At 71.3% G+C, this 98,139-nt stretch carries 93 protein-coding genes and 1 tRNA gene; 54 read left to right on the top strand and 40 right to left on the bottom strand.

Features of this window, described 5'->3' with window-relative positions; translation table 11 throughout:
- Positions 1-130: 130 nt before the first annotated feature.
- The 4 genes from ACZ45E_RS31025 to ACZ45E_RS31010 form a co-directional block, all read right to left on the bottom strand.
- On the bottom strand, positions 131-3,943 hold the full coding sequence (locus tag ACZ45E_RS31025) for a multifunctional oxoglutarate decarboxylase/oxoglutarate dehydrogenase thiamine pyrophosphate-binding subunit/dihydrolipoyllysine-residue succinyltransferase subunit (RefSeq protein ID WP_468226981.1): 3,813 nt from the start codon (positions 3,941-3,943) through the stop codon (positions 131-133).
- Positions 3,944-4,183: 240 nt separating this feature from the next.
- Positions 4,184-5,317 carry a HAMP domain-containing sensor histidine kinase gene (locus ACZ45E_RS31020; protein ID WP_468226978.1) on the bottom strand — a complete coding sequence of 378 codons (1,134 nt, stop codon included), beginning with the start codon at positions 5,315-5,317 and terminating at the stop codon, positions 4,184-4,186.
- On the bottom strand, positions 5,314-6,051 hold the full coding sequence (locus tag ACZ45E_RS31015; RefSeq protein WP_468226976.1) for a response regulator transcription factor: 738 nt from the start codon (positions 6,049-6,051) through the stop codon (positions 5,314-5,316). The genes ACZ45E_RS31020 and ACZ45E_RS31015 overlap by 4 nt, the downstream gene beginning before the upstream one ends.
- A gap of 94 nt (positions 6,052-6,145) precedes the next feature.
- Positions 6,146-6,832 carry a spermidine synthase family protein gene (locus tag ACZ45E_RS31010; RefSeq protein WP_468226973.1) on the bottom strand — a complete coding sequence of 229 codons (687 nt, stop codon included), beginning with the start codon at positions 6,830-6,832 and terminating at the stop codon, positions 6,146-6,148.
- Positions 6,833-7,072: 240 nt separating this feature from the next.
- Between ACZ45E_RS31010 and ACZ45E_RS31005 the strand changes: the two genes are divergently transcribed.
- Positions 7,073-7,828, top strand: coding sequence for a rhomboid-like protein (locus ACZ45E_RS31005; RefSeq protein WP_468226970.1), 756 nt, complete (start codon positions 7,073-7,075; stop codon positions 7,826-7,828).
- A 15-nt stretch (positions 7,829-7,843) separates the two neighbouring features.
- On the opposite strand, the gene ACZ45E_RS31000 is transcribed toward ACZ45E_RS31005, so the two are convergent.
- Positions 7,844-8,503, bottom strand: a complete 660-nt coding sequence (locus tag ACZ45E_RS31000; RefSeq protein ID WP_468226967.1) for a GNAT family N-acetyltransferase — start codon at positions 8,501-8,503, stop codon at positions 7,844-7,846.
- Between the two features lie 183 nt (positions 8,504-8,686).
- Here ACZ45E_RS31000 and lon point away from each other — a divergent pair, with 183 nt between their 5' ends.
- Complete coding sequence (lon, locus tag ACZ45E_RS30995; RefSeq protein WP_468226964.1) at positions 8,687-11,101, top strand: endopeptidase La; 2,415 nt, start codon at positions 8,687-8,689, stop codon at positions 11,099-11,101.
- A gap of 67 nt (positions 11,102-11,168) precedes the next feature.
- Here the strand turns inward: lon and ACZ45E_RS30990 are convergent, their stop codons facing one another.
- Complete coding sequence (locus ACZ45E_RS30990) at positions 11,169-11,990, bottom strand: lysozyme (RefSeq protein ID WP_468226961.1); 822 nt, start codon at positions 11,988-11,990, stop codon at positions 11,169-11,171.
- Between the two features lie 293 nt (positions 11,991-12,283).
- Between ACZ45E_RS30990 and ACZ45E_RS30985 the strand changes: the two genes are divergently transcribed.
- Positions 12,284-12,784: a MarR family winged helix-turn-helix transcriptional regulator gene (locus ACZ45E_RS30985; RefSeq protein WP_468227006.1), complete on the top strand. Its 501-nt coding sequence runs from the start codon at positions 12,284-12,286 to the stop codon at positions 12,782-12,784.
- A 39-nt stretch (positions 12,785-12,823) separates the two neighbouring features.
- Here ACZ45E_RS30985 and ACZ45E_RS30980 read toward each other — a convergent pair whose 3' ends face one another.
- On the bottom strand, positions 12,824-13,612 hold the full coding sequence (locus tag ACZ45E_RS30980; RefSeq protein ID WP_468226958.1) for a protein phosphatase 2C domain-containing protein: 789 nt from the start codon (positions 13,610-13,612) through the stop codon (positions 12,824-12,826).
- A gap of 684 nt (positions 13,613-14,296) precedes the next feature.
- Between ACZ45E_RS30980 and ACZ45E_RS30975 the strand changes: the two genes are divergently transcribed.
- The 5 genes from ACZ45E_RS30975 to ACZ45E_RS30955 are packed head-to-tail and all read left to right on the top strand — an operon-like array spanning position 14,297 to position 19,986.
- Positions 14,297-17,188, top strand: a complete 2,892-nt coding sequence (locus tag ACZ45E_RS30975; RefSeq protein ID WP_468227004.1) for a sensor histidine kinase — start codon at positions 14,297-14,299, stop codon at positions 17,186-17,188.
- A complete protein-coding gene (locus ACZ45E_RS30970; protein ID WP_468226956.1) occupies positions 17,185-17,676 on the top strand; it encodes a roadblock/LC7 domain-containing protein in 492 nt (163 codons plus the stop codon). Before ACZ45E_RS30975 ends, ACZ45E_RS30970 begins: the two co-directional genes overlap by 4 nt.
- Positions 17,673-18,077 carry a DUF742 domain-containing protein gene (locus ACZ45E_RS30965; RefSeq protein WP_468226954.1) on the top strand — a complete coding sequence of 135 codons (405 nt, stop codon included), beginning with the start codon at positions 17,673-17,675 and terminating at the stop codon, positions 18,075-18,077. Before ACZ45E_RS30970 ends, ACZ45E_RS30965 begins: the two co-directional genes overlap by 4 nt.
- Positions 18,058-18,687 carry a GTP-binding protein gene (locus ACZ45E_RS30960; protein WP_468226951.1) on the top strand — a complete coding sequence of 210 codons (630 nt, stop codon included), beginning with the start codon at positions 18,058-18,060 and terminating at the stop codon, positions 18,685-18,687. The genes ACZ45E_RS30965 and ACZ45E_RS30960 overlap by 20 nt, the downstream gene beginning before the upstream one ends.
- 48 nt (positions 18,688-18,735) lie before the next feature.
- Complete coding sequence (locus ACZ45E_RS30955) at positions 18,736-19,986, top strand: styrene monooxygenase/indole monooxygenase family protein (protein ID WP_468226948.1); 1,251 nt, start codon at positions 18,736-18,738, stop codon at positions 19,984-19,986.
- Between the two features lie 18 nt (positions 19,987-20,004).
- Here ACZ45E_RS30955 and ACZ45E_RS30950 read toward each other — a convergent pair whose 3' ends face one another.
- From ACZ45E_RS30950 to ACZ45E_RS30935, 4 genes are all read right to left on the bottom strand, one after another.
- Entirely contained in the window at positions 20,005-21,141 is a 1,137-nt protein-coding gene (locus ACZ45E_RS30950; protein ID WP_468226946.1) for a C40 family peptidase, read from the bottom strand.
- 109 nt (positions 21,142-21,250) lie between these two features.
- Complete coding sequence (locus ACZ45E_RS30945) at positions 21,251-21,523, bottom strand: hypothetical protein (protein ID WP_468226943.1); 273 nt, start codon at positions 21,521-21,523, stop codon at positions 21,251-21,253.
- A 46-nt stretch (positions 21,524-21,569) separates the two neighbouring features.
- Positions 21,570-22,295: a TetR/AcrR family transcriptional regulator gene (locus ACZ45E_RS30940; RefSeq protein ID WP_468226941.1), complete on the bottom strand. Its 726-nt coding sequence runs from the start codon at positions 22,293-22,295 to the stop codon at positions 21,570-21,572.
- A 33-nt stretch (positions 22,296-22,328) separates the two neighbouring features.
- Positions 22,329-23,267, bottom strand: coding sequence for an AurF N-oxygenase family protein (locus ACZ45E_RS30935; protein WP_468226938.1), 939 nt, complete (start codon positions 23,265-23,267; stop codon positions 22,329-22,331).
- Between the two features lie 141 nt (positions 23,268-23,408).
- On the opposite strand from ACZ45E_RS30935, the gene ACZ45E_RS30930 reads away from it, so the two are divergent.
- Complete coding sequence (locus ACZ45E_RS30930) at positions 23,409-24,515, top strand: ferritin-like domain-containing protein (protein WP_468226936.1); 1,107 nt, start codon at positions 23,409-23,411, stop codon at positions 24,513-24,515.
- 31 nt (positions 24,516-24,546) lie between these two features.
- On the opposite strand, the gene ACZ45E_RS30925 is transcribed toward ACZ45E_RS30930, so the two are convergent.
- The 5 genes from ACZ45E_RS30925 to ACZ45E_RS30905 form a co-directional block, all read right to left on the bottom strand.
- On the bottom strand, positions 24,547-26,019 hold the full coding sequence (locus ACZ45E_RS30925) for a penicillin-binding transpeptidase domain-containing protein (protein WP_468226933.1): 1,473 nt from the start codon (positions 26,017-26,019) through the stop codon (positions 24,547-24,549).
- On the bottom strand, positions 26,016-27,413 hold the full coding sequence (locus ACZ45E_RS30920) for an FtsW/RodA/SpoVE family cell cycle protein (protein ID WP_468226931.1): 1,398 nt from the start codon (positions 27,411-27,413) through the stop codon (positions 26,016-26,018). Before ACZ45E_RS30920 ends, ACZ45E_RS30925 begins: the two co-directional genes overlap by 4 nt.
- A 40-nt stretch (positions 27,414-27,453) precedes the next feature.
- Complete coding sequence (locus ACZ45E_RS30915) at positions 27,454-27,810, bottom strand: SH3 domain-containing protein (protein WP_468226930.1); 357 nt, start codon at positions 27,808-27,810, stop codon at positions 27,454-27,456.
- A 126-nt stretch (positions 27,811-27,936) separates the two neighbouring features.
- Positions 27,937-29,196, bottom strand: a complete 1,260-nt coding sequence (locus ACZ45E_RS30910; protein ID WP_468226928.1) for an ATP-binding protein — start codon at positions 29,194-29,196, stop codon at positions 27,937-27,939.
- On the bottom strand, positions 29,193-29,987 hold the full coding sequence (locus ACZ45E_RS30905) for a hypothetical protein (protein ID WP_468226926.1): 795 nt from the start codon (positions 29,985-29,987) through the stop codon (positions 29,193-29,195). Before ACZ45E_RS30905 ends, ACZ45E_RS30910 begins: the two co-directional genes overlap by 4 nt.
- Positions 29,988-30,134: 147 nt before the next feature.
- Here ACZ45E_RS30905 and ACZ45E_RS30900 point away from each other — a divergent pair, with 147 nt between their 5' ends.
- Positions 30,135-30,938 (top strand): NERD domain-containing protein, encoded by an 804-nt coding sequence (locus ACZ45E_RS30900; protein ID WP_468226924.1) that lies wholly within the window; start codon positions 30,135-30,137, stop codon positions 30,936-30,938.
- Between the two features lie 10 nt (positions 30,939-30,948).
- Here ACZ45E_RS30900 and ligD read toward each other — a convergent pair whose 3' ends face one another.
- Complete coding sequence (ligD, locus tag ACZ45E_RS30895; protein ID WP_468226922.1) at positions 30,949-31,839, bottom strand: non-homologous end-joining DNA ligase; 891 nt, start codon at positions 31,837-31,839, stop codon at positions 30,949-30,951.
- 106 nt (positions 31,840-31,945) lie between these two features.
- Between ligD and ku the strand changes: the two genes are divergently transcribed.
- Complete coding sequence (gene ku, locus ACZ45E_RS30890) at positions 31,946-33,127, top strand: non-homologous end joining protein Ku (protein ID WP_468226919.1); 1,182 nt, start codon at positions 31,946-31,948, stop codon at positions 33,125-33,127.
- 71 nt (positions 33,128-33,198) lie between these two features.
- Here ku and ACZ45E_RS30885 read toward each other — a convergent pair whose 3' ends face one another.
- Together ACZ45E_RS30885 and ACZ45E_RS30880 are read right to left on the bottom strand one after the other, a co-directional pair.
- Positions 33,199-33,867 (bottom strand): TetR/AcrR family transcriptional regulator, encoded by a 669-nt coding sequence (locus tag ACZ45E_RS30885; RefSeq protein ID WP_468226917.1) that lies wholly within the window; start codon positions 33,865-33,867, stop codon positions 33,199-33,201.
- 25 nt (positions 33,868-33,892) lie between these two features.
- Entirely contained in the window at positions 33,893-34,870 is a 978-nt protein-coding gene (locus tag ACZ45E_RS30880) for an ACP S-malonyltransferase (protein ID WP_468226915.1), read from the bottom strand.
- Between the two features lie 239 nt (positions 34,871-35,109).
- Between ACZ45E_RS30880 and ACZ45E_RS30875 the strand changes: the two genes are divergently transcribed.
- The 5 genes from ACZ45E_RS30875 to ACZ45E_RS30855 all read left to right on the top strand — a co-directional run bounded on the left by ACZ45E_RS30875 (position 35,110) and on the right by ACZ45E_RS30855 (position 38,644).
- Complete coding sequence (locus tag ACZ45E_RS30875; protein ID WP_468226913.1) at positions 35,110-35,394, top strand: acyl carrier protein; 285 nt, start codon at positions 35,110-35,112, stop codon at positions 35,392-35,394.
- Positions 35,387-36,616, top strand: a complete 1,230-nt coding sequence (locus tag ACZ45E_RS30870) for a beta-ketoacyl-[acyl-carrier-protein] synthase family protein (RefSeq protein WP_468226911.1) — start codon at positions 35,387-35,389, stop codon at positions 36,614-36,616. Before ACZ45E_RS30875 ends, ACZ45E_RS30870 begins: the two co-directional genes overlap by 8 nt.
- Positions 36,613-37,722, top strand: coding sequence for a beta-ketoacyl synthase N-terminal-like domain-containing protein (locus ACZ45E_RS30865; protein ID WP_468226909.1), 1,110 nt, complete (start codon positions 36,613-36,615; stop codon positions 37,720-37,722). The genes ACZ45E_RS30870 and ACZ45E_RS30865 overlap by 4 nt, the downstream gene beginning before the upstream one ends.
- A gap of 77 nt (positions 37,723-37,799) precedes the next feature.
- On the top strand, positions 37,800-38,216 hold the full coding sequence (locus tag ACZ45E_RS30860; RefSeq protein WP_468226907.1) for an FAS1-like dehydratase domain-containing protein: 417 nt from the start codon (positions 37,800-37,802) through the stop codon (positions 38,214-38,216).
- Positions 38,216-38,644 (top strand): MaoC/PaaZ C-terminal domain-containing protein, encoded by a 429-nt coding sequence (locus ACZ45E_RS30855; protein ID WP_468226904.1) that lies wholly within the window; start codon positions 38,216-38,218, stop codon positions 38,642-38,644. The genes ACZ45E_RS30860 and ACZ45E_RS30855 overlap by 1 nt, the downstream gene beginning before the upstream one ends.
- Here the strand turns inward: ACZ45E_RS30855 and ACZ45E_RS30850 are convergent.
- From ACZ45E_RS30850 to ACZ45E_RS30830, 5 genes are all read right to left on the bottom strand, one after another.
- Entirely contained in the window at positions 38,535-39,956 is a 1,422-nt protein-coding gene (locus tag ACZ45E_RS30850; protein WP_468226901.1) for an MFS transporter, read from the bottom strand. The two genes, ACZ45E_RS30855 and ACZ45E_RS30850, sit on opposite strands and share 110 nt — an antisense overlap.
- Before the next feature lie 89 nt (positions 39,957-40,045).
- Entirely contained in the window at positions 40,046-40,489 is a 444-nt protein-coding gene (locus ACZ45E_RS30845; RefSeq protein ID WP_468226898.1) for an ester cyclase, read from the bottom strand.
- Positions 40,490-40,529: 40 nt separating this feature from the next.
- Positions 40,530-41,234, bottom strand: coding sequence for a 3-oxoacyl-ACP reductase FabG (gene fabG, locus ACZ45E_RS30840; RefSeq protein WP_468226895.1), 705 nt, complete (start codon positions 41,232-41,234; stop codon positions 40,530-40,532).
- Positions 41,231-41,917, bottom strand: coding sequence for an HAD-IA family hydrolase (locus ACZ45E_RS30835; RefSeq protein ID WP_468226892.1), 687 nt, complete (start codon positions 41,915-41,917; stop codon positions 41,231-41,233). The genes fabG and ACZ45E_RS30835 overlap by 4 nt, the downstream gene beginning before the upstream one ends.
- Positions 41,914-42,906, bottom strand: a complete 993-nt coding sequence (locus ACZ45E_RS30830) for an AfsA-related hotdog domain-containing protein (RefSeq protein WP_468226890.1) — start codon at positions 42,904-42,906, stop codon at positions 41,914-41,916. The genes ACZ45E_RS30835 and ACZ45E_RS30830 overlap by 4 nt, the downstream gene beginning before the upstream one ends.
- Positions 42,907-43,031: 125 nt before the next feature.
- Here ACZ45E_RS30830 and ACZ45E_RS30825 point away from each other — a divergent pair, with 125 nt between their 5' ends.
- Positions 43,032-43,673 (top strand): MerR family transcriptional regulator, encoded by a 642-nt coding sequence (locus ACZ45E_RS30825; RefSeq protein ID WP_468226888.1) that lies wholly within the window; start codon positions 43,032-43,034, stop codon positions 43,671-43,673.
- On the opposite strand, the gene ACZ45E_RS30820 is transcribed toward ACZ45E_RS30825, so the two are convergent.
- Positions 43,649-44,287, bottom strand: coding sequence for a class I SAM-dependent methyltransferase (locus tag ACZ45E_RS30820; protein ID WP_468226885.1), 639 nt, complete (start codon positions 44,285-44,287; stop codon positions 43,649-43,651). The genes ACZ45E_RS30825 and ACZ45E_RS30820 overlap by 25 nt on opposite strands.
- Before the next feature lie 226 nt (positions 44,288-44,513).
- Here ACZ45E_RS30820 and ACZ45E_RS30815 point away from each other — a divergent pair, with 226 nt between their 5' ends.
- From ACZ45E_RS30815 to ACZ45E_RS30800, 4 genes are all read left to right on the top strand, one after another.
- Positions 44,514-45,155, top strand: a complete 642-nt coding sequence (locus tag ACZ45E_RS30815) for a DedA family protein (protein ID WP_468226882.1) — start codon at positions 44,514-44,516, stop codon at positions 45,153-45,155.
- Positions 45,156-45,283: 128 nt separating this feature from the next.
- Positions 45,284-47,482, top strand: a complete 2,199-nt coding sequence (locus ACZ45E_RS30810) for an MMPL family transporter (RefSeq protein WP_468226880.1) — start codon at positions 45,284-45,286, stop codon at positions 47,480-47,482.
- Positions 47,483-47,547: 65 nt separating this feature from the next.
- Entirely contained in the window at positions 47,548-48,501 is a 954-nt protein-coding gene (locus ACZ45E_RS30805) for a hypothetical protein (RefSeq protein ID WP_468226877.1), read from the top strand.
- A gap of 133 nt (positions 48,502-48,634) precedes the next feature.
- On the top strand, positions 48,635-49,840 hold the full coding sequence (locus tag ACZ45E_RS30800) for a lactonase family protein (RefSeq protein WP_468226875.1): 1,206 nt from the start codon (positions 48,635-48,637) through the stop codon (positions 49,838-49,840).
- A gap of 145 nt (positions 49,841-49,985) precedes the next feature.
- Here the strand turns inward: ACZ45E_RS30800 and ACZ45E_RS30795 are convergent, their stop codons facing one another.
- The 8 genes from ACZ45E_RS30795 to ACZ45E_RS30760 all read right to left on the bottom strand — a co-directional run bounded on the left by ACZ45E_RS30795 (position 49,986) and on the right by ACZ45E_RS30760 (position 57,663).
- Positions 49,986-50,714 carry a 4'-phosphopantetheinyl transferase family protein gene (locus tag ACZ45E_RS30795; protein WP_468226872.1) on the bottom strand — a complete coding sequence of 243 codons (729 nt, stop codon included), beginning with the start codon at positions 50,712-50,714 and terminating at the stop codon, positions 49,986-49,988.
- The gene (locus ACZ45E_RS30790) at positions 50,711-51,595 is read right to left on the bottom strand and encodes an AfsR/SARP family transcriptional regulator (RefSeq protein ID WP_468226869.1); all 885 of its coding nucleotides are present in this window, start codon (positions 51,593-51,595) and stop codon (positions 50,711-50,713) included. Before ACZ45E_RS30790 ends, ACZ45E_RS30795 begins: the two co-directional genes overlap by 4 nt.
- Before the next feature lie 26 nt (positions 51,596-51,621).
- Positions 51,622-52,446 (bottom strand): UbiA family prenyltransferase, encoded by an 825-nt coding sequence (locus ACZ45E_RS30785; protein WP_468226867.1) that lies wholly within the window; start codon positions 52,444-52,446, stop codon positions 51,622-51,624.
- 197 nt (positions 52,447-52,643) lie between these two features.
- Positions 52,644-53,333, bottom strand: coding sequence for a response regulator (locus ACZ45E_RS30780; protein ID WP_468226864.1), 690 nt, complete (start codon positions 53,331-53,333; stop codon positions 52,644-52,646).
- A 15-nt stretch (positions 53,334-53,348) separates the two neighbouring features.
- The gene (locus ACZ45E_RS30775) at positions 53,349-54,236 is read right to left on the bottom strand and encodes a sensor histidine kinase (protein ID WP_468226862.1); all 888 of its coding nucleotides are present in this window, start codon (positions 54,234-54,236) and stop codon (positions 53,349-53,351) included.
- Positions 54,237-54,787: 551 nt separating this feature from the next.
- Positions 54,788-55,420 (bottom strand): MerR family transcriptional regulator, encoded by a 633-nt coding sequence (locus ACZ45E_RS30770; RefSeq protein ID WP_468226860.1) that lies wholly within the window; start codon positions 55,418-55,420, stop codon positions 54,788-54,790.
- Between the two features lie 267 nt (positions 55,421-55,687).
- The gene (locus ACZ45E_RS30765) at positions 55,688-56,743 is read right to left on the bottom strand and encodes an acyltransferase family protein (protein WP_468227001.1); all 1,056 of its coding nucleotides are present in this window, start codon (positions 56,741-56,743) and stop codon (positions 55,688-55,690) included.
- A gap of 458 nt (positions 56,744-57,201) precedes the next feature.
- On the bottom strand, positions 57,202-57,663 hold the full coding sequence (locus ACZ45E_RS30760) for a MarR family winged helix-turn-helix transcriptional regulator (RefSeq protein ID WP_468226858.1): 462 nt from the start codon (positions 57,661-57,663) through the stop codon (positions 57,202-57,204).
- Between the two features lie 180 nt (positions 57,664-57,843).
- Between ACZ45E_RS30760 and ACZ45E_RS30755 the strand changes: the two genes are divergently transcribed.
- From ACZ45E_RS30755 to ACZ45E_RS30730, 6 genes are all read left to right on the top strand, one after another.
- Entirely contained in the window at positions 57,844-58,914 is a 1,071-nt protein-coding gene (locus ACZ45E_RS30755) for an SDR family NAD(P)-dependent oxidoreductase (protein WP_468226855.1), read from the top strand.
- The gene (locus ACZ45E_RS30750; protein WP_468226852.1) at positions 58,911-59,900 is read left to right on the top strand and encodes an amidohydrolase family protein; all 990 of its coding nucleotides are present in this window, start codon (positions 58,911-58,913) and stop codon (positions 59,898-59,900) included. Before ACZ45E_RS30755 ends, ACZ45E_RS30750 begins: the two co-directional genes overlap by 4 nt.
- 23 nt (positions 59,901-59,923) lie before the next feature.
- The gene (locus tag ACZ45E_RS30745) at positions 59,924-61,510 is read left to right on the top strand and encodes an acyl-CoA synthetase (RefSeq protein ID WP_468226849.1); all 1,587 of its coding nucleotides are present in this window, start codon (positions 59,924-59,926) and stop codon (positions 61,508-61,510) included.
- A complete protein-coding gene (locus tag ACZ45E_RS30740) occupies positions 61,507-61,965 on the top strand; it encodes a MaoC family dehydratase (protein ID WP_468226846.1) in 459 nt (152 codons plus the stop codon). The genes ACZ45E_RS30745 and ACZ45E_RS30740 overlap by 4 nt, the downstream gene beginning before the upstream one ends.
- A 114-nt stretch (positions 61,966-62,079) precedes the next feature.
- On the top strand, positions 62,080-62,280 hold the full coding sequence (locus ACZ45E_RS30735; protein ID WP_468226844.1) for a hypothetical protein: 201 nt from the start codon (positions 62,080-62,082) through the stop codon (positions 62,278-62,280).
- The gene (locus ACZ45E_RS30730; protein ID WP_468226841.1) at positions 62,270-62,728 is read left to right on the top strand and encodes a nuclease-related domain-containing protein; all 459 of its coding nucleotides are present in this window, start codon (positions 62,270-62,272) and stop codon (positions 62,726-62,728) included. Before ACZ45E_RS30735 ends, ACZ45E_RS30730 begins: the two co-directional genes overlap by 11 nt.
- 785 nt (positions 62,729-63,513) lie before the next feature.
- Here the strand turns inward: ACZ45E_RS30730 and ACZ45E_RS30725 are convergent.
- Positions 63,514-63,585: transfer RNA gene (locus ACZ45E_RS30725), tRNA-Arg, on the bottom strand.
- Between the two features lie 202 nt (positions 63,586-63,787).
- Between ACZ45E_RS30725 and ACZ45E_RS30720 the strand changes: the two genes are divergently transcribed.
- From ACZ45E_RS30720 to ACZ45E_RS30600, 25 genes are all read left to right on the top strand, one after another.
- The gene (locus tag ACZ45E_RS30720; RefSeq protein ID WP_468226839.1) at positions 63,788-64,384 is read left to right on the top strand and encodes a response regulator; all 597 of its coding nucleotides are present in this window, start codon (positions 63,788-63,790) and stop codon (positions 64,382-64,384) included.
- Between the two features lie 235 nt (positions 64,385-64,619).
- Positions 64,620-65,771 carry an ArgS-related anticodon-binding protein NrtL gene (nrtL, locus tag ACZ45E_RS30715; RefSeq protein ID WP_468226836.1) on the top strand — a complete coding sequence of 384 codons (1,152 nt, stop codon included), beginning with the start codon at positions 64,620-64,622 and terminating at the stop codon, positions 65,769-65,771.
- A gap of 27 nt (positions 65,772-65,798) precedes the next feature.
- Complete coding sequence (lysA, locus tag ACZ45E_RS30710; RefSeq protein ID WP_468226834.1) at positions 65,799-67,190, top strand: diaminopimelate decarboxylase; 1,392 nt, start codon at positions 65,799-65,801, stop codon at positions 67,188-67,190.
- 140 nt (positions 67,191-67,330) lie between these two features.
- The gene (locus ACZ45E_RS30705; RefSeq protein WP_468226831.1) at positions 67,331-68,623 is read left to right on the top strand and encodes a homoserine dehydrogenase; all 1,293 of its coding nucleotides are present in this window, start codon (positions 67,331-67,333) and stop codon (positions 68,621-68,623) included.
- Positions 68,624-68,637: 14 nt separating this feature from the next.
- Positions 68,638-69,696, top strand: a complete 1,059-nt coding sequence (gene thrC / locus ACZ45E_RS30700) for a threonine synthase (protein ID WP_468226999.1) — start codon at positions 68,638-68,640, stop codon at positions 69,694-69,696.
- 365 nt (positions 69,697-70,061) lie between these two features.
- A complete protein-coding gene (thrB, locus tag ACZ45E_RS30695; RefSeq protein ID WP_468226828.1) occupies positions 70,062-70,988 on the top strand; it encodes a homoserine kinase in 927 nt (308 codons plus the stop codon).
- A 416-nt stretch (positions 70,989-71,404) separates the two neighbouring features.
- The gene (gene rho, locus ACZ45E_RS30690) at positions 71,405-73,543 is read left to right on the top strand and encodes a transcription termination factor Rho (RefSeq protein ID WP_468226825.1); all 2,139 of its coding nucleotides are present in this window, start codon (positions 71,405-71,407) and stop codon (positions 73,541-73,543) included.
- A gap of 319 nt (positions 73,544-73,862) precedes the next feature.
- Complete coding sequence (locus tag ACZ45E_RS30685; RefSeq protein WP_468226822.1) at positions 73,863-74,963, top strand: LCP family protein; 1,101 nt, start codon at positions 73,863-73,865, stop codon at positions 74,961-74,963.
- A 133-nt stretch (positions 74,964-75,096) separates the two neighbouring features.
- A complete protein-coding gene (gene rpmE / locus ACZ45E_RS30680; protein ID WP_081219441.1) occupies positions 75,097-75,318 on the top strand; it encodes a 50S ribosomal protein L31 in 222 nt (73 codons plus the stop codon).
- A 117-nt stretch (positions 75,319-75,435) separates the two neighbouring features.
- Positions 75,436-76,512, top strand: a complete 1,077-nt coding sequence (prfA, locus tag ACZ45E_RS30675; RefSeq protein ID WP_468226819.1) for a peptide chain release factor 1 — start codon at positions 75,436-75,438, stop codon at positions 76,510-76,512.
- Positions 76,513-76,554: 42 nt separating this feature from the next.
- Positions 76,555-77,400, top strand: coding sequence for a peptide chain release factor N(5)-glutamine methyltransferase (prmC, locus tag ACZ45E_RS30670; protein WP_468226817.1), 846 nt, complete (start codon positions 76,555-76,557; stop codon positions 77,398-77,400).
- Between the two features lie 50 nt (positions 77,401-77,450).
- Positions 77,451-78,098 carry an L-threonylcarbamoyladenylate synthase gene (locus ACZ45E_RS30665; protein ID WP_468226814.1) on the top strand — a complete coding sequence of 216 codons (648 nt, stop codon included), beginning with the start codon at positions 77,451-77,453 and terminating at the stop codon, positions 78,096-78,098.
- Positions 78,095-78,760, top strand: coding sequence for an arsenate reductase/protein-tyrosine-phosphatase family protein (locus ACZ45E_RS30660; protein ID WP_468226811.1), 666 nt, complete (start codon positions 78,095-78,097; stop codon positions 78,758-78,760). Before ACZ45E_RS30665 ends, ACZ45E_RS30660 begins: the two co-directional genes overlap by 4 nt.
- A 72-nt stretch (positions 78,761-78,832) precedes the next feature.
- Entirely contained in the window at positions 78,833-80,077 is a 1,245-nt protein-coding gene (locus ACZ45E_RS30655; protein ID WP_468226808.1) for a serine hydroxymethyltransferase, read from the top strand.
- Positions 80,078-80,234: 157 nt separating this feature from the next.
- On the top strand, positions 80,235-81,563 hold the full coding sequence (locus ACZ45E_RS30650) for an MraY family glycosyltransferase (RefSeq protein ID WP_468226804.1): 1,329 nt from the start codon (positions 80,235-80,237) through the stop codon (positions 81,561-81,563).
- A gap of 261 nt (positions 81,564-81,824) precedes the next feature.
- Complete coding sequence (locus ACZ45E_RS30645; protein ID WP_468226802.1) at positions 81,825-82,262, top strand: hypothetical protein; 438 nt, start codon at positions 81,825-81,827, stop codon at positions 82,260-82,262.
- A 225-nt stretch (positions 82,263-82,487) separates the two neighbouring features.
- Positions 82,488-83,309, top strand: coding sequence for a F0F1 ATP synthase subunit A (gene atpB / locus ACZ45E_RS30640; RefSeq protein WP_468226799.1), 822 nt, complete (start codon positions 82,488-82,490; stop codon positions 83,307-83,309).
- 83 nt (positions 83,310-83,392) lie between these two features.
- Positions 83,393-83,644 carry an ATP synthase subunit c family protein gene (locus ACZ45E_RS30635; RefSeq protein ID WP_018535366.1) on the top strand — a complete coding sequence of 84 codons (252 nt, stop codon included), beginning with the start codon at positions 83,393-83,395 and terminating at the stop codon, positions 83,642-83,644.
- Positions 83,645-83,684: 40 nt separating this feature from the next.
- Positions 83,685-84,239 carry a F0F1 ATP synthase subunit B gene (locus ACZ45E_RS30630; RefSeq protein ID WP_468226796.1) on the top strand — a complete coding sequence of 185 codons (555 nt, stop codon included), beginning with the start codon at positions 83,685-83,687 and terminating at the stop codon, positions 84,237-84,239.
- Positions 84,236-85,057 carry a F0F1 ATP synthase subunit delta gene (locus ACZ45E_RS30625; protein ID WP_468226793.1) on the top strand — a complete coding sequence of 274 codons (822 nt, stop codon included), beginning with the start codon at positions 84,236-84,238 and terminating at the stop codon, positions 85,055-85,057. The genes ACZ45E_RS30630 and ACZ45E_RS30625 overlap by 4 nt, the downstream gene beginning before the upstream one ends.
- A gap of 117 nt (positions 85,058-85,174) precedes the next feature.
- Positions 85,175-86,764 carry a F0F1 ATP synthase subunit alpha gene (atpA, locus tag ACZ45E_RS30620; protein ID WP_468226790.1) on the top strand — a complete coding sequence of 530 codons (1,590 nt, stop codon included), beginning with the start codon at positions 85,175-85,177 and terminating at the stop codon, positions 86,762-86,764.
- Between the two features lie 21 nt (positions 86,765-86,785).
- Positions 86,786-87,706, top strand: coding sequence for a F0F1 ATP synthase subunit gamma (locus ACZ45E_RS30615; protein WP_468226787.1), 921 nt, complete (start codon positions 86,786-86,788; stop codon positions 87,704-87,706).
- Positions 87,706-89,142 carry a F0F1 ATP synthase subunit beta gene (gene atpD, locus ACZ45E_RS30610; RefSeq protein WP_468226784.1) on the top strand — a complete coding sequence of 479 codons (1,437 nt, stop codon included), beginning with the start codon at positions 87,706-87,708 and terminating at the stop codon, positions 89,140-89,142. The genes ACZ45E_RS30615 and atpD overlap by 1 nt, the downstream gene beginning before the upstream one ends.
- Before the next feature lie 126 nt (positions 89,143-89,268).
- Positions 89,269-89,643 carry a F0F1 ATP synthase subunit epsilon gene (locus tag ACZ45E_RS30605; RefSeq protein ID WP_468226781.1) on the top strand — a complete coding sequence of 125 codons (375 nt, stop codon included), beginning with the start codon at positions 89,269-89,271 and terminating at the stop codon, positions 89,641-89,643.
- Positions 89,644-89,794: 151 nt separating this feature from the next.
- Positions 89,795-90,250: a DUF2550 domain-containing protein gene (locus ACZ45E_RS30600; protein WP_468226778.1), complete on the top strand. Its 456-nt coding sequence runs from the start codon at positions 89,795-89,797 to the stop codon at positions 90,248-90,250.
- Between the two features lie 128 nt (positions 90,251-90,378).
- Here the strand turns inward: ACZ45E_RS30600 and ACZ45E_RS30595 are convergent, their stop codons facing one another.
- From ACZ45E_RS30595 to ACZ45E_RS30585, 3 genes are all read right to left on the bottom strand, one after another.
- A complete protein-coding gene (locus tag ACZ45E_RS30595; protein ID WP_468226776.1) occupies positions 90,379-92,241 on the bottom strand; it encodes a glycosyl hydrolase family 18 protein in 1,863 nt (620 codons plus the stop codon).
- A gap of 181 nt (positions 92,242-92,422) precedes the next feature.
- A complete protein-coding gene (locus tag ACZ45E_RS30590; protein ID WP_468226773.1) occupies positions 92,423-93,067 on the bottom strand; it encodes a response regulator in 645 nt (214 codons plus the stop codon).
- Positions 93,064-94,308, bottom strand: a complete 1,245-nt coding sequence (locus ACZ45E_RS30585) for a sensor histidine kinase (RefSeq protein ID WP_468226770.1) — start codon at positions 94,306-94,308, stop codon at positions 93,064-93,066. Before ACZ45E_RS30585 ends, ACZ45E_RS30590 begins: the two co-directional genes overlap by 4 nt.
- Before the next feature lie 162 nt (positions 94,309-94,470).
- Between ACZ45E_RS30585 and ACZ45E_RS30580 the strand changes: the two genes are divergently transcribed.
- Positions 94,471-95,013: a hypothetical protein gene (locus ACZ45E_RS30580; RefSeq protein ID WP_468226996.1), complete on the top strand. Its 543-nt coding sequence runs from the start codon at positions 94,471-94,473 to the stop codon at positions 95,011-95,013.
- Here ACZ45E_RS30580 and ACZ45E_RS30575 read toward each other — a convergent pair.
- From ACZ45E_RS30575 to ACZ45E_RS30565, 3 genes are all read right to left on the bottom strand, one after another.
- Complete coding sequence (locus ACZ45E_RS30575; protein WP_468226767.1) at positions 95,010-95,582, bottom strand: cob(I)yrinic acid a,c-diamide adenosyltransferase; 573 nt, start codon at positions 95,580-95,582, stop codon at positions 95,010-95,012. The two genes, ACZ45E_RS30580 and ACZ45E_RS30575, sit on opposite strands and share 4 nt — an antisense overlap.
- 68 nt (positions 95,583-95,650) lie before the next feature.
- Positions 95,651-96,415 (bottom strand): ABC transporter permease, encoded by a 765-nt coding sequence (locus ACZ45E_RS30570; protein WP_468226993.1) that lies wholly within the window; start codon positions 96,413-96,415, stop codon positions 95,651-95,653.
- A gap of 5 nt (positions 96,416-96,420) precedes the next feature.
- The gene (locus tag ACZ45E_RS30565; RefSeq protein ID WP_468226764.1) at positions 96,421-97,203 is read right to left on the bottom strand and encodes an ABC transporter ATP-binding protein; all 783 of its coding nucleotides are present in this window, start codon (positions 97,201-97,203) and stop codon (positions 96,421-96,423) included.
- Positions 97,204-97,285: 82 nt separating this feature from the next.
- On the opposite strand from ACZ45E_RS30565, the gene ACZ45E_RS30560 reads away from it, so the two are divergent.
- Positions 97,286-97,987 (top strand): TetR/AcrR family transcriptional regulator, encoded by a 702-nt coding sequence (locus tag ACZ45E_RS30560; RefSeq protein ID WP_468226761.1) that lies wholly within the window; start codon positions 97,286-97,288, stop codon positions 97,985-97,987.
- Positions 97,988-98,139: the final 152 nt, after the last annotated feature.

Below are 98,139 nucleotides of genomic sequence, written 5' to 3'. Positions count from 1 at the left end.
CCCCCCCCCCCCCCCCCCCCCCCCCCCCCCCCCCCCCCCCCCCCCCCCCCCCCCCCCCCCCCCCCCCCCCCCCCCCCCCCCCCCCCCCCCCCCGGCCGCTGTGCGCGGCAGACTGCTTCCGGTACGAGACCTACGCCTCGAACACCTCACGCACCAGCTGCTCCTGCTCGGCCTGGTGGCGCTTGGCGGAGCCGACCGCGGGCGAGGAGCCGTGCGGACGCGAGATGCGCCGCAGGCGCTCGGCACCCGGGATGTCGGCGCCGACGGCCAGGTCCAGGTGGTCGATCAGGTTGAGCGCGATGAACGGCCAGGCACCCTGGTTCGCCGGCTCCTCCTGCGCCCACAGGTACTTCTCGGCGTTCGGGTACTTGGCGATCTCGGCCTGGAGCTCGGTGCCCGGCAGCGGGTACAGCCGCTCGACGCGGATGATCGCGGTGTCGGTGACGCCGCTCTTCTTCCGCTCGGCCTCCAGGTCGTAGTACAGCTTGCCCGCCACGAAGACGACCTTGCGGACCGCGTTCGCGTCCACCGAGTCGTCGCCGATGACCGGACGGAAGCTGCCCGTCGTGAACTCCTCCACCTTCGACGCGGCGGCCTTGAGGCGCAGCATCGACTTCGGGGTGAAGACCACCAGCGGCTTGTGGTGCGGGTTGTGCACCTGCCACCGCAGGAGGTGGAAGTAGTTCGACGGCAGCGTCGGCATGGCGACCGTCATGTTGTTCTGCGCGCAGAGCTGGAGGAAGCGCTCGGGGCGGGCGGACGAGTGGTCCGGGCCCTGGCCCTCGTAGCCGTGCGGGAGGAGCAGCGTGACGCCGGAGGTCTGGCCCCACTTCTGCTCGGCGGCCGAGATGTACTCGTCGACGACCGTCTGCGCGCCGTTGACGAAGTCACCGAACTGCGCTTCCCACAGCACGAGCGACTCGGGACGCGCGAGCGAGTAACCGTACTCGAAGCCCATGACCGCGTACTCGGAGAGCAGCGAGTCGTAGACGTTGTAACGGGCCTGCTCGGGCGAGAGGTACAGCAGCGGCGTGTAGTCCTCGCCGGTCTCCCGGTCGATGAGGACCGCGTGGCGCTGGCCGAAGGTGCCGCGGCGCGAGTCCTGGCCGGAGAGGCGCACCGGGGTGCCCTCCAGCAGGAGCGAGCCGACGGCGAGGGTCTCGCCCATGCCCCAGTCGATCGTGCCGTCCTCGATCATCGCCGCGCGGCGCTGGAGCTGCGGCAGCAGCCGCGGGTGCACCGTGACGTTGTCGGGGATGTTGACCTGGGACTCGGCGATGCGCTTGACGACCTCCTGGGAGATCGCCGTCTGCACGGCCACGGGGAACTCGGGCTGCGGCTCCGGGAGCTGGGCGTCGCCCGGCTGTGCGACGGCCTCGCGGACCTCGGTGAAGACCTTCTCCAGCTGGCCCTGGAAGTCCTGCAGCGCCTGCTCGGCCTCTTCCAGGGTGATGTCGCCGCGACCGATGAGGGACTCGGTGTAGAGCTTGCGCACCGAGCGCTTCTTGTCGATCAGGTCGTACATCAGCGGCTGCGTGAACGCCGGGTTGTCCGACTCGTTGTGACCGCGGCGGCGGTAGCAGATGAGGTCGATGACGACGTCCTTGTTGAACGCCTGGCGGAACTCGAAGGCCAGACGGGCAACGCGGACGACGGCCTCGGGGTCGTCGCCGTTCACGTGGAAGATCGGCGCCTCGATCATGCGGGCCACATCGGTGGCGTACATGGAGGAGCGCGAGGACTCCGGGGCGGCGGTGAAGCCGACCTGGTTGTTGATGACGATGTGGACCGTGCCGCCCGTGCGGTAGCCGCGCAGCTGCGACATGTTGAGCGTCTCGGCGACCACACCCTGGCCCGCGAAGGCCGCGTCACCGTGGAGGGCGACGGGCAGGACCGTGAAGTCCGTGCCGCCCTTGTTGATGATGTCCTGCTTGGCGCGGACGATGCCCTCGATGACCGGGTCGACCGTCTCCAGGTGGGACGGGTTCGCGGCGAGGGAGACCTTGATCTGCTCGCCGTCGAGACCGGTGAAGGTGCCCTCGGCGCCCAGGTGGTACTTGACGTCGCCGGAGCCGTGCATCGACTTCGGGTCGAGGTTGCCCTCGAACTCGCGGAAGATCTGCGCGTACGACTTGCCGACGATGTTGGCCAGCACGTTCAGCCGGCCGCGGTGGGCCATGCCGATGACGACCTCGTCGAGGCGGGCCTCGGCGGCGGAGTCGATGACCGCGTCGAGCAGCGGGATGACGGACTCGCCGCCCTCCAGGGAGAAGCGCTTCTGGCCGACGTACTTCGTCTGCAGGAAGGTCTCGAACGCCTCGGCCGCGTTCAGCCGGCGCAGGATGCGCAGCTGCTCCTCGCGCTCCGGCTTGGAGTGCGAGCGCTCGATGCGGTCCTGGATCCACTTGCGCTGCTTCGGGTCCTGGATGTGCATGAACTCGACGCCGGTGGTGCGGCAGTACGAGTCGCGCAGCACACCGAGGATGTCGCGCAGCTTCATCATCGACTTGCCGGCGAAACCGCCGACGGCGAACTCGCGCTCCAGGTCCCACAGGGTGAGGCCGTGCTCGGTGATGTCCAGGTCGGGGTGCTTGCGCTGCTTGTACTCCAGCGGGTCGGTGTCGGCCATGACGTGGCCGCGGACCCGGTAGGAGTGGATCAGCTCGAAGACCCGCGCGGCCTTGGTGACGTCGTCGTCGTGGCTGGCGTCGATGTCCTTGAACCAGCGGACCGGCTCGTAGGGGATGCGCAGGGCCTTGAAGATCTCGTCGTAGAACTCGCCCTCACCGAGGAGGAGGTTCGCGACGACGCGCAGGAACTCGCCGGAGGCGGCGCCCTGGATGACCCGGTGGTCGTAGGTCGACGTGAGCGTCATGACCTTCGAGATGCCGAGCTTGTTCAGCGTGTCCTGGGACGTGCCCTGGAACTCGGCCGGGTAGTCCATCGAGCCGACGCCCATGATGACCGACTGTCCGGGCATCAGGCGCGGGACCGAGTGGACGGTGCCGAGGCCGCCGGGGTTGGTCAGGGAGACCGTCACACCGGTGAAGTCGTCCATGCCGAGCTTGCCGTCGCGGGCGCGGCGGACGATGTCCTCGTAGGCCTGCCAGAACTCGAAGAAGTTCAGCGTCTCGGCCTTCTTGATGCCCGCGACGACCAGCTGACGGTCGCCGTTGGGCTTCACGAGGTCGATGGCGAGGCCGAAGTTGATGTGCTCCGGCTTGACCAGCGTCGGCTTGCCGTCCTTCTGCGCGAAGGAGTAGTTCATCGACGGCATGGCCTTGATGGCCTGCACCATGGCGTACCCGATGAGGTGCGTGAAGGAGATCTTCCCGCCGCGGGCGCGCTTGAGGTGGTTGTTGATGACGATGCGGTTGTCGAACAGCAGCTTCACCGGGACGGCGCGCACGGACGTGGCCGTGGGGACCTCGATGGAGGCGTTCATGTTCTTCGCGACGGCTGCGGCGGGTCCGCGCAGCGTCACGAGCTCGGGGCCGGCGGGGGCCTCGGTCGTCACTGGTTCAGCCTTCTTCGGAGCGGGGGCGGCGGGTGCTGCGGGGGCGGCCTTCGCGGCGGCGGGCGCGGCCGGCGCGGGAGCCGGGGCGGCGGCCGGTGCGGGAGCCGCGGCAGCGGGCTTCGCGGGTGCCGGTGCGGCGGCGGCCGGGGCCGGGGCCTGCGCGGCGGGCGCCGGCTGAGCCGGGGCCGCGGGCTTCTGGGCCGGCGCCGCGGTCGGCGCAGCCCCCGCGGCTGCGGCACCTGGCTTGTAGTCGGCGAAGAAGTCCCACCAGGCTCGGTCGACCGAATTCGGGTCCTGGAGGTACTGCTGATAGATCTCGTCGACGAGCCACTCGTTGGGACCGAAGGCGGCAGCAGGGTTTTTGCCCTGCCCGGCTTGGTCGGTCTCGGTGGAGATGCTCGAGTTACTGGGGGACTGTGGCGACACGGCGTGAACCGCCCTCTTCCGCTTCTCACAAGGTGATGGACAGCGGGAATAAAGGCTACGCCTCCATCGGCGGCACGTGCAGACCGGGCCGGTGATCCGTCGTGTAAGTCACACTGGAACTTGTGTTTCGGGCCGGGAAATGGCGGGAAACAACCGGGGTTTCGGTACGTTCGGATCCGCGCCCGGCCCCTATGGGTACGCCTGGACGCGGCTTGACCTCCGCCTGACCGAAACCCTACGTCAACTTTGCGGTCGTGGTTCTCCCGGAAGAGTGACCTTGATCCGGCAGCCGCGCGCCGATTCGGCCACGCCGATCCGGCCCCCGTGCAGGTCCACGGCCCAGCGGGCGATGGCGAGGCCGAGGCCCGTGCCACCGTCCCCCTTGCCCTTCGCGTTACCTGCGTTCCCGCGGTTGAAACGCTCGAAGACCCGGTGCCACTCCGACTGCGGGATGCCGGGGCCCTCGTCGAGCACCTCAAGATCCAGCGACTCGGGGGAGAGCCCGCGCCGCGCCCGTACGGTGACGCGGCCGTGCGGCGGAGAGTGCTTCACGGCGTTGTCGATGAGGTTCGCCACGACCTGGTGGATGCGCTCCGGGTCGGCGTGCGCGGTCAGCTCGGGCGGGGAGACGTCGAGGTGGAGATGGACGTCGGTACGTGTGTGGGTGCCGGAACCGGAGGCGATGCCCGCGCGCTGGGACACCGCCATGTTCGCTTCCTTGAGCACGCCCGACAGATACGGCCAGACCTCGAAGCGGCGGGCCTTGAGCGGGACCACGCCGTTGTCGAGGCGCGACAGGTCGAGCAGGGTCTCGACGAGCCGGCCGAGCCGCTCCGTCTGCTTCAGCGCGGTGCGCATCGTCTCGGGGTCGGCCGACATGACGCCGTCGACGACGTTCTCCAAAACCGCGCGCAGGCCCGCGATCGGGGTGCGCAGCTCGTGCGAGACGTTCGCGACCAGCTCCTTGCGCTGCTGGTCCTGCGCCGCCAGCTCGTCGGCCATGCGGTTGATCGTGACCGCCAGGTCGCCCAGCTCGTCACGGCGGTCCGCGCCCCGCACCCGGCGGGTGTAGTCACCGTTGGAGATGGAGCGGGCCACCGTGTTCATCTCGTCGAGCGGCGCGGTGAGGCTGTGCGCGACGAACTGCGTGATCAACAGGGTCGCGATGATCGAGAACACGGTGATGAAGCGCAGCTCCGTCGCCGTGTACATCGCCACCATCAACAGGCCCGTGGTGATGAAGACGGAGACGACGACGAGCGTGCCGAGCTTCGCCTTGATCGAGAAGGGGCGCAGGCCGCCCGTCGCCCAGAGCGGGCTCAGGGGGTTCGGCCTGTGGGGGCGGCCGTACGGTGCCCGGTCCCCGGTGCTCATGGGTTCGGCGTCTCCAGCGCGTAGCCCACGCCGTGCACGGTGCGGATCCGCTCCGCGCCGATCTTCCGGCGCAGCGCCTTGATGTGGCTGTCGACGGTGCGGGTGCCCGAGGCGTCCGCCCAGTCCCAGACCTCGGCGAGCAGCTGCTCGCGGGAGAGGACGGCGCGCGGGGTGTTCGCCAGGCAGACCAGGAGGTCGAACTCGGTCGGCGTGAGGTGGACGTCCTCGCTGCGGACCCGGACCCGGCGCTGTGCGTGGTCGATCTCCAGCTCGCCGAGGCGCAGGATGCCGCTGCGGGGCGTCGCTGCGGCGATCGCCGCCCGCTCGACCCGGCGCAGGAGCACGTGGACCCGCGCCGCCAGTTCCCGCATGGAGAACGGCTTGGTCATGTAGTCGTCGGCGCCGACGCCGAGCCCGACGAGCATGTCCGTCTCGTCGTCGCGTGCCGTCAGCATCATGACCGGGACCGGCCGCTGTGCCTGCACGCGGCGGCAGACCTCGAGCCCGTCGAAGCCGGGCAGCATGATGTCGAGGATCAGCAGGTCGGGCTGCCATGCCTCGGCCGTGTCGACCGCCGCCGGGCCGTCCTGTGCGGTTTGCACGAGGAATCCCTCGGCCCGCAGCCGGGCGGCGATGGCGTCCACGATCGTCGGGTCGTCCTCGACGACCAGAACCCTTCGCTGGGCGCCCGGGGTCGCCGTGCTGCCGTTCTGGGAGGTGTGTGTCTGCTCCATCGCCCCGCCCCTGAATGCGCGCCGTCCTGACGCGCTTGACGCTTGAATGATCTGGGTTTCGAACGTCAGCGTACGGGGAGTTACCGCCGGTCGGCTACGCGGCCCGTACTGCGAGGTGCACCACGTCGGGTACGCCTCGGACAACCGGGATCTCTTCGGTGCGGACCGCCCGGAATCCGGCATTCCGCAAGGTTCCTTCGAAATTTGCGGACGGCTGTGCGGACCAAACGGCCAGCACGCCACCGGGGTTGAGGCGGGCGTGGCAGGCGGCGAGTCCTGCGGGGGAGTAGAGGCTGCCGTTGTCCTCGGTGACGGTCCAGTCCGGCCCGTTGTCGATGTCCAGGCAGAGCGCGTCGTAGGTGTCGGCCGTCTCGTGCAGGTGGCGCACCAGGTCGGCTTCGGCGATGCAGGTGCGGGGGTCGGCGAGGGCGTCGGCGGTGAACGGTCCGAGCGGGCCGTCCCGGTGCCAGGCGATGACGGCCGGTTCGCGTTCGACGACGGTGATGCGGCCCCAGCGGGGCTCGGCGGCGGCGTGGGCCAGCGAGAACCCGACGCCGAGGCCGCCGATGAGAAGGCTCGGTCCGGGCCTCTCGGGCGGGAGTTGGGTCAGCGCCGCGTCGATCAGCAGCCGCTCCGAACGGCCGTCGGACGTGTCCATCAGGAACGTGCCGTTGGCGATGATCTGGAGCAGATCGCCGTGGCGGCGCAGGACGACCTCGCCGTAGGGGCCGGTGCGGCGGTCCAGAACGGTGGGTGACTCCGGGCGGAAGGTGTCGGGCATACGGCCATTCTTCTCAGGACGACGATGCATGGCGAAGGAGTTCCGGGACATGAGATCCGGGTGGGCGACGGGGTTGGTCGAGGCGGACGCGACAGCCGCTCAAGAGGTTGCTGTGAATCCCGTCACATGTGATGGTCGCGGCGGACGGAAATGCCGGTCGGGCGCGAAGTCTGCGGTAGATCTGCTGGTGTCGCCGACGCCGGTCCTCGGGCCCTGATCCGTACGAAAGAGGGACCGCACGTGAGAACAGACGTGCCGGCCGACGCCGCGACGGCGTCCGCCCCCGAGGTACGGGAACCGCACCGGCTGACCGGCATCCCGCCGCAGCCGGGGCCCCCGGCCCTGGAGAGCGGGCCGTGCCGGCGCCCGGTCCGCCTCCGCCCCTGGCGACTGCTGCCGACCCCGGCCGGAACGCCCTTCACCTTCGCCTACGCCGTCGTCCTCGTCGCCACCTCGCTCTTCACGGAGTTCGCCGCCCCGGACACGGTCGCGGCCGCGCTCCAGGCGTCCAGCACCGACGTCGCGCATCTGGCGCGGTCGCCGGTGCTCGCGCTCGTCGCCAGCGCGCTGTGGATCGTGGGCGGTGTCACGTCACCGTTCGCCCTGGCGTTCGTGATCGTCCTGAGCGCCCTGGAGCGGCGTACGGGCGGGCTCCGCACGGCCGGTGTCTTCGTGCTCGGCCATGTCCTCGCGACCCTGGCCACCGAGGTGCCCGTGGGGCTGTCCGTGATGGCCGGCCACCTCCCCGACAGCTCGCTGCACCGCCTCGACTACGGCGTCAGCTTCGGCGTCGCCGCGAGCATCGGCGCGCTGGCCGGACTGCTCGCGCGCCGGCCCCGCTGGCTGGTGCTCGCCGCCGTCGGGGCGATGCTGACCGAGGACCTGATCGCGTTCACCGACCCCCTGGCGAGCTGGGGCCACATTCTGGCCCTGGGCATCGGCATCACGACCTGGCCGCTGCTGCGCCGTCGCGGCGGTACGGCGACGGCCGCCTGAAGTGCTGCGGGGCGCTCAGCCCGCGCGGCCCCTGTGCTTGGCGTTCGTCAGCGGGGCGACGGTGTGCCAGCCCACCGACTCGTACAGGTGGCGTCCCTCGGGGGTGCAGGCGAGCACGGCGCGGGTGGCGTTCTGGGCATAGGCCGCCGCGTGCAGCGTGGTCATGACGACCGTGCCGAGGCCCTTGCGGCGGTGGTGCTCGGAGGTCTCGATCTGGTCGACGACGGCGCTCGCGCCGGCCACGGCGACCTGGCCGCGCGCGGCGAACGACCCGTCCGCGTCGGTGATCAGGACCCGGGTGACGTCACCGCGGCGCCAGGTGTGCAGACGGTGGCCCGGCGGGACGGACGGCTCGGCGGTGCGGGCCAGGGCCGTGGCCATCAGGAAGTCGTCCGAGCCGTACGGCTCCCATTCGGGGCCGAGCCACGGCAGGACACGCTCCGGGTCGGCGAAGACCTTGAGGTGGAAGGCGCGGGCCTGCGTCGACCCGGCGACCTTGCGGACGTCCTCCTCGCGCACACCCTCGTTCACGGCGCCCAGGACGTGGCGGCCCGGCTGCTCCGCCAGGCCCACGTGGACCGTGTACCCCCAGGGCTCGACGAGCGGCGGCGCCGCCCCGCGCGAGACGACCCAGCCGTCGACCCAGTCCCGTACGAGATCGTCGTCGCCCGCCATGCGCACTCTCCCTAACCTGTGGAGCGGCCCGCTGTAATAGTTGCTCCCCGGGCTCGTACCTTACGGAGCGGGCGTCCGGGGGCGACAGAGGTGATCGCTCAGAGCGAACGCGCGGCGGGGAACATTCGGAGGCGGCGAAGCATTGAGTCGATGTAGCTCAACTTGACTGCCGAAGGGGAGATCATGGCTTCGACGTCCACACCGCTCACCTTGCCCGTGCTGCCGCTCGACGACGAGGTCGTGCTGCCCGGCATGGTGGTGCCCTTGGACCTGAACGACACGGACGTCCGCGCCGCGGTGGAGGCCGCTCAGGCCGCCGCCCGCTCCAGTGGGGACAGCAAGCCGAAGGTGCTGCTTGTTCCACGCATCGACGGCACGTACGCGAACACGGGTGTGCTCGGCACCGTCGAGCAGGTCGGACGCCTCGCCGACGGCGACCCCGGCGCCCTGATCCGCGGCCGCGGCCGCGTACGGATCGGCGCCGGCACCACAGGACCCGGCGCCGCCCTGTGGGTGGAGGGCCTGACCGTCGAGGAGGAGGGCCCCGAGCAGCCGCTGCCGGGCGCCGTCGCCGAACTGGTCAAGGAGTACAAGGCGCTCGCCACCAACTGGCTGAAGAAGCGCGGCGCCTGGCAGGTCGTGGACCGCGTCCAGCAGATCGACGACGTGTCCGTCCTCGCCGACAACTCCGGGTACTCGCCCTTCCTCACCACCGAGCAGAAGCTCGAACTCCTGGAGACCGCCGAGCCCGTCGCCCGCCTCAAGCTCGCCACCGAGCAGCTGCGCGAGCACCTGGCCGAGCAGGACGTCGCCGAGTCGATCGCCAAGGACGTACAGGAAGGCGTCGACAAGCAGCAGCGGGAGTTCCTGCTGCGGCGCCAGCTCGAAGCGGTCCGCAAGGAGCTGCGCGAGCTCAACGGCGAGGCGGAGGGGGAGGAGTCCGACGACTACCGCGCCCGCGTCGAGGCCGCCGACCTGCCCGAGAAGGTCCGCGAGGCCGCGCTCAAGGAGGTCGAGAAGCTGGAGCGGTCCAGCGACCAGTCCCCCGAGGGCTCGTGGATCCGCACCTGGCTCGACACCGTCCTCGAACTGCCGTGGACCGAGCGCACCGAGGACGAGTACGACATCAGGGGCGCCCAGGAGATCCTCGACGCCGAGCACTCGGGCCTCGCGGACGTGAAGGAGCGCATCACCGAGTACCTGGCCGTGCGCAAGCGGCGTTCCGAGCGCGGGCTCGGTGTCGTCGGCGGCCGGCGCGGCGGCGCCGTCCTCGCCCTCGTCGGGCCGCCCGGCGTCGGCAAGACCTCCCTCGGCGAATCGGTGGCGCACGCCATGGGCCGCAAGTTCGTCCGCGTCGCCCTCGGCGGCGTCCGTGACGAGGCGGAGATCCGCGGCCACCGCCGTACGTACGTGGGCGCCCTGCCGGGCCGCATCGTGCGCGCCATCAAGGAGGCCGGGTCGATGAACCCGGTCGTGCTGCTCGACGAGATCGACAAGGTCGGCTCCGACTTCCGCGGCGACCCCGCCGCGGCCCTGCTCGAAGTCCTCGACCCGGCGCAGAATCACACCTTCCGCGACCACTACCTGGAGGTCGAACTCGACCTGAGCGACGTCGTCTTCCTGGCCACGGCGAACGTCCTGGAAGCCATCCCCGAGGCGCTGCTCGACCGCATGGAGCTGGTGCGCCTCGACGGCTACACCGAGGACGAGAAGGTCGTCATCGCCCGCGACCACCTGCTCCCGCGCCAGCTGGAGCGGGCCGGTCTGGAGAAGGACGAGGTCACCCTCGACGAGAGCGCGCTGCGCAAGCTCGCCGGCGAGTACACCCGGGAGGCCGGGGTCCGGAACCTGGAGCGCGCCGTCGCCCGGCTGCTCCGCAAGGTGGCCGCCGAGCACGAACTGGGCGAGCGCGAGCTGCCGTTCACGGTGACCGACGCCGAGTTGCGCGCTCTCATCGGGCGCCCGCACCACGTGCCCGAGTCCGCGCAGGACCCGGCCGAGCGGCGCACCGCGGTGCCGGGTGTCGCGACCGGGCTCGCCGTGACCGGCGCCGGGGGTGACGTGCTCTACGTGGAGGCGTCCCTCGCCGACCCGGAGACGGGCGCGGCCGGACTGACCCTCACCGGCCAGCTGGGCGACGTCATGAAGGAGTCGGCGCAGATCGCGCTCTCCTTCCTGCGCTCGCACGGCGCGGAGCTGGAGCTGCCCGTCGCCGACCTGAAGGAGCGCGGCGTGCACATCCACTTCCCGGCCGGTTCCGTGCCCAAGGACGGGCCGAGCGCGGGCGTCACCATGACGACCGCCCTGGCCTCGCTGCTGAGCGGACGCCTGGTCCGTACGGATGTGGCGATGACCGGCGAGGTGTCGCTGACCGGCCGTGTGCTGCCCATCGGCGGCGTCAAGCAGAAGCTGCTCGCCGCGCACCGGGCCGGCATCACGACGGTGATCATCCCGAAGCGCAACGAGGCGGACCTGGACGACGTCCCGGCCGAGGTCCTGGAGAAGCTGGACGTGCACCCGGTGACCGATGTCCGCCAGGTGCTGGAGCTGGCCCTCGCCCCGGCCTCGGCGGAGCTGGAGGTCCCGGTCGCTGCGTGACGGACGCGACCGGCGGCCAGGAGGCCCGGGCCCCTCACGGGGTCCGGGCCTCCCGCGCGCTGGGCGGTCAGCCGTTGGCGAGCGCCTGGACGCGGTCGTACGCGCCGTTGAACTTGTTGTGGTCACCGACCGTCGGCCCCGACGACGTGTACTGCCAGATCGTCTGCACGCCCCAGCCGGCGGGCAGGGCGCCCACGGTCGAGGCGTACCGGGCGATCCACAGCGGGTTGGTGGAGCCGAACGCGGCGGAGTCGCCGGTGCACTGGGTCCACCAGCTGGTGGCCGTGTAGATCACGGCGTCCCGGCCGGTGCGCGCCTTGTACTGGTTCACGAAGTCCCGGATCCACGTGACCATCCCGGCGGCCGTCTTGCCGAAACAGGCGTCGCCGTACGGGTTCCACTCGATGTCCAGCACGCCCGGCAGCGTCCTGCCGTCCTTCGACCAGCCGCCCCCGTGGTCCACGAAGTAGTTCGCCTGCGTGGCACCGTTCGTGGTGTCCGGGGTCGCGAAGTGGTACGCGCCACGGATCATGCCCACGTTGTACGAGCCGTTGTACTGCTGGGCGAAGTACGGGTTGGTGTAGTACGTGCCCTCGGTGGCCTTCGTGTAGGCCCATTTCACGCCGCTGCCCCACAGGGTCGACCAGGCCACGTTGCCCTGGTGGCTGCTGACGTCGACGCCCTCGGTCTGGGTGACCCTGCCGACCGGGCCCTGGCCGGTGTCGCCGTCGTGCTCGGCCACGCCCATGCCCATATGGGCATCGCCCCGGGCCGGGACGTCGGCGGCCTGCGCGGCGCTCGGCAGGGCGAGGAGGAGGGAGAGGGCGGCGAGCAGGGCTCCGGCGGTGAAGCCCCTGCGGCGGATCGTTCCGGGTCTGTGCACGGGCATTGCATGCCTCCATGAAGGCCGTGGGGGACCAGCGCGGCGCTGATCGGGGACCTGTGCTGGGTGTGCGACCTGTCGGCATGCCACTCGGGGCCACTCGTGCGACGCTTCGGACCCTGCTGCTATGGACATGCCATGCATGAAGCTACGCATGTAGACCTCGGGGAGGGAAGAGGGACCGGATGCTGCCGATGGTCTACTCCTGCGAAATACTGACCGAGCTGCGGTAATGGCGGCGATTGGCGAAAACTTTCAGAACAGGGAAACCCGGGGTAACTCTGGCCATGGGTGCTGACGTGCACGAAGACGGGAACGGCGAGCGGCGGACCGCCGGACGTGACACGAATTCCGGCGCCACGCCGAGTGGTGTGGACCAGGAATTCCTGTCGCTGGAACGGGAGTTGACGGTCTTCCTGCGTCGCGCCCGGGCCTCCTCCGGCGAGATGGCCCGCGAGGTCCACCCCGATCTGGAACCGGCCGCGTACGGGCTGCTCGTGCGCCTGGAGGAGTGCGGCGCGCAGCGGGCCACCGAACTCGCCGCGTACATCGGCGTCGGCAAGGCCACGATGAGCCGCCAGCTGCGCGCCCTGGAGGAGCTCGGCTTCGTCGACCGCGAACCCGACCCGGCCGACGGCCGCGCCTGGCTCATCTCCCTCACCGAGCGGGGCCGCGTCGACTTCGGCCGGGTCCGGGAGGCTCGGCGCATGCGGTACGTCCGGCAACTGGCCGGGTGGGACCGGCTGGAGGTGGCCGAACTGGCCCGGCTTCTGCATCAGTTGAACGCGGGGGCGGAGTAGGCGGGCCCGGAGCCGGGGGCGGGGCTCGGGCCCGGGGCGTCACAGTTCCGCGTAGGCGATGCTCGCGTCGTCGTGCGTCTTGCCGCGCCGCAGATACGTCCGGGCCTGCGCGTCCGCGTCCTCCAGGGCGCGGACCCGGGCCACCACCGCCTCCGCCCCCTCCTTGCGTATGAGCGCGAACAGGTCGCTCCAGTCGCCCTGCCGGAACTTCTCCACCCACCGCGTCACCCCGTCGGTCAGCGCGGCGAGCGCCCGGACCCGGGCGCGGGGGAGGGTGCCGGTCACGGCGCGGGCCGCCACCGCCGGGTCGGCGGCCGCCGTGAAGAAGCCGCCCTCCCTGTTGCGTACGGTCGCGTCGGCCACCTCGGCCGAGACCAGGGACGAGCGCGGGAGCAGGTCGAGGCGGTCGTCGAGCAGCGCCGTCACCGCCCCGTCCGGCGCCTCGACGAGCAACGCCGAGTCGGACAGCACCAGATACTCGACCTGCTCCGCGTCCCAGCGGGCGAGGACGACGGTTGCCTGCGGAGTGCGCAGGTGAGAAAGGTCACAGGTTGAGCGGTGGGCGTCGGCGGTACGGGTGATGGCCGCCGCAAGGATGTCACCCAACGTCATATCCCGCCGCGAAGTGGACAGTTCGGCCAGGGCCCCACCGAGCCGGGCCGTGAACCAGGGAACGGAATGCAGACAGCCGTACGCGTTCGGCGGTGGCGTGACACCGTCGAGGACGACCAGTGATCCGCCCTGCCCGCAGGCCGGAACCGCTACCGAGGCGTAGTCCTCGTTCGGACGGTCGGGGGCGCCGGGTTCGGTGGTCAGTTCGATGCGCATTCGGCCAGTCTGCACGAGGGCCGCGCGGGACCGGACGATCCGCGCGGGTTGGTATGTACCGGCTGGTGAGGCGCCTGTTTTGGGGCGGAATGATCAACTCCGCCGAAGCGCGGCGGGGCATCTTGCCAAAGCCTGTGAAAGACGTCCAACCGGCACGCCGTGGGCGCGTCGCCCCGGCGCCGGGGGAACTTGCTCCTCAACTCCCGCTCGATGTTCACTCCTTCGGGTGGCGGGCAAGGTGATGTGCGCCCCCTGCTCACCGGCGCTGGAATGGTCAGGAGCCATGCCAGAGGGGCGCGTGGGTTGACAGACCGTCACCTGCGACCATGGGTAGTGACGAGTCAGGAATGCGAGCACCAGGTGCGGAACACCTCCGGCGGTAACGAGGCCAGTGGGACGGGTGGGCCGGATGGTGCGGGTGGCTTGGAATCGGCGGCCCTGAACACGGGCCCGCGCCAGTCGCCCCCGACCGGCACCGCACCCCGGCCGACCCCCACCGGAACCCCGCCGCAGGCATCTCCGACCGGAATCCCGTCGCAGGCCGCCCCGGGTGGAAGCGCCCCGCGATCGGCCCCCGCCGGGAGCGCGTCCCAGCCCGCCTCCGCCACGAACACCCCGCAGTCGACCCCGGTGGGCAGCGCCCCGCAGCCGGTCCCGGGTGGGAGCACCCCGCAGTCGACCCCGGTGGGCAGCGCCCCGCAGCCCGTCCCGGGCGAGGGCGCCCCGCAACCCGCCCCCGCGGGCAGCGCCGCGCAGGCGGCTCCCGCGCGGAGTGGTGGTCCGGCGGCGCCCGCCGGGAAGGGGAAGCGGGCCCGGGTGCGGAACCGGCTGATCGTGGCCGTGGCCGTCGTGGCCGCCGCCATCGTCGGGGCCGGGGCCCCCACCGTCATGGCCGCCTCGGAGCGGGTCGGGGAGTCCCAGGGGCTCGTCGACGACGCACGCAGGACCCAGCTGGCCCTCACCCTCTCGCACGCCCTCGCCGACGAGCGCGACGAGGTCAGCGCCTACATCGCCGCCGGCCGCCCCAAGGGGCAGAGGCCGACCGAGGAGCGCAGCGCCCGCGTCGACCGTCAGGTGGACGAACTGCGCGCCGACGCCACCGGCTCCCTGCGGCGCACCGTCGACGACATCGCCACCGTCCGGCGCACCGCCCTCACCGGCAAGGGCTCCGCCCTGGAGGCGCACACCGCCTACTCCAAGGCCGTCACGGAGCTGCACCGGCTCGCCGAGGAGCTGGCCGACGCGATGCCGCCCCGCGCGGGCTCCGGCGCACACGCCCTCGCCGACCTCGACCGCGCCGTCGACCAGGCGTCCGCCGCCCGCGGGCTGCTCCTCGCCGCGTACGCCGTGCCGGAGCCGGCGTCCACCACGACCACCATCGACCCCGTCACCGGGCTGCCGAGGACCGTCGGGAGCGAGGACACCCCCGAGGGGAAGCGGCGCGCCGAGCTCAGCGCCGCCGCCCAGCAGGCCCGGGTGCGCGAGCAGGCCGCCCTGGACGACTTCCGCGACTCCGCCCCGGCCGCGTCCGTCTCCGCGTACGACTCCACCGTCACCGGGCCCGACGTCACGAAGGCCGACACGTACCTGACCCGGCTCACCGACGCGCCGACGCTCTCCGACGACGAGCTGGCCTACGACAGCAAGAGCGTCGACGCCGCGCTGACCGCCCGGATCGACTCGATGCGGGGCGCCGAGTCCGCGCTCGGGGACCAGCGCGTCAAGAGCCTGGAGCGGCTGCGCGACGACGACGTCAGCGACCTGGAGCTCCGGATCGCGCTGGTCGGCGTCTGCCTCCTCGCGGCCGTCGGCGTCACCATGGGCGCGGCCCGTTCGCTGACCCGGCCGCTCGCCGCGCTCCGCATCGGGTCCGCCCGGGTCGCCGACTCCCCGGCCACCGAGGAGCCCGTCAAGTTCACCGGCCGCAACGACGAGTTCGCCCAGGTCGTCCGCTCGGTCAACGCCCTGCACGCGCACGCCGTCGCCCTCCAGGAGCGGCAGGGCACCCTGGAGTCCGACCGCAAGCACCTCGTCGGCGAGCGGCAGCGCATGGCCGACGACCGCGACGCGCTCCGCGCCGAACTGGCGGACGCGAGCGAGCGGTTGGAGCGGGTGCGGAACTCGATACACGGCACGTTCGTCAATCTCGCCCTGCGCACGCTCGGGCTCGTCGAGCGGCAGCTCGGGGTGATCGAGGGCCTGGAGGACCGCGAGCAGGACCCCGAGCGGCTCGCCACGCTCTTCAAGCTCGACCACTTCGCGACCGTCATGCGGCGCCACAGCGAGAACCTGCTCGTCCTCGCCGGCGCCGAGCACGGTCAGCAGCACGCCGGTTCGGTGCCGCTCGTCGACGTCCTGCGCGCCGCCGTCTCGGAGATCGAGCGCTACGAGCGGGTCCGGATCGCCGCGCTGCCGCCGCACGCCCACATCGCCGGGTTCGCCGCCGACGACCTCAGCCACCTCGTGGCCGAACTCCTGGAGAACGCCACGTCGTTCTCGCCGCCGGACGCCGCCGTCGAGGTCTCCGCCTGGCTCCTGGAGAACGGCGAGGTCATGCTCTCCGTCCAGGACGAGGGCATCGGCGTGGCCGAGGACCGGATGCGGGAGCTGAACGGCCGCCTCTCCGCCTTCTCCGCCGAGCAGACCCACGACCCGGAGGACGCCGAGGGGCTCGGCCTCGGCCTGTACGTCGTCGCGCGGCTCGCGGCGCGGCACGGGGTGCGGGTCCGCCTGAGGGAGCAGAAGCAGGGGGGTGTCGCCGCCGTCGTCGTGCTGCCCACCACGCTGCTCGCCGCCGTGCCCGCCGTGGCGGCGCCGCCGCCGGTGCCGGTGCCGGGCGGAGCGCCCGCCGTGCACCTGCCGGGCTCCGAGGCGGAGGCCAACTCCAACGTCCTCGACGGCCGTTCGGCGGACCAGGCCTCCGTGGCCGAGGGTGAGGCCACCACGCCGGACCCGGACGCGCCGGACGCCCCGGACCCGCTGATCGAGGCCGCCGAACGGGCCGTACGTGAAGCGGAAGCCGAAGCCGAAGCCGAAGCGGAAGCCGAAGCTCAAGCGGAGGCCGGGGCCCAGGCCGTGCCCGAGCCGGCGCCCGGACCCGGCCCCCAGCCCGGACCCGCGCCCGCGCCCCATGCGCGGACCGAGTCCGAGTCCGAGACCACCATGGAGCTCATCGCCCCGCCGCCGCCCGCCGCCCCCGGCCCGGCCGCGAGCCCCGCCGAACAGCAGAGCCGCGAACAGCCGAGCCGCGAACAGCCGAGCGGCGAGCGCGAGATAGCGGAGCCCGCCGCCGACGTCCCGGCGCAGCGCGCCCCGCAGTGGGAGCGGGTCACCGACAAGGGCCTGCCCAAGCGGACCCCCAGGGTGGCCGCGCCCGCCGCCGCCCCGAAGCCCCGCACCGGCTCCGTCGACGCGGACGCGCTGCGCCGCAGGCTCGGCGGCTTCCACAGCGGCGCCCAGCAGGGCAGGCGTGACGTGGAGGCGGAGCTCGGGGACGGAACGGCCCCGACCAGGGCCGGGGTCCAGGAACGTATCGGAGAAGCCAAGGGGGACACAGCCGAGGAGGCAAGCAGTTGACTGCGCCCACCCCTGCACTCAACAACCGCGCGCTCAGCACCGAAGCACGCAATCTGCACTGGCTGCTGACCAATCTCGTGGAGGAGGTGCCAGGGCTCCTCTCCGTCGCGGTCGTCTCGTCCGACGGGCTGCTCCTGCTCTCCTCCGACCCCGGGAGGAACACCGAGGCCCCCGTCGACCGCAGCGGCGGGCCCAAGGGCTCCAGCGCCGACCTGGCCACCATCGTGTCCGGCGTCGGCAGCCTCACCATCGGCGCCGCCAAACTCATGGACGGCGGGGCCGTCAAGCAGACCGTGGTCGCGATGGAGGAGGGCAGCCTCTTCGTCATGGCCATCAGCGACGGCTCACTGCTGGGCGTGCACGCCACCCCGGACTGCGACATGAGCGTCGTCGCCTACCACATGGCGCTCTTCGTGGGCCGGGCCGGGCACGTCCTGACGCCCGAACTCCGCAGCGAGCTGCGCCAGTCGATGGAGAGCGCCCGGTGACCAGTCCCAAACTCCCCGTACGCGGCGGCGACCGCAAAGCCGCCCGCGTACGCCCCTACTCCCTGACCGGCGGCCGCACCCGCTTCGGGCACGTCCTGCTCGTCGAGACGTTCATCGCGAGCACGGCCGCGATCGAGGGCCCCGACGAGCGGCTGGAAATAGGGAAAGGGACGCTCGCGGGCGTCATGCCCGAGATGCGGGCCATCGTCGAGCTCTGCCGCCGCATGCGCACGGTCGCCGAGATCGCCGCGCTCCTCAAGATGCCCCTGGGCGTGGTCCGCGTCCTGCTGAGCGACCTCGCCGACCAGGGAAAGATCCGCGTGTACGGAACCGGCCACGGCCCGGGACAGCCGGACCGCGCGCTGCTGGAAAGGGTGCTGAGTGGACTCCGCCGTCTCTGAGCTCCTCGCCGGACTCCCCGGCGAGGAGGAGCAGCTTCAGGCCTGGCAGACGGACCGGACCCGGGCCCCCGTCGCCACGAAGATCGTGGTGGCGGGCGGCTTCGGTGTCGGCAAGACGACGCTGGTCACCGCCGTGTCGGAGATCCAGCCCCTCCAGACGGAGGCGCTGATGACCCAGGCGAGCGAGGAGACCGACGACCTCACCGCGACGCCGGAGAAGACGACCACGACCGTCGCGATGGACTTCGGCCGCATCACGCTCGACGACGACCTGGTCCTGTACCTGTTCGGCACGCCGGGCCAGCAGCGGTTCTGGTTCATGTGGGACGACCTGGTGCGCGGCGCGATCGGCGCGGTCGTCCTCGCCGACACCCGCCGGCTGCCCGACTGCTTCCCGGCCCTCGACTACTTCGAGAGCTGCGGGCTGCCGTACGTCGTGGCCGTCAACCACTTCGACGGGTCCGAGGAGTTCGAGGCGGCGGACGTGCGCGAGGCGCTGACGGTGCCGCCGCACGTACCCGTGCTGATCATGGACGCGCGCCGCCGGATATCGGCGATCGAGACGCTGCTCGCCCTGGTCGGCCACGCCCTGGACGCCGCTCCCGAATAGCTCCCCTGTCCGTACGCCACTTTTCCGTTATCAGTTAGAGGCAGCCGTATGTCGCGGAAGATACTCGTCGTCGGGGCCGGCCAGTCCGGCCTCCAGCTCGCCCTGGGGCTCCAGTCCCACGGCTACGAGGTCACCCTGATGTCCAACCGCACCGCCGACGAGATCCGCTCCGGGCGGGTCATGTCGACGCAGTGCATGTTCCACACCGCGCTCCAGCACGAGCGTGACCTCCAGCTCAACTTCTGGGAGTCGCAGGCCCCGCGGATCGAGGGTGTCGGCGTCTCCGTCGCCGCCCCCGGCTCCTTCGACCCGGGGCCCTCCCAGCGCGCCATCGACTGGGTGGGCAAGCTCGACGGCTTCGCCCAATCCGTCGACCAGCGCGTGAAGATGGCCGGCTGGATGGAGACGTTCGCCCAGCGCGGCGGCCAGCTCGTCATCCACGGCGCGGCCGTCTCCGACCTGGACTACTTCTCGCGCACGTACGACCTCGTGCTGGTCTCCGCGGGCAAGGGCGAACTGGTCTCGATGTTCGGCCGGGACGCGTCCCGCTCCCCGTACAGCGAGCCGCAGCGCGCCCTCGCCGTCGCCTACGTGCACGGGGTCGGGGTGCGTCCCGAGCACCCGGACTTCGACGCGGTCCGCTGCAACCTTGTACCCGGCGTCGGTGAGCTGTTCATCATGCCCACGCTGACGACGTCCGGCCGCGCGGACATCCTCTTCTGGGAGGGGGTCCCCGGCGGCCCGCTCGACGCCTTCAAGGGCGTCAAGGACCCCTCCGAGCACCTGGCGCTGACGCTGGAGCTGATGGAGAAGTTCGTGCCCTGGGAGTACGCGCGCGCCACCAAGGTCGAACTGACCGACGCCAACGGCACCCTCGCCGGCCGCTACGCCCCCACCGTGCGCAACCCGATCGGCCGCCTCCCCGGCGGCGGCGCGGTCCTCGGCGTCGCCGACGTGGTCGTCGCCAACGACCCGATCACCGGACAGGGCTCCAACTCGGCGTCCAAGTGCGCGGCCTCCTACCTCGCCTCCATCGTCGAGCACGGCGACAGGCCGTTCGACGAGGAGTGGATGCGGTCGGCGTTCGACCGGTACTGGAACACCGCCCAGCACGTCACCAAGTGGACCAACGCCATGCTCGGCCCCCCGCCGGAGCACGTCCTCGGCCTGATCGGCGCGGCCGGACAGCTCCAGCCGGCCGCCGACCGCTTCGCGAACGGGTTCGACAACCCGGCCGACTTCGAGAACTTCTTCTACGAGCCGGAGAAGACGACCGCCTACCTGGCCTCGATCAGCTAGACGCTCGAAGGCAGGCTCTCAGGGCGCGGGGCTGTCGTACCCCGCGTCACCGCCCGACATCGCCCCGCGCGGCAGCGACGGCGGCCGGTACCCGGTCATCGGCTTGTTCTCCGGGTCCGGCCGCACCGCCCCGAGCACCGGGTTCGCGGCGATCGGCGACACCTTCACCCGTGCGCCGGGCCGCGGCGCCTGCACCACCTTCCCGGCACCGAGGTACAGCGCGACGTGCGTGGCCTTGGGGAAGTACACGACGAGGTCGCCGGGGCGCAACCGGGAGAGCGGCACGCGCGGCAGCCGGGCCCACTGCTGCTGCGACGTCCGCGGGATCTTGCGGCCCGCGTGCGCCCACGCCTGCGAGGTGAGCCCGGAGCAGTCGAAGGAGCCCGGCCCCTCAGCGCCCCACACGTACGGCTTCCCGATCTGCCGCAGGGCGTACGAGAGCGCCGCGTCGCCCGCCTTGGACGGCGCCCTGGCGGCCGTACCGAGCGCCCCCGACGTGACGAGCGCCCGCTGCGCGTCGGCCGTCCCGGACTCCTCCAGCCGGCCCACCTCGGCGAGCTGGCCCGGCGTGAGGGAGGCGAGCAGCTCCTCGACGTCCCCGAGCCGCGTCCGCACGGCGTCCCGTTCCTCCTTCCGCTCCGCGGCGAGTTGCTGCTGCTCGTCGAGGGCGGCCCGCGCCTTCGTGGCCAGGCCATCCGCCTTCCGTTCGTCGCCGGCCAGCCGGTCGAGGGTGGCCTTGCGCTCCGTGGCGGCCCGCCGGACGACGTGGCCCTGGTCGAGCGCGTGCTGCGGGTCACGGGCCAGCAGCAGCCGCACGTACGGGGAGATCTCGCTGCGCCCCTGGTACTGCTCCCGTGCGAGGCGCCCGGCCGCCTGCCGGCTGCTGTGCAGCGAGCCGCGCGCCGCCGCCAGCTTCTCGGCGAGGGACTCCGCCTCCGTACGGCGCTGTTCGAGCTCCTCCTCGGTCGCGTTGTACGCCTCGGTGGCCTCCTCGGCCTGCCGGTACAGCGCCTGAAGCTCCGTCAGCAGTTCGGCAACGGACTGCTCGCCGCCGGGTCCTGGCTCCGGTTCCGCCGCCGCGCCCGCCGGGCCCGGGGCCGCCATCACCCCCGCGACGGCGGCCGCGCACACCCATCGCACCAGCCTGCCTGACACCTCATCACCTCCGGTGCGGGCCAGCCTCCGTGTCCCGCACCGTGAAACATGCTCAGACCGCACCCGTGCCCACGCGGCGGACTGCGCGGTTCGGCCCAATCAGCCGCCCTTACGAGTCACGTTTCCTCGGCCAGGGCCACCGGAGGCCCCGCTCGGCCTTCCCGTCCGGCGCGAACACGTACCGCCACTTCTGCACGAGCCGCACCGCCTTCCCGTCGACCACGGGTTCGCGTACGTACACGAGGACGGTGTCGGGCCCGCCGTCCGCGTCCGGCACGGGCACCTTGTAGACCTTGGGCGGATTGCCGGTGGCGGTCACGAGGACGGGCAGGGACCGTCCGTCGAGGGGGCCGCCCTCAAAGGGGATGTCTTCGCTCTTCACGTCACCAGTGTCAGGTGTCGGCCGCCGCCCGCGGCACGTGCCGGGCTCACAGCAGGTGCGCCGCGTCGCTCACCACCGGCAGCACCCGGTGCGCCAGCTCGCCCACCGGGCCTTCCGGGCTCTCCAGGGCGAGGGCGTCGCGGACGACCCCGGCCGTCTGCGGGTCGCGGCTCGCCGTCGCCGTCAGGACCGCCATGAACTGGTCGACCAGGCCGTCGCGCAGCTCGCCGAGCGGCGGCTGCTTCCCCTCGTCCAGCCAGATCAGCGACGCCGCCTCGACCGCCGTGATCCACATGCGGACGGTCATCCGCAGCCGCGGGCCCGGTACCGGCGCCGAGAGGTGGCTGAGGATGTGCACGGCGGCGGCGCGGCGGACCCCGTCCACGATCGCCGTCGTCCGCGAGGTCTCCACGACGCTGCCGCCCTGGAGCAGCGCCGCGAAGCCCATGTCGTGCTGGTCGACGAAGGCCAGGTAGCGGTCGAGCGCGCGGGCGAGCCGGGCCGTCAGCGGACCCGCGGCCGGCTCGGCGAAGCACTGCTCCAGCACGTCGGCGGCGGACCGGAGCGCGGCCTCGTACAACTGCTGCTTGCCGCCCGGGAAGTAGCGGTAGACCAGGGGCCGGGAGACCCCGGCGGCCTCCGCCACGTCGTCGAGCGAGACCTCCTCGGGGGCCCGGTGCGCGAACAGCGACAGCGCCGCTTCGAGCAGCTGCGCGCGCCGCTCCCCGACGCTGAGCCGTTTGTAGGCGGGCGTACCGGTTGCCGAGGTCATGGCGCGAGCGTAGCCGTCACCCCGCCGTCTCCGTCAGGCCAGAAGACCGGACGACTTCCACATCCGGCGGCCCACGCCGCGCAGCACGCCGATGTCGTCCAGGAAGTCCGTGAGCCGCTTCGCGCCGGTCTGCATGATCTCCCGGCGGTGGCCGCTCGCCCTGACCTGCGCCACGGCCTGCCTCTGGTCGAGCCCCACGTTCGCATAGACCCCGGGGTTGATGAAGGCGTCCGAGAAGACGCGGGCGAACTCGCCCGAGGTGAGGCGCGTGAACTCCTGCGACCAGCGCGGCGCCGTCACCATCTGGCGCCGCAGCTCCTCACGGGCGTACCGGACGTGGCGCGCCTCCTCGACGACGTGGATGCGGGTCACACCGCGCACGAGGCTCTGCACCCGCTCGTCCGGGAAGGTGAGCCGCTGCATCCAGTCGAGGATCTCCTCGCCGAGCAGTGTGGCCGTGAACGAACCCGGGGTCGTGGAGATCGTCTTGAAGAGGCGGCCCAGCGTGTGGTGGACGGGCGCCACCGGATAGTGCGGGGTCCCGCCGCGTGTGATGAGCCGCGCGAACATCTTCGAGTGCCGGCACTCGTCCTCTATCTCGGTGAGGGCGTACCGGACGTGGGCGCTCGTCGCCGCCTTGTCGTAGACGTGCCGGACGAGCAGCTGCATCAGGATCAGTTCGAACCAGATGCCGAGCGAGGCGAGCGCCGCCGCCTCGTGGCGGGAGAGGTCGATCCGCTGCTCCTCGCTCATCCGGTCCCACAGCGGGGTACCGTACAGGGAGACGAGCTCCGGCGGCCAGAACCACTTGCCCTCCTCGAAGGGGGCTTCCCAGTCCAGCTCCTTGTCCGGGTCGAAGGAGTGCTTGGCGGAGGAGTCGAGCAGCCGCTCGGCCACCTGCTCGCGGTCCTTGAGCAGACCGAGAGCGTCACGCAGCCCTTCCACCGCGTCGGCGTCCGTCATGGTCGTCATCGCTGACTCCCCATCCCTGTTCTCGGAGTTACCAGCAGTCACCACTGTGCTTCTCCTTATGAGACTGCGCGTCAGCAAGGGCGTCAATCCCTCGTGCGCGACTTGTTGACCCCGCGTCTATCACCGTGTGAGCCTGCCGGTATGTCGACGCATGAGCTGTACACCAGGGCCCCGGACGAGCCCAACTGGTCGGTACCGTCGACCGGTTCGGCCCGCTTCAGCTGGGATTACGACGACGGGCGCGACCGGCTGCTCGCCCTCTACCAAAAGGGCAAGGACAAGCAGTGGGACGGCGCCAAACGCATCGACTGGGAGCTGGAGGTCGACCCGTACGACCCCCTCGGCACCCCGGACGAAGCGATGTCCCTGTACGGCACGCCCCACTGGGCGAAGATGACGGAGAAGGACAAGGGCGAGCTGCGCAAGCACTACGCCTCCTGGCAGTTCAGCCAGTTCCTGCACGGGGAGCAGGGCGCCATGGTGTGCGCGGCGCGCATCGTCGAGTCCGTTCCCGACCTCGACGCCAAGCTCTACTCGGCGACGCAGACCATGGACGAGGCGCGGCACGCCGAGATCTACGGCCGCTTCCTCCACGAGAAGATCGGGATGCTCTACCCGATCAACGACAACCTGCAGTCCCTGCTCGGTGACACGCTCCGCGACTCCCGCTGGGACATGCCCTACCTCGGCATGCAGGTCCTCATCGAGGGCCTCGCCCTCGCCGCGTTCGGCATGATCCGCGACACCACCGACAAGCCGCTGCCCAAGCAGATCCTCGCCTACGTCATGCAGGACGAGGCCCGCCATGTCGCCTTCGGGCGGATGGCGCTGCGCGACTACTACAAGCAGCTCAGCGACGCCGAACTGCGCGAGCGCGAGGAGTTCGTCATCGAGGGCTGCTACCTGATGCGCGACCGGCTGCGCGGCGTCGAGGTCCTGGAGGACTTCGGCATCCCGAAGGCGCAGGCCGACGAGTACACGGAGCAGTCCGAATTCCTCGCGCTGTTCCGGCAGTTGCTGTTCTCCCGGATCGTGCCGTGCGTCAAGGACATCGGCCTGTGGGGCAAGCGCCTCCAGCAGGCCTACCTCGACATGGGCGTCTTCGAGATGGGCGACTCCAACCTCGACCTGCTGATGACCCAGGACGAGGAGATAGCCGAGAAGCTGGACGCGGAGCGCTTCGCGGCGGAGGAGCACGACCGGGTCGCGGAGGTGCAGGCCGCGATCAGCGCGGGCGCACAGGACTGAGGGGGCCGCGGGGCCGTGCCCCCGCTCCGCGTCAGCGCTCCGCGGAGTCGAGCACGGCCCGCATCACCGATCTGGCGATCGGTGCCGCGCTGCCGCCGCCGCTGATGTCCGCCCGGTCCGCCGCCGCGTCCTCCACCACCACGGCCACCGCCACCTGCGGCGCGGACGCGGTGTCGGCCCGGGCGTAGGAGAGGAACCAGGCGTACGGGACGCCTTCGTTGTGCACGCCGTTCTGCGCGGTGCCGGTCTTGCCGCCCACCGTCGCCCCGGCGATCCGCGCGTTCGTGCCGGTGCCGCGCTCCACGACGTCGACCATCATCCGCTGCAACTCGGTAGCTGTGTAAGGCGACATGACCTGCTTGTAGGTCTTGCCGGCGGTGGTGGAGACGGTGGATCCGTCGCCGGCCGTGGTCCGCTCCACCAGGTGCGGGGACATCAGCACGCCGCCGTTGGCGACGGCCGCCGAGACCATCGCCATCTGCAACGGCGTGGCCGCCGTGTCGTACTGGCCGATGGCGGAGAGCGCGAGCTGCGCCTTGTTCATACCGGTGTCGAAGTTGGACACGGCGGCGGTCATCGGGATCTTGATGCCGCCGTCGTTGAAGCCGAACTTCTCCGCCATCCTGACCATGCCCGAAAGGCCCACCCGCACCCCGAGGTTGGCGAACACGGTGTTGCAGGAGACCCGCAGCGCGTACTCCAGGCTCGCGTTCTCGCAGGCGTCGGAGGAGGACTCGTTCATCAGCCGGGTGGTCGTGCCGGGCAGCGTGTACGGCGACGGGGTGTCGGTCCTGGTGCCGGTACCTGCGACGACCTCGTCCTCCAGCACGGCCGCGGCCGTGACCACCTTGAACGTCGAACCCGGCGGATACGTCTGCCGGAGCGCCCGGTTGAGCATCGGCTGGTCGGGGTCGGCGTTCAGCCTCGACCACGCGCGGGTCGTCGCCGCACCGGTGCCCGCGATGGACTGCGGGTCGTACGACGGCGTCGAGACGAGCGCCAGGATCTTCCCGCTCGACGGCTCGATCGCCGCGACCGCGCCCTTCTTGCCGCCGAGCCCCGCGTACGCGGCCTGCTGCGCCGCGGCGTCGATGGTGGTCTCCGCGTGCCCGCCGGGCTCCTGGGAGCGGGAGATCTCGTTCCAGAACGGGATCGGAGCGAGCATCGGGTCGGTGCCGGAGAGGAGGCCGTCCTCGGCGTTCTCGACGAACGTCGTGCCGTAGGTCTGTGAGGCGTATCCGGTGACGGGCGCGTAGAGCGGGCCGTTCTTGTAGGTGCGCTCGTAGCGCAGCGACTCCCCGGTGTCCCGCGAGCCGGTGACCGGTCTGCCCCGCACGAGGATGTCGCCGCGCGGCTGGCTGTAACGGGCGATGGTGGAACGGCGGTCGGCCGCGTTGTCGCCGAGGGAACCGGCCTGGAAGACCTGGACGCGGGCCGCGTTGAGGAGCAGCGCGACCAGCAGGAGCAGGCAGAAGGCCGAGGCGTGCCGGATGTACCTGGTCACGCGGCGGCCCCCGCGGTGTCCACGTCGCTGAGGGGCTTGCCGGGGCCGTCGCGGGGTCCGGCGGGCGGCAGGCCGCCCCGTGCCCGGTCGCTGACCCGGACGAGGATCGCGACGATGATCCAGTTGGTGACGAGGGAGGAGCCGCCCTGTGCGAGGAACGGCATCGCCATGCCGGTCAGCGGGATGAGCCCCATCACGCCGCCCGCGATGACGAAGACCTGGAGCGCGACGATCGAGGCGAGACCGATGGCCAGGAGGCGCCCGAAGGGGTCGCGCAGGGCGAGGCCCGCACGGTAGCCGCGCTCCACGAGCAGGGCGTAGAGCAGGAAGATCGCGGTCAGCCCGGCCAGGCCGAGTTCCTCGCCCGCCGTCGCCAGGATGAAGTCGGACTTGGCGGCGAAGCCGATGAGGACCGAGTGGCCGAGGCCGAGCCCGGTGCCGAGCATGCCGCCCGCCGCGAACGCGAACAGCGACTGGGCGAGCTGGCTCGCGCCGTCCCCCGCGTCGACCGAGGCGAAGGGGTGCAGCCAGTCCTCGACGCGGCCGTGCACATGCGGCTCGAAGGAGGCCACGACGAACGCGCCCGCCGAGGCGAGCAGCAGACCGATCGCGATCCAGCTGGCGCGGCCCGTGGCCACGTACAGCATCACGATGAACAGGCCGAAGAAGAGCAGCGACGTGCCGAGGTCGGTCTCCAGGACCAGGACCAGGACGCTGATCAGCCAGATCGCGAGGATCGGCGCGAAGACCCGCATCGTGGGCAGTTGCAGCTTCCAGAGCTTCTTGCCGGTGTATCGCAGGGCGTTGCGGTTGGCCGCGAGGTAACTGGCGAAGAAGATCGCGAGCAGGATCTTGGCGAACTCGCCGGGCTGGATGGAGAAACCGCCGATCCTGATCCAGATCCGGGCGCCGTTCACCGCCGGGAAGAAGATCGGCAGGATCATCAGGACCAGAGCCGCGACGACACAGAGGTACGCGTACCGCTGGAGCACCCGGTGATCGCGCAGGAAGAGGACGAACCCGATGAACAGGCCCACGCCGAGCGTCGACCAGACCAGCTGGGTGGGGGCCGCCTCGTCGCGGGGGGTCGACAGGTCGAGGCGGTAGATGAGGACCAGGCCGAGGCCGTTGAGGAGCACCGCGATGGGCAGCAGCAGCGGGTCCGCGTACGGGGCGCGGACGCGGACGGCGACGTGGGCGAGGAGCGCGAGCACACCGAGCCCGGCGCCGTAACCGGCGGCGCCGGGCGGGACGGAGCCGTCCCTGGCGAGCCCGACCGCGCAGTACCCGTAGACGCTGAAGAGGACGGCCAGGACGATCAGGGCGAGTTCGGTCCCCGGGCGCCGGCGGACACGCACGGCGGGGACCGAAGGGGGCGCGGTCGGGGCTGTCATGGCGGGAAAGTAGCAAGCCGGCCCGTGATATCCGCTTATGTCAGCACCAGCGGGGCGCGGCGCCGATGTTGTCGATGTACTTCGCCGAACCCCACGCCCAGGTGCCGTCGGTGAGCAGGTACCAGAGGCGGCTGCCGGCCACGTTGCCGCCGCTCGTCTTGCAGAAGATCCGGACGACGGCGCGGTAGGGCTCCGAGCGGACGACGCGGCCGCCGCGGGTGGGGGAGTCGCGCAGCAGCAGCCCGGACCTGGCGGTGACCCGGCCCTTGTAGACCGGCGCGCGGTCGCCCGCGCCGTCCGTGGAGCCGTCGGCGAGGGCGGGGGACGCGACGGCGGTCAGCGTCGCGAGGACGGCGACGGTCAGGCCGATGCGGGTGGTGACGGTCCGTGCGGACACGGCGGACCTCCTGGGGGGACGCGAGGACAGGGCCGTACGGGGGCGACGCCCTGCCTCACACCTAATGCGCCGCCCGGGGGATGCGCACGGCGGCGGGCGCCGCCAGGGTGAGCGGGGACCGCCGGATCAGCGGGCGGCTTCCGGGCCGGGCAGCGTCAGCGTCGCGAGGGCGCCACCGTCCGGCGCGTTGGCGAAGCGCAGGCGCGCGCCCAGGATCTCGGCCTGCCCGCACGCGATGGTCAGCCCGAGACCGTGGCCCTTCGCGCCGCCCTCGGTCCGGAACCGTTGCGGCCCGTGCTCCACCAGATAGTCCGGGTAGCCCTCGCCGTGGTCCCGCACCGTGATCACCGGGCCGTCCACCGTGAGCTCGACGGGCCCGGCGCCGTGCCGGTGCGCGTTGACCACGAGGTTGCCGAGGACGCGCTCCAGGCGGCGCCGGTCGGTCACCACGCACACGTCCCGGGCGACGACGACCACGGCCTCGGTGCCAGAGGCCCGCACCACCCGCTCCGCCACCGGACCCAGCCAGGTGGCGTCGAGGTCCACGCGCTCGCTGCGCGCGTCGAGCCGGGAGATCTCCAGCAGGTCCTCGGTGAGCGTGCGCAGCGCGGCGACCCGGTCGCGCACCAGCTCGGTCGGGCGGCCAGGCGGCAGCAGTTCCGCCGCGGCGTGCAGTCCGGTCAGCGGCGTACGCAGCTCATGGGCGACGTCGGCGGTGAAGCGCTGCTCGGCCAGGATCCGGGCCTGCGACGACGACGCCATGCTGTCGAGGGCGCCGGCCACCGCCGCGACCTCGTCCTGGTGCCGGCCCCGGTCCCTGGTCCGCGGATCGTTGACCCGGGCGTCCAGCTCACCCGCGCTGATCTTGCGGGCCACCCGGGCCGTCGTGTGCAGCCGCCGCGTCACCCGGGTCACCGCGAACACGCCGACCAGCAGCGTCGCGCCGATGGCCAGCGCGGAGGAGCCGAGGATCGCCCGGTCGAGGCCGTCGATGGTGCGGGCGCCCTGCGCGTAGTCGATCCGTACCGCGAGCGCCTTGCCGCCCTCGGCCGGGCCCGCCGCCCACATCGTGGGGCGCGCGTCGTGGCGGCCGACCATCGTGCCGCGCTCCCCGCGCACGGCGAGGGCACGCAGCGAGGCGGGCAGCCCCGGCGGATCGAGGGCGGCGCCCCGGCCCAGCCGGCCACCGGCCCGGAACGCCTCGGTCGCCTCGTCGAGCCGGTCCAGCGCCCGCTCCCGGGCCTCGCGCACCGTCTGATCGGTGACCGAGACGTGCACGAGGATGCCGAGCAGCGCGGCGAGCCCGCAGCAGATGACCGCAAGGAACGCGGCGGCCTTCCAGGTCAGCGACGCCGTCCAGGCGGGCAGCCGCGGCCGGCGCGTCACGACCCGCCCGCCGGCGAAGGAGACGACGGAGACGACGGGGACGACGTGGAGGAGGGGGACGACGCGGAAGGTGGGGCCGCGACCGGGGGAGAGGCGGAGGGGGACCGGGAGACCGGGCCGGACGGCGTCTCCGGCACCGGCGTCGTCGGCGGCCCGGTGCGCACGATCTCGTCGCGCGTCGGCAGCATCGCCCGCTGGTGACTGTCGTACGACCACGAGGTCCGGTACTCGTACCCCGACAGGTCGGCGACCGCCCGCACCACCACGCTGCGGTCGGCGAGCTGGACGCTGATGACCGCGTCCTCGTCGTCCATGATCTGGGTCAGCTTGCCGTCCGCGTACATGTAGACGCGGACCACGAGCTGGCCCTTCGGCGCGCGCACGGCGACGACCATGTCGTCCTTGCCGTTGCCCGTCAGGTCCGCGTAGTACGCGTCGAGGACCGGGCAGCCGGACCTCTTCGGACCCGGGTCGCCGCAGTCGGCCAGCCCCTTGGCGACGTCCTTGTACGTGTCCGGCTCCGCGGCGGCCTGGGCGCGGATCACGGCCACCGGGTTCACCTCGCGCAGGTCGCCGCCGGGCACCGCGACGCCCTTGACCACCTGCGTCTCGCCCGCCCCGTAGTCGTCGGCGGGCGCGGACGCGGGGGTCAGCGACGGCCACAGGTGGCGCGGGCCCACCGCCGTCGCGGCCGGGCCCGCGCCTTCGAGCCCGCCGCTGTCCCCACAGCCCGCGAGGAGCAGGGCGGCGGACACCGCGAGAGCCGAAAGACCGAGGCGCCTGGGCGTCACTGCACTCCTGCCGTACCGGGTGATGCTGTCGTCGAGCACACCTTATTGGGGGGCACGTCCTTTTTTGTCGACCTGCCGACTCCGGCGACCGCCGCCTTCTTGCCCTGCGGCGGCCTTGCTGCTCCCATGGTCAGGGGGTGATGGGGCATGAAAGGACTGCGCGTCATACCGACCTGGCGGCACGGTCAGGAGCGGCTCTACGTCTACGGGGAGGACGGCCGGAACGTCGCCTGGTACGACCGGGAGGCGGGCCGGGTCAATCTGCTCGCCGAGGCGTACCGGGAGGAGGTGCTCGACGCGCTGCGCCCGTTCATCGTGGGGCACGTCGCCGTCGGGCCGCCGCCGGTGCCCACCCCCGCCGAGCTGGCGAGACTCAGCCTCCACCCCGACGACGACCTCGCGCCGAACCGCCCCGGAGAGGCCCTCCTGATCGCCCTCGACCGCGATCCGGCGTCCCAGCGCAGGCTCCGCACTGATCCGCGGCGCCGGGCGCTGGCCGCGCAGCAACTGGTCGGCGGGGCGCTCGACGGGCTCGAAGGGGCGGGCTGGCGGGTCCTGCACTCGGTGCCGCTGCCCGGCGGGACGTACGTCCACCATCTGCTGATCGGGCCCGGGGGGCTGTTCGCGCTGCACGTGCTGCCCGCGCACCGGCAGCGGGTGCGGGTCGGCGATCCGATGGTCACGGCGGGGCGGGGCGAGCCGCAGCCGATGCTCCGCCGGGTGCGGTCCGAGGCGTCGCGGGCGTCGTTCGCGCTCACCGCCGAGGTGCGGGCCGGGCTCGTGGTGGTGGAACCGGCCGCACTGGACGTCCGGCTGCCGCCGCGGGACGTGACCCTGCTGACGGAGGCGGAGCTCCCCGGTCTTGCCAGGACCGGAGGTCTGCTGAAACCGGCGGACGTGGAGGCGCTGCACGCGATGGCCCGGGACCGGGGGACGTGGGCGCGGGTCTGACGCCTTCCGGTCACGGCAGCCGGCCGGCCCGGGCGGGCTCGGTCAGCGGGCCGAGCAGATCCCCGTGCCGCTGGAGCCGCGGCGCGATGTCGTCGGCCAGGAACACCAGGTCACCGGCGTCGCCGTGGTCCTGGCAGGCCGCGACCTCCGCCCAGGTCACCGGCGTCGACACGGTCGGCTCGGCGCGGGCGCGCAGCGTATAGGGGGCGGCCGTCGTCTTCGCGGCGGAGTTCTGGCTGTGGTCGACAAACACCTTGCCGGGGCGCAGGTTGCGCGCCATGCGGTGCACCACCAGGTGCGGCAGGGCCGCCTCCGCCTCCTGCGCGAGCGTCTTCGCGTAGGCGCTCGCCCGCTCGGACGGGACCGGGACCAGCGGGACAAGGAGGTGCAGGCCCTTGGAGCCGGAGGTCTTCGCGTACGCGTGGAGCCCGTCGGCCGAGAGGCGTTCGCGCAGCCAGAGCGCCACCTCGCAGCACTGGACGATGTCGGCCGGCTCCCCGGGGTCGAGGTCGAGGACGAGCCGGTCGGCCCGCGCGGGCGCGGCGGCCTGCCACTGCGGGGTGTGGAACTCCGTGACCAGGTTCGCCGCCCACATGAGCGTGGCCAGATCCTGGACGAGGATCTGCCGGGTGACGCCCTGGGAGCGCGGCACCTCCGCGGTCTTCACCCAGGCGGGTGTCCGCGGCGGCACGTTCTTCGCGAAGAAGCGCTGGCCGTCGGGCCCGTCGGGAAAGCGCAGGAACGACACCGGGCGGTCATGGAGATGCGGCAGCAGGGCGCCCGCCGCCGTCGCGTAGTAGTGCAGCAGCTCGCCCTTGGTGAAGCCGGTGGCCGGGTAGAGCACCTTCTCCAGATTGCTGAGCGGCAGCCGCCGCCCCTCCACTTCCGTGATGGGCGTCATACCGTCATACCGTAATACCCTGTCATTCCGGGTAAAAGCGGACGAATAATCCGACTGGACGCCTGAACGTCCGAACGTCCGAACGGTATGAGGAGGGAGGCCCCACGTGCGCTCCATCTGGAACGGCGCCATCTCCTTCGGCCTGGTCAGTATCCCGATCAAGCTGATCAACGCGACCGAGAACCACGGGGTCTCCTTCCGCCAGGTCCACCTGGAGGACGGCGGGCGCATCCGGTACCGCAAGGTGTGCGAGCTGGAGGACAAGGAAGTCGGGTCCGACGAGATCGGCAAGGGGTACGAGGACGCCGACGGGTCCGTCGTCCCGATCACCGAGGACGACCTCGCGGCGCTGCCCAGCCACACCGCCAAGACGATCGAGATCCTCGCCTTCGTGTCGGCGGACCGGATCGACCCGCTCCAGATGGACACCGCCTACTACCTCTCGGCCAACGGCGCCCATGCGGCCAAGCCCTACACGCTGCTGCGCGAGGCGCTCCGGCAGAGTCAGAAGGTGGCCGTCGCCAAGTTCGCGCTGCGCGGCCGGGAGCGGCTCGGGATGCTGCGCGTCGTCGACGACGTCATCGCGATGCACGGGCTGCTGTGGCCGGACGAGCTCCGCTCCCCGCAGGAGGTCGCCCCCGACACCCACGTCACGGTGCGGGACGCCGAACTCGATCTGGCGGACGCCCTGATGGACACGCTCGGCGAGGTCGACATGGACTCGCTGCACGACGACTACCGGGCCGCGGTGGAGGAGCTGATCGCGGCGAAGGTCTCCGGCGAGCCGACGCCGTCCCCGGCGCCGGACACCGGGGACGGCAAGGTCATCGACCTGATGGCGGCGCTGGAGAACAGCGTGCGGGCGGCGAAGGCGGCGCAGCGCGGCGGCGCGGAGGGGGACGTGGCCGAGGTGACCCATCTCGCCGGCCGGTCCCGCAAGAAGGCGGCCCCGAAGAAGAGGGCGGCGTCCGCCGGATCCGCGGCACCGAAGAAGTCGGGGTCGGCGAAGGGGAGTTCGGCCTCGGGTCCGGCTCCGAGCGCGGCGAAGGAGTCGGAACCCCCGGCTACGAGGAAGAAGGCGGCGTCCGCGAAGGAGCAGCCGCCGGCCTCGCCCAGGAAGGCCGCCGCCGGGAAGCCCGTAGCCAGGAAGTCCGCGGCCAGGAAGTCCACGACCGGGGGCTCTGTGGCCGGGAAGTCCACGGGCAGGGGGGCCTCTGCGAAGAAGACCGCCGCTGGCAAGAAGTCCACGGCCAAGAAGGCGTCCGCCCGGAAGAAGACGTCGGCCTGAGCGGCTGTCGGCGCCGACGGTGAAGCGTGTCCGGGGGCCGGCGGTCAGGCGTGTCCGGGCGCCGACACTGGTCAGGCATGTCCGGCGGTCGGCACCGGCTCCGGGTGAGCGGGGACGGGCCCGGCCGGTGTACGGGCCGGCGCGGAAGGGGGCCCGGGGCGCTGTTCCGCGGGCCGCTCGCAGGAGTCGGCGGCGGGGCCTGCGCCGACACGGCCCCCGGTGACAGGTCCGCCGACGAAAGCCCCGCCGGCCGGGTGGGCCGGGGCCCGGCCGCCCGTGGGCCGGAACATGTCCGCGGCCAGGCTTCGGGCCAGGCAGGCGCCGAGCGTCTCCCGGCTCAGTCCGGTCCGTGCGGCGAGCCCGTCCCACAGAGCCAGCCAGGCGGCGCGGAGCCGTCGGGCGTCCTCGGCGCGGGTCAACGCCGGTGCACAGGCGGCGAGTTGCAGCAGCAGCAAGGGGACCTCACGGCGTTGCGCGCCCAGCTGGACGCAGGCCCGGGTCGTGGCGTCGATCGCGGCGCGGCCGCGCAGCCCGTCGGTCGCGCGGCCCAGATGGTCGGCGAGGGCCGCGAAACAGTGGTCGGCCGCGGCCTCGAACAGGGCGCGCTTGTCCGGGAAGAGCCGGTACAGGTACGGCTGCGAGACGCCCACCCGGGCGGCGATGGCGGCGGTGGTCGCCCCATGGAACCCGGCCGCGGCGAACTCCGCGACGGCGGCCCGCACCACCTGCTCCCGCCGCACCACCTCCCTCCGCCGGCGTGGCGCGTCAGGCGACACGGCGGGTCGGCGTCGATGGCAGTGCGGTGGGGACGGCGGGCAGCTGGCCGGGTTCACCCACCGTCAGCCGGGAGACGCGCGGCGCGATCTTACGGGCGAGGCCGGTGAGCGTCCGGCCGGGGCCGATCTCCACGAACATGTCGCAGTGCAGCTCGTCGGCCATCACGCGCACCGACTCGGCCCAGCGCACGGGAGCCGTCAACTGCCGTTCGAGCAGGCCCTTCCAGTCGTGGTCGGAGCCGCGCAGCGGACGCGCGTCCACGTTCCCGACGACCGGCGCGAACCCGTGCAGGAACTCGGTGCGGGCCAGCGCCCGCGCGAACCCGCCGGCGGCCGGGGCCATCAGCGGGGTGTGGAAGGCGCCGCCCACCGGGATCGACACGACCCGGACCGCGCCCAGCTCCTCGGCGATCGCGGAGCAGCGGGCCACCGCGCCGGGCTCGCCCGAGACGACGGTCTGCTGCGGGGAGTTGAGGTTGGCGACCCACACCTGGCCGCCGTCCTCGTCCCGCACCGAACCGGCGGCCTTCTCCACCTCCTCGGCGGAGAGGCCGAGGACGACGGCCATGGTGCCCGGCGCCGCCGCGCACGCCTTGCGCATCGCCTCGCCGCGCGCCGCGACCAGCCGTACGCCGTCCTCGAAGCCGAGTACACCGGCCGCGACGAGGGCCGCGTACTCGCCGAGGCTGTGCCCCGCGCAGGCGGTCGGCCGGCCCGCCACGGGCAGCGCCTGCCGCAGCTCGGTGAGGATCACCATCTCCAGGACGAACGTGGCCAGTTGGGCGTTGTCCGTGCGCCGCAGGTACTGCTCGTCGGCGCGCAGCAGCAGGTCCACCACGTCGCGCCCCGACACCTCACTGGCCCGCTCCGCCAGGAACCAGCCGGGCCGGCCCGCCCAGGGCCGCCCCATTCCGGGCTGCTGCGCCCCCTGACCGGGGAACACCAATGCCAACCGGGGACCGTTCATATCGCCACCGACCTCTTCCGTCTCTGGTTCCGCGAATTCCCGTGAGGACGAGACTGACAGGGGTGTTTGGAAGCAGAATGGAGAGTGGATAAAAGCTTGTCCGGGCCTTCTGCCACTTATGGGGAAGGCCCCTTTCTCTTTCGCCGGACCGGTCTTGCCGGGCAGCTCCTGGCCCCTTTACGTTCCTCTGCGTCGAGTCCGCACCGGGCCGGGCCCGAAAAGCGATGAGAGGAACGCGCATGTCTCAGCAGACCGTGGCAGTGGGGATCGTGGCCGCCGACTACCAGGAGCAGGTGGCCCGCATCGTCGTCGAGGAACTCGAACTGGAGGAAGGCGAGCTCACCGACGACGGCCATTTCATCGAGGACTACGAGAGCGATTCGCTGTCGCTCATCACGGTGATCTCCCGAATAGAGAAGGAATTGGGAGTCGCCATTCCGAAGACGGAACTCGGCGAGCTGGTGAATCTGCGCCTGCTCGTCGACGCCGTGGTGCAGCACGCCGGGGAGCGCGCGGATGGCTGACTCCGCCGCGCGCGGGCGCCGCGTCGTCATCACCGGGCTCGGCGCGGTGTCGCCCGTCGGCATCGGCGCCGACGTCTTCGCCGCCGCCGTCCGGGCGGGCACCGGCGGCACCGCGCCCATCCAGAGCTTCGACGCGAGCGGCTTCCCGCGCCGCAAGGCCGGTGAGGTCCTCGACTTCGACCCGGCCGCCCACCTCAAGCGGCTCGACCCGGTGGCCTGGGGCCGCAGCGGGCTGCTCGCCGCGGCGGCCGCCCGGCTCGCCGTCGCCGACGCGGCGCTCGACGAGGAGCAGTTGGAGGCCGCGCGGGCGGGCTCCATCCTCGGCACGACCAGCGGCGAGTCCGCGGTCGTACAGGCGCTCGGTGAGCAGTGGCTGGCCGGCGGCCTCGACTCCCTCGACGGCGATCTGGCCGGCCGGTCGCCCGCCTCCCGCATCGCCAACGCGGTCAGCGCCGAACTGCGCCTCACCGGCGAGACACAGACCATCCCGACGGCCTGTTCCGCCTCCAACTACGCGCTGGGCTACGCCTACGACCTGGTCCGCAGCGGCGAGGCCGACGTGATGCTCGCGGGCGGCGCCGACGCCGTCAACCGCCTCACCCACGCCGGGTTCTACGCGCTCGGCGCGATGGCGGACGACGTGCCGACGCCCTTCGCCGCCGGCCGGACCGGCATCGTCACCGGGGAGGGCGGCGCCGTCCTCGTCCTGGAGACGTACGACAGCGCCGTCGCCCGCGGCGCCCGGATGTACGCCGAGATCCTCGGGTACGCGGCCAACTGCGACGCCGCGCACATGGTGCACCCGGACGCCACCTCCATCGCGGCCTGCATCAAGGCGGCGCACGAGGCGGCCGGTGTCGGGCCCGAGCGGATCGACTACATCTGCGCCCACGGCACCGGCACCCCCACCAACGACGCGACCGAGGTCGCCGCCGCCCGCGAGGTGTTCGGCGACCGCATCCCGCCCATCAGCTCCATCAAGTCGATGCTCGGGCACACCATGGGCGCCGCCTCCGGGTTCGGCGCGATCGCCTGCTGCAAGGCGCTGGAGCAGGACTTCCTGCCGCCCACCGCCAACGTCACCGAGCCCGATCCGGAGCTCGGCGAGGGCGTCGACTGCGTACCGGGCACCGGACGCCCCGCCCGCCTGGACATCGTGCAGAACCACGGGTTCGCGTTCGGCGGCAACAACGTCATCACCATCCTCGGGAGGGTCTCGTGACCACCGCGACCATGGCGGCGGCCCCCGTCGAACCGCTGTACGTCACCGGGGCCGGACTCGTCGGCGCCGCCGGCCACGGACTCGCCGCCCTGGCCGAAGTCCTGGACGGCACACGGGAGTTGCCGTTCGGGGCGACGGGGGACGACAGCGCCGACTACCCGCCCCGCCCGGTCCGCGCCGTGCACGGCTTCGACGTCAAGGCCCATCTGGGCCGCAAGGGCACGAAGTACCTGGACCGGCTGACCTCGTTCGGTCTCGTCGCCTGCAAGGAGGTACTGGAGGGACTTCAGGAGGCGGGCGGGGTGGTCGACGGCGCCCGCACCGGTGTCGTTCTCGCCACCAACACCGGCTCGGTGTCCACGCACACGGCCCTGCTGCACGAGACGCTCACCGCGGAGAAGCCCTACCTCATCAACCCGGGCCGCTTCCCGAACACGGTCATGAACAGCACGGCGGGCCAGGTCGCCATCCGCAACGGCCTGCGCGGCCTCAACGCCACCGTCGCCGGTGGCGCGAGCGCGTCCCTGCTCGCCTTCCGGCACGCCCGGCTCGCCCTCACGCTCGGCCGCGCCGACCGGCTGCTCGTCGGCGGCGTCGAGGAGCTGAGCGCCCCGGCGGCCTGGGCGTGGCACCGTACCGGCGTACTGCGCGAGGACGCGGCGCTCGGGGAGGGCGCCGCCGTCTTCACCCTCCAGCGCGACCGCCCCGCGGGGCCGGGCCGCGTACTGGCCGAACTCCTCGCGTGCGAGGTGCGGTTCACACCGGAGCCGCGGGCCTACGCGGACGGGCTCGCCGACGCGGTGACGCGGGCCCTCGGCCGCAGCGGGGTCGCGGCGTCCGAGGTCACGGCCGTGTCGCTCGGCTCGGGCCACCACCGCGGCCTCGCCCGGGTGGAGGAGCGGGCGGTGCGCGCGGCCCTCGGCGGCGAGCTGCCCGCGGAGGTGATCCGGGTCGCCGACGTGCTCGGCGAGACGTACAGCGCGAGCGGCGCCCTGCAACTGGCCGCGCTCCTCGCGCGCCGCCAGGACCCGGGCGGCATCGGCCTGGTGACGTCGGTGGGCCGGGACGGCAACGCCGCCGCCCTGGTCGTACGCCACCCCGCCTGACCCCGCCCGACCCCACACCGGCGCCCGCGGGACCCTCCCGCGGGCGCCGTCCGTCGTGCCCCGACAAGGAGCCACCCATGCCCACCCTGAACACCGCCTACCTGGGACGCACCTACCCCCCGACCCGCCCCTACGACGTGGGCGTCGAAACGCTCCGCGAATTCGCCGCCGCCCTGGAGACCGGGCCCGGGCCGAGCGGCGTCGCCCCGCCCACGTTCGCCATCGTCCTCACGATGCGCGCGGAGAAGCAGGTCACCGACGACCCGGACCTCGGCTTCGACTTCAGCCGCGTCGTCCACCGCGACCAGCGGTTCGAGTCGGCCCGGCCGATCAGGGCCGGTGACCGGCTCACCGTCACCGTCGAGGTGGCGGGCGCCGACACCGTCGACGGCAACGACGTGGTCACCCTGCGCGGCCATGTGCGTGAGGCCGGCAGCGGCGCTCTCGTCTGCACGACCACCTCGACCCTCGTGTCCCGCAAGGAGGAAAGCTGATGGCGCCGGCCCTGGACCAGGGGCAGTCCATGCCCACCCGAACCTTCCGGCTCACCCGCGAACGGCTGGTCGCGTACGCCGCCGCGTCCGGTGACCACAACCCCATCCACTGGTCCGACACGCGCGCGACGGCGGTCGGCCTGCCCGGCGTCATCGCGCACGGCATGCTCGGCATGGGCCTGGCGGCGACCGCCGTCACCGAGTGGGCGGGGGAGGGCACGCATGTCGTCGAGTACGGCACCCGCTTCAGCCGCCCCGTGCCGGTCCCTGACACCGCCGACGGCGTGGAGCTCACCGTCGACGGTGTCGTCGCCGAGGTCAGGGCAGACGGGACGGCGCGGGTCGATCTGACGGTGCGCTGCGCGGGGCGGAAGGTGCTGGCCCGGACCCGGGCCGTGCTCGCTCCCGCTCCGCCCCGGCCGGCCTGATCGCCAGGCCCGCGGCCGTACCGAGCAGGACCACGGCGGCCCCCGTGAGCACCGCGCCGCGGAGGCCGCCGTGCAGGAACACGGCGGTGAGCACGGCGATGCCGAGCGCGCCGCCGAACTCGCGCACGGTGTTGTTCACACCGGAGGCGAGGTTGTGCTCGTGCTCGGCGACCGAGCCGATGACCGTCGCCGGGTTCGCGGCGAACACCAGCCCCATGCCGATCCCGGCGAGCGCCATCGCGCCGACCATCGCCCCGTAGGAGAGACCGGGCCGGCAGATCTGTGCCAGCCAGCCGAGCGCGACCGCCTGGCACAGACAGCCGAGCGCCTGGAGGCGGCCACCGCCCACCCGGCCCACCAGCGCGCTGGCCACCGGCACCACCAGCATCGGCGCCGCCGTCCACGGCAGCGTCCGCAGGCCCGCCTCCAGCGGTGAGTAGCCCATCGGCCCCTGCATGAACTGCGCCAGGAAGAAGATCGAGCCGAACACCCCGAAGTACATCGCCAGGGCGAGGGCGTTGCTCAGCATGAACGGACGGACGCGGTACAGATGCAGCGGGGCCAGCGGGGTGGCCGTGCGGCGCTGCCAGGCCGCGAAGACCGCGAGCAGCACGGCCGACAGCACGAGCCCGCCGAGCGAGCGGACCAGCGCCGCCGCGCCCTGCGCGAACTGCACGATGCCCCATACGGCGGCCACCACCGCACCCGTCACCAGGGCGATGCCGGGCACGTCGAGCGGGCGCGGCACACTGGTGGACTCGGCGATCGCCCAGCGGGCCAGCGGCAGTGCGAGGACGCCGATCGGCACGTTGATCCAGAAGATCCAGTGCCAGTCCAGGCCCTGGGTGACCAGGCCGCCGGCCATCGGGCCGAGCGCGATGCCGAGGCCGTTGACACCGCCCCACACGCCGACGGCCAGCGCCCTGCGTTCGGCGCTCACCGCGGCCACGGCGAGGGTGAGCGACACCGGGAGGACCGCCGCCGCCCCGGCGCCCTGGACGACGCGGGCGGCGACGAGGGCGCCCACCGAGTCGGCCTGCGCGCACACCGCGGACGCCAGCGTGAACAGGGCGATGCCCCACAAAAAGACGCGCCGCCGCCCGATCCGGTCGCCGAGCGCCGCCCCGGCCAGGAGGAGGCCCGCGAAGGGCAGGACGTAGCCGTTGACGACCCATTGCAGGCCGGTCTGGCGGGTGTCGAGGTCGTCGGCGATGGCGGTGAGCGCGTTGGTGACGACGAGATTGTCGACCGCCACCATGAACATGGGCACCGAGGTCGCGATCAGCGCCCACGCCGCCCCTTTCGCTTTCATCGTTGATGTCCGTCCTTTCGGCGTACGACAGGCCGCCGGCCCGTGCGAACGGGTCCGGCGGCCTGGGAGGGGGGAGGGGTGGGGCGGCCTTACGCCTGCGTGCCCGTCGGCGGCAGCTTCAGCTCCACGGCGCCGATCTGCGCGAGCAGGAACAGGTCCTGCCGGCACGCCCAGTGCTCGTGCACGAGGCCGTCGTCGCCGACCCGGTAGATGTGGATGTGCTCCACGTCGACCTTGTTGCCGGTGCCCTCGAAGCCCAGGAAGTTCCCGGTGTGGATGCCGGTGAAGCGGACCCGTACGACGGCCTTGTCGCCGTCCGCGAACGAGTCGATGTGGTCCCAGCTCGCCTCGGAGAACACGGAGTTCATCCAGCGGGCGGTGCCCAGGTAGCCGGCCGGGCCGCCGGGTGTGCCGGGCGGGGCCTCGAAGTCGACGAAGTCGTCGGCGACCAGTTCGCGGGCGACCTTCTCGTCGAGGTCGTTGAAGATGCGGCCCATCTGGTGGGCGATCTCCAGAACGGTGTCGTTGGACATGAACTGCCTTTCGTAGCGCGGGAGTTGCGATGCAGGGGGTTCAGTGGCCGACGCCGAGGCCGCCCGTCACCGGGATCACCCCGGCCGTGACGTACGACGCCTCCTCGCTCACCAGGAACTTCACGGCGGCGGCGACCTCCTCCGGCCGACCGGCCCGGAAGAGGGAGGTCTGGCTCAGCACGTGCTCGCGGCGTGCGTCGGTGACGTCCTTGACCATGTCGGTCTCGATGAGGCCGGGCGAGACGATGTTCACGGTGACGTTGCGCCGGCCGACCTCGCGGGCGAGCGAGCGGCCGAAACCGATCAGGCCGGCCTTGGAGGCGGCGTAGTTGGTCTGCCCGGGGGCGCCCGCCAGCGCGCTCATCGACGCCATGAGGACGATGCGGCCCCAGCGCGCCTTCAGCATGTCGGGGACGACCTCCTTGGTGACGGAGACCGCGGAGAGCAGGTTCGTCTCGATGACGTCGCGGAAGTCCGCGTCCTCCATGCCGACGAGCAACTGGTCGCGGGTGATCCCGGCGTTGGAGACCAGGACCTGGATCGGCCCGTGCTGGATGCGGGCCTCCTCCACGGCGCGCCGCACGGCCGCGGGGTCGGTGACGTCGCAGCACACCCCGAACAGACCCTCGGGCGGTTCGCCGGAGCGGTAGGTGACGGCGACCTTGTCGCCCTGCTCGGCGAGGGCGCGGGCGGTGGCGAGGCCGATGCCCCGGTTGCCACCGGTGACGAGCACGGAACGGCTCACGGTCTTGTCTCCTGGTCGGTTCGGGCGGAGGGCGCCGCGAGCAGTTCCGCGAGCCGGTCGGCCGCGGCGGTGGTGTCGGTGAAGTGGATCGCCTGCCATCCGGCCGCCTCGGCGCCCGCGCAGTTGTGCGCGAGGTCGTCGACGAGTACGCAGTCGGCGGGTGCGGCGCCGGCCCGCTCGGCGGCCAGCGCGAACATCCCCGGGGACGGCTTGCGGTGCCCGGCCTCGAACGACAGCAGTACGTCGTCGAAGAGTTCCGCCGGGTCGACCATGCGGCGCCAGTGCGCGTCCCAGGTCGGCACCATGTTGGAGAGCAGGCCGACGAACGCGCCGCTCTCCCGGGCCTTGCGCAGGCTCGACACCCAGGCGTGGTTGGTCTCCCGCCCGTCGAACCAGGCGTCGGCGAGGCTCGTCAGGTGGACTCCGGTGACCCCGTGCTCGGTGGCCAGCACCTCGCTGATCTGGGCGAGCCACTCCGCCTCGGAGACCAGAGGGGTGTCGATCGGCTCCATGACGTCGCGGGTGCCGTACCGGGCCGTGACCGTGCCGAGCGCCTTGTGGAGCACGTCCGGGTCGAGCCCCTGGCTGCGGCAGAACGTGCCCATGGTGTGGGCGATCGGCGGGGTGAGCACACCCCCGAAGTCGGTCCACACGGCGAGCCGGCCGCCGTTCGCCGCGCTCACAGCAGGCCCCCCGCGGTGAGGGTGACGGTGACGGCCGCGATCTCGGCGCCGCCCTGGAGGAAACGCACCGGCAGGGCGCGCCGCCCGGTGCCGGGCCCGATCCGCGCGGCCTCGGCGGTCACCGGCTCGTCCAGCTCCGCGAAGCGCGCGAAGTGGGCCTCGAAACCGGTGGCGTACGTGGACAGCGGCTCGCCCGTGGACAGCAGCGCCAGTTGGCGTGCGGCCTCCACGAGCGTCATCGCGGGCAGATGGTCGTAGACGTGGTCGAAGAGCGCCCGGTTGTCGAAGCGCGGGGTGACCTCGGCGCTGACGGTGGAGCCCGTCGCGAGGTGTCCGGAGAGGACGACGTTGAGCGGGTTGCCCCGCGCCACCGCGCCCGGCTCGACCTGCCGGCTGTCGTCGAGCGCCGCGTCGTGGTCGCAGAACTCGGAGGTCAGCGGGGCGGGGGTGCCGCGCTGGGCGTGCCGCAGCACCTCGTTCTCGTGCTCGTTGAGGAAGAGCACGTCCATCTCGTGGGCGCCGATCCCGGTGCCGTCGAGCGTGTACTGCTGGACGACGGTGCCCTTGCGGTACCGGCCGCGCCGCGTGGGCCGCCCCAGGTACTCGGTGTCGATGACGAGCCGCCCTGGTTCATCGCCCACCAACAGCCCTTTGAGGCCGTCAAGTTGGAGGCTGAACCGGTCGACGATCATCATGGTTCCGCGGGACAGGCCGATGTACGTGTGCGACCCGGCGATGGCGGCCTGCCGGCCCGACTCCAGGAGCAGCAGGGGATCGTAGACGGCCGGGCGCTGGGCGTGGTCGCTGTAGTAGCCGTGGATGAGCGGGAGCTGGACCGCGGCCCGCACCCGCTTCTCGGCCAGTGGACGGATGTCGGTGACGAAGACCTCAGAGACCGCGGCCCGGTGGACCAGGGAGCGGTCGACGGTGCGCCCGTAACTGAGTTCTGCGGGCGCCGTAGAAATCTCCGGAGCCACGTCTGTGGTCATACCTGTTTCCTTTGGCAGGGGAACGGTCTTGCCCGAGCAGCGTCGCAGTGGCGGGTGGAACTTCGATGGCAGCTGAATTCAACGCCGATAAAAGCGCGGGAGAGCCGTCCGGGTATCCTCGTGGAATGCGTATCGGAGAGCTGGCGCGGCGCACCGGAGTCCCGGTGCCGACGATCAAGTACTACTCGCGGGAGGGTCTGCTGCCCGCCGGTGAGCGCACCAGCCCGAACCAGGTGGCGTACGACGAGACGCATGTACGCAGGCTCAAGCTGGTCCGCGCCATGCTGGAGGTCGGCGGCCTCTCCATCGCCGCGGCCCGCGAGGTCCTCGCCGAGGTCGATTCGCCGCACCGCACGGTGCACGGTGCCCTCGGCGTCGCCCAGTCCGCCGTGACCAGGCCCGCGCCGGAGCGCGGCACCCCGCAGGACTGGGAGCGGGCCGGGACCGAGGTCGCCGAGCTCGTCAGGCGCCAGGGCTGGGCGGCGAAGCCGGAGAACCCCGGCTGGCAGGCGCTCGTCCAGATCGTGGTGACCTACCGGGACCTGGACCGCGGCGATCTGCTGAGCCTGCTCGACACGTACGCGGCGGCGGCGGGGGAGTTGGCCGTGGCGGAGCTGAGCGCGCTGGCGGACGCCCCGGGCACGGACGGGAAGGTGGAAGGCGTGGTCCTCGGCACGGTCCTCGGCGACGCCGCCATGGCCGCGCTGCGCCGGATCGCCCAGGAGGACGTCTCCGCCGGCCTTCAGCAGGGCAGCAGGTCGGCGTGAGCGGGCGCCGCCGGCGCCAGGTGGTGGACGTGGGCGGGCGGCAGGTTCCCGAGCACGGTCTCGGTGCGGAACCGGTGCCGCGCGAGCACCCGGCCGACCACCGACTGCGACTCCAGCACCCGTAACCGCGCGGACCCCGAGGTCAGCGCCCTTCGCAGGGGCGGCATTCCGGCGTAGGAGAAGTACGACAGGGTGCCGCCGGGCCGCAGCGCGCCGACCAGGCGGCCGAGGAGGTCCTCGACCGTCGCGGCGTCGAAGTTGGCGAACGGCAGCCCGCACACGATGGTGTCGTAGGTGTCGAGCGCGTGGTCCTGGACGAGCCCGGGCCGCACCCGGACGCGCCGGTCACCGGCGTAGGAGTCCGCGAGCAGTGCGGCGAACCGGCTGTTCGCCTCGATGAGTTCCACGGTGTCCAGCGGCCCGAGCGCCCCCACCACGTGCCGGGTCACGGCCCCGGTGCCGGGCCCCACCTCCAGTACCGCACGCGGGCCGCCGGGGCTCGGGATGACGTACCGCGTCAGGGCTCTGGCCAGGCGGGGACTGCTCGGGGCGATGGCCCCGGTGACCCGCCGGGTGCGGGTGAACTCGCGGAAGAACAGCGTCACTTCGGTCATGGACCCACCTGTGTACGTCGGAAGAGGCAGTGCGGCACGCTAGTGATAGTGCAACTATCGATATAGTAGGTTACGGTGAGACCGCAGACGGTGGCCGACACCCGCCACGGCGACGCTAACCCGCCCCTGACCTGCGGACACGACTCACCAATGACCCGCACGCATGCCTCCAAAGACGTAGTGCCCGGACCGCTGGACCGGGCCCGACAGAGGGAAAGGAGGGGCCATGGACGTCGACATCGCCTCACTCGTGTCATGGCTGGACATCACCTCCGGCCTGTCGGGCTCGCTCTCCGGCGCCGCCTGCTGGGCCTACGCGATCCTCGCCCTGACCACGCTCCCGCCCCTGCTGCCCAACGCCGTACTGCTGGTCACCGGCGGCATGCTCGCCGCCCGCGGCGAGATGTCCCTGCTGCTGGTCCTGGCCTCGGTCGCGGGCAGCGCCCTCCTCGGCGACCTGCTCATCCACCGCTTCGGCCGCGCCGCCGGGCGCCGGGTGCGGGACGCGGCCCTGGCCAGGGGGCGCAAGGGTGAACTGTTCGACTGGGCCGCGCAGCGCGTGCACCGCGGCGGCCTCGCCTTCGTCGTCGGCGTCCGCTTCCTGCCCAGCGGCCGCCTCCTGGCCGGGCTCGCGGCGGGCGCGGCCCACTACCCGGCCCGCAAGTTCGCCCTGGCCGCCGCGCTCGCCGAGACGGTCTGGGCCGGCTACTCGGTCGGCGCCGGCTACTTCGGCGGGGCCGTCAGCGACGACCCCGTCTTCTCGGTCGCCATCGGCGTCGGCCTCTCGGTCCTGGTGGGCGTCGTCGCGGCGCTCGTACAGCGCAGAGCGGCGGCCGCTGCCTCGAAGGACACACCACTCGCCCCCTGAAATGGGAATACCGCGCGCCCGGCCGTTCTGTGAAAGTCACGGACAGGATGCCCGGAATCACGATCGCGTGCTTCACGAACGCGTGCTCCGAATCGCCGTCAATTCGCCGAAGAATTCAGGAGAGACCAGTGTTTGCCGCAATCGGAAAATTCACCGCGCGGCGCCGTAGATGGGTCGTCGTCGCGGCAGTCGTCTTCACCCTCTTCGCCGGTATCTGGGGCACCCGGGTCTTCGCGTCCTTCACCGGCGGGGCCGGATTCGACGACCCGGCCAGCGAGTCGGTCCAGGCCGACAAGGTCCTCCAGGGCCCGCTCGGCCGGGAGTCCAACGACCTCATCGTGGTGTACGAGGCCAAGAAGGGCACCGGCGCCGGGATCGACGACTTCGGCCCGGCCGTGCGCGACGCCCTCGACGGCGTACCGCGCGCCGGCATCGAGCGGCTGGACTCGTACTGGAACCCCGGCGGCCAGGACCGCGGCGCGTACCTCTCCGAGGACGGCCGCGCGACCTACGCCACCGTGCAGTTCACCAGCGACGAGGACCAGGACCAGGTCGAGGCGCTCGGAAAGATCGAGAAGGACTTCGAGGCGGACGGCGTCGACGTCCGCTACGGCGGCGTCGCCGCCATGACCGAGCAGGTCAACTCCCTGACCGGCTCGGACATCGCCCGCGCCGAGATGCTCTCGGTGCCGATCCTGCTGATCCTCCTCGTGCTGATCTTCCGCAGCGCGATCGCGGCGCTGCTGCCCCTGGCCATCGGCTCGTTCGTGGCGCTCGGCTCGTTCGTCGTGCTGCGCGTCCTGACGCTCTTCACCGACATCTCCAGCACCGTCATCAACGTCATCACCATCCTCGGCCTCGGACTGGCCATCGACTACGCGCTGTTCATGGTGAACAGATTCCGCGAGGAGCTGCACGCGGGCGCCGACGTGGACACGGCCGTCGAGCGCGCCACCGCCACCGCGGGCCGCACCGTCGCCTTCTCCGGTATCGCCGTCGCCATCTCCTTCGCGGGGCTGCTGTTCTTCCCGTCCCGCTTCCTGTCCTCCATGGGGTACGCGGCCGTCGCCGTGGTCGCCTTCGCGGTCGTCGGCGCGCTCACCCTGCTCCCCGCGCTGCTGCGCTACACCGGGCACAGCATCGACAAGTGGCGGATCCCGCTGCCCGGTTCCGGCCGCCGCACGCCGGTGCCGGAGACGCGGGGCCGCTGGTACCGCACCGCGCACGCCGTCATGCGCAAGCCGCTCGTCTCCACCCTCGCGATCGTCGCCGTCCTGGTCGGCCTCGGCGCCCCGCTGCTCGGCGTGAACTGGGCGCGGCCCGGCGAATGGGTGCTGCCATCCGACGCCGACGCGAAGGTCGTCAGCGAGCGGCTCTCCACCGACTTCGCGGCGAACCCGGGCCGCATCATGACGTCGGTCGTCCACTACGACGGCCCGGCCGACCGCCCCCAAGTGGCCGCGTACGCCAATCAGTTGGCCAAGCTCGACGGAGTGGCCTCGGCGACCCCGACCAACGTCGCCGGCAGCGACGCCCGCGTCACCATCCACTACACGCCCGACCCGATGTCGGACGCCGCCCGCACCCTCGTCGGCGAGGTACGCGCGGTCGAACCGCCGGGCGCCGAGACCCTCGTCACCGGTATGCCGGCCTCCCGCGTCGACATCGTCGACATGATCGGCGAACGGCTGCCATGGATGGCGCTCTTCGTCGCCGTGGTCTCCTTCCTCGTCCTCTTCCTCGCCTTCGGCTCGCTCCTGCTGCCGCTCAAGTCCGTGATCCTGAACCTGCTCTCGCTCCTCGCGGCGTTCGGCGCGATCAAATGGATCTTCCAGGACGGCCACCTCTCCGGCCTCCTCGGCTTCGAGGCCATCGGCGCGGTGGACGTCAACTTCCCCGTCCTCGTCGTCGCGATCGCCTTCGGCCTCGCCATGGACTACGAGGTGTTCCTGCTGTCCCGCGTCCGCGAGGAGTACGACGTCAGCGGCGACGTCGTCGAATCCGTCGCCCTGGGCGTCCAGCGCACCGCGAAGATCATCACGAGCGCCGCGCTGCTCCTGGTCGTGGTCGTCGGCGGCTTCATGACCTCGTCCATCCTCTTCATGAAGATGATCGGCGTGGGCCTGGTCATCGCGGTCCTCGTCGACGCGACGATCGTGCGCGGGCTGCTCGTCCCGGCCACCATGGCGCTGCTCGGCAAATGGGCCTGGTGGGCGCCCGCGCCACTGGCCCGCTGGTGGAACCGGTACGGCCTCCGCGAGACCGCCGCCACCCCGCCCGCCGCCCCCGAGCCGGCCCCGCCCCAGCCCGCCGGAGCCGGCCGGTGACCACCCCCCGATCAGCACCGCGCCCCGAGCCCGTCCACCCCCCGTCGGCGGCAACCCGGGGCGCGGTGCCCCTCTCTCCCCTCCCGTCAGCCAGCGTCCGACTCCCGGCGCGGGGTGCCGGGCCGGGGGACCTGGACACGGCGCCCAAGGTCGCGCCGACCGCCGGGCCGAGTACCGGGCCGAGCACCCGGCCGAGCACCGGGCCGGGGGACGCGCCGGGTCCTTCGCCCGGCACCGCGTCGGACGCCGGGACCCGCGCCCCGGCCGGCCACGCGCCGAGCCCCTCGGCCGGGATCGCCCCGGTCGTCGCGGCCGGGGTCACCGCCGTGCTGGCCGCCGTCCTCGGGGACTGGGGAGCCTGGTCCGCGCCGCTCGGCTCCGGGGTGCCCGGATTCCCGGCGGCCTGGGGCGTGACCGCCGGGCCGCCCCTGCTGCTCGTCGCACTCGCCGGGGTCTACATCGCCTGGGCCGGCACCCCCTCCTTCGCGCGGACCTGGGCGCACACCGCCGCCGGGCTCGCCGCGGCGACCGGGCTGCTCGCCCTGGCCCGGGCGCCGTACGCGGCGGACAACGCCTGGGCCGCGCTCGCCGAAGCCTCGCACGCCGGCCTCTTCGGGGTCCTCTTCGGCTGGGTCCCCGCGCTCGCCGCGTTCGCCGTGCACCGCCCCCAGGCCCGGCACCGCACGGAACTCGCCCCGTACGTATGGCTGACCGCCCTGACCGCCGCAGGCCCCCTGGCGGTGCTCACGGCCGCGGCTACCTGGAGCAGCGAGGCCCTGCCCGATACCTGTACCGCCGCCCAGTGCGTCAGCGCCCACGCGAGTCTGCTGTTCACCGGCGAGATCACTCTGCGCCTCGCGCTCCCTGCGTGGGCCGCGTCGGTCGCGGCGCTCGCCGTGGCCCGCAGGTCCGCCCGGGTCCGCCGGCTGCGCACGCCCTGGCAGATCCTGCTCGGCGCCGCGGCGGCCGCCCTCACCGTGCTCCTCGCCCCGGGCCTCGTCCTCGGGGCGACGGTGTGACCCCGGCCGGGGCGGTCCGGACCGGCGTGGACGGTGTGACCCCGCCCGCGCCGACCCGTTCCGGCGTGGCCGGTACGACCCCTCCCCCGGCGCCCCGGACCGGCGTGACCTCGAACCCTCCCGGAGCCACCCCATGACCAGCACCGACCCCGTCCGCCCCGTCACCCGCCGCCGCCTCCTCACCCTCGCCGGCGCGGGCGTCGCCGCCGCCGCGGGCTGGGGTGCCACCACGGCCACCGCGGGCCCGGCGCCCCGCCCGCACGCCCGGCTCGCCTACCTCGGCGGCTTCACCGAAGGCGAGTACGGGCTGCCGGGGCTGCCCGGCATCGGCATCGCCCGGGTCGGCGCCGACGGCGCGCTGCACCTGGCCGGCTGGCGGCGCGGCATCGAGAACCCCTCGTACCTGGCGCTGTCACCGGACCGCGCCCGGCTCTACGCCGTCAGCCAGCGCTCCGGCGGCGCCACCGGCGCCCTGCACGCCTACCGCGTGGACGGCACCGAACTGCACCCGCTCGGCACCCCCCGCTCCAGCCGCGGCGTGGCCCCCGTGCACCTGGCCGTCGCACCGGACGGCCGCTTCCTGCTCACCGTGAACTACGACTCAGGCCACCTCGCCGTCCTGCCGATCGCCCCCGACGGATCACTCGGCGCGGAGGCCGTCCAGGTCCTCCGCCACCGCGGCCACGGCCCGCACCCCGCCGAACAGCGCGGCCCGCACCCGCACATGGTCGCCTTCGACCCCGCGGGCCGCCGCGTCCTCGTGCCCGACAAGGGCAACGACCACCTCTACGTCTACGACTTCGACGCCCGGACCGGCCGCCTCGCCGAGTCCGGCCGCACCGCGCTCGCCCCCGGCACCGGACCGCGCCATCTCGCCTTCCACCCGTCGGGCCGGCTCGCCTACGTCACCAACGAACTCGGCCACACCGTCACCACGTTGGCGTACGACCGGGCCACCGGCCGGCTCACCGCGCTCTCGCACGCCTCCGTCGCCCCGGCCGGTTTCGACCCGCGCAACGCGCCCTCCGCCGTGCACCTCACCCGGGACGGCGCGTTCCTGGTGACGGCCGACCGGGGCCTGGACGCGGTCGAGTCGTTCCGCACCGCCGACGCGGGCCGCACCCTGCGGCTCGTGCAGTCCCAGCCGGTCACCGCGAAGGCACCGGGTACCCGCTGGCCCCGAGACGTCGCGCTCGACGCCTCGGACCGGTACGTCTACACGGCCAACCAGGCGGGCCAGTCGGTCACTGCCTTCCGCCTCGACCCGTCGACGGGCCGCCTGGCCCCGGCCGCGGCCCCCCTGCCCGTACCGAGCCCGAGCTGCGTCCTCCTGCGCTGAGACCCCGCGCACGCGAGACGCGCAGGCCACGCAAGAGAAGCCGCGCACGCAAGACGCGTGAGCCACGCAAGAAAAGCCGCGCACACGTATGAGGGGGCGGCCTCCCCGGAGGCCGCCCCCTCAGCGTCGCGCCGGGCCCGCGCCCTCAGACACGCCACTCCGATACCCGCACCCGCGCGCCGGGCGACCCCGCCGCCACCGATGCCGCGTACCCCTCGGGCGACCGCACGCTGCGCACGTACCACTCGCGCCCGGACCCGGGCACCCGGGCCGCGCGCCACCCGCCGAAGACCTGGCCGGTGTAGCGCGGCGGGGTGCGGCTCAGACCGGTGCCGGCCGCCTTCACCAGGGCCTCGGCGCGGGTCCACTGCTCGAAGCCGTGCGTGGTGCGCCCGCCCTCGACGCACGGGATCCCGCTCCAGTCCATCCCGGGACGCACCCGCTCGATGTCGACACCGACCGGCACGTGCGCCGCGTCGCCGAGGGCGATCATCGCGTACGCCGCCGAGTGCGACAGGCTCGCCGGGACGGTGCGGCCGTCGGGCGCGTAGGGGACCGGTTTGCCGTGCCCGTCGTCGTCGCAGCGCCCGCAGTACCGCCGGAAGGCGACCTCGGCCGGCGCGACGCCGAGCGCGTCGGCGAGCAGCAGCCGGAAGACGTGGTGGACCGCGAGGTACCGCATCCGGGCCCCGTTCCTGCGGAACCGCGCGAACCGCCTGCGCTCCGCCGCGTCCAGCACGGCGTACGACTCCTCGAAGTCCCCTGCGGCGGAGGCCGCGGCGAGGGGGACGCGCCAGACGCGGATGACGGGCGCCCCCGCGCCGGCGCCCGTCTCGACCGCCGTCTCGACCACCGTCCCAACTGCCGTGTTCACGCCGCGGGCCCGCCGGCCAGGATGTCGTGCTGGAGCCGGCACAGATCGGCGGAGGGCTCCAGGCCCAACTCCTCGGCGAGCACGGCCCGTACGTCGTGGAAGGCGCGCAGCGCGTCACCGCGCCGCCCGCACCGGTGCAGGGCGTCGATCAGACGCGCGTGCAGCCATTCGTTGAGCGGATCGAAGGCGACCAGGCGCCGCAGTTCGGGCACCAGCTCGCGGTGGAGACCGAGCCCCATCGCGGCCTCGATGCGCACTTCCTGGGCGCGTACGCGCAGCTCCTCGATCCGCGCGACGTGCCCGGCGAGCACCCGGCCCTGCGCCACGTCGGCGAGGGTGCGCCCGCGCCACAGACCGAGCGCCGCGTCGAGGCGCTCCAGGGCCCGCTCGCGGCGCCCGGCCCGCAGCTCCGCGCACCCCTGCGCGTAGAGCCGGGTGAAGTTCTCCAGGTCGAGCATCCCGGGCGCGGTGCGCAGCGAGTAGCCGGTGGCCTCCGTGGTGATGACGCCGCGCGCGACGCCGGGGCCGAGGGCCCGCTCCAGCTCCTGGCGCAGATGGTAGATGTGCGTACGGACGGTGCTGACGGCGGTCGACGGCGGCGCGGAGTCCCACAACTCGTCGACCAGCGCGTCCACTTCGACGATGTCGTGGGCGCGTACCGCGAGCAGGGCGAGCAGCTTGCCGACCTTGGGGCCGCGCGGCCGGTGCGTCAGACCTCCGGTGCCGACGGCCTCCAGCGGTCCGAGGATGCGCAGGCCCAGCGCGGGCCGCGGCCGCTCGGGACCGGACGGGCCGGCCGGTCCCGGGGGCGTGAGCGGGCCGGACGGGCCCGGCGCCGTGATCGCGTCGGGTATTCGGAAGCCTGCCTGGGTGAAGTGCATGGAAAGGGGTCCCCCCGTTTTCTGCTTCAGGAGATCGGCTGGGCGAAGGTGACGAGATGGGCCGCGTACTGCGTGACCATGAAGATCCGGTACGGCAGCCTGCGCCGGGCGCGGGAGGCGCCGGGCCGGGCCGTGAGCGCCGCCGTGGAGAGGGCCAGCGCGCCGCACAGCACCGTCGCCGCCGGGGCGAGGGGGCCGGGAGCGGGCAGCAGCACGGCGGCGCAGGCGAGCGCGCAGCCGATGGTCAGCGAGCCGGCGCTCACCAGCAGCGCGGTGCGGAAACTGCCCCATTGCAGCGTCCAGTTGCGGCGGCCGTGCCGGGCGTCGCCCTCGGTGTCGGAGAAGTCCTTCGCGACGGCGCCGACCAGGGTCATCCACAGGGTCAGGGCGAGGGCGAAGGCGACGAGGGCGGGGGAGAGGCGTCCGACACCGTTGACGGCGCCCGCGAGGTAGGTGAGGAGGCCGCTGCCGAGGACGGCGGCCATGGTGCCCGGCGTCGTCCGCTTCAGGGCGAACAGGGGCGCCGAGTACGCGTATCCGAGGGCCAGCATGCACAGCGTCAGCGTGCACATGGTGGGGCCGAGCAGCGCGCTGCCGGCCAGAGCGAGGACCACGAGGAGCAGGCAGCCGCGGCGGGCGACGGGCACGGGCAGGGCGCCGCGGGCGATGGGGCGGGCGGAACCGTTGGTCCGGTCCTCACCGATGTCGCTGATGCCGTTGTAGAGGTACGTGAACGCGATGCAGCAGAGCCAGACGGCCGCGCCGGGGGCGAGCGTGGACGGCAGCGAGAGCATCGAGGTGAGGCCGGTCGTTCCGGCCACGAGAAAACGCAGCAGAAAAATGATCTGCACCGCGTACCGCGTTTCCTGCGCGCAGAGAACGAGATAGTGGAATATTCCGCTCCGCGACGGAGGGCGCGTGGGATCTTCATGTTTCCTGGGTCTTATGGGCGTCGCCATGGACATACCAGTGAATCTAATCCGAAGAGCGGCCCCGGGCCACGCTCTCCATGACGCAGCGACCCTACTCCCTTAGGTGTAGGGATCCCTTAGGAGTAGGGATTGGAACGCTGGGGCCGCCGGATCAATTGGGCGTCGGCCGCTTTGTTCACCGCGTCGATTCGGGAAACGGCGCCAAGCTTCTCGAAGATGTTGCGCAGATGTCGTTTGACGGTGCCCTCGGTGATCTTCAGTCGATTGGCGATCTGCCGATTGCTCAGGGCGGCGGCGGCCTGGGTCAGCACTTCCCTTTCCCGCGGGGAGAGCGTCTGCTGCGGCTCGCTGAATCCGGATTCTCCCATTCCGCTGAGCGGCACCGCGATTGTCATGTGCGGGTCATTAGTCGCCGTATTGCGGATCGCACTCAGCAGGGATTCCCGCGGAACGCTCTTGTGCAGATAACCGCGGGCGCCGCGCGCGATCAGCTCCTGCACCAGCTGGGCGTCGTTGTACATCGTCAGAATGAGCACGTGCAGCCGGGGAAAACGCCGGGTCAACTCGGTGACCACGGTGGGCGCGTGGTGTCCGGGCATCTCCACGTCGAGCAGGACGACCTCGGCCCGGACCCGCTCCACCAGATCGCCCAGGCCCTTGGAGGTGTCCGTGTCGGCGACGACACGCAGGTCCTCCTCGGCGTTGATCAACTCGCAGAGGGCGCCGCGCAGCAGTGAGTGGTCGTCGACGGCGACGATACGGATCGGCTCGCGCGCCGGCGCCCGTCCCGCGTCCACGTTCTCCATGGTCCGTTTCCCCCCTCAGTCCCGCTGCTGCTCGGCGGAGCGCCCGGCGGGCCCGGTGGCGTACTCCTCGGCGTGCTCGTCGCTGTATCCGGCGCCGTGCTCCGCGTCGTGCTCGGCGCCGTGCTCCGCGTCGTGCTCGGCGTCGTGCTCGGCGTGTTGCTCCACGGGGACGGAGAGGGCGATGGCCGTGCCCTTGCCCGGCGCGCTGTCGATGGTGAGCGTGCCGCCGAGCAGCCGGGTCCGCTCGGTCAGCGAGGCCAGCCCGTTGCCCGCGCGCAGCCCGGGCACGAAGCCGACGCCGTCGTCCAGGACCGAGGCCCGCACCGTGGCGTCGCCGACGTGCACCTCGATGCTCACGCGAGTGGCGCCGGCGTGCGCGACGGCGTTGCGCAGGCATTCGCGGAGCATCAGGAAGAGGTCGTCACCCAGCGCGCGGTCGAGCCGGTCCTGCTCGTCGGTGACCTGGATCTCCACGGCGGGCTCGTCGAGCGCCATCGCGGAGACGAAGGCGCACAGGGCCAGTTGCAGCGAGCGTGTGGTGTTGGTCCGCGTGCGCAGCTCGGTGACGATGTCCCGTGTCGTGTAGAGCGTCTCCAGGATGGCCTGCTTGAGGCTGCCGAGACGGGAGTCGGCCGTCGGCGCCAGGCCCTGCGTCAGCTCGTACAGCTCCAGCTGGCGCAGCGCGAGCGAGGCGACCGAGCCGATGCGGTCGTGGATCTCGCGGGCCATGCCGAGCCGGCCCTGCCGCTCGGCGTCGCGCACCACGTCGAGCAGGAACAGGTCGACGCCGCCCGCGCCCTCCTCCAGCCGCCGGGTGATCGCGGTCTGCAGGGTGATCAAGGCCCTCATCAACTGATGGGCCGAACCAGGGTGGCGTACGACGGCGTCGCTGAGAGTGTCCATGACGATCTGGAAAAGGAGAGCTCCGGCCCGCACGGAATGCACAGGGGCGATTCCCTGCGAGATACGGGCGCCGCCTAACCGCCGCGTTTTCTGCAGCAGTTGCCGGCTGACGGAGGGCTGCGTCCCATGACGAAGTGAGTGAACGCATTCCTGTATGACGTACTGGGCCTGCTGCCGACAAGTGGTCCACGCTTCCTGATCGGTGCCCAGCGGATTCTGCTGGCTCACGAGCAGGCGTCTGTACGTGTCGAGGAGTTCGGTTTCCAGTCCGCGTAATTCGGCAGCGAGCGCCGCGCTTTCGGGATTCAGGGTGTCGCCCCGCACGTCCCGCGGCGGTGGTGTGGTGTCCATTTCTTGTCAGCCCCCGTCGATGATCGTCACCGCGCCGTCCCGCACCTCGACGACGCTGTCAGGCGGGAGGGGTTCCGAAGATCGGATTGAGCATGCCTTGAGCGCTGGGGGGTGTCAAGCCGCGCCATGGGCCGTCCATGCGCACCTGATTAATCATCAACTAACTGTCTGCAAACGCCCGTTGAGAAATGTGCGTTGCGTCACTTCCGTCTGTCTTGGTTCTTCGTGGAATCCGCGGCCGTACGTGAGAAATGTTCATGTAGTAGTCGGCGCAGTGCGCACAACGCGATATCCCCGAGCACCGTTCCCGAGATCATGCTCGTCGCCGCCGTCTCGGGGTCGCCCTTGCGGCGCAGCAACTCCATCTCCACCTCCACGACGTTCTCCAGCGCGTCGGCGTACGTACCGAGGAGGTCGAGCAGATCGCTCTGGTGCAGCCACTCGCTCGCCACCAGCACCTGGGTGAGCGTCTGCCAGGCCGGGTTGTCGGCCCCCACCGACCAGGCGCGTTCCTCGGTGAACGCGACGGCGCGGCCGCGGGCCCGCTCCCACTCCTGGTCCTGCGCGGTGGAGCCGCGCGCCGGCAGGGCGTACTGCACGGTGCCGAGGAGTTCCTCCAGCGTGGGCTCCGCGGTGTCGATCCGGCGCACGATCCGCCGGATCGCCTCGTACGGCACTCCGCCGACATCGAGCAGCGCCCGGACGAACGCCACGCGCCGCACATGGCTCTCGTCGTACTCCGGGAGGTCCGGGAGCAATTCCATCCGCACGTAGAAGCGCAGTATCCGGACGGGAATCCCGACCCGCTCGCTCAGTTCGCAGAGGTCCTGCACGTCTCACGCACCTTCGGCCAATACGCCTGCGGGGCCGCTGTTCTCGGGCCCGCCGCGGGGATCGGCGGGCCGGGGGCCGGGGAATACGGGGGACCTTAAGCAGGGCGTCACGCGTTCGACAAGGCGGTTGGGGGGACGGGCGGCCGGACTGTTTCCAAGGTGGTAGCGGGGGTGGCCGGGGCCCGGGCCGCCGGGGTACGCAGAAAGGGGGCGCGATGTGCGCCCCCTTCCTGTCCGGCCCTCCGGTCCTCCGGCTCTCCGGCGCGGCTACCGCTGCCGGGCCACCGCGGCCGCGTCCCGCTTGAACGCCCACTCCATCTTCGGCTCCATGACGAACCGGAACATCCGCTGCACCGGTGGCGTGCAGAGCACGGTGATCACGGACGCGGCGATCAACGTCACCGCGATCTCACCGAGCGGCGTGTGCATCCACCGCGCGTCGTACCAGTCCCAGAACCGGGAACCCTTGGCCAGGAAGCCGTGCAGCAGGTAGCCGTAGAGCGTGCCCGCGCCGAGCGCCGTGACCCAGAGCCTGCGCCCCGGCACCCACGCGAAGAAGCAGGCCATGAGCAGCACCGAGCAGCCGAACATCCCCAACGTCATGACGACACCGCTCCAGCCGGGCGCCGCCAACTCCTGGGCGCTGTCCCGCCGGTAGAACCAGGCCGCGTTCATCCGCGGCGCCGCCCAGTACGCGAAGATCAGCGCGGCCGCGAAGACCGGCACGGCCAGGATGCGTGCCTCGCGCCGCCGCACCAGCCGGAAGTGCTCCGGCTTCAGACACAGACCGAGCACGAAGAAGGGCAGGAACTGGAGTACGCGCTGGAGGTCGAGGTCGTCACCGATGTCGGGGGAGACCGAGGCCAGCACGGCGACGGCGAGCGCCACCGGCAGCGGCCGGCGGATCACCTTCCACAACGGTGTGCTGAGCCGCCACACGAACAGCGCTATCAGGAACCACGTCAGGTACCAGGGGTCGAGCAGGCTGAACGGGTAGTCGGGGTCGCCCCCGGCCGTCCGCTTGAACAGGGTGTACGCCACCTCGAAGACCACGTACGGCACGGCCACCCCGGTGACCAGCCGCTTCAGCCGCGCCGGGCTCGCGTCGAAGCTGCGCGAGAAGTAGCCGGAGATCACGATGAACGCCGGCATGTGGAAGGCGTACACGGTCATGTAGAGGGCGGACGCGGCGCGGCTGTCCCCGCGCAACGGCTCCCAGGAATGCCCCATCGCGACCAGCACGATCGCCAAGTACTTCGCGTTGTCGAAGAACGCGTCGCGCGCCTTGCCCGGCTCGGCCGCCGTGCCCGGCCGGGCCTTCACGGCCGGAGCGGTCGCGACCCGGGCCGACGGCGCTGACGGTGAAGCGGGGGGTGCGATGTCTGCGCGCTGCGGAGGCAGAGGTGCCCGCGAGGCGCTCAGGCGTATCGGTTCGCTCACGATCCCTCCCGCGTGGAACCCCGACTCCCGAATTCGCGTCTTCTCAGGTTTGCGGGGTTCAAGTGGCTGCGAGACATCCCACGCACCGTAGTCACCCACTGAGGCAGGCGTAAACCCGTGCTGCTCATGGGTGGCGGCTCTCACACCCGGACGGGCCGCCGAGCCGGACAACTCGGCCAAGTCGGGCGCACGGCCCGGTCACCACGAAGAAGCGCGCGTCCCGCACCGCCCGGCGCGGGAGGGGAAGCGCGGCGAAGGGGGGCGGAGGGGAGGAGGGCGAGCGGGACGGGGAGGGCGCGGCGGTGAACAGAGGCGCGTCCGGACGGGCGACCGGCCGCTGATCAGACGAGCCCCGCCTCCGCGACGCGCAGCAACAGCCCGTGCAGCACCTCACGTTCCGCCCCGTCGAGCGGCTCCAGAAGCTCGGCGGTGACGCGCAGGCCCGCCTCGTCCGTGTCGCGCAGAAAGCCGCGCCCGTCCTCGGTGAGCACGACGATCCGGCTGCGCCGGTCGTCGGGGGAGGGGCGCCGCTCGACGAAACCGGTCTTCTCCAAGTCGTCGACCAGCCCGACGATCGCGCTCGGGTCGTAGCCGAGCCGCGCGCTCAACTCCCGTTGCAGCGCACCCTCGCTGGTGGCCAGGAGCCGTAGCAGGGCGTAGTGGCGCAGACGCAGCCCCGACGCCTGGAGCGAGGCGTTGAACAACTGCCCCGAGCGCAGCCCGAGCCGGTACAGCAGATACCCCGTGTCGGCGTGCAGCCCGCGCATCCAAGGCTCGTGCGCGTCGATCGGGCTGGGCTTCATGGGGTCTCCCTCGGTCGGGTCGGGTCGGGTCGGGTCGGGGCCGGGTGTCGCGTGGTGCCGCGTGGCGTGGTGGAGCCAGTCTGACGTACATCCAGGTCGGCAACAACTATTGACGTCACCAATTATTGCTCCTAACTTCCTTCTCGCCCCGCAATCGCAGTCGGCCCGAAGGGACTACTCGTGTCCGTCGACCCCATGGACTCCGTCGGCTCAACCAGCGCGACCAGCGCCACCAGCGCGACCAGCGCAACGAACAGGACGGACTCGACCGGCTCGACCGGCTCGGCCAGTTCGGGCGGCTCGGTTGGCTCGGTCGTCCCCACCGGCTCGGTCGCCCCGATCGATCTCACGGGCAAGGTGGCCATCGTGACCGGCAGCGGCCGCGGCCTGGGTCTCGCCTACGCCCACGCCCTGGCCGCCCGCGGCGCCTCGGTCGTCGTCAACGACATCGACGAGGCCGTCGCCGAAGCGGCCGTCAAGTCCCTCACTGAGGCGGGCGGCAAGGCGGTCGCCGAGGTGGTCCCGGTCGGTACGGCCGAGGCCGCCGATCGCCTGGTGGGGCGCGCGGTGACCGAGTTCGGGCGGCTCGACGTCCTGGTCACCAACGCCGGCATCCTGCGCGACAAGGTGCTGTGGAAGATGACCGACGACGACTTCGACGCGGTGCTCACCACCCACCTCAAGGCCACGTTCACCTGCGCCCGCGCCGCCGCCGTCCGTATGCGGGAGCAGGGCGAGGGCGGCACCCTGATCCTGGTCGGCTCCCCGGCGGGCCAGCGCGGCAACTTCGGCCAGACCAACTACGCCGCCGCCAAGGCCGGCATCGCCGCCATGGCCCGTACCTGGTCGATGGAACTGGCCCGCGCCCGGATCACCGTCAACGCGATCGTGCCGGTCGCCGCGACCGCGATGACGGAGACGATCCCGGCGTTCGCCCCGTACGTCGAGGCGATGCGGAACGGTACGCCGCTGCCCGACTTCCTCCGCAAGGGGGAGGGCTTCGGCACGCCGGAGGACTGCGCGGCCCTGGTCCCCTTCCTCGCCTCCGCCGCGGCCCGCGACGTGACCGGCCAGGCCATCGGCATCGGCGGCGACCGGGTCACCCTCTGGTCCCACCCGCAGGAGATCAAGTCGGCCTACGCGGACGGGGGTTGGACCCCGGAAGCGTTGGCGGACGCCTGGCCCACGTCGATCGGCGCCGAGCCGCAGACGGTCGGCATCCCGGCCCCGCGCATCCCGGAGACGTCATGAACCCCGAAAGCCCGAACCCTGAAAGCCTGCACCCCGCGAGCGCGCACCCCGCGAGCGCGCACCCCGCGAGCGCGCACCCCGCGGGCCCGAACCCCGCCACAGCACTCGACCGCACCACGCTCGACAACCTGACCGCGATCGACATCCACACGCACGCGGAGGTGTCCTCCAAGGGCCATGCCTCCCTCGACGACGACCTGCACGACGCGTCCTCCGCGTACTTCAAGGTCGAGGGCAAGCGGAAACCGACGCTGGCGGAGACGGCCGCGTACTACCGCGAGCGGCGCATGGCCGCCGTGATCTTCACCGTCGACGCCGAATCCGCGACGGGTACCGCCCCCGTCCCGAACGAGGAGGTCGCCGAGGCCGCCGCGGCCAACCCGGACGTCCTGATCCCGTTCGCGTCGATCGACCCGTTCCGCGGGAAGGCCGGCCTCCGCCAGGCGCGCCGGCTGGTCGAGGAGTACGGGGTCAGGGGCTTCAAGTTCCACCCGTCCATTCAGGGCTTCTTCCCCAACGACCGTCTGGCGTACGGGCTTTACGAGATCATCGAGGAGACGGGCACGATCGCCCTCTTCCACACGGGGCAGACCGGAATCGGCGCGGGCGTCCCCGGCGGCGGGGGCATCCGCCTGAAGTACTCCAACCCCCTGCACGTCGACGACGTGGCGGCCGACTTCCCGCACCTGAAGATCATTCTGGCGCATCCGTCCTTCCCCTGGCAGGACGAGGCACTGGCGGTGGCCACACACAAGCCGGGCGTGCACATCGACCTCTCCGGCTGGTCACCCAAGTACTTCCCGCCCCAACTCGTCCAGTACGCCAACACGTTGCTCAAGGACAAGGTCCTCTTCGGCTCCGACTACCCGGTCCTCACCCCGGACCGCTGGCTCGCCGACTTCGCGAAGCTGCCGATCAAGGACGAGGTCCGCCCGAAGATCCTCAAGGAGAACGCGGCCCGCCTGCTCGGCCTCACCCGACCCTGAACCCGACCCTGAAGGGGCGTTGGATGCGCAACGAGGGACTGGGGTCATGGCCCGCACGCCGGGCCCGCAAGACCCCGCACCGCACGGCCCTGATCCACGACGGCACGGCCGTCACGTACGCCGCCCTGCACGAACGCACCACCCGCCTCGCCCACGCCCTGCGCGCCCGGGGCATCCGCCGCGGCGACCGCATCGCGTACTTGGGCGCCAACCACCCCTCCTACCTTGAGGTGTTGTTCGCCGCGGGCCTCCTCGGCGCGGTTTTCGTCCCGCTCAACACCCGCCTGGCAGGACCCGAGATCGCGTACCAGCTGACCGACTCGGGAGCGCAGACCCTCGTCCACGCGCCGACGCACACGGAACTGCTCCCGGCCCTCCGCCAGGACACGGACGTCCACCTCTACGTCGAAGTGGGCGCGCCCTACGAGGAGTTGCTGGCGACAGGGTCATCGGCCACGGGACCCTCGGCCACGCGGTCTTCGGCCACGGGACCCTCGGTCACCGGAGCCCTGGACGAGCGGGTCTCGGCCGACGACACCTGCATCATCATGTACACCTCGGGCACGACGGGCCGCCCCAAGGGCGCCATGCTCACCCACGCCAACATCACGTGGAACGCGCTCAACGTCCTCGTCGACATCGACCTCGCCGCCGACGAACGGGCCCTGGTCGACGCCCCGTTGTTCCACACCGCAGGCCTGAACATGCTCACCCTGCCGGTCCTCCTCAAGGGCGGCACCTGTGTCCTGGCCGACTCGTTCGACCCGGAACGGACCCTCGACCTCATCGCCCGGCACGGGATCACCTTCATGTTCGGGGTGCCCACGATGTACGACCTGGTGGCCCGGCAACCCGCCTGGCCCACCGCCGACCTCACCTCACTGCGTACGCTCACCTGCGGCGGCGCCCCCGTCCCGAGCTCGCTCATCGCCACGTACCAGGAGCGCGGCCTCACCTTCCAGCAGGGTTACGGCATGACGGAGGCATCACCCGGGGTGCTCTTCCTGGACGCCGAACACGCGGTGGACAAGGCGGGTTCGGCGGGCGTGCCGCACTTCTTCAGCGACGTACGCGTCGTACGCCCCGACCTCACCCCCGCGGCCCCCGGCGAAACGGGAGAGGTCCTGGTCAGCGGCCCGCACGTCATGCCCGGCTACTGGGGCCTGCCGGAGGCGACGGCGGCGGCGTTCACCGACGGCTGGTTCCGTACGGGCGACGCGGCGAGGACGGACGACGACGGCTACGTCCACATAGTCGACCGCATCAAGGACATGATCATCTCCGGCGGCGAGAACATCTATCCCGCCGAGATAGAGGACGCCCTCCTCACCCACCCCGACATCGCGGAATGCGCGGTCATCGGCGTACCGGACGACACGTGGGGCGAGGTGGGCCGGGCGATCGTGGTGCCCCACGAGGGCCGCACCCCTGACCCGGCGGAGATCCTCGACCTCTTGAGGACCCGCCTGGCCAGATACAAGATCCCCAAGTCGGTGGTGCTGGCCCCCACCCTCCCGCGCACGGCATCAGGAAAGCTCCGCAAATCAGCCCTACGCACCCGCTACGCCACCCCCAACACCCCATACGCTCCAAAGGAGTCCGGCGCATGACCCTCACGGTGAACGGCCTGCAGGAACTCAAGAAGCTGGCGGGCGCCTCCCTGGGAACCAGCCCCTGGCTGGACATCTCCCAGCAGCGCATCAACACCTTCGCCGACGCGACCGACGACCACCAGTGGATCCACGTCGACCCGGAACGCGCCGCGGAGGGCCCCTTCGGCGCCCCGATAGCCCACGGCTACCTGACCCTCTCCCTCTTCATCCCCCTCTTCACCGACCTCCTCGACGTCCAGGGAGTCACCACCAAAATCAACTACGGCCTGAACAAGGTCCGCTTCCCGTCCCCGGTCCCCGCCGGCTCCCGCATCCGCCTCACCGCGACCCTGTCCCAGGTGGAGGAGGTCGCGGGCGGAGGAACCCAGATCACCGTGGACGGCACGATCGAGACAGAGAACGCGCCGAAGCCGGCAGCAGTACTCCAGAGCGTGTCCCGCTTCTACCCGTGAGCCACGCACCGGCACGCACTCGAACTGCGCCGGTGCCCACGACGCGCTCTTGCCGATAGCTTCCCGGGCTGCTCCGATGGCGGGGGACGGTCGGCATCTGTGTGGGGCGGGCGCATGAGCGATCTGACGGTGAACGCGTGGAAGCGACACGGCAGGGACCGCCTGTACGTCAATCTGCCCGACGGCACCGCGGTCGCCTGGGCGGACCGCGCCACCAAGGTCATCACGGTGATGGTGGACCAGGATCCGGCGCCGCTCGTCGGAGTGGGACTCCTGGTACGCGGGGCTGGAAGGGGAGCGCAGAGTGGGCCGTGAACTGCAACGCCTGTCCGCTCAGGGCTGGCGAACGCTCCACGGCGTAGGCAAGGGCAACGGCGGCGACATCGACCACCTGCTGATCGGCCCGGGGGGAGTCTTTTCCATCAACACGAAGCACCACGTCGGCGCCAGGGTGTGGGTCGGGGACGAGATGGTCAGGGTGAACAGCGGAGAACCGGCCCCGTACGCGGCTGCCGGCAAGGCTGAAGCCCGTTACGTACAAGGGGTGTTGGAGCGTTACTGCGACTTCCCCGTACCCGTGGAGCCGGCCCTCGTCTTCGTCGGCGTGGCGTCACTGCAACGGGCCGCCACCCAGTACGCCGTCCGCATCTACCGGGAGCGAGAAGTCGCGGCCCTGGGCCCCCTGACCGGCCGGCACACGCCCGAGCAGGTGGACCAGCTCTTCACGGTGGCCCGCCACAAGCGCATATGGCTACGAACATAGACCTCCGACCACCCCACGCCACCGCACAGAGGAGCCTCCGCGCCCCCGAGCACTGGCCGCTCGCCCTGGAGCCGACGCCATACCCAACGGGACCCCACACAGTGCCGGGTCCCACCGGGGGTTCAGGGTGTCCGCTGGTGACGGGATCTTGGAGGACCCCATAGGGGATGCCCCGGGCAGGGTCCGAACCTGCGCACACAACTCCGAAGAGCCCTTCGGTCCCGGACATACGCGCAGGTCACGACTTTACGAGGGATCCGTAGGTGGGTGCTTGCACACCAATAGTCCGCGACTCGCGAGATGATTTCCGCAAGAGGCCGACGCCAGATCCCGCCCCCTGCTCGGTATACGTAGCCATGGATGGGATGCGGTTCATGCGGCCATACCTCTCGACACGCTCGAATCAGGTCGGGCACGAACGGTCGTCTTCCGATCCAGTAACCAGGACCTCACCACTGCCCGTGTCTACACGGAGAGGGCGTCTCGGTTGGCTGAACCCGTCCTACTCGGCCTTGCCGTCCTCGCTGCCCGCGGACGCATGAAGCGGTAGACAGCCCCTGCGCCGTCCATCCAGAAGAGCGCAACTTACCCGCGAGTACGTGCCCATGGTGTTGCCCACCCTCGGGCAGACCTTCAGGCGTTCTCGGGGCGCTTCTTCACGCGCCACTCACTCGGGAATCGTGCGTGGGAACGACAAAGAGCCGGACCCAGTGAGACTGGGTCCGGCTCTTTGTATGTGGCACTTTGGGCTGGTCAGCGACTTGATCGCGCTGTTCCGGCTTCTGTGCCCCCGGCAGGATTCGAACCTGCGCACACGGCTCCGGAGGCCGTTGCTCTATCCCCTGAGCTACGGGGGCGTTCGTCGCCTTGTGTGCGGCGACGGGTAGAACACTACCAGCTCGTCCGGGGTCTTCATGAACGGGTATTTCCGGGTCCGTGGACGGGCGGACCGGGGGCTGGAGGGGGCGGAGAAGGGCTGGGGGCGGTCCGAGTCACCTGTACGGGGCGGAAGTGGGGAAAACCCGGACGCGGTCGGCGGTGCCGACCTACTCTCGAGTTGTGCCAGGCGCTTCAGGCCGGGTCCTCGTTGTGGACGACAACAAGGTCATCCGGCAATTGATCAGGGTCAACCTCGAGCTGGAGGGCTTCGAGGTCGTGACCGCGGCCGATGGTGCCGAATGCCTGGACGTGGTGCATCAGGTCCGGCCCGACGTCGTCACTCTGGACGTGGTCATGCCGCGCCTCGACGGCCTGCGGACCGCCGCGCGGTTGCGCGGGGACGCGCGCACCAGCGGCCTGCCCATCGTCGTCGTCAGTGCATGCACCCAGAGCGAGGTGGAGAGCGGACTGGAAGTCGGCGTCGACGCCTTCCTGGCCAAGCCCTTCGAACCCAACGAACTCGTGCGGGTAGTAGGGGAGTTGAGCCGACGCGGGCGTGCCCCGAAGCCGGCGTCAGTCACGTCGACGGCAACAACGTCGATGCCGGCCACGTCGATGTCAGCCCCGTCGACGTCAAGCACGTCGGCAGAGGAGCACGGGCATGGGCAGCGGCAGGACGACAGTTGTGGCGACTCGGGCGACAGCTCTCCGCTCAACGGCTCCGCCCACACCACCATCGCCGGCGAGTCCGGGTTCGGTCGTACCGCGGGCGCCTGACGATCTTCCGTCCGGCAGCTCGGCAGTAGCGCGGAAGCCGGCCGCAGCCCCAGCCCGGCCCCACTCCCACTTCCACTGCCACTGCCGCGGCGACTACGGCCCGCACCCGACACCCCCGCCTCCCACCATCCGCCCCCCGATCACACCCCCCAAACAAACCCCCACCCGTCCGCATCCCGGACCATCCGCCAAATCGGCTCGCCTACCCACCCCCCTCCTCGCCTACGCTTACCCCGTGACCCCCGCAGAGCTCTCCCACACCGTGTTGCGCGCCGTGCGCCGCGCGGTGGACGACGGTGAGCTGGGCGCGGGGGCCGTGGAGACCGTCGAGCGGGGTCGTGCGCGGATCGTCGTCGAGCGGCCTCGGCCCGGCGGGCACGGGGACTACGCCACGAACGTCGCCCTGCAACTCGCCGCCCCGGCCGGCCGGCCACCCCGCCAGGTCGCCGAAATTCTTTCCCGGCGACTGGCAGGCAGCCCGGGTATCGCCTCCGTCGACGTCTCCGGGCCGGGGTTCCTGAACCTCACCCTCAGCCCGCAAGGCCCGGGCCCCGGCCAAAGCCTCCTGCTCGGCATCCGGCGCGACGGCCTCGCCTACGGTCACAGCGACGCCCTGCGCGGCCACCGCATCGACCTGCGCATCCCGCGCGAGCCCCGCGCCGAGATCCTCGCCGACGCCGTCGCCCGTATCGGCCGCAGCCAGGGCGCCGAGGTCCAGGTCGCGTACGCCGTAGGGGCGGACGAGGTGACGTTCCGGCCCGTGCCCGCTGATCCGCGGGGGCTCGGGGGCGACGCCGGGCGCTGGGCCCTGTTGCATCCCGCCGCGCACGACCGGCCGCGTACCGAATCCGCCGCGGACCGTGCCGGCCACCTCGCCCAGCGCGAGTCGAACCCCCTTTTCCGCGTCCGGTACGCCCACGCCCGCTCCCGCGCCCTGACCCGGAACGCCGCCGACCTCGGTTTCACGAGCGCCCCCGGCGGTCCCGACACCCCCGGCGGTCCCGACACCCCCGGTAGCCCCGGTAGCCCCGGTAACCCCGACGGCCTCGTCAGCGCCCCCGGCACCCCGGCCGCCCTCCTTGACACCCCCGCCACCACCCCCCGCGCCCCGACCGGTCACCACCCCCTCCTCACCCCCCTCGCCGACCACCCCCGCATCCTCCTCGCCGCCGCCCGCCACCGTGCCCCCGACCGGCTCGCCCGGCACCTCGTCGATGTCGCCGACGCCTTCCTCGCCGATGCGGAGATCTCCGCCGGCGCGCTGCCCAAGGGGGAGGAGAAACCCTCGGCCGCCCACCGCGCCCGGCTCGCGCTCGCCGAAGCCGCCGGGACGGTGCTGGCCGGCGGCCTGACCCTGCTCGGTATCGACGCCCCCGCACACCTGTAGAGAAGACGAAGAGAGCGCCCCGCAGTCATGAGCCGTTCCGCACACCCCGCAGGCCCCCGCCACGCCGACGTCCTGCCCGAGGGGCACTACTCCGCCCCGGCCGCCGACCTCAACCTCCTCGACCCGAAGGTGTGGGCGCGCACCGTGGCGCGTGGCGCCGACGGCGGAGTGAGCGTCGGCGGGATCGAAGTGGCCCGGCTCGCCGAGGAGTTCGGCACCCCGGCCTACTTCCTCGACGAGTCGGACTTCCGCGCCCGGTGCGCGGCCTGGCGTGACGCCTTCGGGCCCGACGCCGACGTCTTCTACGCGGGCAAGGCCTTCCTGTCGCGCGCCGTCGTGCGGTGGCTGCACGAGGAGGGGCTCAACCTCGACGTCTGTTCCGGTGGCGAGCTGGCCACCGCCCTCTCCGTCGGCATGCCCGCGGAGCGCATCGCCTTCCACGGCAACAACAAGACCGAGGAAGAGATCCACCGGGCGATCGAGGCCGGTGTCGGGCGGATCGTCCTCGACTCCTTCCAGGAGATCGTCCGCGTCGCGCACATCGCCGACCGGCTCGGCAAGCGGCAGCGCGTACAGATCCGGGTGACCGTCGGCGTCGAGGCCCACACCCACGAGTTCATCGCCACCGCGCACGAGGACCAGAAGTTCGGGATCGCGCTCGCCGACGGGCAGGCCGCGGAAGCCGTGCGGCGCGCGCTGAAGCTCGACGGGATCGAGCTCATCGGGATCCACAGCCACATCGGTTCGCAGATCTTCGACATGGCCGGCTTCGAGGTCGCCGCGCGCCGGGTGGTCGGGCTGCTCGCCGAGGTGCGCGACGAGCACGGCGTCGAACTCCCGGAGATCGACCTCGGCGGCGGCCTCGGCATCGCGTACACGAGCGACGACGACCCCCGCGAACCGCAGGAGATCGCCAAGGCGCTCACCGAGATCGTCACGCGCGAGTGCGAGGCGGCCTCCCTGCGTACGCCGCGGATCTCCGTGGAGCCGGGGCGCGCCATCGTCGGCCCGACCGCCTTCACGCTCTACACCGTCGGCACGGTCAAGCCGCTCGAAGGGCTGCGTACGTACGTCTCCGTCGACGGCGGCATGTCCGACAACATCAGGACCGCTCTGTACGACGCCGAGTACACGGTCGCTCTCGTCTCCCGCCGCTCCGACGCCGAACCCATGCTGGTCCGCGTCGTCGGCAAGCACTGCGAGAGCGGTGACATCGTGGTGAAGGACGCCTTCCTGCCGGCCGACGTCGCGCCCGGCGACCTGATCGCCGTCCCGGCCACCGGTGCGTACTGCCGCTCCATGGCCAGCAACTACAACCACGCGCTCCGCCCGCCGGTCGTCGCCGTGCGCGACGGCGAGGCCCGGGTGATCGTCCGGCGCGAGACGGAGGAAGATCTCCTCCGCCTCGACGTCGGATAATGAAATATCTGTCTCATCATCCGGACCAGGGACAGAAAGCCCGGTCCGGTGGGTGAGACTGGTTGCACTGCAAAGAACCGTAGAGAACCGTTGAGAACCGTGAAAGCCAGCGGCAGTAGTAGTCGAGGAAACGAGGTCGGATGATGCGTACGCGTCCGCTTAAGGTGGCGCTGCTGGGCTGCGGGGTAGTCGGCTCAGAGGTGGCGCGCATCATGACGACGCACGCCGCCGACCTCGCCGCCCGTATCGGCGCCCCGCTGGAGCTCGCGGGGGTGGCCGTGCGGCGCCCTTCCCGGGTGCGGGAAGGGATCGACCCCGCCCTCGTCACCACCGATGCCACCGCCCTCGTCAAACGGGGCGACATCGACGTGGTGATCGAGGTCATCGGAGGGATCGAGCCCGCGCGGACCCTCATCACCACCGCCTTCGAGCACGGCGCCTCCGTCGTCTCGGCCAACAAGGCGCTGCTGGCCCAGGACGGCGCGGCGCTGCACGCGACCGCTGTCGAGCAGGGCCGCGACCTCTACTACGAGGCCGCCGTCGCCGGCGCCATCCCGCTGATCCGGCCCCTGCGCGAGTCCCTCGCGGGTGACAAGGTCAACCGCGTCCTCGGGATCGTGAACGGCACGACCAACTTCATCCTCGACAAGATGGACTCCACGGGCGCGGGCTACCAGGAAGCCCTCGACGAGGCCACCGCGCTCGGGTACGCGGAGGCCGACCCGACCGCCGACGTCGAGGGGTTCGACGCCGCCGCCAAGGCCGCCATCCTCGCCGGTATCGCCTTCCACACGCGCGTACGCCTCGACGACGTGTACCGCGAGGGCATGGCCGAGGTGACCGCCGCCGACTTCGCGTCCGCGAAGGAGATGGGCTGCACCATCAAGCTGCTCGCCATCTGTGAGCGGGCCGCCGACGGTGGTTCCGTCACCGCGCGCGTGCACCCCGCGATGATCCCGCTCGACCACCCGCTGGCCTCCGTACGAGGTGCGTACAACGCGGTGTTCGTCGAGGCCGAGGCCGCCGGGCAACTGATGTTCTACGGACCCGGTGCCGGCGGTTCGCCGACCGCGTCCGCCGTTCTCGGCGACCTCGTCGCCGTCTGCCGCAACCGCCTCAACGGCGCGACGGGACCCGGCGACTCCGCGTACACGCAACTGCCCGTCTCACCCATGGGCGACTCCGTGACGCGGTACCACATCAGCCTCGACGTGGCCGACAAGCCCGGCGTTCTCGCGCAGGTGGCGACGGTCTTCGCCGAGCACGGGGTCTCCATCGACACCGTGCGGCAGTCGGGGAAGGACGGCGAGGCATCTCTTGTCGTCGTCACCCATCGCGCGGCGGACGCGGCCCTCACCGGGACCGTGGACGCGCTGCGCCAGCTCGACACCGTGCGCGGTGTCGCCAGCATCATGCGTGTTGAAGGGGAGTAGCAGCGATGACCGGAATGACCCACCAGTGGCGCGGCATCATCGAGGAGTACCGGGACCGGCTCCCGGTGACCGGCACCACGCCGGTCGTGTCGCTGCGCGAGGGCGGCACGCCGCTCGTGCCCGCGCAGGTCCTCTCCGAGCGCACGGGCTGCGAGGTCCACCTGAAGGTGGAGGGCGCCAACCCCACCGGCTCCTTCAAGGACCGCGGCATGACCATGGCCATCACCAAGGCCAAGGAGGAAGGCGCGCAGGCCGTCATCTGCGCGTCGACCGGCAACACGTCGGCGTCCGCCGCGGCCTACGCCGTGCGCGCCGGCATGGTCTGCGCCGTCCTGGTGCCCCGCGGCAAGATCGCGCTCGGCAAGATGGGCCAGGCGCTGGTCTACGGCTCGAAGATCCTCCAGGTCGACGGGAACTTCGACGACTGCCTCAACCTGGCCCGCAGCCTCTCCGAGAACTACCCGGTGGCGCTGGTCAACTCGGTCAACCCGTTCCGCATCGAGGGCCAGAAGACCGCCTCGTTCGAGATCGTGGACGCGCTCGGCGACGCGCCCGACATCCACGTCCTCCCGGTCGGCAACGCGGGCAACATCACGGCCTACTGGAAGGGCTACAAGGAGTACGCGGCCGACAAGGTCTCGACCCGTACGCCGCGCATGTGGGGCTTCCAGGCCTCCGGTTCCGCGCCGATCGTGCGCGGCGAGATCGTCAAGGACCCGTCGACGATCGCGACTGCGATTCGCATCGGGAACCCGGCGTCGTGGAACTTCGCGCTCGCCGCGCGCGACGAGTCCGGCGGCTTCATCGACGAGGTGACGGACCGTGAGATCCTGCGCGCCTACAAGCTGTTGGCGTCCCAGGAGGGTGTCTTCGTCGAGCCGGCGTCCGCCGCGTCCGTCGCCGGTCTGCTGAAGGCCGCCGAGCAGGGCAAGGTCGACCCGGGCCAGCGCATCGTCTGCACCGTCACGGGCAACGGCCTCAAGGACCCCGACTGGGCCGTCTCCGGCGCCCCGCAGCCGGTCACGGTGCCGGTCGACGCGGCCGCCGCGGCGTCCCGCCTCGGCCTCGCCTGACCGCTCCGCCTGCGCTGACACCCCGTCAACCGGGCGCATCGCCGGACGGGGTGCACAGGGGGCTCACGACACGCATCGTGCGCCTCCTGTGCGCCCTATGTCGCCACGGAACCTTCCTTCGATAGGCTGTACCGAACCCGCCCGCCGCATATGCCGCGGTGCCGCCGCCGTTCCGTCGTTTTCCGGTGAGTTTCCGCCGTGGTTCCGTCGTTCGCGGCCCGGGTGCCGACGTACGCAGCACAAGACATCGGAAGTCTCGGAAGTTCTCGAACACCTCGACCGTCGTACATCTCGCAGATCTCGTCAGTCCGTCAGTCTTCGGAAGTTCCCGATACATCCCGCAGTTCAAGGAGAGTCATCGAGCGATGGCCGGTCCCGCGTTCCGCGCCGCCGCCGTCAGGGTGCGCACCCCCGCCACCAGCGCCAACCTCGGCCCGGGCTTCGACGCCCTCGGCCTGTCGCTGGGGCTCTATGACGACGTGGTCGTCAGGGTCGCCGACTCCGGGCTGCACATCGACATCGCGGGCGAGGGCTCCGAGACCCTGCCCCGCGACGAGTCGCACCTTCTCGTACGTTCCCTGCGCACCGCCTTCGACCTGCTCGGCGGGCAGCCGCGCGGCCTGGAGATCGTCTGCGCGAACCGCATCCCGCACGGCCGCGGCCTCGGCTCCTCCTCCGCCGCCATCGTCGCGGCCGTGGTCGCCGCGCGCGCCGTGACGATAGGCGGCGACGCGCGGCTCGACGACGCGGCGCTCCTCGAACTCGCCACCGAGATCGAGGGCCACCCCGACAACGTGGCCCCCTGTCTGCTCGGCGGCTTCACCATCGCCTGGATGGAGTCGGGCGCGGGCCGGGCGGTCCGCCTCGACACGGCGCCCTCGGTCGTCCCGGTCGTCTTCGTACCCGGGAAACCGGTCCTGACCGAGATGGCGCGAGGACTCCTGCCGCGCACCGTCCCGCACGTGGACGCCGCGGCCAACGCGGGCCGGGCGGCCCTGCTCGTCGAGGCCCTGACCAGGCGCCCCGAGCTGCTGCTCCCGGCCACCGAGGACCGGCTGCACCAGGAGTACCGGGCGCCCGCCATGCCGGAGAGCGCCGCACTGGTGGAGCGGCTGCGGGCCGACGGGGTCCCGGCGATGATTTCCGGGGCGGGCCCGACGGTCATCGCCCTGGTGGAGGACGGAGCCGCCGACAAGGTCGCCCGGCTGGCCGGAGAGGGATGGGCGGCGAACCGTCTGGCCCTCGACACCGGCGGGGCGAGCGTGCTGCCGCTCGGTTCCAACCCCGATTGATCACAAACGTACGGTTGCCGGATTTCGAGAGGGGGAATGTTTGTTGGATCCGGTAGTGTTAACCTCAAGTCTGCACCCGACCCCACCATGGCGAGGTGCTGTGTGTCCCCGTCCGGGACAACCATTCTTCCGGGAGCCTCCCCAGCATTTCTGTACAGCGCCCCGCTATGCCGGGACGCGGTGCTGAACGCTGGCGAGCATGCTCCGGAACCGGTGTGACCGAGCCGCGCGACACAGAAATTCAGTGACACAGAAATTCAGTGCACCCGCGGGATCGCGAAACGCCGTCACCCATTCTTCCGCCTCATCGGCGGACAACCGCCCCGGCACGGTCCGTACAGGCAGGACCACCGCCGGACAGCACGACCGGTCGCCGAGCCAGACAGGCCGACGTCCGCTCCAGGGAAGGACCCTTCGTGAGCGACACCACCGATCTGATGGGCGTGACTGCCGACAGCTCTGCTGCCGCGCCCGCCGCGTCCGCAGGGGATGCCTCCGCTGCGCCTGCCACCGGTGCTCCGGGCTCCCGGCGGCGCCGCGGTACCGGCCTTGATGGCATGGTGCTGGCCGAACTGCAGCAGGTCGCATCTGGCCTTGGCATCAGGGGCACCGCGCGGATGCGCAAGAGCCAGCTGATCGAGGTCATCAAGGAGGCGCAGGCGGGCGGCAGCGCCCCCGCGAAGAGCGCCGACGCCGCCGAGACGAAGCCGAAGCGCCGGGCCACCTCGAAGGCCCGTACCGGCGACGAGCCCGCGGCCGACGCCGCGCAGGCCAAGGCGGACGCCAAGGCGGAGAAGGCCCAGGTGACCGACTCCGTCGACGCCAAGGCCAAGAAGGCCACCGGCCAGCAGCAGATCGACATCCCCGGCCAGGGCGCCGGGGACGAGCAGCCGGCCGGCGAGCGCCGTCGCCGCCGCGCCACCTCCGAGGCGGGCAGCCCCGAGACCGTCACGGCCGAGGCCGCGAACGCGAAGGCGGAGCCCAAGCAGGAGAAGCAGGACGGCGCCGAGAACAAGGGCGACGGCGGCCAGGACAACGCGGCCGACGGTCGTCGGGACCGCCGCGACCGCCGCGACCGCGGTGAGCGCGGCGACCGTGGTGAGCGGGGCGACCGTGGTGGCCGAGACCGTGACCGTGACCGTCGTGGCAAGGGCGAGGACCAGGGCGGCCAGAGCGGTCAGGGCGGCCAGGGCAACAAGGACCAGGGTGGCGGCCGGCAGCAGCAGCAACAGGGCGGCGGCCGCCAGGAGCGCGACCGCGACCGCGATCGCGACCGCAACAACGGTCCGCAGGACGACGACGACTTCGAGGGTGGCCGCCGCGGCCGCCGGGGCCGTTACCGCGACCGCCGTGGCCGTCGTGGCCGCGACGAGCAGCAGGGCTTCGGCAACGAGCCGCAGGTCTCCGACGACGACGTCCTGATCCCCGTCGCGGGCATCCTCGACATCCTCGACAACTACGCGTTCATCCGTACGTCGGGCTACCTCCCCGGTCCCAATGACGTCTACGTCTCGCTCGCCCAGGTGCGTAAGAACGGCCTGCGCAAGGGTGACCACGTCACCGGCGCGGTCCGCCAGCCCAAGGACGGCGAGCGCCGCGAGAAGTTCAACGCGCTCGTGCGGCTGGACTCGGCGAACGGCATGGCGGCCGAATCGGGCCGCGGGCGCCCGGAGTTCAACAAGCTGACGCCCCTGTACCCGCAGGACCGGCTCCGCCTGGAGACCGACCCGGGTGTGCTGACGACCCGCATCATCGACCTCGTCGCGCCGATCGGTAAGGGCCAGCGCGGTCTGATCGTGGCCCCGCCGAAGACCGGCAAGACCATGATCCTGCAGGCGATCGCCAACGCGATCACCATCAACAACCCCGAGTGCCACCTGATGGTCGTCCTGGTCGACGAGCGTCCGGAAGAGGTCACCGACATGCAGCGGTCGGTGAAGGGCGAGGTCATCTCCTCGACCTTCGACCGTCCGGCCGAGGACCACACGACCGTCGCCGAGCTGGCCATCGAGCGCGCCAAGCGCCTCGTCGAGCTGGGTCACGACGTCGTCGTGCTGCTCGACTCCATCACCCGTCTGGGCCGCGCCTACAACCTGGCGGCCCCGGCCTCCGGGCGCATCCTGTCCGGTGGTGTCGACTCGACCGCGCTGTACCCCCCGAAGCGCTTCTTCGGCGCCGCGCGCAACATCGAGGACGGCGGCTCGCTGACCATCCTCGCCACCGCGCTGGTCGACACCGGGTCCCGCATGGACGAGGTGATCTTCGAGGAGTTCAAGGGCACCGGCAACGCCGAGCTCAAGCTCGACCGCAAGCTCGCCGACAAGCGCGTCTTCCCGGCGGTGGACGTCGACGCGTCCGGCACGCGTAAGGAAGAGCTCCTGCTCGGCAGCGACGAGCTGGCGATCACCTGGAAGCTGCGTCGCGTGCTGCACGCGCTCGACCAGCAGCAGGCGATCGAGCTGCTGCTCGACAAGATGAAGCAGACGAAGTCGAACGCGGAGTTCCTGCTCCAGATCCAGAAGACGACGCCGGCGCCGGGCAACGGCAACGACTGACGCTTCGCGGAGCGGATTCTGTCATTCCGCAAGGGCTGGGCCCCGTCGCATTCGCGACGGGGCCCAGCCCTTTTCCGCGGTCACCCGAGACCTTCACCACAGGTATAAGAATTCACGTCCCCTGTGAAGCATGCGGCCCGTACGGGAAAACGTGCAGGTGAGAGAGGTGGGAAGAGTCGGCGCACGGCCTTCTTCGCGGTCGCCACGGCCTGCTGGGGGCACAGTACGCTGTGCAACCCTTCAGGGCGGTTCGCTGTCACAACGAGTGAAGAGCAAAGCGGACCGCGGACAGACCGAAGGCATACCGAGCGAGGAGCACATGCCCGACAGTGACAACAAGCCCGGGCGCCGCCGCGCCAAGGGCCGTCGCCGCAAGCCGCGCCCCGGCCGGGGCAAGGCGCTGCGCGTCGTGGCGTGGAGCGCGGCGGGCGTCGTCGTCCTCGGCGGCACCGGCCTCGGGTACGTGTACTTCAAGCTCGACGGCAACATCAAGAGCGTCGACATCAACCAGGCCCTCGGCACCGACCGGCCCGAGAACGTCGACAACGGCTCGCAGGACATCCTGGTGCTCGGCTCCGACAGCCGGGCCGGCAGCAACAAGAAGGCCGGCGGCGGCACCGACGACGGCAGCGCCCGCTCGGACACCGCGATGGTCGTCCACATCTACAAGGGGCACAAGAAGGCGAGCATCGTCTCCATACCCCGCGACACCCTCATCGAGCGGCCCTCCTGCACCGACAAGGACGGCACGGAGCACCCGGCGCAGAGCGACGTCATGTTCAACTCCGCGTACTCCACGGGCGGCGCGGCCTGCGCGGTCAAGACCGTCGAGGCGATGAGCGGCATCCGGATGGACCACTACGTCGAGGTCGACTTCAGCGGCTTCCAGGACCTGATCGACGACCTCGGCGGCGTCGAGGTCACCACCAGCAAGGCCATCGACGACCCCGACAGCCACCTTCAGCTCGACGCGGGCACCCACCGGCTCGACGGCCGGCAGGCGCTCGGCCTCGTACGGACCCGGCACGGCGTCGGCGACGGCAGCGACCTGGGCCGCATCCAGCTCCAGCAGGCGTTCATGAAGGCCCTGATGGACCAGATCAAGCACGTCGGCGTCTTCAGCAACCCCAAGAAGCTGTACGACCTCGCGGACACCGCCACCAAGTCCGTGACGACCGACTCGGAGCTGGCGTCCGTCAAGAACCTCACCTCGTTCGCGGGCGGGCTCAAGGGCATCGGCTCGAACGACATGAACATGGTGACGCTGCCGGTCCAGTACGACCAGGCCGACGCCAACCGCGTCCTGGTCGACGAGACCAAGTCCGACCAGGTGTGGAAGGCGCTCAAGGCCGACCGGACCGTCCCGAGGTCGGCCGGCAGGGGAACCGCCACCGGCACCGCGAAGGGCGTCGTCAGCTAGCCGGGGAATAGATCCGGCCACACCCCGGTTTTGGGAGATACGAACAGTCCTGGCAGACTGGTACGTCGGCTCCGGTTCACGCTCCCGCAATCCGCGTCAGCGACCCGGCGCCCTCCCGAACCTAGGAGACACCTTGAAGCGCGACATCCACCCCGAGTACGTCGAGACCCAGGTCAGCTGCACCTGTGGCGCGTCGTTCACCACTCGTAGCACCATCGACTCCGGCACCATCCGTGCCGAGGTCTGCTCCGAGTGCCACCCGTTCTACACGGGCAAGCAGAAGATCCTCGACACCGGTGGCCGTGTGGCCCGCTTCGAGGCCCGCTTCGGCAAGGCTGCCGCTGCCAACAAGTAGCGAGGCTCCAGCGCCGGTCTCCGGTGCCCCGATCGCAGGGGCACCGGGACCGGCGCTTTGCGGTGCAGCCCCTTGTACTTGGAATGACACAGCCCCCCGTACACGCAGGAGCCGGAGATGTTCGAGGCCGTCGAGGACCTCATCGGAGAACACGCCGATCTGGAGAAGAAGCTCGCGGACCCGTCGGTCCACGCCGACCAGGCCAACGCGCGCAAGCTGAACAAGCGCTACGCAGAGCTCACCCCGATCGTCGCGACGTACCGCTCCTGGAAGCAGACCGGCGATGACATCGAGACCGCCCGCGAGCTGGGCGCCGATGACCCGGACTTCGCGGCCGAGGTGAAGGATCTCGAGAAGCATCGCGAGGAGATCACCGAGAAGCTGCGGCTCCTCCTGGTGCCCCGTGACCCGTCGGACGACAAGGACGTCATCCTCGAGGTCAAGGCCGGCGCGGGCGGCGACGAGTCGGCGCTGTTCGCCGGTGACCTGCTGCGCATGTATCTGCGCTACGCCGAGCGCGTCGGCTGGAAGACCGAGATCATCGACGCCACCGAGTCCGAGCTGGGCGGCTACAAGGACGTCCAGGTCGCTGTGAAGACCAAGGGTGGCAACGGCGCGACCGAGCCGGGCCAGGGCGTCTGGGCCCGCCTCAAGTACGAGGGCGGCGTCCACCGGGTGCAGCGCGTCCCGGCGACCGAGTCCCAGGGCCGCATCCACACCTCCGCCGCCGGCGTGCTCGTCACGCCCGAGGCCGAGGAGGTCGACGTCGAGATCAACATGAACGATCTGCGCATCGACGTCTACCGCTCCTCAGGACCCGGCGGCCAGTCCGTCAACACGACCGACTCCGCGGTGCGCATCACGCACCTGCCCACCGGAGTCGTGGCCTCCTGCCAGAACGAGAAGAGCCAGCTCCAGAACAAGGAGCAGGCGATGCGCATTCTCCGCTCCAGGCTCCTCGCCGCGGCGCAGGAGGAGGCCGAGAGCAAGGCCGCGGACGCCCGTCGCAGCCAGGTCCGCACGGTCGACCGCTCCGAGAAGATCCGCACGTACAACTATCCGGAGAACCGGATCTCGGACCACCGCGTCGGCTTCAAGGCGTACAACTTGGACCAGGTGCTCGACGGTGACCTCGACGCCGTGATCCAGGCGTGTGTCGACGCGGACTCGGCAGCCAAGCTCGCCGCCGCGTAAGCTCCCGCACCCCTGTACGACAGCTCGACTCGGAGGACCAGCGTGAACCTGCTGCTCGCGGAAGTGGCCCAGGCCACCCGGCGGCTGGCCGACGCCGGCGTGCCCTCGCCGCGCAACGACGCGGAGGAGCTCGCCGCCTTCGTGCACGGCGTGAAGCGGGGCGAGCTGCACTCCGTCAAGGACACCGACTTCGACGCCCGGTACTGGGAGGTGACCGCGCGCCGCGAGGCCCGCGAGCCGCTCCAGCACATCACCGGGCGCGCGTACTTCCGCTACCTGGAGCTCCAGGTCGGGCCCGGTGTCTTCGTGCCGCGCCCGGAGACCGAGTCGGTCGTCGGCTGGGCCATAGACGCCGTACGCGCCATGGACGTCGTCGAGCCGCTCATCGTCGACCTGTGCACCGGCTCCGGCGCCATCGCGCTCGCGCTCGCCCAGGAGGTCCCGCGCTCGCGCGTGCACGCCGTCGAGCTCTCCGAGGACGCCCTGAAGTGGACGCGCAAGAACGTCGAGGGGTCCAGGGTCGACCTGCGCCAGGGGGACGCCCTGACGGCCTTCCCCGACCTCGACGGCCAGGTCGACCTCGTCGTCTCCAACCCGCCGTACATCCCGCTCACCGAGTGGGAGTACGTCGCTCCCGAGGCCCGCGACTACGACCCGGACATGGCGCTGTTCTCCGGCGAGGACGGCCTCGACCTGATCCGGGGCATCGAGCGCACCGCCCACCGTCTGCTGCGCCCCGGCGGCGTCGTCGTCATCGAGCACGCGGACACCCAGGGCGGCCTGGTGCCGTGGATCTTCACCGAGGAGCGGGGCTGGGCGGACGCCGCCGACCACCCCGACCTGAACAACCGGCCGCGGTTCGCCACCGCCCGCAAGGCGATGCCGTGACCCACGAACTTCACACCCTTGAGCAGTACGCAGAGCAGGAGGCCCGCTAGATGGCACGGCGTTACGACACCAATGACGCGACCGACCGCGCGACCGGTCTGCGTGAAGCCGCGTCCGCCGTCCGCCGCGGCGAGCTCGTCGTGCTGCCCACCGACACCGTGTACGGCGTCGGCGCCGACGCGTTCACGGCCGAGGCGGTCGGTGACCTCCTGGAGGCCAAGGGCCGCGGCCGCAACATGCCGAGCCCGGTCCTCATCGGCTCCCCGAACACGCTGCACGGCCTCGTCACGGACTTCTCCGAGATGGCCTGGGAGCTCGTCGACGCGTTCTGGCCCGGCGCCCTGACGATCGTCGCCAAGCACCAGCCGTCCCTCCAGTGGGACCTGGGCGAGACCCGTGGCACCGTCGCCGTCCGTATGCCGCTCCACCCGGTCGCCATCGAACTCCTCACCGAGGTCGGCCCGATGGCGGTCTCCTCCGCCAACCTCACCGGCCACCGCGCGCCCGAGGACTGCGACGCCGCCCAGGAGATGCTCGGCGACTCCGTCTCCGTCTACCTGGACGGCGGCCCCACCCCCGGCATCGTCCCCTCGTCGATCGTCGACGTCACCGGAAAGGTCCCGGTACTGCTGCGCGCCGGGGCGCTCTCCGCGGACGAACTGCGCAAGGTCGTACCCGACCTCGAGGTGGCGAATTGACTGCCCCTGAGACGGGGCGTGGCATAGGTACCGACCGCGGGGGGCCGCTCGTCCCCGGCGACTCCTTCCGCATCCTCCACGTCAGCACCGGCAACGTGTGCCGCTCGCCGATCACCGAGCGGCTGACGCGGCACGCCCTCGCGGACCGCCTCGGCGACCCGCTGGCCGGCGGGCTCATCGTGGAGAGCGCGGGCACCTGGGGCCACGAGGGCGCCCCGATGGAGGCCAACGCGGAGCAGGTCCTGGCCGACTTCGGCGCTGACGCCTCCGGCTTCGTCGGCCGCGAGCTCCTCGACGACCACGTCATAAGGGCCGACCTCGTGCTGACCGCCACCCGCGACCACCGCGCCCAGGTCATCTCCATGGGCCACAGCGCGGGCCTGCGCACGTTCACGCTGAAGGAGTTCACGCGGCTCGTGCAGGCCATAGACCCGGCGACCCTCCCGGACCCCCTCGACCTCTCGGCGGGCGGCGTGGTGGCCCGTGCACGGTCCCTGGTGCGGGCCGCCGCGGCGCTGCGCGGGTGGCTCCTCGCCCCGTCCGTCGAGGCGGACGAGGTGTACGACCCGTACGGGGCGCCGCTGCCGTTCTTCCGGTCGGTGGGCGGCGAGATCAGCGAGGCGCTGAACCCGGTGGTCGCGGCGCTGACAGGCGTGAAGTAGCCCAGGCGCCCCGAGCCCCCCGGATCTACATTGGAAGGCACCACCTCCCAGACGCGAGGCCCGGAGCCGAAGATGCCGGTCACGACAGAAACCGCACGCCTGACGGAGCTGCGACGCCAGGACCCCGAACTGGCCGAGATCATCCTTGGCGAGGAGGCCCGCCAGGCCGACTCCCTCCAGCTGATCGCCGCCGAGAACTTCATGTCGCCCGCGGTCCTGGAAGCCCTCGGCTCGCCCCTCGCCAACAAGTACGCGGAGGGTTATCCCGGCGCCCGCCACCACGGCGGCTGCGAACTCGTCGACCAGGCCGAACGCGTCGCCGTCGACCGCGCGAAAGCCCTCTTCGGCGCCGAGCACGTCAACGTGCAGGCACACTCCGGCTCCTCGGCCGTGCTCGCCGCCTACGCGGTGCTGCTGCGCCCCGGCGACACCGTGCTCGCGATGGGCCTGCCGTCCGGCGGCCACCTCACGCACGGCTCCCCGGCCAACTTCTCCGGCCGCTGGTTCGACTTCGTGCCGTACGGGGTCGACGCCGAGAGCGGGCTCATCGACCACGACGAGGTCCGCGCCGCCGCCCGCGCCCACCGCCCCAAGGCCATCGTGTGCGGCTCGATCTCCTACCCCCGGCACATCGACTACGCGGCGTTCCGCGCCATCGCCGACGAGGTGGGCGCCCACCTCATCGCGGACGCCGCGCACCCCATGGGGCTCGTCGCCGGGGGAGCGGCCCCGAACCCGGTCCCGTACGCCGACATCGTCTGCGCCACCACCCACAAGGTGCTGCGCGGCCCGCGCGGCGGCATGCTGCTGTGCGGCGCCGAGCTCGCCGACCGGGTGGACCGGGCCGTCTTCCCGTTCACGCAGGGCGGCGCGCAGATGCACACGATCGCCGCGAAGGCCGTCGCGTTCGGCGAGGCGGCGACGGCGGCCTTCGCCGGGTACGCGCACCAGGTCGTCGCCAACGCCCGGGCGCTCGCCGGGGCCCTCGCCGCGCAGGGTTTCGCCGTCACCACGGGCGGCACCGACACCCACCTCGTCACGGTCGACCCGGCGCCGCTCGGCGTACCGGGCGCGGCCGCCCGTGGCCGGCTGGCCGCCGCCGGAATGGTCCTGGACACCTGCGCGCTGCCCCACGGCGAGGGCCGCGGGCTGCGCCTGGGCACCGCCGCGATCACCACGCAGGGCATGGGCGAGGCGCAGACGGCACGGATCGCGGTGCTCCTCTCGGGCGTCGTGCGCGGCGATCTCGACCCGCGTACGGTCCGCGAGGAGGTCCGTGATCTCGCGGCGCAATTCCCCCCGTACACCGCCGGATAGCGGGTGATCGCCCGGCCGGGACGCCCTTGGTACGGCACCGCGACGCTACCGGTGCGTCACTCGTGCAACCATCGTCGCTACCCGGAAGTCTCCATCGTCAAGCACGCGAAGCTAGGGTGTGGGGCTGAGATGGCCAGCGATACCTGTGGGGAAGCCCGTGCGTGAATACCTGCTGACGCTCTGCATCACGGCTGCGGTGACCTATCTGCTCACAGGCCCGGTGCGGAAGTTCGCGATTGTGGCCGGCGCGATGCCGGAGATCCGTGCGCGAGACGTGCACCGTGAACCCACCCCGCGGCTCGGCGGTATCGCCATGTTCTTCGGTCTGTGCGCGGGCCTCCTGGTCGCCGACCACCTCACCAATCTGGACAAGGTCTTCGACTCGTCCAACGAGCCGCGGGCGCTGCTCTCCGGAGCCGCGCTGATCTGGCTGATCGGTGTGCTGGACGACAAGTTCGAGATCGACGCGCTGATCAAGCTGGGCGGCCAGATGATCGCCGCCGGCGTCATGGTCATGCAGGGTCTGACGATCCTGTGGCTGCCGATCCCGGGTGTGGGCACGGTCGGCCTGACCCAGTGGCAGGGCACGCTCCTGACGGTGGCCCTCGTGGTCATCACGATCAACGCGGTCAACTTCGTCGACGGCCTGGACGGCCTCGCGGCGGGCATGGTCTGCATCGCCGCCGCCGCGTTCTTCCTCTACGCCTACCGGATCTGGTACGGCTACGGCATCGAGGCGGCCGCCCCCGCGACGCTCTTCGCGGCGATCCTGATGGGCATGTGCCTGGGCTTCCTGCCGCACAACATGCATCCGGCCCGGATCTTCATGGGTGACTCGGGATCCATGCTGATCGGGCTCGTCCTCGCGGCCGGCGCCATCTCCATGACCGGGCAGATCGACCCGGACGCCCTCAAGCTGAACCTCGGCGGCAGCACGCGGGACACCACGCACGCGATGCTCCCCGTCTTCATCCCGCTCGTGATGCCGCTGACGATCATCGCGATCCCGTTCGCGGACCTGGTCCTCGCGATCGTGCGCCGCACCTGGAACGGGCAGTCGCCGTTCGCCGCCGACCGCGGCCACCTCCACCACCGGCTCCTGGAGATCGGCCACTCCCACAGCCGCGCGGTGCTGATCATGTACTTCTGGTCGGCGCTCATCGCCTTCGGCGCGGTCGCCTACTCCGTGCACTCCGCATCCGGAATGTGGGTCGTGCTGACGATCGTCGCGCTGAGCTTCGTCGGCCTCGTGCTGCTCCTGCTGCCGCGCTTCACCCCGCACGCGCCGCGCTGGGCCCAGCACTTGGTGCCGCCGCGCTACCGGCGCAAGGCCGCCGTCGAGGAGACGGAGGAGGCGCCCGGGGCGGCCGATGAGGAGGTGGCGGAGGAGAATCCGACGCCGGTTCCCGCGGGCGTCAACGGAGCGACAGCGATCGGCGGCCGATCTCGCTTCACGGATCGGCGTGAAGCCGGGACGTCGCGCTGACCTCCGTCCGAAAAAGCGGCAATACCAGACAAGTTGCCCCGCCGGGTGCACAGACGCGCAGGTTCCCCCTCACGTGTGACAGTTGGCACACCTTCTAGGTAAAGACCGCATCAAATAGTTTGTGATACCGTTCACGAAACCCCGGGGATAGAGCCGAAAGACCGTAGTGCGACGGTCCCTTGGCCCGAAGTCCAGTCTCGGCCCCGGACTACGCTCGTCCATGACGACACCCTGCCCCCATCAATAAGCGGAGCTGCCGCCATGCCGTCCAACGACGCACGGACCCTTCTCAAAACTGCCGTACCCACGGCTGCTGTTGGCGTGATCACCATCGTGGTCAGCGCCGCGGTCGCGGGTGGCAAGGGGGCCCTCGGTGCGCTCGTCGGGACAGTGGTCGCGCTCTTCTTCATGGGGCTCGGACTCGTGGTCCTCGAGCGGACAGCCAAGTCTCTTCCGCACCTGTTCCAGATGATGGGCCTGATGCTCTACGCGGCCCAGTTGCTGCTCATGGTCATCTTCATGGCGCTCTTCAAGGACACGACGCTCTTCAACCCGAGGGCGTTCGCGATCGCCCTCGTGGTCTCGACCCTCGCGTGGATCGCCGCGCAGACGCGCGCCCACATGAAGGCCAAGATCCTCTACGTCGAGCCCGACGCCCAGAAGGGCGACAAGCCCGAGAAGACGGGGCCGAAGCCGTGAAGCGTAGGGGCGGGATAAGCAGGGGTCCACGACCCTGCTATCGTCCGGTGCCAACTGCGGCATCGCGGGCGCGGGCATCTGAGCTGACGCCTGCTGTAGCGCGAGGCTCGATGCCCGACTGCCGCCCTCACATCCGTTTCACCAGTCCCGTGCCGAACTGCGGCCGCGCGCCGCGCCGACACAACGAGGTTGCCGTACCTATGCGCCACGCTGAAGGAGCCCGCGGTGAGTGCTGACCCGACGCAGGTGCTCGCCTTCGAGACCGACTGCCACCTTTTTGATGGGTGTGGCTTCCCGGCTCCCGGCCTGCACTCGTTCCTGTTCGAGCCCCTGTGGGGCGACGGAACCAGCAACTTGTACTTCGACAAGACGATGCTGCTGGCGCTGCTCGGCTCGGTCGTCATCATCGGCTTCTTCTGGGCCGCCTTCGCCAAGCCGAAGGTCGTCCCGGGCAAGCTCCAGATGGTCGCCGAGGCCGGTTACGACTTCGTCCGCCGAGGCATCGTCTACGAGACGATCGGCAAGCGTGAGGGCGAGAAGTACGTCCCGCTGATGGTCTCGCTGTTCTTCTTCGTGTGGATGATGAACCTCTGGTCCATCGTCCCGCTCGCCCAGTTCCCGGTGACGGCGATCATCTCGTACCCGGCGGCCCTCGCGGCCGTCGTCTACGTCCTCTGGGTCAGCCTGACCTTCAAGCGCCACGGCTTCGTCGGAGCTTTCAAGAACTTCTCCGGCTACGACAAGTCGCTGGGCGGGGTGCTCCCGCTCTCGATGACGATCGAGCTGTTCTCGAACCTGCTCGTCCGGCCGTTCACGCACACGGTCCGACTCTTCGCGAACATGTTCGCCGGCCACACCCTGCTGCTGCTCTTCACGATCGCCAGCTGGTACATGCTCAACGGCATCGGCATCGCGTACTCGGCCGTCTCGTTCGTGATGGTCATCGTCATGACCGCCTTCGAGCTGTTCATCCAGGCCGTCCAGGCCTATGTGTTCGTGCTCCTGGCCTGCAGCTTCATCCAGGGCGCGCTGGCCGAAGGCCACTGAGCCCGCACCGCACCTCGCACCACACCCCATAGACATCCGGTGGCCAACCCCCACCGGTACTTGAAAGAGAAGGAAGAACCGGCATGTCCGCTCTCGCGCAGACCCTCGCCGCTGGCGTCGAAATCAAGGGCAACCTCGGCTCGATCGGTTACGGCCTCGCGGCCATCGGCCCGGGCGTCGGCGTCGGCATCATCTTCGGTAACGGTACCCAGGCGCTCGCCCGTCAGCCCGAGGCTGCCGGTCTGATCCGCGCCAACCAGATTCTCGGCTTCGCCTTCTGTGAGGCGCTCGCCCTGATCGGTCTGGTCATGCCGTTCGTCTACCCGACCTCCTGACCATCCGTCGGACAGCACCCTTTCGACGAAAGGCAGTTAAATGAGCCCCCTGGTTCAGCTGGCGGTTGAGGAGTCCGAGAACCCCCTCATCCCGCCGATCCCAGAGCTCGTGATCGGCTTCATCGCCTTCGTCATCGTCTTCGGCTTCCTCGCCAAGAAGCTCCTCCCGAACATCAACAAGGTTCTGGAAGAGCGCCGCGAGGCCATCGAAGGCGGTATCGAAAAGGCCGAGGCCGCTCAGACCGAGGCCCAGAGCGTGCTCGAGCAGTACAAGGCTCAGCTCGCCGAGGCACGGCACGAGGCCGCGCGGCTGCGCCAGGAGGCGCAGGAGCAGGGCGCCACGCTCATCGCGGAGATGCGCGCGGAAGGCCAGCGGCAGCGTGAGGAGATCATCGCCGCCGGCCACGCCCAGATCGAGGCCGACCGCAAGGCCGCCGCTCACGCGCTGCGTCAGGACGTCGGCCAGCTGGCCACCGACCTGGCCGGCAAGCTCGTCGGCGAGTCCCTCGAGGACCACGCCCGGCAGTCGCGCACGATCGACCGCTTCCTCGACGGACTCGACGAGACCGCGACGAAGGCAGAGGCCGCTCGATGACCGTCCACGGAGCGAGCCGCGAGGCGCTCGCCGCCGCGCGCGAGCGTCTGGACGCGCTGACCGACTCCACGTCGGTCGACGCCGAGGCGCTCGCCGGCGACCTGGCCGCGGTCACCGCGCTGCTCCACCGCGAGGTGTCGCTGCGTCGGGTCCTCACCGACCCGGCGCAGCCCGGCGAGGCGAAGGCCGAGCTCGCGGGCCGGCTGCTCGGCGGCCAGGTCAGCGGCGAGGCCGTCGACCTGGTGGCCGGTCTGGTCCGCTCCCGGTGGTCGTCCTCGCGCGACCTGGTCGACTCCCTGGAGGAGCTGACCAACACCGCGGACCTGACCGCGGCGCAGAAGAGCGGCGCACTCGACGACGTCGAGGACGAGCTGTTCCGGTTCGGGCGGATCGTCAGCTCCAACACCGAACTGCGCGCCGCACTCACCGACAAGGGCGCCGCGGCCTCGGCCCGCGGAACCCTGGTCAAGGAGCTTCTCGGCGGCCGGGCCCGGCCCACCACCGAGCGTCTCGTCGAGCGTCTTGTGACCGTGCCGCGGGGACGTAGCCTGGAAGCGGGACTCGAGTCCCTCTCCAAGCTCGCCGCCGAACGCCGGGCACGCATGGTGGCGGTCGTCACCACGGCGGTCCCGCTGAGCGACCAGCAGAAGCAGCGCCTGGGCCAGTCCCTGGCGAGGCTCTACGGCCGTCAGATGCACCTGAACCTGGACGTGGACCCCTCGGTCCTCGGCGGGATCAAGGTGCAGGTGGGCGACGAGGTCATCAACGGCTCCATCGCGGACCGCATCGAGGACGCCAGCCGCCGCATGGCCGGCTGACGACCTCAACCACGTACTACCTAACGGCCCTAGTTGGGCCGTGCAGAGGATTCCTGGGGGCTGACCCCAGACCCCCCAAGAACACTTCGGGCCCAACAAGGAGAGCAGGGAACCCAGATGGCGGAGCTCACGATCCGGCCGGAGGAGATCCGGGACGCGCTGGAGAACTTTGTCCAGGCGTACAAGCCGGACGCGGCCTCGCGCGAGGAGGTCGGTACGGTCACCGTGGCCGGCGACGGCATTGCCAAGGTGGAGGGTCTTCCCTCGGCCATGGCCAACGAGCTGCTGAAGTTCGAGGACGGCACCCTGGGTCTCGCCCTCAACCTCGAGGAGCGCGAGATCGGTGCGGTCGTCCTCGGCGAGTTCAGCGGTATCGAGGAGGGCCAGCCGGTGCAGCGCACCGGTGAGGTCCTGTCCGTCGGCGTCGGCGAGGGTTACCTCGGCCGCGTCGTCGACCCGCTCGGCAGCCCGATCGACGGCCTCGGCGAGATCGAGACCAGCGGCCGACGCGCCCTTGAGCTGCAGGCCCCGGGCGTCATGGCCCGTAAGTCGGTGCACGAGCCGATGGAGACCGGCTACAAGGCCGTCGACGCGATGACCCCGATCGGCCGTGGCCAGCGTCAGCTGATCATCGGTGACCGTCAGACCGGCAAGACCGCCCTGGCCGTCGACACGATCATCAACCAGCGTGACAACTGGCGCACCGGCGACCCGTCGAAGCAGGTCCGCTGCGTCTACGTCGCCATCGGTCAGAAGGGCTCCACCATCGCCTCCGTGCGTGGTGCCCTGGAAGAGGCCGGCGCGCTGGAGTACACGACCATCGTCGCCGCTCCGGCGTCCGACCCGGCCGGCTTCAAGTACCTGGCGCCGTACACCGGTTCGGCCATCGGTCAGCAGTGGATGTACGAGGGCAAGCACGTCCTCATCATCTTCGACGACCTCTCGAAGCAGGCCGACGCCTACCGCGCCGTGTCCCTGCTGCTCCGCCGCCCGCCGGGGCGCGAGGCCTACCCGGGTGACGTCTTCTACCTGCACTCCCGTCTCCTCGAGCGCTGCGCGAAGCTCTCGGACGAGCTGGGCGCCGGTTCGATGACGGGTCTGCCGATCGTCGAGACGAAGGCGAATGACGTCTCGGCGTTCATTCCGACCAACGTCATCTCCATCACCGACGGTCAGTGCTTCCTGGAGTCGGACCTGTTCAACGCCGGTCAGCGCCCCGCGCTGAACGTCGGTATCTCCGTCTCCCGAGTCGGTGGTTCCGCGCAGCACAAGGCGATGAAGCAGGTCTCCGGCCGTCTCCGTCTCGACCTGGCCCAGTACCGCGAGCTGGAGGCGTTCGCCGCCTTCGGTTCCGACCTGGACGCCGCGTCGAAGTCGCAGCTGGAGCGCGGTCAGCGCCTGGTCGAGCTGCTGAAGCAGGCTCAGTACCAGCCGATGGCCACCGAGGACCAGGTCGTCTCCGTCTGGGCCGGCACCACCGGCAAGATGGACGATGTTCCGGTCGCCGACGTCCGTCGCTTCGAGAAGGAGCTCCTGGAGTACCTGCACCGCAAGGAGCAGGGCCTCATGACCTCCATCAAGGAGGGCGGCAAGATGTCGGACGACACCCTGCAGGCCGTCGGCGATGCCATCGCGGAGTTCAAGAAGCAGTTCGAGACCTCGGACGGGAAGCTTCTCGGCGAGGACGCTCCGGCCACCGCCAAGTGACGTAAGGAAGGGACCTGACTCATGGGAGCCCAGCTCCGGGTCTACAAGCGTCGCATCCGATCCGTCACCGCGACCAAGAAGATCACCAAGGCGATGGAGATGATCGCCGCCTCGCGCGTCGTCAAGGCGCAGCGCAAGGTGGCGGCCTCCACGCCGTACGCGACCGAGCTCACGCGCGCGGTCACGGCGGTGGGGACCGGGTCGACCACCAAGCACCCGCTGACGACCGAGGCCGAGACGGCGACCCGTGCCGCGGTTCTGCTCCTCACGAGCGACCGCGGCCTGGCCGGCGCCTTCAACTCGAACGCGATCAAGGCCGCCGAGAAGCTGACGGCGCGCCTGGAGGCCGAGGGCAAGGAGGTCGACACGTACATCGTCGGCCGCCGTGGTCTGGCCCACTACAACTTCCGCGAGCGCAAGGTCGCGGAGTCGTGGTCGGGCTTCACCGACGAGCCCACGTACGCGGACGCCAAGAAGGTCGCGGGTCCGCTGATCGAGGCCATCGAGAAGGAGACGGCGGAGGGCGGCGTGGATGAACTCCACATCGTCTACACCGAGTTCGTCTCGATGATGACGCAGACCGCGGTCGGCAGCCGACTGCTGCCGCTCAGCCTCGAAGAGGTGGCGGAGGAGACGGCGCCCAAGGGCGACGAGATCCTTCCGCTGTACGACTTCGAGCCGTCGGCGGAGGACGTCCTCGACGCCCTGCTGCCCCGTTACGTCGAGAGCCGTATCTACAACGCGCTGCTCCAGTCGGCTGCCTCCAAGCACGCCGCCACCCGCCGCGCGATGAAGTCGGCGACCGACAACGCGGGAGAGCTGATCAACACGCTCTCCCGACTTGCCAACGCGGCCCGCCAGGCCGAAATCACCCAGGAAATCAGCGAGATCGTCGGTGGCGCCAGCGCCCTGGCCGACGCGACCGCGGGGAGTGACAAGTAATGACGACCACTGTTGAGACCGCGACGGCCACGGGCCGCGTCGCCCGGGTCATCGGCCCGGTCGTCGACGTGGAGTTCCCCGTCGACGCGATGCCGGACATCTACAACGCCCTGCACGTCGAGGTGAACGACCCGGCCGAGGACGGCAAGAGGAAGACCCTGACGCTCGAGGTCGCCCAGCACCTCGGTGACGGCCTGGTCCGCGCCATCTCCATGCAGCCCACCGACGGTCTGGTCCGCCAGGCCGCGGTGACCGACACGGGTGCCTCCATCAGCGTCCCCGTCGGTGACTTCACCAAGGGCAAGGTGTTCAACACCCTCGGCGAGGTCCTGAACGTCGACGAGCAGTACACGGGCGAGCGCTGGGGCATCCACCGCAAGGCTCCGAACTTCGACGAGCTCGAGTCGAAGACCGAGATGTTCGAGACCGGCGTCAAGGTCATCGACCTCCTCACCCCGTACGTCAAGGGTGGAAAGATCGGTCTGTTCGGTGGTGCCGGGGTCGGCAAGACGGTGCTCATCCAGGAGATGATCTACCGCGTCGCCAACAACCACGACGGTGTCTCCGTCTTCGCCGGTGTCGGTGAGCGCACCCGTGAGGGCAACGACCTCATCGAGGAGATGGCCGAGTCCGGCGTCATCGACAAGACCGCGCTGGTCTTCGGTCAGATGGACGAGCCGCCGGGCACCCGTCTGCGCGTGGCCCTCGCGGGTCTGACCATGGCGGAGTACTTCCGCGATGTGCAGAAGCAGGACGTGCTGTTCTTCATCGACAACATCTTCCGCTTCACGCAGGCCGGTTCCGAGGTCTCGACCCTTCTGGGCCGTATGCCCTCGGCCGTGGGTTACCAGCCGAACCTGGCCGACGAGATGGGTCTCCTCCAGGAGCGCATCACGTCGACCCGTGGTCACTCGATCACGTCCATGCAGGCCATCTACGTGCCCGCGGACGACCTGACCGACCCGGCCCCGGCGACGACCTTCGCCCACCTCGACGCGACGACGGTGCTTTCCCGTCCGATCTCCGAGAAGGGCATCTACCCGGCCGTGGACCCGCTGGACTCCACGTCCCGCATCCTGGACCCGCGCTACATCACGGCGGAGCACTACAACACCGCCATGCGCGTCAAGACGGTGCTGCAGAAGTACAAGGATCTCCAGGACATCATCGCGATCCTCGGTATCGACGAGCTCGGCGAGGAGGACAAGCTCACTGTCCACCGCGCCCGTCGTGTCGAGCGCTTCCTGTCCCAGAACACCCACGTCGCCAAGCAGTTCACCGGCGTCGACGGGTCGGACGTGCCGCTGGACGAGTCGATCACGGCCTTCAACGCGATCATCGACGGCGACTACGACCACTTCCCGGAGCAGGCGTTCTTCCTGTGCGGTGGCATCGAGGACCTCAAGGCCAACGCCAAGGAGCTCGGCGTCTCCTGAAGTCGCTGACATCACGTCTTGACTTCACGACGGGGGGCGGGTGCCCCGCTCCCCGTCGTACGCCCACTAGACTTTGACCAACACCCGGCAGCGAGCGTTGCCGGGTGGTGACCCGAGGAGCCCACCTTGGCTGCTGAGCTGCACGTCGAGCTCGTCGCCGCGGACCGCAGTGTCTGGTCCGGCGAGGCCACCCTGGTCGTCGCACGTACCACGTCCGGCGACATCGGCGTCATGCCCGGTCACCAGCCGCTGCTCGGTGTGCTGGAGTCGGGCCCGGTGACGATCCGTACGAGCGAGGGCGGAACGGTCGTGGCAGCGGTCCACGGCGGTTTCATCTCGTTCGCGGACAACAAGCTGTCGCTGCTGGCCGAGATCGCCGAGCTGTCGGACGAGATCGATGTCCAGCGGGCGGAGCGGGCGCTGGAGCGCGCTCAGTCGGACGCCGACGCGTCCGCCGAGCGTCGTGCCGACGTCCGACTGCGGGCGGTGGCGGCGCGCTGATCCCAGCGAGCCCGTAGACCCGACTCAGCCGCGGCCCAGGCCGGAGAGAAGACCTCTCCGGACCGGGTCGCGGCTGAGGCGATCTACAACTGTTTTTGCTTTTCCGTTATCTGGCGTTTGGATCTGTCGAGAAGCGAGGAGGTCGGTGCAGATGGTCCTCGTTCTCGTGCTGTGCGTAGTCGCGGTCGTCGTACTCGTACTGCTGGGGCTCTTTGTCTTCGGACTGCGGCGCCGGCTGATCCAGCGCTCGGGCGGCACGTTCGACTGCTCGCTGCGGTGGGACGCGCCCGGTCCTGACGCCCTGGACACCGCGGGCAAGGGCTGGGGTTACGGCATCGCCCGCTACAACGGTGACCGGATCGAGTGGTTCCGCGTCTTCTCCTACGCGCCGCGCCCCAAGCGCACCCTCGAACGCGCGGCCATCGAGGTCACCGGCCGGCGTGCCCCGGAGGGCGAGGAGGAGCTGGCGTTGCTCTCGGACGCCATCGTCCTCGCCTGTTCGCATCGGGGGACCCGGCTCGAACTCGCGATGAGCGAGGACGCGCTGACCGGGTTCCTGGCGTGGCTGGAGGCGGCGCCGCCCGGCCAGCGGGTGAACGTGGCGTAGATGAACAGAGCCCCTCCGGCGATTGAGGAGCGGGGTCCGGGGCGGAGCCCCGTGGCGTGAGCATGGAAGAAGCCGAGCAGGTGGGGGGCGTTCCCACCGGCCCGGCTTCAGTCTTGAGGGGCTGGGGCCTACTTCAGGCCCGAGTCGATCGCGGTGACCAGTTCACCGTTGGACGTGTCGCCGGAGAACTCCCAGAAGAACGCGCCGCCCAGACCCTGCGCCTTGGCCCAGCTCATCTTCGAGGTGATCGTCGCCGGGGTGTCGTAGGACCACCAGTCCGAGCCGCAGAACGCGTAGGCCGTGCCGGCCACCGTGCCGTTCGACGGGCACTTCGTCTTCAGGACCTTGTAGTCCTCGATGCCCTGCTCGTACGTGCCGGCCGCCGGGCCCGTCGCCGTGCCGCCCGGCTCCTTCTGGGTGACGCCGGTCCAGCCGCGCCCGTAGAAGCCGATGCCGAGCAGCAGCTTGGCCGCGGGCACGCCCTGGGCCTTCAGCTTGGCGATGGCGTCCGCGGAGGTGAAGCCCTGCTGCGGGATGCCCGTGTACGAGGTGAGCGGGGAGTGCGGGGCCGTCGGGCCCTTGGCCTCCCACGCGCCGAAGAAGTCGTAGGTCATGACGTTGTACCAGTCGAGGGACTGGGCCGCGCCCGCGTAGTCGGTCTTCTCGATCTTGCCGCCCGCCGAGCCGTCGGCGGTGATCGCGGCGGTGACCAGGTTGCTCGCGCCGAACTTGGCGCGCAGGGCCGAGGTGAGCCCCTTCAGCGCGGCGGGCCCGGAGGTGTCGCAGGTCAGGCCGCAGGCGTTCGGGTACTCCCAGTCGATGTCGATGCCGTCGAAGACATCGGCCCAGCGCGGGTCCTCGATCAGGTTGTAGCAGGACTCGGCGAACGCGGCCGGGTTCTTCGCGGCCTCCGTGAACCCGCCGGACCAGGTCCAGCCGCCGAAGGACCAGAGGATCTTGAGGTTCGGGTGCTTGGCCTTCAGCTGGCGGAGCTGGTTGAAGGCGCCGCGCAGCGGCTGGTCCCAGGTATCGGCCTGGCCGGAGACGGAGTTGGCGGCGGTGTAGGCCATGTCCGTGTCGGCGTAGGAGTCGCCCATGGTGCACTTGCCGCCCTGGACGTTGCCGAAGGCGTAGTTGATGTGCGTGACCTTCGCGGCCGAGCCGGAGGTCTCCAGGTTCTTCGGGTAGTACTGGCGGCCGTAGACGCCCCAGTCCGTGAAGTAACCGAGCTTGACCTTGTTGCCGCCGCCGGGGTTGCCCGGGTCGGTGCCGCCGCCAGTGGTGTGGACCTTCACGGCGCCGGAGACCGGTCCTGTCTGGTCGGCGGTGTCGCGGGCCTGGACCGTGTACGAGTAGTCGGTGCCCGCGGTGAGGCCGGTGTTGGTGTACGAGGTGCCGGTCACCGTGGCGACCTTGGCGCCGTCGCGCAGGACGTCGTAGTTCTTGACGCCCTTGTCGTCGGTCGCCGCCGGCCAGGAGAGCTTGACCGAGGTGTCGGTGATGGCGGAGGCGGTCGGGGTGCCGGGTGCGGAGGGGGCCGCGTCGCCGGGCACGTCGCCGCCGTCACAGGAGGCACCGTTGATCTTGCACCCGGTGGGGGCGCCGGTGCCGGAGCCGTTGAACCCGAACGAGATCGAGGCGCCGGGGGCGAGCGTCCCGTTCCAGGAGAGGTTCTTGCCGGTCCAGTGGTTCGCGGAGTTGGTGACGGTGGCGTCCCAGGCCGAGGTCACCTTCGTACCGGTGGGGTAGTCCCACTCGACGGCCCACGAACTGATGCTCGCCGTACCGGAGTTCTTGATCGTCCACTTGCCCTCGAAGCCGCTGCCCCAGTCCTGGGTCTTGGCGTACGTGGCCGTGACGGCGGTGGCCTCGGCGGCGGCCTGGGACGGGGTGGCGAGGGCGACCAGCGCGGCCGCGGGCAGCAGCAGCGTGGTCAGTGCCGCGGTGGTGCGGTGCCGAAGTCTTGGTCGGGATACGTCACTTGAGCGCATGGAGTGCTCCTCGGGTGTTCCTGGGTTCGCTTGACGGGGGACGGAACCCTGCGACGCCCGTGAGCACCGGAGTGGGGGGATGTGCTCACCGCAGTGCGGCGAGAATAGAAAGGTCTGGACCATCGGTCAAGGTCTAAACCAATTACGGCTTTCGGCCGACCTCCCCGACGGCCCTCATCCGCTACAGCCCCAACTCCTGTGCCAGCACCGCCGCTTGCACCCGGCTGCGCAGCTCCAGCTTGCCCAGCAACCGGCTGACGTGCGTCTTCACGGTGGCCTCCGCCATGTCGAGGCGGACCGCGATCTCCGCGTTGGACAGCCCCTCGCCGAGCCGGCCGAGCACTTCCCGCTCGCGCCGCGTCAGAGTCTCCAGCCGCGGGGGAGCGGGACGGGGCCGGGAGCGGTCCGCACCGGCCGCGAACTCCGTGATCAGGCGGCGCGTCACGGCGGGCGCGATCAGCCCCTCGCCGCGCGCGACCGTCCGTACGCCCTCGATCAGATCCCTCGCCTCGGTGTTCTTCAGGAGGAACCCGGACGCTCCGGCCCGCAGCGCGCCGAAGACGTACTCGTCGAGATCGAACGTGGTCAGGACGAGGACGTCCGCGAGCCCCTCGGCGACCACCGCCCGGGTGGCCGAAACACCGTCGAGGCGCGGCATCTGCACGTCCATGAGCACCAGGTCGGGCCGTAGTTCGCGGGCCCGTTCCACGGCCTGTTCGCCGTCCGCCGCCTCGCCGACGACCTCGATGTCGGGGGCGCTGTCGAGAATCAGGACGAGACCGGCCCGTACGGCGGACTGGTCCTCGGCGACGAGCACTCGGATCACGCGGGCTCTCCTTCGGGTGCGGGGGTTTCCAGGGGCAGGGTGGCGAGGACCCGCCAGACCTTGTCGCTCGCGGCGCCTCCCGGGCGGGCGCCGGGGCCGGCTGTCTTGGGGCGGGCTGTCTCGGGGCCGGCTGTTTCCGGGCCGGCCCCGAACGTGCCGCCGAGCAGCGCCGTACGCTCGCGCATGCCGACCAGTCCGGCGCCCGAGCCGGGCGCGCGGGGCCCGTCGCGATCCCCGTACGGGCTGCTCACGCAGACCTCGATCCGTTCGTCCGTGCGCTCGACGGTGACGGTGACGATGCCCGTCGAGGCGTGCTTGAGCGCATTCGTCAGGGACTCCTGGACGATGCGGTAGGCCGCCAGTTCGACGGGTGCGGGCAGGCCGTCGGTGGTGCCGGTCAGGGTGAGGGTGACGTCGAGACCGTTCGCCCGGGACTGCTCCACCAGCGCGGCCAGGCCGTCCAGGGTGGGCGCGGCGACCGGTTCGATGTCGCCGCTGGAGTCCCGCAGGATGCCGATGAGCCGGCGCATCTCGGCGAGCCCGTCGACGCTGTTCTCGCGGATCGTCTCCAGGGCGGTGCGAGTGGTGGCCGGCTCGTCGATGGAGAGCGCGGCCGTGGAGTGGATGGCGATGGCCGACAGGTGGTTCGCCACCATGTCGTGCAGCTCGCGGGCCATCCGCGCGCGCTCCGCCGTCACGGCCTGCGCCCGGTCCATCTCGGCCAGCAGCGCGGTCTGTTCGGCCCGCAGGCGCTCCTCGGCGGCCCGGTCGCGATGGTTGCGGACGAGGACGCCCGTCGCCGCGGGACCGAAGGAGACGAGCCCGGCCATCACGCCCACCAGGATCGCCTCCGGCTGCCGCCACCAGGCCAGGAATCCGAGCGTGGTGGCGACCGTGACCAGGCCGGTGGAGACCGGCAGCCGCCGGGCCGCGGCCGGGGTCCCGTAGAGCACGCCCGCGTACATGACGTCCGTGAACATCAGCACCGTCGCCAAGTTGCCCCGGGTGAACTGGTCGGCGACCAGGACGAGCGTGCCCGCCACCACGGCGAACCGCGGCCGGGTGCGGCGCAGCAGCTCCAGGGCGGACATCGCGACGAGCGGGATCAGCAGCCACGCGCCGTCGAGCGGCCGCCCGGTGTTCATGCCGAGCCCGATGCCCCACAGCGCGAGACCCCCCAGCAGACCCACCGCGGCGATCCGGGCGTCGTCACGGTGCGGGCGGGGCGGCAGCAGCTGCATGGGTCCATCCAACACGTACGGCACGGGGCCTGGCATGGTGCCGCGGGACGAAGCGGGCCGGGCGCCCGCTACATCGAAGGATGCAGCCGCACTTCGTCACTGACGACGATGATCACAGGGCTTCCGGCGGCGACGCTGGAGGCAGACGGAGAGGGGTCCACCGTGATCGTCACGCTGATCGTCATCTGCGAGGTCGGCTTCTGGGTGCTGCTGGCCGCCGGCCTCGCCCTGCGCTACTGGGCGAAGATGCCGCGGGCGAGCGTCGCGGTGCTGCTGTGCGAGCCGCTCCTCGAAGTACTCCTGCTCGTCGCCACGGCCATCGACCTGAAGAACGGCGCGGAACCCGACTGGAAGCACGGCCTGGCCGCCGTCTACATCGGCTACTCCCTCGCGCTCGGCCACTCCACGGTCAAGTGGGCCGACGTCCGCGTCGCCCACCGCTTCGCGGGCGGACCTCCCCCCTCGACCCCCCGGTACGGGATGCCCCGCGCGCTCCACGAGTGGCGCGTCGCGGGGCTGTGGATCCTCGCCTCGCTCATCGCCATCGGGCTGTTGCAGGGGGCGATCTGGTACGTCGAGGGGGACGGGGCGACCGGTTCCCTGGAGGCGTGGCAGCAGAAGATGGTGTTCGTGATCGCCCTCAACGTGATCATCGCGCTGAGCTACACGGTGTTCCCGAAGAAGGCGCCGGCGGGATCTTCCTAACGCTCCCCGCCCGGCACCCACAGCACGTCCCCGACCTCCTTGTTGGCCGTCCGCGCCAGGATGAACAGGAGGTCGGAGAGGCGGTTGAGGTAGGTGGCCGTCAGCGGGTTCATCGTCTCGCCGTGCGCCTCCAGCGCCGCCCACGTGGAACGCTCCGCGCGGCGTACCACCGTGCACGCCTGGTGCAGCAGCGCCGCGCCCGCCGTGCCGCCCGGCAGGATGAAGGACCGCAGCTTCTCCAGCTCCGCGTTGTAGCGGTCGCAGTCCGCCTCCAGCTTGTCGACGTAGAACTGCTCCACGCGCAGCGGCGGGTACGCGGGGTTCTCCACGACCGGCGTCGACAGGTCGGCGCCGACGTCGAAGAGGTCGTTCTGGACGCGCGTGAGCACCTTGACGACCTCCTCGTCGAGGCCGCCGAGCGCGATGGCGGTGCCGAGGACCGCGTTGGCCTCGTTGGTGTCCGCGTACGCCGAGATCCGCAGATCGGTCTTGGCGGTGCGGCTCATGTCGCCGAGGGCCGTGGTGCCCTTGTCTCCGGTACGGGTGTAGATGCGCGTCAGATTGACCATGCGGCCAGCGTAGTTACTCCCGCCCGTCACGTACCGCCACCCTTGTGCGAAGCCCCCCGGGGCCGCCCCTATGCCCCGGCCGTGCGGAAGACACGTGTGCCCACCGTCACGGCGAGCGCGGTGAAGGCGAGCGCGGCCAGGGCCCCGTACAGCATGTGCGCCGTCGCGTACTGGCCGACGTACGCGTCCCGCATCGCGTCCACCAGATAGCGGACCGGCATCACGTGCGAGAGCGCGTCGAGCCAGCCGGGTGCGAGCGCCATCGGCAGCATCAGGCCGGACAGCAGCATCGACGGCATGGTGACCGCGTTGACGACGGGCCCGAACTCCTGCGGGGTGCGGACCTTGAAGGCGAGCGCGTACGACAGTGAGGCGACCGAGACCGTCAGGAGCGCCACGAAGCCGAAGCCGATCAGCACCCCGGCGAGCGGCGCCCGCAACCCCATCACCAGCGCGGCGAGCACCAGCAGGACCGCCTGGAAGAGGAAGAGCGCGGTGTCCCGCAGGACCCGGCCGAGCAGCAGTGCGAGCCGGTTGACCGGGGTGACGCTCATCCGTTCCACGACGCCGTGGTTCTTCTCCAGGATGATCCCGAAGCCGCAGAACGCGGCGCCGAACAGGGCGAGTTGGAGCAGCAGGCCCGGGACGAGGACCTGCCAGGAGCTGCCCGCCGCGCTCAACGGCAGGTCGGTCAGGAGTGGCCCGAAGAACAGCAGGTACAGCAGCGGCGTGAGGATGCCGAAGAGCATCTGGAACCGGGACGAGAGGGTCTGCCGGGCGTACCGCCCGAAGATCAGCGAGGTGTCCGAGGCGAGGCCGGCGAGGTGGGTCATCGTGCTCACACCGCCACCGGGGTCGGGTCCACGGGCGCGGATCCGCGTCCGGTGATCGCCAGGAAGGTGTCCTGGAGCGTCGCGTCGATCGATCCGCCGTGCGCCAGCTTGAGGGCGCTCGGGGTGCCATCGGCGGCCACGACCCCCTTGTCGACCACGACGATGCGGTCCGCGAGCGCGTCGGCCTCGTCGAGATAGTGCGTGGTGAGGAAGACGGTCGTGCCGTGGTCGTCGCGCAGCCCGCGCACGAGCGCCCACAGATCGGCGCGGCTGCCGGGGTCGAGCCCGGTCGTCGGTTCGTCGAGGAACAGCACCTTCGGGCGGTGCGTGAGCCCGAGGGCGATGTCGAGGCGGCGCCGCTGGCCGCCGGAGAGCGCAGCGGTCCTGCGGTCCAGCAGCCCGTCGAGGCCGAGGTCCGCCGCCAACTCCTCGGCACGGGCCAGGGCCTGGGGCTTCGTCAGGCGGTAGAGGCGGCCCTGGGTGAGCAGCTCCTCGCGTACGGAGATGTGCGGGTCGACGCCGCCGGACTGGGCCACGTAACCGACCGCGCGCCGCACCCCGGCCGGGTCGGTGGCCAGGTCGTGCCCCGCCACGGTGGCCGCGCCGCCGGTCGGCGGCAACAGGGTCGTGAGCATCCGCAGGGTCGTGGTCTTGCCCGCGCCGTTCGGGCCGAGGAAGCCGAGGATCTCGCCGGGCTCGACGCGCAGGTCGATGCCGCGAACGGCCTCCACCGGGCCCTGTTTCGTCTGGAAGGTCCGGGCGAGGCCGGACGCGCTGATGACTGCCATGCCCGAAAGAAAAACAGAGTCACTGAAATTTTGCAATGCCACCAAAGTTTCAGGAAGGCCATCGACTGTCTAGGATCGGACCATGGCAAAGGGACAGACCGAGCAGCAGGCCGAGGAGCGGGCCGAGGGGCGGACGGCGGCCCGCACGGAAGGGCTCAGGGAGCGGAAGAAGCGGCAGACCAGGCAGTACATCTCGGACGTGGCGACCGGGCTCTTCCTGGAGCGGGGCTTCGACGCGGTGACCGTCGCGGAGATCGCGGACGCCGCGGACGTCTCCGTGAACACCGTCTACAACTACTTCCCGGCCAAGGAGGACCTGTTCCTCGACCGCTCCAAGGGCGTCGTGGACCGGATGTCCCGCTGGGTGCGCGGCCGCGGCCCGGGCGAGTCCGCCGCCGCCGCCGTGCTGCGGGAGCTGCGCGAGGAGATCGAGGCCGTCTCGCCGCGTGTCGGCCTGATGGACGGCTACAGCGACTTCATGCGCGTCGTGCACGGCGCCCCGGCGCTCCGCTCCCGCCTGTGGGCCATCCAGCAGGAGGTCCACGACAACCTCACCGAGACGCTCCGCGAGGAGACCGGCGCCGCCGGCGACGACCCGCTGCCCGACCTGATCGCCGGTCAGATCGGCTGGGCCCACCAGACCGTCATGGCGACCATCGGACGCCGCATGCTGGCGGGCGGCACACCGGCCGGGGTCTCCCGCGAGATGCTCGGCGTACTCGACGACATCGAGGAGCTGCTGAGCGAGAAGGTGCTCAACTACGGCGTGCGCGACGCCTCATGACGGCGGGCGGGTCCGCACCGGTGTGATGTCCGTCATTCGAGACGTGACGCGCATCTCTTAGCGGTCACACGGCCCCTCACGGACGCTAGGGTCCGCAAAAGAGCAATGTGAACAGCGGTCGCGCGGTACGTCGGTACGCGGTGAGAGGGAGT

It is taken from the genome of Streptomyces sp. NPDC030991, assembly GCF_055571235.1.
This window is presented reverse-complemented; position numbering and strand designations above follow the sequence as displayed.

Excerpts from the sequence above, each read along its gene's own strand:
- ACZ45E_RS30815 (WP_468226882.1), top strand. The coding sequence starts at position 44,514 with ATGGACGTCGACATCGCCTCACTCGTGTCATGGCTGGACATCACCTCC.
- ACZ45E_RS30645 (WP_468226802.1), top strand. The coding sequence starts at position 81,825 with ATGCCGTCCAACGACGCACGGACCCTTCTCAAAACTGCCGTACCCACG.
- ACZ45E_RS30600 (WP_468226778.1), top strand. The coding sequence starts at position 89,795 with ATGGTCCTCGTTCTCGTGCTGTGCGTAGTCGCGGTCGTCGTACTCGTA.
- ACZ45E_RS30735 (WP_468226844.1), top strand. The coding sequence starts at position 62,080 with ATGAGCGATCTGACGGTGAACGCGTGGAAGCGACACGGCAGGGACCGC.
- ACZ45E_RS30800 (WP_468226875.1), top strand. The coding sequence starts at position 48,635 with ATGACCAGCACCGACCCCGTCCGCCCCGTCACCCGCCGCCGCCTCCTC.
- ACZ45E_RS30830 (WP_468226890.1), bottom strand. The coding sequence starts at position 42,906 with ATGACCACAGACGTGGCTCCGGAGATTTCTACGGCGCCCGCAGAACTC.
- prfA (WP_468226819.1), top strand. The coding sequence starts at position 75,436 with ATGTTCGAGGCCGTCGAGGACCTCATCGGAGAACACGCCGATCTGGAG.
- thrB (WP_468226828.1), top strand. The coding sequence starts at position 70,062 with ATGGCCGGTCCCGCGTTCCGCGCCGCCGCCGTCAGGGTGCGCACCCCC.
- ACZ45E_RS30900 (WP_468226924.1), top strand. The coding sequence starts at position 30,135 with ATGAAAGGACTGCGCGTCATACCGACCTGGCGGCACGGTCAGGAGCGG.
- ACZ45E_RS30790 (WP_468226869.1), bottom strand. The coding sequence starts at position 51,595 with ATGCACTTCACCCAGGCAGGCTTCCGAATACCCGACGCGATCACGGCG.
- atpD (WP_468226784.1), top strand. The coding sequence starts at position 87,706 with ATGACGACCACTGTTGAGACCGCGACGGCCACGGGCCGCGTCGCCCGG.
- ACZ45E_RS30585 (WP_468226770.1), bottom strand. The coding sequence starts at position 94,308 with ATGCAGCTGCTGCCGCCCCGCCCGCACCGTGACGACGCCCGGATCGCC.
- ACZ45E_RS30705 (WP_468226831.1), top strand. The coding sequence starts at position 67,331 with ATGATGCGTACGCGTCCGCTTAAGGTGGCGCTGCTGGGCTGCGGGGTA.
- ACZ45E_RS30930 (WP_468226936.1), top strand. The coding sequence starts at position 23,409 with ATGTCGACGCATGAGCTGTACACCAGGGCCCCGGACGAGCCCAACTGG.
- ACZ45E_RS30665 (WP_468226814.1), top strand. The coding sequence starts at position 77,451 with ATGGCACGGCGTTACGACACCAATGACGCGACCGACCGCGCGACCGGT.
- ACZ45E_RS30625 (WP_468226793.1), top strand. The coding sequence starts at position 84,236 with ATGACCGTCCACGGAGCGAGCCGCGAGGCGCTCGCCGCCGCGCGCGAG.
- ACZ45E_RS30760 (WP_468226858.1), bottom strand. The coding sequence starts at position 57,663 with ATGAAGCCCAGCCCGATCGACGCGCACGAGCCTTGGATGCGCGGGCTG.
- ACZ45E_RS30980 (WP_468226958.1), bottom strand. The coding sequence starts at position 13,612 with ATGCGCATCGAACTGACCACCGAACCCGGCGCCCCCGACCGTCCGAAC.
- ACZ45E_RS30955 (WP_468226948.1), top strand. The coding sequence starts at position 18,736 with ATGTCGCGGAAGATACTCGTCGTCGGGGCCGGCCAGTCCGGCCTCCAG.
- ACZ45E_RS31000 (WP_468226967.1), bottom strand. The coding sequence starts at position 8,503 with ATGGCGGGCGACGACGATCTCGTACGGGACTGGGTCGACGGCTGGGTC.
- atpA (WP_468226790.1), top strand. The coding sequence starts at position 85,175 with ATGGCGGAGCTCACGATCCGGCCGGAGGAGATCCGGGACGCGCTGGAG.
- ACZ45E_RS30575 (WP_468226767.1), bottom strand. The coding sequence starts at position 95,582 with ATGGTCAATCTGACGCGCATCTACACCCGTACCGGAGACAAGGGCACC.
- ACZ45E_RS30935 (WP_468226938.1), bottom strand. The coding sequence starts at position 23,267 with ATGACGACCATGACGGACGCCGACGCGGTGGAAGGGCTGCGTGACGCT.
- ACZ45E_RS30825 (WP_468226888.1), top strand. The coding sequence starts at position 43,032 with ATGCGTATCGGAGAGCTGGCGCGGCGCACCGGAGTCCCGGTGCCGACG.
- ACZ45E_RS30560 (WP_468226761.1), top strand. The coding sequence starts at position 97,286 with ATGGCAAAGGGACAGACCGAGCAGCAGGCCGAGGAGCGGGCCGAGGGG.
- ACZ45E_RS31020 (WP_468226978.1), bottom strand. The coding sequence starts at position 5,317 with ATGAGCACCGGGGACCGGGCACCGTACGGCCGCCCCCACAGGCCGAAC.
- ACZ45E_RS30565 (WP_468226764.1), bottom strand. The coding sequence starts at position 97,203 with ATGGCAGTCATCAGCGCGTCCGGCCTCGCCCGGACCTTCCAGACGAAA.
- ACZ45E_RS30655 (WP_468226808.1), top strand. The coding sequence starts at position 78,833 with ATGCCGGTCACGACAGAAACCGCACGCCTGACGGAGCTGCGACGCCAG.
- lysA (WP_468226834.1), top strand. The coding sequence starts at position 65,799 with ATGAGCCGTTCCGCACACCCCGCAGGCCCCCGCCACGCCGACGTCCTG.
- ACZ45E_RS30570 (WP_468226993.1), bottom strand. The coding sequence starts at position 96,415 with ATGACCCACCTCGCCGGCCTCGCCTCGGACACCTCGCTGATCTTCGGG.
- ACZ45E_RS30595 (WP_468226776.1), bottom strand. The coding sequence starts at position 92,241 with ATGCGCTCAAGTGACGTATCCCGACCAAGACTTCGGCACCGCACCACC.
- ACZ45E_RS30685 (WP_468226822.1), top strand. The coding sequence starts at position 73,863 with ATGCCCGACAGTGACAACAAGCCCGGGCGCCGCCGCGCCAAGGGCCGT.
- ACZ45E_RS30855 (WP_468226904.1), top strand. The coding sequence starts at position 38,216 with ATGGCGCCGGCCCTGGACCAGGGGCAGTCCATGCCCACCCGAACCTTC.
- ACZ45E_RS30740 (WP_468226846.1), top strand. The coding sequence starts at position 61,507 with ATGACCCTCACGGTGAACGGCCTGCAGGAACTCAAGAAGCTGGCGGGC.
- ligD (WP_468226922.1), bottom strand. The coding sequence starts at position 31,839 with ATGACGCCCATCACGGAAGTGGAGGGGCGGCGGCTGCCGCTCAGCAAT.
- ACZ45E_RS30880 (WP_468226915.1), bottom strand. The coding sequence starts at position 34,870 with ATGAACGGTCCCCGGTTGGCATTGGTGTTCCCCGGTCAGGGGGCGCAG.
- ACZ45E_RS30635 (WP_018535366.1), top strand. The coding sequence starts at position 83,393 with ATGTCCGCTCTCGCGCAGACCCTCGCCGCTGGCGTCGAAATCAAGGGC.
- ACZ45E_RS30990 (WP_468226961.1), bottom strand. The coding sequence starts at position 11,990 with ATGCCCGTGCACAGACCCGGAACGATCCGCCGCAGGGGCTTCACCGCC.
- ACZ45E_RS30850 (WP_468226901.1), bottom strand. The coding sequence starts at position 39,956 with ATGAAAGCGAAAGGGGCGGCGTGGGCGCTGATCGCGACCTCGGTGCCC.
- ACZ45E_RS30860 (WP_468226907.1), top strand. The coding sequence starts at position 37,800 with ATGCCCACCCTGAACACCGCCTACCTGGGACGCACCTACCCCCCGACC.
- lon (WP_468226964.1), top strand. The coding sequence starts at position 8,687 with ATGGCTTCGACGTCCACACCGCTCACCTTGCCCGTGCTGCCGCTCGAC.
- ACZ45E_RS30940 (WP_468226941.1), bottom strand. The coding sequence starts at position 22,295 with ATGACCTCGGCAACCGGTACGCCCGCCTACAAACGGCTCAGCGTCGGG.
- ACZ45E_RS30775 (WP_468226862.1), bottom strand. The coding sequence starts at position 54,236 with ATGGACACTCTCAGCGACGCCGTCGTACGCCACCCTGGTTCGGCCCAT.
- ACZ45E_RS30615 (WP_468226787.1), top strand. The coding sequence starts at position 86,786 with ATGGGAGCCCAGCTCCGGGTCTACAAGCGTCGCATCCGATCCGTCACC.
- ACZ45E_RS30820 (WP_468226885.1), bottom strand. The coding sequence starts at position 44,287 with ATGACCGAAGTGACGCTGTTCTTCCGCGAGTTCACCCGCACCCGGCGG.
- ACZ45E_RS30750 (WP_468226852.1), top strand. The coding sequence starts at position 58,911 with ATGAACCCCGAAAGCCCGAACCCTGAAAGCCTGCACCCCGCGAGCGCG.
- ACZ45E_RS30920 (WP_468226931.1), bottom strand. The coding sequence starts at position 27,413 with ATGACAGCCCCGACCGCGCCCCCTTCGGTCCCCGCCGTGCGTGTCCGC.
- ACZ45E_RS30780 (WP_468226864.1), bottom strand. The coding sequence starts at position 53,333 with ATGGAGAACGTGGACGCGGGACGGGCGCCGGCGCGCGAGCCGATCCGT.
- ACZ45E_RS30875 (WP_468226913.1), top strand. The coding sequence starts at position 35,110 with ATGTCTCAGCAGACCGTGGCAGTGGGGATCGTGGCCGCCGACTACCAG.
- ACZ45E_RS30745 (WP_468226849.1), top strand. The coding sequence starts at position 59,924 with ATGCGCAACGAGGGACTGGGGTCATGGCCCGCACGCCGGGCCCGCAAG.
- ACZ45E_RS31010 (WP_468226973.1), bottom strand. The coding sequence starts at position 6,832 with ATGCCCGACACCTTCCGCCCGGAGTCACCCACCGTTCTGGACCGCCGC.
- ACZ45E_RS30845 (WP_468226898.1), bottom strand. The coding sequence starts at position 40,489 with ATGTCCAACGACACCGTTCTGGAGATCGCCCACCAGATGGGCCGCATC.
- ACZ45E_RS30630 (WP_468226796.1), top strand. The coding sequence starts at position 83,685 with ATGAGCCCCCTGGTTCAGCTGGCGGTTGAGGAGTCCGAGAACCCCCTC.
- thrC (WP_468226999.1), top strand. The coding sequence starts at position 68,638 with ATGACCCACCAGTGGCGCGGCATCATCGAGGAGTACCGGGACCGGCTC.
- ACZ45E_RS31015 (WP_468226976.1), bottom strand. The coding sequence starts at position 6,051 with ATGGAGCAGACACACACCTCCCAGAACGGCAGCACGGCGACCCCGGGC.
- ACZ45E_RS30870 (WP_468226911.1), top strand. The coding sequence starts at position 35,387 with ATGGCTGACTCCGCCGCGCGCGGGCGCCGCGTCGTCATCACCGGGCTC.